The organism is Aquimarina addita (assembly GCF_039539305.1).
GTDB classification, from domain to species: Bacteria; Bacteroidota; Bacteroidia; order Flavobacteriales; family Flavobacteriaceae; genus Aquimarina; species Aquimarina addita.
In genome coordinates, this window is record NZ_BAABCW010000004.1 from 57,672 (window position 1) to 173,014 (window position 115,343).

96 protein-coding genes and 1 pseudogene (2 of these 97 cut by a window edge) are annotated in these 115,343 nt (G+C 31.0%); 38 read left to right on the top strand and 59 right to left on the bottom strand.

The window, feature by feature from the left end; genetic code table 11:
• On the top strand, positions 1-1,138 hold the 3' portion of the coding sequence (locus ABD816_RS06860; RefSeq protein WP_344925869.1) for an OmpA family protein. The gene continues 713 nt to the left of window position 1, outside the view; only the last 1,138 of its 1,851 coding nucleotides appear in the window; its start codon lies off the left edge, out of view; its stop codon occupies positions 1,136-1,138.
• A 101-nt stretch (positions 1,139-1,239) separates the two neighbouring features.
• Entirely contained in the window at positions 1,240-2,505 is a 1,266-nt protein-coding gene (locus ABD816_RS06865; protein WP_344925870.1) for a hypothetical protein, read from the top strand.
• A gap of 5 nt (positions 2,506-2,510) precedes the next feature.
• Here ABD816_RS06865 and ABD816_RS06870 read toward each other — a convergent pair whose 3' ends face one another.
• The 4 genes from ABD816_RS06870 to ABD816_RS06885 all read right to left on the bottom strand — a co-directional run bounded on the left by ABD816_RS06870 (position 2,511) and on the right by ABD816_RS06885 (position 8,823).
• Positions 2,511-4,871 (bottom strand): GumC family protein, encoded by a 2,361-nt coding sequence (locus tag ABD816_RS06870; RefSeq protein ID WP_344925871.1) that lies wholly within the window; start codon positions 4,869-4,871, stop codon positions 2,511-2,513.
• 4 nt (positions 4,872-4,875) lie between these two features.
• On the bottom strand, positions 4,876-5,664 hold the full coding sequence (locus ABD816_RS06875) for a polysaccharide biosynthesis/export family protein (RefSeq protein WP_344925873.1): 789 nt from the start codon (positions 5,662-5,664) through the stop codon (positions 4,876-4,878).
• A gap of 88 nt (positions 5,665-5,752) precedes the next feature.
• Entirely contained in the window at positions 5,753-7,693 is a 1,941-nt protein-coding gene (locus ABD816_RS06880) for a polysaccharide biosynthesis protein (RefSeq protein ID WP_344925875.1), read from the bottom strand.
• The gene (locus ABD816_RS06885; RefSeq protein WP_344925876.1) at positions 7,690-8,823 is read right to left on the bottom strand and encodes a DegT/DnrJ/EryC1/StrS family aminotransferase; all 1,134 of its coding nucleotides are present in this window, start codon (positions 8,821-8,823) and stop codon (positions 7,690-7,692) included. Before ABD816_RS06885 ends, ABD816_RS06880 begins: the two co-directional genes overlap by 4 nt.
• A 770-nt stretch (positions 8,824-9,593) precedes the next feature.
• Between ABD816_RS06885 and ABD816_RS06890 the strand changes: the two genes are divergently transcribed.
• Both ABD816_RS06890 and ABD816_RS06895 read left to right on the top strand, forming a co-directional pair.
• Positions 9,594-10,946 carry an MBOAT family O-acyltransferase gene (locus tag ABD816_RS06890; protein ID WP_344925878.1) on the top strand — a complete coding sequence of 451 codons (1,353 nt, stop codon included), beginning with the start codon at positions 9,594-9,596 and terminating at the stop codon, positions 10,944-10,946.
• 44 nt (positions 10,947-10,990) lie between these two features.
• Complete coding sequence (locus tag ABD816_RS06895; RefSeq protein ID WP_344925880.1) at positions 10,991-11,956, top strand: hypothetical protein; 966 nt, start codon at positions 10,991-10,993, stop codon at positions 11,954-11,956.
• 32 nt (positions 11,957-11,988) lie between these two features.
• Here ABD816_RS06895 and ABD816_RS06900 read toward each other — a convergent pair whose 3' ends face one another.
• The 5 genes from ABD816_RS06900 to ABD816_RS06920 all read right to left on the bottom strand — a co-directional run bounded on the left by ABD816_RS06900 (position 11,989) and on the right by ABD816_RS06920 (position 17,787).
• The gene (locus ABD816_RS06900) at positions 11,989-13,737 is read right to left on the bottom strand and encodes a NeuD/PglB/VioB family sugar acetyltransferase (RefSeq protein WP_344925882.1); all 1,749 of its coding nucleotides are present in this window, start codon (positions 13,735-13,737) and stop codon (positions 11,989-11,991) included.
• 89 nt (positions 13,738-13,826) lie between these two features.
• Entirely contained in the window at positions 13,827-14,429 is a 603-nt protein-coding gene (locus ABD816_RS06905; protein WP_344925884.1) for a formyltransferase family protein, read from the bottom strand.
• Between the two features lie 177 nt (positions 14,430-14,606).
• The gene (locus ABD816_RS06910) at positions 14,607-15,230 is read right to left on the bottom strand and encodes a sugar transferase (RefSeq protein ID WP_344925886.1); all 624 of its coding nucleotides are present in this window, start codon (positions 15,228-15,230) and stop codon (positions 14,607-14,609) included.
• Between the two features lie 5 nt (positions 15,231-15,235).
• Positions 15,236-16,543, bottom strand: a complete 1,308-nt coding sequence (locus ABD816_RS06915) for a phenylacetate--CoA ligase family protein (RefSeq protein ID WP_344925889.1) — start codon at positions 16,541-16,543, stop codon at positions 15,236-15,238.
• Between the two features lie 74 nt (positions 16,544-16,617).
• Positions 16,618-17,787 carry a glycosyltransferase family 4 protein gene (locus ABD816_RS06920; RefSeq protein WP_344925890.1) on the bottom strand — a complete coding sequence of 390 codons (1,170 nt, stop codon included), beginning with the start codon at positions 17,785-17,787 and terminating at the stop codon, positions 16,618-16,620.
• A gap of 329 nt (positions 17,788-18,116) precedes the next feature.
• On the opposite strand from ABD816_RS06920, the gene ABD816_RS06925 reads away from it, so the two are divergent.
• Positions 18,117-20,072, top strand: a complete 1,956-nt coding sequence (locus tag ABD816_RS06925; protein WP_344925891.1) for a right-handed parallel beta-helix repeat-containing protein — start codon at positions 18,117-18,119, stop codon at positions 20,070-20,072.
• A gap of 404 nt (positions 20,073-20,476) precedes the next feature.
• On the opposite strand, the gene ABD816_RS06930 is transcribed toward ABD816_RS06925, so the two are convergent.
• The 16 genes from ABD816_RS06930 to ABD816_RS07005 all read right to left on the bottom strand — a co-directional run bounded on the left by ABD816_RS06930 (position 20,477) and on the right by ABD816_RS07005 (position 38,025).
• Positions 20,477-21,412, bottom strand: coding sequence for a hypothetical protein (locus ABD816_RS06930; protein ID WP_344925893.1), 936 nt, complete (start codon positions 21,410-21,412; stop codon positions 20,477-20,479).
• The gene (locus ABD816_RS06935) at positions 21,396-21,797 is read right to left on the bottom strand and encodes a hypothetical protein (RefSeq protein ID WP_344925895.1); all 402 of its coding nucleotides are present in this window, start codon (positions 21,795-21,797) and stop codon (positions 21,396-21,398) included. The genes ABD816_RS06930 and ABD816_RS06935 overlap by 17 nt, the downstream gene beginning before the upstream one ends.
• A gap of 89 nt (positions 21,798-21,886) precedes the next feature.
• The gene (locus ABD816_RS06940; protein WP_344925897.1) at positions 21,887-22,321 is read right to left on the bottom strand and encodes a thiol-disulfide oxidoreductase DCC family protein; all 435 of its coding nucleotides are present in this window, start codon (positions 22,319-22,321) and stop codon (positions 21,887-21,889) included.
• Between the two features lie 16 nt (positions 22,322-22,337).
• Entirely contained in the window at positions 22,338-23,315 is a 978-nt protein-coding gene (locus ABD816_RS06945) for an acyltransferase family protein (protein WP_344925901.1), read from the bottom strand.
• A gap of 19 nt (positions 23,316-23,334) precedes the next feature.
• Complete coding sequence (locus ABD816_RS06950; protein WP_344925903.1) at positions 23,335-24,417, bottom strand: glycosyltransferase; 1,083 nt, start codon at positions 24,415-24,417, stop codon at positions 23,335-23,337.
• A gap of 38 nt (positions 24,418-24,455) precedes the next feature.
• Complete coding sequence (locus ABD816_RS06955; RefSeq protein ID WP_344925905.1) at positions 24,456-25,352, bottom strand: glycosyltransferase family 2 protein; 897 nt, start codon at positions 25,350-25,352, stop codon at positions 24,456-24,458.
• A 27-nt stretch (positions 25,353-25,379) separates the two neighbouring features.
• A complete protein-coding gene (locus ABD816_RS06960) occupies positions 25,380-26,462 on the bottom strand; it encodes an EpsG family protein (protein WP_344925908.1) in 1,083 nt (360 codons plus the stop codon).
• Between the two features lie 46 nt (positions 26,463-26,508).
• Positions 26,509-27,735, bottom strand: a complete 1,227-nt coding sequence (locus tag ABD816_RS06965; protein WP_344925910.1) for a glycosyltransferase — start codon at positions 27,733-27,735, stop codon at positions 26,509-26,511.
• 14 nt (positions 27,736-27,749) lie between these two features.
• Positions 27,750-28,766, bottom strand: a complete 1,017-nt coding sequence (locus tag ABD816_RS06970) for an acyltransferase (RefSeq protein WP_344925912.1) — start codon at positions 28,764-28,766, stop codon at positions 27,750-27,752.
• 91 nt (positions 28,767-28,857) lie between these two features.
• Positions 28,858-29,631, bottom strand: coding sequence for a glycosyltransferase family 32 protein (locus ABD816_RS06975; RefSeq protein ID WP_344925913.1), 774 nt, complete (start codon positions 29,629-29,631; stop codon positions 28,858-28,860).
• Positions 29,628-30,611 carry a polysaccharide pyruvyl transferase family protein gene (locus ABD816_RS06980; protein WP_344925915.1) on the bottom strand — a complete coding sequence of 328 codons (984 nt, stop codon included), beginning with the start codon at positions 30,609-30,611 and terminating at the stop codon, positions 29,628-29,630. Before ABD816_RS06980 ends, ABD816_RS06975 begins: the two co-directional genes overlap by 4 nt.
• A 3-nt stretch (positions 30,612-30,614) precedes the next feature.
• Positions 30,615-31,904, bottom strand: coding sequence for a hypothetical protein (locus ABD816_RS06985; RefSeq protein ID WP_344925916.1), 1,290 nt, complete (start codon positions 31,902-31,904; stop codon positions 30,615-30,617).
• Entirely contained in the window at positions 31,905-33,419 is a 1,515-nt protein-coding gene (locus ABD816_RS06990) for a lipopolysaccharide biosynthesis protein (protein ID WP_344925918.1), read from the bottom strand.
• Between the two features lie 44 nt (positions 33,420-33,463).
• The gene (locus ABD816_RS06995) at positions 33,464-34,744 is read right to left on the bottom strand and encodes a nucleotide sugar dehydrogenase (protein ID WP_344925920.1); all 1,281 of its coding nucleotides are present in this window, start codon (positions 34,742-34,744) and stop codon (positions 33,464-33,466) included.
• A gap of 29 nt (positions 34,745-34,773) precedes the next feature.
• Positions 34,774-35,772, bottom strand: a complete 999-nt coding sequence (locus tag ABD816_RS07000; protein WP_344925921.1) for an SDR family oxidoreductase — start codon at positions 35,770-35,772, stop codon at positions 34,774-34,776.
• A gap of 255 nt (positions 35,773-36,027) precedes the next feature.
• Positions 36,028-38,025, bottom strand: coding sequence for an alpha-ketoacid dehydrogenase subunit alpha/beta (locus ABD816_RS07005; protein WP_344925922.1), 1,998 nt, complete (start codon positions 38,023-38,025; stop codon positions 36,028-36,030).
• 440 nt (positions 38,026-38,465) lie between these two features.
• Here ABD816_RS07005 and ABD816_RS07010 point away from each other — a divergent pair, with 440 nt between their 5' ends.
• The 4 genes from ABD816_RS07010 to ABD816_RS07025 all read left to right on the top strand — a co-directional run bounded on the left by ABD816_RS07010 (position 38,466) and on the right by ABD816_RS07025 (position 41,795).
• Entirely contained in the window at positions 38,466-39,416 is a 951-nt protein-coding gene (locus ABD816_RS07010; RefSeq protein WP_344925924.1) for an isopenicillin N synthase family dioxygenase, read from the top strand.
• 154 nt (positions 39,417-39,570) lie between these two features.
• Positions 39,571-39,903 carry a translation initiation factor gene (locus ABD816_RS07015; protein WP_344925926.1) on the top strand — a complete coding sequence of 111 codons (333 nt, stop codon included), beginning with the start codon at positions 39,571-39,573 and terminating at the stop codon, positions 39,901-39,903.
• A 67-nt stretch (positions 39,904-39,970) separates the two neighbouring features.
• Entirely contained in the window at positions 39,971-40,909 is a 939-nt protein-coding gene (locus ABD816_RS07020; protein WP_344925927.1) for a DUF1835 domain-containing protein, read from the top strand.
• A gap of 1 nt (position 40,910) precedes the next feature.
• On the top strand, positions 40,911-41,795 hold the full coding sequence (locus tag ABD816_RS07025) for a nucleoside phosphorylase (RefSeq protein ID WP_344925929.1): 885 nt from the start codon (positions 40,911-40,913) through the stop codon (positions 41,793-41,795).
• A gap of 102 nt (positions 41,796-41,897) precedes the next feature.
• Here the strand turns inward: ABD816_RS07025 and ABD816_RS07030 are convergent, their stop codons facing one another.
• Positions 41,898-42,044, bottom strand: coding sequence for a hypothetical protein (locus tag ABD816_RS07030; RefSeq protein WP_344925931.1), 147 nt, complete (start codon positions 42,042-42,044; stop codon positions 41,898-41,900).
• 144 nt (positions 42,045-42,188) lie between these two features.
• Here ABD816_RS07030 and ABD816_RS07035 point away from each other — a divergent pair, with 144 nt between their 5' ends.
• The 3 genes from ABD816_RS07035 to ABD816_RS07045 all read left to right on the top strand — a co-directional run bounded on the left by ABD816_RS07035 (position 42,189) and on the right by ABD816_RS07045 (position 44,121).
• On the top strand, positions 42,189-43,040 hold the full coding sequence (locus tag ABD816_RS07035) for a substrate-binding domain-containing protein (protein ID WP_344925932.1): 852 nt from the start codon (positions 42,189-42,191) through the stop codon (positions 43,038-43,040).
• Positions 43,041-43,096: 56 nt separating this feature from the next.
• On the top strand, positions 43,097-43,699 hold the full coding sequence (locus ABD816_RS07040) for a hypothetical protein (RefSeq protein ID WP_344925934.1): 603 nt from the start codon (positions 43,097-43,099) through the stop codon (positions 43,697-43,699).
• Between the two features lie 248 nt (positions 43,700-43,947).
• Complete coding sequence (locus ABD816_RS07045) at positions 43,948-44,121, top strand: hypothetical protein (protein WP_344925936.1); 174 nt, start codon at positions 43,948-43,950, stop codon at positions 44,119-44,121.
• 11 nt (positions 44,122-44,132) lie between these two features.
• Here ABD816_RS07045 and ABD816_RS07050 read toward each other — a convergent pair whose 3' ends face one another.
• Positions 44,133-44,798 carry a uracil-DNA glycosylase gene (locus ABD816_RS07050; RefSeq protein ID WP_344925937.1) on the bottom strand — a complete coding sequence of 222 codons (666 nt, stop codon included), beginning with the start codon at positions 44,796-44,798 and terminating at the stop codon, positions 44,133-44,135.
• A gap of 103 nt (positions 44,799-44,901) precedes the next feature.
• Between ABD816_RS07050 and ABD816_RS07055 the strand changes: the two genes are divergently transcribed.
• Together ABD816_RS07055 and ABD816_RS07060 are read left to right on the top strand one after the other, a co-directional pair.
• Positions 44,902-47,073, top strand: a complete 2,172-nt coding sequence (locus ABD816_RS07055) for an endonuclease MutS2 (protein ID WP_344925938.1) — start codon at positions 44,902-44,904, stop codon at positions 47,071-47,073.
• 609 nt (positions 47,074-47,682) lie between these two features.
• On the top strand, positions 47,683-48,468 hold the full coding sequence (locus ABD816_RS07060) for a carboxypeptidase-like regulatory domain-containing protein (RefSeq protein ID WP_344925939.1): 786 nt from the start codon (positions 47,683-47,685) through the stop codon (positions 48,466-48,468).
• A 219-nt stretch (positions 48,469-48,687) separates the two neighbouring features.
• Here the strand turns inward: ABD816_RS07060 and ABD816_RS07065 are convergent, their stop codons facing one another.
• Positions 48,688-49,047 carry a hypothetical protein gene (locus ABD816_RS07065; protein WP_344925940.1) on the bottom strand — a complete coding sequence of 120 codons (360 nt, stop codon included), beginning with the start codon at positions 49,045-49,047 and terminating at the stop codon, positions 48,688-48,690.
• Positions 49,048-49,189: 142 nt separating this feature from the next.
• Here ABD816_RS07065 and ABD816_RS07070 point away from each other — a divergent pair, with 142 nt between their 5' ends.
• The 3 genes from ABD816_RS07070 (at position 49,190) to ABD816_RS07080 (ending at position 54,119) form a co-directional block, all read left to right on the top strand.
• Entirely contained in the window at positions 49,190-49,372 is a 183-nt protein-coding gene (locus ABD816_RS07070) for a hypothetical protein (RefSeq protein ID WP_486303646.1), read from the top strand.
• A gap of 306 nt (positions 49,373-49,678) precedes the next feature.
• Positions 49,679-52,180, top strand: a complete 2,502-nt coding sequence (locus ABD816_RS07075) for a PIG-L family deacetylase (protein WP_344925943.1) — start codon at positions 49,679-49,681, stop codon at positions 52,178-52,180.
• Between the two features lie 241 nt (positions 52,181-52,421).
• The gene (locus ABD816_RS07080) at positions 52,422-54,119 is read left to right on the top strand and encodes a sodium:solute symporter family protein (RefSeq protein ID WP_344925944.1); all 1,698 of its coding nucleotides are present in this window, start codon (positions 52,422-52,424) and stop codon (positions 54,117-54,119) included.
• A gap of 99 nt (positions 54,120-54,218) precedes the next feature.
• Here ABD816_RS07080 and ABD816_RS07085 read toward each other — a convergent pair whose 3' ends face one another.
• Positions 54,219-54,551 carry a hypothetical protein gene (locus ABD816_RS07085; RefSeq protein ID WP_344925945.1) on the bottom strand — a complete coding sequence of 111 codons (333 nt, stop codon included), beginning with the start codon at positions 54,549-54,551 and terminating at the stop codon, positions 54,219-54,221.
• 757 nt (positions 54,552-55,308) lie between these two features.
• Between ABD816_RS07085 and ABD816_RS07090 the strand changes: the two genes are divergently transcribed.
• On the top strand, positions 55,309-56,289 hold the full coding sequence (locus ABD816_RS07090) for a Gfo/Idh/MocA family protein (RefSeq protein WP_344925946.1): 981 nt from the start codon (positions 55,309-55,311) through the stop codon (positions 56,287-56,289).
• A 204-nt stretch (positions 56,290-56,493) separates the two neighbouring features.
• Here the strand turns inward: ABD816_RS07090 and ABD816_RS07095 are convergent, their stop codons facing one another.
• On the bottom strand, positions 56,494-57,336 hold the full coding sequence (locus tag ABD816_RS07095) for a DUF2911 domain-containing protein (RefSeq protein ID WP_344925948.1): 843 nt from the start codon (positions 57,334-57,336) through the stop codon (positions 56,494-56,496).
• Positions 57,337-57,457: 121 nt separating this feature from the next.
• On the opposite strand from ABD816_RS07095, the gene ABD816_RS07100 reads away from it, so the two are divergent.
• From ABD816_RS07100 to ABD816_RS07125, 6 genes are all read left to right on the top strand, one after another.
• Positions 57,458-58,120: an MIP/aquaporin family protein gene (locus ABD816_RS07100; protein WP_344925950.1), complete on the top strand. Its 663-nt coding sequence runs from the start codon at positions 57,458-57,460 to the stop codon at positions 58,118-58,120.
• Positions 58,121-58,199: 79 nt separating this feature from the next.
• Positions 58,200-58,556 carry a hypothetical protein gene (locus tag ABD816_RS07105; protein ID WP_344925951.1) on the top strand — a complete coding sequence of 119 codons (357 nt, stop codon included), beginning with the start codon at positions 58,200-58,202 and terminating at the stop codon, positions 58,554-58,556.
• A gap of 318 nt (positions 58,557-58,874) precedes the next feature.
• Entirely contained in the window at positions 58,875-59,369 is a 495-nt protein-coding gene (locus ABD816_RS07110) for an SRPBCC family protein (RefSeq protein ID WP_344925952.1), read from the top strand.
• A gap of 16 nt (positions 59,370-59,385) precedes the next feature.
• Complete coding sequence (locus ABD816_RS07115; RefSeq protein ID WP_344925954.1) at positions 59,386-60,084, top strand: SDR family NAD(P)-dependent oxidoreductase; 699 nt, start codon at positions 59,386-59,388, stop codon at positions 60,082-60,084.
• A 150-nt stretch (positions 60,085-60,234) separates the two neighbouring features.
• Positions 60,235-61,548 carry a cryptochrome/photolyase family protein gene (locus tag ABD816_RS07120; protein ID WP_344925955.1) on the top strand — a complete coding sequence of 438 codons (1,314 nt, stop codon included), beginning with the start codon at positions 60,235-60,237 and terminating at the stop codon, positions 61,546-61,548.
• Between the two features lie 135 nt (positions 61,549-61,683).
• Positions 61,684-62,079, top strand: coding sequence for a SnoaL-like domain-containing protein (locus ABD816_RS07125; protein ID WP_344925957.1), 396 nt, complete (start codon positions 61,684-61,686; stop codon positions 62,077-62,079).
• Between the two features lie 60 nt (positions 62,080-62,139).
• Here the strand turns inward: ABD816_RS07125 and ABD816_RS07130 are convergent, their stop codons facing one another.
• From ABD816_RS07130 to ABD816_RS07145, 4 genes are all read right to left on the bottom strand, one after another.
• Positions 62,140-62,757: a porin family protein gene (locus ABD816_RS07130; RefSeq protein ID WP_344925959.1), complete on the bottom strand. Its 618-nt coding sequence runs from the start codon at positions 62,755-62,757 to the stop codon at positions 62,140-62,142.
• Between the two features lie 441 nt (positions 62,758-63,198).
• Positions 63,199-64,647, bottom strand: a complete 1,449-nt coding sequence (locus ABD816_RS07135) for a M1 family aminopeptidase (RefSeq protein WP_344925962.1) — start codon at positions 64,645-64,647, stop codon at positions 63,199-63,201.
• 38 nt (positions 64,648-64,685) lie between these two features.
• Complete coding sequence (locus tag ABD816_RS07140) at positions 64,686-65,951, bottom strand: radical SAM protein (RefSeq protein ID WP_344925964.1); 1,266 nt, start codon at positions 65,949-65,951, stop codon at positions 64,686-64,688.
• Between the two features lie 68 nt (positions 65,952-66,019).
• Positions 66,020-66,190, bottom strand: coding sequence for a hypothetical protein (locus ABD816_RS07145; RefSeq protein WP_344925965.1), 171 nt, complete (start codon positions 66,188-66,190; stop codon positions 66,020-66,022).
• Positions 66,191-66,395: 205 nt separating this feature from the next.
• Here ABD816_RS07145 and ABD816_RS07150 point away from each other — a divergent pair.
• Positions 66,396-67,103 (top strand): annotated as a pseudogene (locus ABD816_RS07150) (IS1595 family transposase); the annotation flags it as partial.
• A gap of 66 nt (positions 67,104-67,169) precedes the next feature.
• Here the strand turns inward: ABD816_RS07150 and ABD816_RS07155 are convergent.
• The 14 genes from ABD816_RS07155 to ABD816_RS07220 form a co-directional block, all read right to left on the bottom strand.
• Positions 67,170-67,853: a DUF805 domain-containing protein gene (locus ABD816_RS07155; protein ID WP_344925967.1), complete on the bottom strand. Its 684-nt coding sequence runs from the start codon at positions 67,851-67,853 to the stop codon at positions 67,170-67,172.
• A gap of 46 nt (positions 67,854-67,899) precedes the next feature.
• Positions 67,900-69,099, bottom strand: a complete 1,200-nt coding sequence (locus ABD816_RS07160) for a M949_RS01915 family surface polysaccharide biosynthesis protein (protein WP_344925968.1) — start codon at positions 69,097-69,099, stop codon at positions 67,900-67,902.
• A gap of 105 nt (positions 69,100-69,204) precedes the next feature.
• Positions 69,205-70,023, bottom strand: a complete 819-nt coding sequence (locus tag ABD816_RS07165; RefSeq protein WP_344925970.1) for a prohibitin family protein — start codon at positions 70,021-70,023, stop codon at positions 69,205-69,207.
• 21 nt (positions 70,024-70,044) lie between these two features.
• Complete coding sequence (locus tag ABD816_RS07170) at positions 70,045-72,075, bottom strand: VWA domain-containing protein (RefSeq protein ID WP_344925971.1); 2,031 nt, start codon at positions 72,073-72,075, stop codon at positions 70,045-70,047.
• Positions 72,076-72,097: 22 nt separating this feature from the next.
• Entirely contained in the window at positions 72,098-72,844 is a 747-nt protein-coding gene (fabG, locus tag ABD816_RS07175) for a 3-oxoacyl-[acyl-carrier-protein] reductase (protein WP_344925973.1), read from the bottom strand.
• 159 nt (positions 72,845-73,003) lie between these two features.
• On the bottom strand, positions 73,004-75,991 hold the full coding sequence (locus tag ABD816_RS07180; RefSeq protein ID WP_344925974.1) for a M16 family metallopeptidase: 2,988 nt from the start codon (positions 75,989-75,991) through the stop codon (positions 73,004-73,006).
• 200 nt (positions 75,992-76,191) lie between these two features.
• A complete protein-coding gene (gene sucD, locus ABD816_RS07185) occupies positions 76,192-77,064 on the bottom strand; it encodes a succinate--CoA ligase subunit alpha (protein ID WP_344925975.1) in 873 nt (290 codons plus the stop codon).
• Between the two features lie 211 nt (positions 77,065-77,275).
• Positions 77,276-77,683 (bottom strand): nuclear transport factor 2 family protein, encoded by a 408-nt coding sequence (locus tag ABD816_RS07190; protein WP_344925978.1) that lies wholly within the window; start codon positions 77,681-77,683, stop codon positions 77,276-77,278.
• Positions 77,676-78,614 carry a UDP-3-O-(3-hydroxymyristoyl)glucosamine N-acyltransferase gene (locus ABD816_RS07195; RefSeq protein ID WP_344925980.1) on the bottom strand — a complete coding sequence of 313 codons (939 nt, stop codon included), beginning with the start codon at positions 78,612-78,614 and terminating at the stop codon, positions 77,676-77,678. Before ABD816_RS07195 ends, ABD816_RS07190 begins: the two co-directional genes overlap by 8 nt.
• Before the next feature lie 41 nt (positions 78,615-78,655).
• Positions 78,656-79,222 (bottom strand): elongation factor P, encoded by a 567-nt coding sequence (efp, locus tag ABD816_RS07200; protein WP_344925983.1) that lies wholly within the window; start codon positions 79,220-79,222, stop codon positions 78,656-78,658.
• A 178-nt stretch (positions 79,223-79,400) separates the two neighbouring features.
• Complete coding sequence (gene lpxA / locus ABD816_RS07205; protein ID WP_344925985.1) at positions 79,401-80,183, bottom strand: acyl-ACP--UDP-N-acetylglucosamine O-acyltransferase; 783 nt, start codon at positions 80,181-80,183, stop codon at positions 79,401-79,403.
• A gap of 68 nt (positions 80,184-80,251) precedes the next feature.
• Positions 80,252-81,655, bottom strand: coding sequence for a bifunctional UDP-3-O-[3-hydroxymyristoyl] N-acetylglucosamine deacetylase/3-hydroxyacyl-ACP dehydratase (locus ABD816_RS07210; RefSeq protein ID WP_344925987.1), 1,404 nt, complete (start codon positions 81,653-81,655; stop codon positions 80,252-80,254).
• Positions 81,648-82,676 (bottom strand): UDP-3-O-(3-hydroxymyristoyl)glucosamine N-acyltransferase, encoded by a 1,029-nt coding sequence (lpxD, locus tag ABD816_RS07215; RefSeq protein ID WP_344925989.1) that lies wholly within the window; start codon positions 82,674-82,676, stop codon positions 81,648-81,650. Before lpxD ends, ABD816_RS07210 begins: the two co-directional genes overlap by 8 nt.
• A 25-nt stretch (positions 82,677-82,701) precedes the next feature.
• Positions 82,702-83,931: an HD domain-containing protein gene (locus ABD816_RS07220; protein ID WP_344925990.1), complete on the bottom strand. Its 1,230-nt coding sequence runs from the start codon at positions 83,929-83,931 to the stop codon at positions 82,702-82,704.
• 235 nt (positions 83,932-84,166) lie between these two features.
• Here ABD816_RS07220 and porX point away from each other — a divergent pair, with 235 nt between their 5' ends.
• The 6 genes from porX (at position 84,167) to ABD816_RS07250 (ending at position 90,700) form a co-directional block, all read left to right on the top strand.
• Positions 84,167-85,717 (top strand): T9SS response regulator signal transducer PorX, encoded by a 1,551-nt coding sequence (gene porX, locus ABD816_RS07225; protein ID WP_344925992.1) that lies wholly within the window; start codon positions 84,167-84,169, stop codon positions 85,715-85,717.
• A 244-nt stretch (positions 85,718-85,961) separates the two neighbouring features.
• A complete protein-coding gene (gene tsaE / locus ABD816_RS07230; protein ID WP_344925994.1) occupies positions 85,962-86,366 on the top strand; it encodes a tRNA (adenosine(37)-N6)-threonylcarbamoyltransferase complex ATPase subunit type 1 TsaE in 405 nt (134 codons plus the stop codon).
• A gap of 629 nt (positions 86,367-86,995) precedes the next feature.
• The gene (locus tag ABD816_RS07235; protein ID WP_344925995.1) at positions 86,996-87,511 is read left to right on the top strand and encodes a hypothetical protein; all 516 of its coding nucleotides are present in this window, start codon (positions 86,996-86,998) and stop codon (positions 87,509-87,511) included.
• 94 nt (positions 87,512-87,605) lie between these two features.
• Positions 87,606-88,805, top strand: coding sequence for an alanine dehydrogenase (locus tag ABD816_RS07240; RefSeq protein WP_344925997.1), 1,200 nt, complete (start codon positions 87,606-87,608; stop codon positions 88,803-88,805).
• A 57-nt stretch (positions 88,806-88,862) separates the two neighbouring features.
• Positions 88,863-90,182, top strand: coding sequence for a hypothetical protein (locus ABD816_RS07245; RefSeq protein WP_344925999.1), 1,320 nt, complete (start codon positions 88,863-88,865; stop codon positions 90,180-90,182).
• A 143-nt stretch (positions 90,183-90,325) separates the two neighbouring features.
• Entirely contained in the window at positions 90,326-90,700 is a 375-nt protein-coding gene (locus ABD816_RS07250) for a hypothetical protein (RefSeq protein ID WP_344926000.1), read from the top strand.
• Between the two features lie 268 nt (positions 90,701-90,968).
• On the opposite strand, the gene ABD816_RS07255 is transcribed toward ABD816_RS07250, so the two are convergent.
• The 3 genes from ABD816_RS07255 to ABD816_RS07265 form a co-directional block, all read right to left on the bottom strand.
• Positions 90,969-91,487, bottom strand: a complete 519-nt coding sequence (locus ABD816_RS07255) for a GNAT family N-acetyltransferase (RefSeq protein ID WP_344926001.1) — start codon at positions 91,485-91,487, stop codon at positions 90,969-90,971.
• Between the two features lie 101 nt (positions 91,488-91,588).
• Positions 91,589-92,251: a pyridoxamine 5'-phosphate oxidase family protein gene (locus tag ABD816_RS07260; RefSeq protein WP_344926002.1), complete on the bottom strand. Its 663-nt coding sequence runs from the start codon at positions 92,249-92,251 to the stop codon at positions 91,589-91,591.
• Between the two features lie 37 nt (positions 92,252-92,288).
• On the bottom strand, positions 92,289-92,741 hold the full coding sequence (locus ABD816_RS07265; protein WP_344926003.1) for a GNAT family N-acetyltransferase: 453 nt from the start codon (positions 92,739-92,741) through the stop codon (positions 92,289-92,291).
• A gap of 154 nt (positions 92,742-92,895) precedes the next feature.
• Between ABD816_RS07265 and pdxR the strand changes: the two genes are divergently transcribed.
• Positions 92,896-94,392, top strand: a complete 1,497-nt coding sequence (gene pdxR / locus ABD816_RS07270) for a MocR-like pyridoxine biosynthesis transcription factor PdxR (RefSeq protein ID WP_344926006.1) — start codon at positions 92,896-92,898, stop codon at positions 94,390-94,392.
• 9 nt (positions 94,393-94,401) lie between these two features.
• On the opposite strand, the gene ABD816_RS07275 is transcribed toward pdxR, so the two are convergent.
• The 3 genes from ABD816_RS07275 to ABD816_RS07285 form a co-directional block, all read right to left on the bottom strand.
• Positions 94,402-94,986 carry a pentapeptide repeat-containing protein gene (locus tag ABD816_RS07275; RefSeq protein WP_344926008.1) on the bottom strand — a complete coding sequence of 195 codons (585 nt, stop codon included), beginning with the start codon at positions 94,984-94,986 and terminating at the stop codon, positions 94,402-94,404.
• A gap of 97 nt (positions 94,987-95,083) precedes the next feature.
• The gene (locus ABD816_RS07280; protein WP_344926010.1) at positions 95,084-95,464 is read right to left on the bottom strand and encodes a VOC family protein; all 381 of its coding nucleotides are present in this window, start codon (positions 95,462-95,464) and stop codon (positions 95,084-95,086) included.
• A gap of 82 nt (positions 95,465-95,546) precedes the next feature.
• A complete protein-coding gene (locus ABD816_RS07285) occupies positions 95,547-96,725 on the bottom strand; it encodes a proline dehydrogenase family protein (protein WP_344926013.1) in 1,179 nt (392 codons plus the stop codon).
• A 165-nt stretch (positions 96,726-96,890) separates the two neighbouring features.
• Between ABD816_RS07285 and aroB the strand changes: the two genes are divergently transcribed.
• Positions 96,891-97,961, top strand: coding sequence for a 3-dehydroquinate synthase (gene aroB / locus ABD816_RS07290; RefSeq protein ID WP_344926015.1), 1,071 nt, complete (start codon positions 96,891-96,893; stop codon positions 97,959-97,961).
• A gap of 45 nt (positions 97,962-98,006) precedes the next feature.
• On the opposite strand, the gene ABD816_RS07295 is transcribed toward aroB, so the two are convergent.
• On the bottom strand, positions 98,007-98,492 hold the full coding sequence (locus ABD816_RS07295) for a hypothetical protein (protein ID WP_344926017.1): 486 nt from the start codon (positions 98,490-98,492) through the stop codon (positions 98,007-98,009).
• Positions 98,493-98,833: 341 nt separating this feature from the next.
• A complete protein-coding gene (locus ABD816_RS07300) occupies positions 98,834-99,640 on the bottom strand; it encodes a polysaccharide lyase family 7 protein (protein WP_344926020.1) in 807 nt (268 codons plus the stop codon).
• 293 nt (positions 99,641-99,933) lie between these two features.
• On the opposite strand from ABD816_RS07300, the gene ABD816_RS07305 reads away from it, so the two are divergent.
• Positions 99,934-100,650: a hypothetical protein gene (locus ABD816_RS07305; RefSeq protein ID WP_344926021.1), complete on the top strand. Its 717-nt coding sequence runs from the start codon at positions 99,934-99,936 to the stop codon at positions 100,648-100,650.
• Between the two features lie 539 nt (positions 100,651-101,189).
• Here the strand turns inward: ABD816_RS07305 and ABD816_RS07310 are convergent.
• From ABD816_RS07310 to ABD816_RS07320, 3 genes are all read right to left on the bottom strand, one after another.
• On the bottom strand, positions 101,190-104,615 hold the full coding sequence (locus ABD816_RS07310) for a VIT domain-containing protein (RefSeq protein WP_344926022.1): 3,426 nt from the start codon (positions 104,613-104,615) through the stop codon (positions 101,190-101,192).
• A 238-nt stretch (positions 104,616-104,853) separates the two neighbouring features.
• Positions 104,854-106,296: an SLC13 family permease gene (locus tag ABD816_RS07315; protein WP_344926024.1), complete on the bottom strand. Its 1,443-nt coding sequence runs from the start codon at positions 106,294-106,296 to the stop codon at positions 104,854-104,856.
• Positions 106,297-106,818, bottom strand: coding sequence for a hypothetical protein (locus ABD816_RS07320; protein ID WP_344926027.1), 522 nt, complete (start codon positions 106,816-106,818; stop codon positions 106,297-106,299).
• Positions 106,819-107,204: 386 nt separating this feature from the next.
• Here ABD816_RS07320 and uvrA point away from each other — a divergent pair, with 386 nt between their 5' ends.
• The 4 genes from uvrA to ABD816_RS07340 form a co-directional block, all read left to right on the top strand.
• Positions 107,205-110,036: an excinuclease ABC subunit UvrA gene (uvrA, locus tag ABD816_RS07325; protein ID WP_344926028.1), complete on the top strand. Its 2,832-nt coding sequence runs from the start codon at positions 107,205-107,207 to the stop codon at positions 110,034-110,036.
• 105 nt (positions 110,037-110,141) lie between these two features.
• A complete protein-coding gene (locus ABD816_RS07330) occupies positions 110,142-110,831 on the top strand; it encodes an LOG family protein (protein WP_344926029.1) in 690 nt (229 codons plus the stop codon).
• A gap of 413 nt (positions 110,832-111,244) precedes the next feature.
• A complete protein-coding gene (locus tag ABD816_RS07335) occupies positions 111,245-113,992 on the top strand; it encodes a gluzincin family metallopeptidase (protein ID WP_344926032.1) in 2,748 nt (915 codons plus the stop codon).
• Positions 113,993-114,293: 301 nt separating this feature from the next.
• A protein-coding gene (locus ABD816_RS07340) for an alpha-ketoacid dehydrogenase subunit alpha/beta (protein ID WP_344926033.1) crosses the window boundary here: on the top strand, positions 114,294-115,343 show its start. It continues 1,365 nt past the right edge of the window; 1,050 of the gene's 2,415 nt are visible here — the first part of the coding sequence; its start codon is at positions 114,294-114,296; the stop codon falls past the right edge of the window.

Sequence of the window (115,343 nt, forward strand, 5' to 3'; positions counted from 1 at the left end):
TGAATGGGATTATATTGAAGAACTTTCTTTTAATGATGATTTGTATTCTACGGCGCATCCAACGTTAAGTAACGATAACAAGAAACTTTATTTTGTATCAGATATGCCAGGTGGTTATGGTAAGTCTGATATATATGTTGTTGATATTTTAGAAGATAATAATTTTAGCAAACCCCGCAATATGGGACCAGAAATTAATACAGAAGGAAGAGATACTTTTCCTTTTGTTAGCGAAGACGACATGCTTTATTTTGCTTCTGATGGACATTTAGGATTAGGCGGTTTTGATATATTTGTTACTAGTTTAGGAACAAATAACAAAAAGGTTTATAATCTGGGAGAGCCTATCAATAGCACCTCTGATGATATTACTTTTATTATTAATGATCGTACGAGAAAAGGATATTTTTCATCCAATAGACCAGGAGGCAAAGGTGATGATGATATCTATATGTTTGAAGAAACTACTCCTATTCTAACAGATTGCAAAGGTTCTATTAAAGGGACGGTAAGAGATGAATATTCTCGTGATATTATAAGTGATGCGACTATACAAATAAAAACTAAAAATGGTGCAGTTATCAACACAGGGACATCAGATGCTCTAGGTAATTTCACAATACCAGTTGATTGTATTGATGTGGACTATAATATATTTATAAATAAAGAGGGATTTGCTCCAGTTTCGAAAAAAATAAAAACAACCTCTCAGGATCCGTCTCTTGTCCTTTCTATATATCTGATCAATGTAACTCCACCTTCTAAAGGAATCGATTTAGTTAAGTTATTAAAACTTAATTCAATTTATTTTAAACCAAACAAATTTGATATTTCGAAACAAGCGATAGTAGAATTAGACAGGGTGGTTCATTATCTAAAAAGTAATCCACTTATAGAAATAGAGGTTCGCTCACATACCGATAGCAAGGGAAGTGATCATTATAATCTTATATTGTCACAAAAAAGGGCGCTGGCTTCTGCCACTTATATTATGGAAAAGGGAATCGAACCAGAAAGAGTAAAATCAAAAGGATATGGTGAGACCTTACTGAAAAATAAATGTGCTAACGGAGTCCCTTGTACCAAAGAGCAACACAGAAAAAATAGAAGAAGTGAGTTTATCGTCATTCAAAATTAAATAAAAAATTAAATACGCTTAAAACCTTAAACAAACATTTAATTAATTATTTAGTATACAGGACATGTAAAAGGTCTTTAGTATAATTTTAAATAAAAAATATGGAACAAAAAATTTTATACATCGTATGTTTCTTAGGTTTTTCCCTTCTTTATTCTCAAGATGAAGTATTTCAATTTAATCCTTCATATACTAAAGAAATGATTCAGAAGTCTCCGGATAAGTTCTTCTCAGTATATCAAGCTAATAAGGAACGAGCTACTGATATTATTGCTAATCAAAATGAGGCTGCAGAAGACTTAGAAATAGCTATTTCTGAAGGAATTAATGATAGTATTCAGGCAGAGAAACTACGCAGAGATGCAGTATCGAGAAAAAGAATTACAAACTATATACTCCAATACATTAATGAATTTTTAGATTCTAACTTACCCTATGACACAAAGGTGGAAAATTTAATTTCTGCACAGAAATTAGCTAACCTATATGAAATCGAACCTCTCATATATGCCGATTCTGAAATTAATCCAGAAGACCAACAAGAATTTGTCGTATTACAAAATAATCATCAGGATCTAAAAAGGCATTTAAAAAAGGTAATTAAAAATATAGAAGAGAAACCACTACCTAAAGAACCTAATACTGATTCAATACATAATCACATTATTAGATTACGAACCAAATTGGCTAATATACATACTGATAAAAAATCTCTTGCTCGTAATCTGGATATTGAAAAAACTATTTTCACTCTTGATAATAAAATCGATGAAACCCTACTATCAGGATCTTTCGAATTAGTAGAAAATTATTTTGTAACCAAAAATGAATTTGATAAATCACAAGATATTACGGAAATAAACCAAATAGAAAAAGAGAAAATAGAAAAGGAAAATATGATTTTACAAAAGGGTTCCGTCTTAATTAAAAATACTGAATCAGAAAAATACTACTTTATACCATCCGATTTAGTAGAAAATATTAAATATAGCTCTACAACAAAAGAAAATTCTTATGAGGTAAATACAGATCCTTATACAAAGAAATCTATCTCTAGAATCAATAACCTAACGTATACCTTAAAAAAATATGAATCGATGATCTTGCGCTGTAAAGAATTAACCGTAAAACTAGCAAAACATCAAGCATCATTAAAGGATGGATCAATGAGTAATGAACAAATGGGAATTTGGAAAAAAGATTTGAATGAAGCTCAGCTACTTACTTATCAGATAGACATGTATAAATCAATGTATAAGAAAACTAATTATCCGGTTGAAAGATATGCTAATAAAAGTACCCTTAAAAGCTTTGATGAGATTTATAAAGAATTAACCAATGCTTTGAGATACGTAGCAGATTTCTAATATACCTAATCTTTATCATTTTTAGCTCCGTACCCATAACCGTACCCGTATCCATTCTTAGTGGATGCTGCATTTAAAAGCATAGCCATATTAGGTAATCGCTTATCCCTATAAAAACTTTCTGGAATTTTTAAAACTCTTTTATCGGAGTAATTCTCTCGCACTATATATATGCTAAGATCAGCAAAATGACTAATTAATAAGGTATCAGTAACCAAACTTACCGGAGCAGTATCTACTACAAGATAATCAAAATTTTCTTCTAAATAATCAAACATTTCTTTTACTCTATCATTAAGTAATAATTCTGCAGGATTAGGAGGAATAACTCCAGATGGTATTATATATATGGGATGCTCATCATTTTGCTTATAAATAACGTCTTCAATCGCTATCTCAGAATTCATTATATAATTAGTAAATCCTTTAGTATCCTTACCTTGAGGAAGTTCTAGAAAATTATGAAACTTTGGATCTCTGAAATCAGTACCTACATATGCGACTTTCTTACCAGAAATTGCCAATGCTTTTGCTAAATTGGAAGAAACTAAGGTTTTACCTTCCCCAGAAATTGTGGATGTAACAAAAAGTACTTTTCCAGTATCTTTTTTAATCCCTGCCATTAAAAAATTAAGATTTGTTCTAAGAATTCTAAATGCCTCTGCGACTGAAGATCTACTGGTTCCCGAAACAACAATTTTACTCTTTTTAGATTTTAGTTTTGGAATGGCTCCGAGAATAGGTATGGTAAGTAATTTTTCTAAATCTTCTCTAGAGCTTATTTTAGTATTAAAAAGGTCTTTCAAGTAGATTATTAAGAAAGGAAGCAACATACCAAAAAATAGTGCAGCAATATAAATCATTTTCTTATTAGGCGAAACATACTTTGAAGCCATAATAGAAGCCTCGTCAATTATACGTGCATTTGATAATGTTACATGACTTGTAATTTCTGCTTCTTCACGTTTTTGTAGCAAATAAAGGTATAATTGTTCTTTGATACCTTGCTCTCTACCTATTGCTGTTAATTCTTTTTGTCTTTGCGGTGCATTATATAATTTTCCACTAAAATACTTGTCTTGAGTTTTTAAACTATTTAAACTAATGCTAATCGAACTTTTAGCGCCATTTAAACTAGCTAATAATCCTTGCCTTAAAGAGTTAATTTGTTCGTCAATATTAACAACTACTGGATTCTGTTCACTAGATGATTTGAGTAACCTATTTCTCTGACGTATTAGACTATTATACCGAGCTACAGTAGCTGTAATTGATGGATCATCAAAACCAAGAGTAGATGGTAATAAATCATATTTACCATCTTGACTCATTACGAACCTTCTGGTAGATTCAATTTTTCTCACCTGTGTTTCTAACCGATTAATCTCTTGTACATTTCTGGAATCAATATCGGCCACACGCTGTGTTTGTGCTTCAACATTGCTAGTTAATCCAAATTTTGATTTGATTCCTGCTACTTCATCATCTACTTCGGTTAAATCTCCAGATATTAACTGTAATCTTTCACTAATGAAACCAGCGGTTCTGGCTGAAGTTTGTTTTTTATTTTCAATGGTCGATTTATTATATTCTTCAATAAGAGTATTTATAATATCTCTTCCTTTTTTCTTTACCGGATCATTAAGTGATAACTTTACAATAGAGGACCCTTTACCGACAGTACTAACTGATAATTTATTCCTATATTTTTGGACTATGCTTTGAACAGGAGAGATTTTAATATTAATAATCGCACCTTTATTGACTGTGATATCTTTTTTACTAGGTGTAATTACAACATCCCCAATACTAGTACTCACAGTCTTACCAAAAATATGATCACTTAAGATTTTTCCATCTTTATCAACGAACGAAAAATCAGTTTCAGATTTAATTAAAACTCTAAACAGTTTTGATTTGTTATGAACTATAGAATCCGCTGATAAAAAATTTATCTCGATCAGAGATTTAGGATAATTTTCTATTTCTAAAACTCTTCCTTTTGTAAAATACTGAACATTTAGGTTTAAACTATTGACTACATTGGTAATCAGAGTTCTGGATTTTATAATTTGAATTTCATTTTCTATTTTGTTAGATGAATTATCTAAAAGTCCTAAATCTTTGAATGCAGAAAGTTCTGACTCACTAACACTTTCTTCCTGAGAAATTAAGATAGTTCCCGATACGTTATACTGAGGAATTGTATATCTAATATGTAAAAATGCAAGCGCGATAAAAAGTACGACACTTATCACAAACCAATACCATTTTTTTAAGTATTTGAGAATTTCGCCTTTTAAATTGAAACCAGTTTTCGTTGCATCTTGAACCGAAATTGGCTCTGAAGTTTCTATATTCATCATATGATTACCTTAAAGCCAGAGTTAATGCAGATAGTGCGACACCAATAATACTTAAAACAAGTCCAACCACATTCCTATTACCCTCAGAGCTTCGTATTCTGGTAGTATTAGGCTCAATATATAAAACATCATTCTGCGCTAAATAATAAACCGGAGAATCGAAAATAGATTTTGATGTAAGGTCTACTCTATGATAGGTATTGACACCTTTATTTTCTCTAATCACCATTACGTTCTCTCTTCTTCCTGTTATTGTCATATCTCCCGCCAATCCCAAAGCCTCTACTATGGTAATTCTTTCATTTGGTATACTATAAGACCCCGGCACATTAACCTCACCTATCACAGTGATTTTAAAGTTTTTGAGTCTTACATTAACAATAGGGTCTTTTATATAAATTATTAATTTATCTTTTATTAGATCTTTTACTTGCACCCTCGTTAATCCAGCTATTTTAAGTTTACCAAGTATAGGAAATTCAATCATGCCTTCTTCATCAATAAGATATGTAGCTGCCTCTCCTCCAGAGGCAGAAGAACCACTACCCTCTTCAGTTAAAGTAGATAATGAAGATCCTTGCATCATATTAAAAGGGCGTGCTGCATCCATATCTGCTGCAGACACTAAGACGCTAACGATGTCGTCCACTTTAAAAACGGGTGTAAATGAATTTGTTGAAGAAATTTTTTCTAAATCCTCAGAATTTTGAAAATATACTACATCGGTTGGCGCTTTACAAGAAAAAACAACAATCGATAATAGAAAAAAAAATGATACTTTAATTAAGCGCATAGGGCAAATGCTTTTATATTTCTAATAATTATAATAACAAAAATACATTAAATACTTACTTGTAACATACAAAATTGAACAAGTAAATTTATATATAAATTTTATGTTCTTTTTTATGAATATTCGTTTCTATTTCCTTATTCTTTTTATCAATACTTTCGAATGTAGAGTTTTTAGAAATATATTCTGGTACAATAACCTTAAGTTGACCTACAACTTTATCGTCTTGATTAGATAAATTCATAGAACAAAGATCATCTATTTTGTTTTTTATCAAAGAAGAATCTGTATCATCAAACTTACTTATCATAATTTTTTTATGATATGTTGGTAATGTATTTTCTGTATCTGCTAACAATTCTTCATAAAGTTTCTCCCCTGGTCGTAACCCTGTAATTTGTATATCAATATCATTAGGATAATTGAGTCCTGATAATCTGATCATTTTTTTAGCCAGATCAAATATTTTTACTGACTCTCCCATATCAAATATAAAAATCTCACCACCATTCCCCATAGTTCCAGCTTCTATTACTAATTGTGAAGCCTCTGGTATCGTCATAAAAAATCGAGTTACATCTCTATGAGTAACAGTCAGAGGGCCTCCTTTTTCTATCTGCTTTTTAAACAATGGAATAACAGATCCATTGGAACCTAGTACGTTTCCAAATCTAGTTGTGATAAACTTTGTTTTACTAGTATTATGAAGGCACTTGATATACATTTCTGCAACTCTTTTTGTTGCTCCCATAACATTTGTTGGGTTTACCGCCTTATCAGTTGATACAAATACAAACTTATCTACTCCAAATTTTGAAGAAAAATCTGCAAGTCTTCTTGTACCTAATACATTAATTTTTACTGCCTCATATGGATTATTTTCCATTAAAGGTACATGTTTGTAGGCAGCTGCATGGAACACCAAGTTAGGTCTGAATTTTTCAAAAATTGTTTCGATTCGCTCATTATCTCTTATATCAGCAACAATTGGAGTAAAATTATTAACCCCCTTACTTAACAACTCTTGTTGCAAATCATATAACGGAGATTCCGCCTGATCTACAAGTATTAAATGTTTATATTTATAATAAGCTGCCTGTCTTACAATTTCGCTCCCAATAGAACCAGCAGCTCCTGTTACCAAAATAACTTTATCTTTAAACTCTTTATGTATATTTTGATTTTCTAATGCAATAGGTGCTCTATCTAATAAATCTTCAATCTGAATTTGTTTTATCTGAGAGACTTGTAATGTACCATCAATCCAATCATTAATAGCTGGAATAATTTTAACTTTAACGGATAACCCTAGTAAATCATCTGAAATTTCGGTCAATCGTTCTTTACTAATTAAAGGAATAGAAACAATAATCTCGCTGATATTATGTTTTTCTACAAATTCCTGATTAATAGATCTAGAACTATACACTTTAATCCCATTGATAGTCTTACCAATTTTTTGTGAATTATCATCTATGAAACCTACTACAGAAACAGACTTCTGAGAATCACTGGTGACTGCTGCTAATGTTATTAAACCAGAATCTCCCGCACCATAAATCATGATTTTAGAGGCATCCCCTAATTTTGATTTTATATAGAGATAACAATACTTAAAAATTAAACGACTGGTAGTTAATGTTATAATATTTAATAAGTAGTGAATACTAATGATGGATACAGGAATATTAAGCAAATCCGGGATTAACGACAATCTGCTAGAGACCATCAACGCGCCGCTTAATGCTATTAGTACAGTCACTGCTAAAAACAGATTATATGCATCTTTCATTCCTGTATGTCTAACCACTCCCTTATAAGATCCTATTAACAGGAAACTAATAGCAGATAATACAATAATTACAGGTACTTGATAAAGCAGTCCAGGAGTATCTATATCCATCGTAATTCCAAATCTGACAACGTATGCCAGAAAGAAATTAAACACAGTGATCGCAATATCTATCGATAAAACGAGCCATTTCGATGCGTGTTTATGAGAATTATTAATTATGTAGTCTTTTATCATGTAAATACGTTTTTAATTACCGATACGATTCTAAATAAATCCTCTTGTTCAAGATTAGAACCGCTAGGTAAGCAAAGTCCTCTATCAAACAAGTCATCAGAAATTCCATTAAGATACATGGTACAGTCTTCAAAAACAGGCTGACGATGCATGGGTTTCCATAAGGGTCGTGATTCTATATTTTCTTTTCCAAGAGCAGTTCTTATAGTTTCTCTTAATTCATACGAAGTTGTTTCTATACAACTTAGCCATCTATTAGAGTAAAAGCCATTTGGTTCTTCAAGAAATTTAATATCAGGAAGTTCTTGTAAATGTTCCTTATAAAATTTAAAATTATTTCTCCTTTTTTGTACGTGCTGATCCAATACTTGCATCTGCCCTCTCCCAATACCAGCTAGGATGTTGCTCATTCTATAATTAAAACCAATTTCGGAATGTTCATAATGCGGAGCATCATCTCTTGATTGTGTAGCAAGAAAAATAGCTTTTTCTTTATATTTTTCTGTTTTAGAAACTAAAGCTCCTCCTCCAGATGTAGTTATTATTTTATTACCGTTGAATGAAAGAATTGCAATATCTCCAAAAGTTCCACATTTTATATCATTGTGTGAACTTCCTAATGCTTCAGCACTATCTTCTAAAACGGGAATTTCATAAGTTAATGCTATTTTATGGATAGCCTCCACTTGATAAGGCATCCCATAAAGGTGTACGGCTACAATGGCTTTTGGTTTTTTTCCTTTAGAAATCCTATCTTTTATAGCAATTTCTAATTGTTCAGGACACATATTCCAAGTTTGCGATTCGCTATCAATAAAAACAGGTGTCGCACCCAGATATACAATTGGATTAGCTGAAGCAGAAAAGGTCATACTCTGACACAATACTTCATCGCCTCGAGTAACTCCTAATAATTTTAAGCCTAGATGTAATGCCGCAGTACCAGAACTTAATGCAGCTACACTTGTACCACTTTGAAGGTATTGTTGTATATCTTCTTCAAAACCATCCACGTTAGGTCCTAAAGGAGCAACCCAATTAGTATCAAAAGCAGATTTTACAAAACTCTGTTCCGTGCCCCCCATATGTGGTGAAGACAACCAAATCCTCTTGGATTCTACTAAATTCATAATTTTCACATTAATAATGAATAACAAATTTCCCTCAACAAATGTACCATACCTATGACATTTATCTATATTCTTTTTTAAATAATCTAAAAAATATTTAGGAAGAGGGGGGTAGTACTTCCAAAAAAAATGTATTTGCTTTACTTGCTTTACAACCGCTAAAATAACTCAGATAAATTAAAATTCAGTCAATAAATTGAATTTTTAGACACAATGCTAAAATAAACGTCAAATCACCAGTAAATAAAGAAGCAAAATAAAAAATAACGGTTTTACCGTAAGAAAAATACTATAAAAGCATATTTTGTATATTTGTTTTAGAGTTAAAATAAATAAATTTTGTTTATTAAATATACAAAAAACTATTACAATTAACACTGATAATTAAACATTTGTTAAGAAAAATAATTGTTATATCATAAAGTAATTTTAGAATATAATTCTATCAATTATTCATCAGTTTTTAAACTCTTTCTCAGCGGGGTGTTTACCCCTTTGCTTATTAATTTATAAATTTATGAATACCCAGTATCACTAACATTGAGAAGAATATATGTTTATATTTTGATTTTATTAATTAAATAGATCAATTTTATCTCATTTAAAATAAGGCAATTAAAAATAATTGTTAGTATATAAAACACGATTAGCTTACACACTATTTATCGCACATGTTATTTGACTCATTATCTTTTTTTATTTTTTTACCGATTGTTTTTGTTTTGTATTGGTTTTTGTTCAATAAGCAATTGCTATTACAAAATTCTTTTTTGCTTCTTACGAGTTACTTATTTTACAGCTTATGGGATTGGAGGTTTCTATTTCTAATTCTCTCCAGTACTATTCTTGATTTTTTTGTTGGTCAACGTATTTATTCCAGTGACTCTATACAGTTAAAAAAACGATGGTTGTGGGTTAGTATATTATTCAATTTAGGGTTGTTAGGCTTTTTTAAATATTATAATTTCTTTATAGATTCCTGGGTAGATTTTGTATCTGTTTTTGGTTATGAACTAAAAAGTGCCTGGACACTACAAATCATTCTTCCAGTCGGAATATCTTTCTATACATTCCAAACTATGTCTTATTCTTTAGATATTTATTATAAGAGAATTACTCCCTCCAGAAACTTTATATCATTTGCTACTTTTGTGAGTTTTTTCCCTCAATTAGTAGCAGGTCCTATCGAGAGAGCTTCTAATTTATTATCACAAATTACTGCTAAGCGAACATTCAATTACAAACAATGTACGGAAGGATTGAAACTTATTCTATGGGGTTTATTTAAGAAGGTGGTTATTGCAGATAGTATTGCTCCTATTGTAGATGATATTTTTGCAAATTATAGCACCTACCCTGCTTCTACTCTTATTCTCGGTGTTTCTTTATTCAGTTTTCAAGTGTATGGCGATTTTAGTGGGTATTCTGATATTGCCATTGGTACGTCAAAATTATTTGGAATAGAATTAATGTCTAATTTCAAATTTCCAAATTTTTCCAGAAATGTAACCGAGTATTGGCAAAGATGGCATATCTCATTATCCACTTGGTTTCGTCATTACGTTTATATTCCTTTAGGTGGTAGTCGTGTAAACAAATTAAAATCAGTAAGGAATATTGCTATTATCTTTCTAGTTAGTGGCTTTTGGCATGGTGCTAATTGGACGTTTATTGCATGGGGAGCGATTCACGCTATCTTATATATTCCAGTCTTTCTAATGGAAAAAAACAGAATCTATATGAATACTGTGGTTGCAGAGAATAGTTGGTTTCCATCGATAAAAGAGGTAATACAAATTATACTTACTTTTTTTCTTATCACTTTCTCCAGGATCTTTTTTAGATCAGAATCAATCACAGATGCGTATAGCTTCTTACTACAAATATATTCGGATTTCAGATTTGAAACATATCAGCATCCATTAGGATATCGTATGATTGATTATTTTATTCTCTTGATAGTCTTTATATTATATGAGTTTATAATACGCAGGAACGAACGTGCTCCTTTTAATTTTAAATCTAAAACGGTACGTTTTATATTATATACTTTAGTTATTTTAGGGATGCTTTTATTTTATGACGATAGTATAGATCGATCATTTATTTATTTTCAATTCTAAGTTCATCTATACAAATTATAAGTACTTTAAAAAGTTGAAACGATATGAAAAAATTAATTATTAAGAGCTTCTTATACATGAGTGTTATCCTTCTTTCATTAGAAGCATTAGTTCGGGTGTTTTACTTAGGCAAGGATACCCCTACCCGATTTCTCGATGAATATAAAGTAGAAAAGTGGGCTCCTAATCAACAAGGTTTTTCTGTGACAGGTAACAGACGGCAAAATTTCTCTGAGTTTAAAATAAATAATTCTGGTTATAACTCTTATCGTGAGTTTACTCCATCAAAAAACAAAATAGAAGTTGCATTGGTTGGAGATTCATTTATCGAGGGATTTCATCAGAATTATTACAACTCTATAGGTAAAAAAATTGAAAATGAAATCCCCAATATTGAAGTTTATGAGTATGGTTATGCAGGATACGATTTTGCAGATCAACTCCACTTAATAAACGCATATCGAGATCAATTTGATCTCATAGATTATATAGTTCTTGGAATAAAATTCTCTAATGACCTTACCAGAAGTCGATATAATGTAATTACAGATAGGTCCGCATTAGAATCACCTTTCAATAAATTACTCAAAAAAAGTAAATTAATTGTCTATTGCAAAAGTATCGGAATCTTAGATCCTCCGCTCAGATTGATTAGCCAAGTATCTAATTTGTTTAGTCCTGAATCACAGTCCAGTAATTCACACGTAAACATAGCTATAGAATCCAAAAAAGAAATAGAATACCTTAAAAATTTTAAGAAACTAGTATCTCTATATGGATTTGATAAAAGTAAATATATTCTAATCTTAGATAGTAATGTAACAAATCCAATCTTTCTCAATTATTTAGATACAAATGGATATCAATATATAGATTTCTTTCCTTCGTTTACATCCACAAAAAAACCAACTACACTAATTTATGACAAACATTGGAATAATTATGGACGAACTATTATTGCAAAAGAAATCTCAAAATTTTTGAAATCAAAACTAATTGATATTAAATAATTAATTAGGAAAGGTTATTAATCAAAACTATTCTATTCATATTTTCTATACAAAGGAAAAAAGTCAGATACTTTTTCATCAATACTATCTGATTTAAAGCCTTCACATTTCTGAGCTACTAAATTCTCATAAACAACTTGATTAATAATTTTTTTACCAATGTAATAGATCGCATCTTCATCATTGGGGAAAAATGATTTTTTATACTTATAAAGTCCGTCACCATCTTCTCTTCCTCCACCCAGTACATAATGAGTAAAATTATGTTCTCTGGCCCAATTTAATACTTCAATTTTGAGAAAATCGTTAGGTCTTGTATAAAAATAATCTGATAATGTACCTCCCAAATACGAATATAAAGTAGAACCATCTATTAGAATTAGCTCTGTTGATATAGGGGTATCCTCTTTATAAATCATTGCGATCATGCAGGATTCAGGATTGTTGATGATAAAATTTTTGAAATAATCTATGTAATGAAAATATTGAGAATGTGCATTATTACGATGCATTGTCTGAATATAAATATCATAAAAATCTTTTATAATATCTTGCGATATTGAATTGCGATACATCACTAATTTTAATTCTTCCTGCACAGCTTTTCTATGGTTATTCCTAACTTTTGGTTTAAATTTTTCCCACTGCACGTCCTTCTCTATGATATTTCCTTTTATATTTTTAAGACTTGGTGATAATACACCATTATATTGTATATGATTACCATTTAAACTAAATCGAATAAACTCACTAATTATATTCTTTTTTCTATACCATATATTTACTTGTTTCCAGAAATGTTTTATAGAATCTTCATCTATCGTATCAGGATTATAAAGTGGACCGCTATAGCCATACGGAGAAATCACATCAGAATATTCAGTATTCACACCGTCAACTGTAATTCTTCTTTTGTAAAAAGGCATAATAATTATAGGAGTATCATCTCTATTCAATACAAAATAACATAGACGATGAATATTCATATCCGTAGTATCTAATAATTCTACTTTATAAAACGGATTAGAATCATAAACTGCTTTTACATTCTTTTCATATATATTTAACTCCTCTTTGGTCTTAATTTTTTTTATTTTAAACTGTGTATCTAATGATACTGAACTAAGATACCCTTCACCTTTCTTTCTATTACGTATTACTTTTGCTGGCACACCGTATGACATCATATAAGCATTAACATTAGAAGTGACAACTGCCCCGGCTCCAATAACTGTATGCTTACCAATTGATATGTTCTGTAAAACGGTTGCTCCTATTGATATGGCAGTATACTCACCTACAAATACAGCTCCTCCTGTAGTAACTCCTGGTGCCAAACTAGAAAAATCTTGCATTATTGAATCATGTCCGAAATTAGCGTTTGTATTAATGATACAAAAATCACCTACAACTGCATCTGCATTGACGGTCCCTGATGCTAAAACCACTGTACCTTTACCTATAGTAGCATATGGACTTATAATAGCTGAAGGATGAACGACGGTTATAAATTCAAAATCGGGAACTAACTTTATTATTTTTTGATATATAATAGAACGAATCCAATTATCGCCAATAGAAATAATACCTTTCTTTACACCTTTTATTGCTAGCTCTTTTAAAAAAGATTCTTGTCCAAGAACCTCATAGCCTAATAATTTATCACCTATAGCCTTATAAGTATCTATAAAACCAAGAATTTCATACTTTTTATTTAACTCGATAGCTTCTAGAACAACTTTTGCATGTCCAGATGCACCAATAACTACAATTTTATCCATTTACAATCTTATTTAAATAAGAATACATAATCAAATCCATTACTCTAAAAAATGTTTTAAACTTAAAAACATCGATTTTATACTATTACTCATTTCTCGTCGTGTATCTCTTCTATTTTCTTTATCGTTTTTAAAATTAACTTCTTTCCTTTTTTAGCAAATTTCGGATATAACGTATCAAAAGTATCTCTATCTTCAATTTTAATAGCTGATTGACATAAAATTAGACCTTCATCTACTTTATCGTCAATGATATGAGTGGTTATTCCAGTTATTTTAACTCCATATGCTAATGCGTCTTGAATCGCTGTTTTGGTTCCTAAAAAACTAGGGAAAAGTGATGGATGAATATTTATAATTCTATTAGGGAAAGCAGATAGCATCTGATCTTTAATTATATACTTGTAATTAAGTAAAAATATATAATCAATATTTCGTTTTTGTAATTCTTCTATGATCTTCTTTTGATATACTGCCTGATTGGTAAAAGATTGTTTTTCTAACTTAAGCGTCTCCACTCCTATCTCTGATGCCATTTCAGCTGCTCCACATGGCTCAGATTCGTAAATGACTATAGATATATTTGTAGTATTAGGTAACTTTTTAGCTTTAAAAGCTTTTAAGGTATCAACTGCATTCCTGCCCCATCCAGTTACAAGAATAGCCCAGTTAGTTTTGTCTTTTGTATGCATAAAATAAAGTGTAGTTTTTTATCAATATAAATAGGGTATATTAAAAATATTTTAAATATCTGCTTTTTCTACTTTGAAAACAAAAATATTAGAAAGTTTATAAGAGAAACTTGACTGTGAAATATTTTTATAAAATTCGATCACTGCACAGTAGCCCACATGTTAATTCATTTTGTTTTACTTCTTTTTATTTGCAATTCTTTCCTCTTTTAGATTAAGCATAACTGATTGCGGATCTACAACAACATCTTTTGATGTTATTACATTTTTAATCGTTTTAATTACTATTTTGACATCTAACAAAAATGACAGTTCTTTTACATAAACAACATCCATAGCGAGTCGATCATCCCATTTTAATAAATTCCTTCCTGATACTTGTGCAAGCCCCGTGATACCAGGTCTTATGCTATGCCTAAGTTTTTCATCTTCTCTATAATATGGTAAATATATGGTCAATAGCGGTCTGGGTCCAATAAAACTCATATCACCTTTTAGAACATTGATTAATTGAGGAATTTCATCTAATGATGTTTTTCTCACAAAACTTCCTATGGCAGTTAATCGTTCAGAATCAGAAAGCAAATTACCCTCTATATCTGTACGATCATTCATAGTTTTGAATTTAATAATAGAGAAGATTCGCTCATTTTTACCTGGTCTTTTCTGAACAAAAAATGGTTTTCCTGAATTAGCAATTGTCAAAAAAATTGTGATACATATAAATATAGGAGTGACAAAAATAAGAAGAATAAAAGCGCCTATAAAATCAAAAACTCTTTTAAAAAATAATGCATACATAAAAATTACAAATTTACTTCATTAATAATTGCTCTCTCCTTTCCGGATGGTAATAAAGATACGTCAGTTACTAATTCTACAAAAATTATTGCATCCTGACCCAGATATTTTTTAAACTCTTGTATAAAAATTTTCTGCTGGTCAAAAGTATTGTTTTCAGTCTTTAGTTTAAAGAGATATTCTTTTTTTGTTTTTTGAATAATTTGTCGTTGTATGATTTCATCGTATTTATTGATCAGTAATAAGATACTTGTAGACAATATTTCTCCAGAGGTATTACGTATCATATCCATTTTCCTACCTTCTACTTTTGTAAGTACTAACGGAAGTATCTTATCACTGTCAGGATAATCCATAACTCCCAGGTCACCAGTATCATATCTAATAATTGGTGTCATATAATTAAAAAGGTCGGTGATAACAATCCTACCTAATTCTCCCGATTTCACAGGTACATCTTGCTCAAGATCCAAAATCTCAACATAATAGCTTGCCTGATTAATAACAAAGTATTCAGCCTCTTTAGGCTGTTGTGCGATCATACCGTTTTCAGAATTAGAATATCTCGAGACCATATCAACATTAAAATACTTTTTCATCTTCATTTTTGTGTTAATATCTAATCTCTCAGATATACCTATCACTGATTTTAATTGACAATCAATAGGAGCAGATTCTATAGTATCCAGATATTTACATATTTTTGTAAATGAAGATGCATATCCAATCATTCCTTTATTAGACTTACTATTAATTAAAGAATCTAAGAGTTGTTTGATTGAATTGGAAGATAATTCAAATACATTGACAGAAACAATATTTTGTAGTATTGAGGTTAGCTTACTTTTCTTTTTAAACATATTCCAAAAGCGTAGGTAGTACAATCTGTAGCCAATATAAAAACCCGCTAATTCTGAATAATAGACTATATCAGCTGTATTTCGAGCTTTTTTATTAATATCCTGAAAGACTGTAAATGCTGCACCAGTAGACCCACTAGTTGTAACAGTTACCTTTCTTTTACTTTGATATTTTTTTGATACAAACTCATTATATGATGATTTGATAATTTCCTTGGTAATGACAGGAAAATCATTAATATCCTGACTTGTATATGAATTATAAAAATTTGTGGTATCAGATGCATGTAATAGTATATTCTGAAGGTACACCCTGATTTTCTCTTTTGTACGGAGGTGGGCAGGATACTCTGTTATGAACTTAATATCCTTATAATGAGTATATATAGAACCTCCTTTTAATAAATCAAATAACCAAAATAAAACCTCTCTAACTTTTTCCTTACCCTTCATTTACTAAAAAACCTTTTTATAATTACTTTAAAACCGTAATAAAAAGGTAAAATATACTATTTATTTTCTAAAAACTAATTCTTTAATAGTTTTTCATACTCATGAAGAATTTCTTGCCAGACATAATTTCGTTCATAACGTTCTACGATCATCTGCCTGCATACTAACGAGGTTTGTTTTATCAATTCTCTATTTTTAATTGTTTTTAATATTGCATCTTTTAGTGCTTCGTCACTTTTAGGCGGTATAATCAGACCATTGATATTTTCTTCTACAATCTCATTACATCCATTGATATTAGTTACAATACTATATACACCCATAGCTCCGGCTTGCATTACTACATTAGGAAAACCCTCTCTATAGCTAGGAAAAGTCAATACATCAGAAATTGCTAAAAATGGTCTTACATCGGTCTGCCATCCAACAGGAATTATGTTGGGATTTCTATCAATTTCGGATTCAGTTTGGGGTAATACCGGATCAAGTTCCCTCTCATAAGATCCCACTAATATCATTTTGACTTGTTGATGTTCTTGCTCAATAATATTAAATGCATTGATCAACTCATTAATCCCTTTATCCTTAACTAATCTCCCAACAAATACAAAAACCATATCGTCTTGGGTAATCCCTAATTTTTCTCGTAATGCGTTGTTATCCTTTGAACTATATAATGTTGGATCAAAATGATTTGTATCTATACCATTAGAACTTCCTCTAGCGAGTACTTTAAGTTTTTTTTCTGAAGTATAATTATTATCTAAAATAATTGATTTTAATCCTTCTGAGTTGGGATAAATCATACTTGCACAAGCATAAGTTATTTTCTCTACAGCGTCTAACAAAATACGCTTAGCTCCTACAGCTTCCATCAACGGTAAACCAGCAATAGTATGTAATCTATTAGGTACTCCTGCAAATTTAGCCGCAATCATAGATACCGTGCCAGCTTTTGGTGTATGGCTATGTACGATTGCAGGTTTTTCTTTTTTAAAAATTTTATATAAATGATAAACAGACTTCAGATCTTGTAATGGTGTGATTTTTCTAGTCATTTCTACAGGAATGACTTCTATTATTTCTTCATTGGCTACTCTATCTAATTGATAAACACCATCAATTTGTTCTCCTTTACTAGAAATACCTATCATTTTATAGTAATTGGACATAAATTTTAATTGTCCCTTTAATAAACCTCCAAGAGAAATAGGGACGGTTGTGATTCTAATTATTTTCTTCATTATACGTTGTACTGATCGACTCTAATTTAACTGCAAATATAGAGATATCAACAAGTGTTTTTGTCCTCTAAAAATTATTTATTGCTGTCTTAAATATTTAATTATATTTAACTTTTTTTTAAATAAACTTAGTTCTTGCATATTTTTAAATCTTAAGGACAATTATATTTTGTCTTTAAGGTTTTCCCGTAATCGATTAATTGTTAAACGTTTAAAAATTTAATTTTGCTTAATTTTAACATTTTTTTATCGATTAAAACACAATAACCCCGATAAAGTGTCGTTATATTAGCTAAATAATCAAAAAATACAACCAAAAAATTCCCCCCATGAAAAATTCTTTTTATTTACTTTTAGTATGTTGTTGCCTTAATTTTATTTCTTGTAACACAGAATCTTTTGAAGATGAAGTTTTACAAGAGGAAACTGATCCTAATATTCCTGAAGAAGAAAGTGAAATTACATCAACTACTCCATGTGATTTTGATCTTTCCGAAATCACTTCAAATTCTACGATAACAATTGATTGTATCTTAGACTTAGGTGGTGCAGAAATTTCTCTTCCTGATAATGTTAATTTTGATTTTAATGGAGGTGATATTACAAATGGAACTATTAATTTTAATGGAGGGTATATCGATGGAAGACTTTTGAGTTCTAAACTTACTGTGAATGGCGATGTGAAATTAAAAGAACCTACACTCAAATATGTACCATCCAGATGGACTATCGTACAAGGTGAAACCACATCAGCAGTTGCGTTGGAAAACCGTGATCATCTGGAAAATATCTTTGCGATGGTACAAAAACTAGAAGGTAATACTTTAGAGATTGATAAGCTGGATGCATATTTTGAAGTTAGTTTAGTTACACATCCTAGTGATCCTAATTTTAGAGCTTCTTTAGAAGCTATTAATGTACCGTCAAATTTTAATTTAAAGATGACGAACAATACAAAATTAAGAGTATTTCCTAATAATAGGCAAACATATGCACTTCTTTCAGTAAGAGAAGCTTCTGATGTAACTATTAGTGGTGGAATCCTTCTTGGTGATAGAGACGAACACGATTATTCTGCCGGAGATCAGGAATGGGGATACTTAGTATTCTTAAAGGCTGCAGTAAATACAACGATTAGTGGAATGACCCTAAAAAATGCAATGGGTGATGGTATGAAGATCCAAAGTTTAAAATTTTTCTATGAACCAGATCACATTCCTACACATGATATTGTTATTACAAAATGTATTTTTGATTCTAATAGAAGAAATAATATGTCAATAACAGGTGGTTATGATATTTATGTCGATGACAACCAATTTCTGAATGCAAGTGTAGATACAGATTCTTCTGAAGGAGTTGCTCCTGGATTTGCTATTGATATAGAAGCTACCAGAAAAAGAGATGAAGCTACTGGTGAAATGTTCTATTATGAAAGGGCTGAAGATATTTATATTACTAATAATACAGAAACGGGAAGTAGAATTGGAGGATTTACTGTTGCAATTGGTTATGACGTAACTATAGAAAATAATACTGTAGAAACGGGTATCAGTTATTCATTTGCAAATGGAACAAAAATCATTGGAAATACAGTAGTTGCTCCAGAATCTGGAAGATCAGGAGCTGGTATCAAAGCAGGTCGAGAAAATGGTGATGATGCTACTATTTATGACAACCTAGTATCTAAAAATACAGTGAGAGGTTTTGGAACCTCGATTTTTGTTTCCAATAGAGATGTTGTAATAGAAGGTAATAATTTGGAAGATTTCGGAGCTGGTATAAATATGAGTAAATTAACTAATGCCGAAATAAAAAATAATATTTTAAATAGTGAAAGAGATGGTTCTATAGGAATTGTTAGCTCTACAACTGGTCTTGATAATGTAAGTATCTTTGGTAACAATGTTACTGTAGCTAGAAACCCTATTAAGATGTCTAATCTAAATCTAGAACCAGAAGCTAGTGATTATGTTACAAGTATTTATAATAACGTGTTAAACACTCCAAATGATAGTAGTACTCTATTTATAAAATCAACAGGAATTGAATTTACTGATAATGAATTAAATCACCAGATAGAGGTTTTTAATTGTGATGGAATAGCATTTATGAAAAACTCTGTTACGGATAGCGATGATCACGGTTTTCATTTAAGAGAAGTAAACAATAACATTAATATAGCTAATAATACTATAAATGTTAGTGATAATAGAGAATGTATTCAAATTGAAGATTCAACCAGTACCTCTGAAGTTACTATCACTAATAATACGTGTCAATAATAATATGTAAATAGACTTTATAGATTGCTAAAAAAATGGATGAATAATTTTCATCCATTTTTTTATGTGCTATAATAAGTATTAGGATGAAAGTATAAAATAAACCTAGATACGTATCCGTTTCCCTCTTAGATTTGATTGTATACCATTTCATTACAAAAGGCTAATAAGCTATATTCCTTTTCTGCTGAACAAAAAGAAACCTTATTTTTAGCCTCTTTTATCATTTAAAATTATTTACAATTTATCGTATTTAAAAATAAACTCCTTAAGTATCTATTATATAAAATTTAAGACTTAATATATCTGTAATAAAAGTATAAGTTTCATTGAAAAGGTTATTATAAAACTAAAGGAACCAACGGTCAAAATACAAATAGGTACAGTATTAAGTTATTGATCTATTAAAATAGCGCTAATAATCTTGCAAATGGAAAATAATTTAGAGGTAAAAAGATAAATACAAACAGATAGAACCAAGAAAACATAGTTAACTTATGATCCTCAAGTGACTGAATAAATCCTAAAACTGTCAGTATGATTGCAAATCCTGTAACTGTAGCTATTGGGTAAGTTGTTAAAATAAAAGTTACTAAGAAAACATTCCTATATTTAGAAAGTAAAAAATTTCTAGGTAAACAAAAACTGATGGCTATCATACCTTCTATAAAAATTGTCCAATAAGAAATTAACATTCCGAATCCTCTAATATTATCAACTCCATTTACTAAAAAACTGGTTTTAGGATCATTAGTTTTTAATAATAACCTTAGGTTTTCTTCATTTTCTATTAATAAATTTAAGTCAACTTTCCCCATCAGTGAACTAAAACCAAAAAATCTAGGATCTGTAGTGTTTGTAAATTCAAAGAAAGATCCATCTAAAAATTCTGATGCCATAAACTTTCCTATAGTTGCAAATAAAAAACAAAATCCGATGATTAATCTGGATTGAGTATTCAGAAATCTAAGAGGGTGTATTTTTTCTTTCAAAAACATCGCAATAGTGACAGCAATAATAATAAAAGCAAAAATGTGTTTATGATTTGGGACGTATCCCACTAAATCTAAAACTAGATAAAAAGTACTGGCCATACAAGCAATTAGCGTCCAATAGTATGGATGCTCTCTAACCACCTTAAACAAAATTCCGGGGATCAAAATTACAGGCATAAAAATGGACAAATATCCATTGTCATTCATATACATTAAAAAGATAAGCAATAGCATCTGTAAAGTAAGGGTAAGAATACTATCATTATTAGTGGTCTCTGAAATATGTCGTATTTTACTAACAATTAAACCTCTGGTTCTAGATACACCTTTAATCATTGCTTTCATTATTTAATAGTTGTAATTCAATACGTTCCTCATTGCCATCATATAGTACTTTAAAAATTTGAATTTCAGTAATCGACTCTTTAGAAATAAGTTCATCACAGGATACAGAAAGATCAAGCAGCTTAATTCTATCAGTTTCCCTATCATAACACCAACGCATGTTTTTAACCTTATTCAATGCCTCTATTTTACGATCCTCACTAGGTAATATTCTCAAACCAATATCTTCATCTTCTAGCGCTGGTATATCTCTAAAATTTATAAAATATTCTTTTCCATTATGCATTACGCTAGCACCAGAAGTTCTATATAACATCTTATCAATTTTACCAAACATCCTCATTCCACCACCCATCCAGCTATCTAATTGATCGGTTTCTACCATAATTATATTTCTGACAAAAAAGAAAATCATGAGAGTTGGTACTATAAAAACTAATATGTTTTTTTTAATCATTTTACAATTATTTAATTTTATAAAAACTGAGCTCTTTCTTCTGGTGATGGTAAACGACAACTTTCTTTTTTACCAAAAAGGCGATATCTGTTTTTTGATATAATTTTATAAAAAAAATCTCTCAAAAATGCTGGCATTATTAAAAAAAATGAAGCTAACAATCGATAATTTGGCAATTCCTTGAGAATACGAAGTACTGCAGTAGATTTTTTATATATCTGTCCTTTATCATAGAAATAAATAGTAGAAAAACTATTATGTATTATAATATCTTTACCTTTTAAAATTTCCTTAGCCGTATCTGACTGTAAAGAACAGTAAAATATTTTGTGATTGACATCTCTTTTAATGACGAAATCAATAAAGCCATTACATAGGTTACATACTCCATCAAAAAGAATAATCATTCTTTCCTCTTTGTCTCCTGTATTTATCCTTTCTGTAGAATTCATTAGTAAATAATTATAATTAAAAAAATATTTTTAGTCTTTTGTTAGCATAGATTAGAGCAGAACCAAATACTACTGAAAAAAAGATTATCAATATATATCGCTCTGTGTTTTGAACTTTTAGAAATATATCTTTCATCATATATAGAACTAAAGGATGAATAAAATATATGGCAGCGGATAATTTAGAAATAAAATCATCCTCTACCTCAATAATTTTAGATTTATTACTTAAAAAAAGTATTAATGCAGGGCATAAGACAATTAAAATAATATAAAAATCAAAGCCTCTCCTGCCAATTACATAAAAATGCAATAGTGCTTCTGAGAACAAAAATAAAAAACACAAAATTAATATATATAACTTAGAAAAAGACTTTTTTAATCCCTCCATAAAACCTTTTTTAGATATTAAATAACCAATTGCTACAAAGGGGAATCCCATAAAAAGAAAATTTCTTGAAGGAAAACTTGATCGAATTAATCCTCCTATCAGACCCTCTTCATCTGGATAAAATAATTCGACTTTTTGAACTAACCAACCAATAATAAATAAGAACAAAGCAATTTTGAATAATTGTTTATCGCTAATATTCTTTTGTTTCAAAAAATATAACAGTATTACTCCACCTATAAGCGCTATTATATACCATAAATGCCAAAATCCAAATAAAATAGATGAGATATTCATTAAGATTGAGACAGGCATACTATCTTTAAAATGAAATAAGTAAAAAGGTGCATAAATGAGCATCCATACTATATAAAAGATAAACAACCGCTTAATATATTTACGAAAAGCAATATTATTTTCTAATACTTTCTTAAGATACAAACCATTAAGAACAAAAAAACATGGAACCGCTATACGACATATACCATTTACGATCATATGAGAAAAGAGACGAGATGATTCCCAAAAAATAGGGCTATGAATTATTACGACTAAAAGACTCATAATTATTTTTAGATAATCTAATGTAATATTTCTCTTCATACTTACTTAATGTTCTTGATTAGGTTATTTCATTGTATACATTGATATACTTTTCTACCATTTGATTAATATCGTACTGATTCGATTTTTTTAAACATTTCTCTGAAATTTGCTTATAATAATCTTTATCTGATATTAATTTTTCTATAATATCTTGTAATTCCCTATCGTGACCAGGCTCAAATAAAACTCCATCTTGCCCTATTATTTCTGATAATCCGGGCACATTAGATCCAATACTAGCATTACCAGCGGCCATCCCTTCTACTATCGCCAACCCAAACCCTTCATAATGAGATGATAAAACAGAAATATCAGCAGTATTAACCAATTTAGGAACATCAGATCGGTGACCTAAAAAATGTACTCTTTGTTCTAATTGAAGTTTTTTTACTAAGGCTTCATTTTCATTTTTCAAAGGGCCATCTCCTATTAGTAATAAATGGACATTTTTAGAAATAGAACTCATTGCTTTAATTAATGTTTTCTGATCCTTTTGAGATGTAAAACTTGATACTTGAATAACTACTTTTGATTCTTCTGGTATCCCTAAATCAGAATTTTTATATGGTGTAGCTTTCTTTATAGCTTCCAAATTGATTCCATTATTTATAACTGATATTGAAGTTTTACTATTACTCAGATGCGTTTTCAAATTAGAAGCTACACCGTCTGATATCGCAATAATTCGAGAAAATTTACTATATATAAATTTATCCAAATATTTAAATATTGTTATTTTCCTTCTTCTATTTTCAGTGTTGTGCTCTGTCAGCACTAATTTTGGTTTTTTAGTTTTAAATATATTAGCTAATGCTACCCAGTAAAGTGCCGGAAACAAATGCACATGAACTATATCATACCTTTTTAGATATTTTCTTAATGCATTGATATGAAGAGGACTGTATAAACTTCGATTTGAATTCAGGTGTATGATGTTCACATTCTTATTTTTTAACTCATCATAAAACGGTGTTCGTTCTCCATTTAACAGCAAAATATCCATGATTAATCCCTTTTCTTTATATAATGGGATAGATTCTACCAGAAGCTTTTCTGCTCCTCCAAAATGTAATGAATTAATAATTTGTAATATTTTCATATAGTTTTACTTACCAGTACTCTTATAAAAAGTTAAAATTAGTTTTTCATATCACGTGTTTTGAAAACCACATAAAAATATAAGAACACACCTATGGGAAAACAAAGAAAAGTTAAAATAGGTTTTGGAGATCTAAATAGCATATTCCAATCTTTTAAAAAAATACTATGTGAAATATAATGTACAGTACTTTTCAATCTTACTTTAAAAAAATTACTTTTTTTCATAGTAAGCATACGTGCATACCTAAAGCCCTTTGGGTGTCTCCTATATTGTTTAATTATATTTCTAGAGGAACCATCTTCCATATATTCTACAATACATAAAACTTCATTAAGACATAATAGTTCATAATCTTTGTCTATAAGTAAATATAAAGTTCCCAACGGCACAAAACGTTCTCCTTCAAAAATGGGGTAACGAGGGTATTTATTTACAATTTCCGTTCTATATACTATTTTCTTATCACCATATATATGATGTATATTGTAAATATTTTCTAATGTTTCAGATACTAAATGATTAGGAAACTTTTTTCCAATAATTTCTCCATTCTTATACGAATCTAATCCAATAACACCAGCAATATTATTACCTTTTTCTGCTTTCTGCCAAAAAGTAAGCACCTTATCTACAGCATCGTCTGGCATAAAGTCATCAGAATCAATACACACATTTAATTCTGTTTCTATAAGGTCATACGCCTTATTATGCCCACCGTGCATTCCGGTATTCTCTTGATAATGGTAATGAATTGCAATTTTATTTTCTTCTATCCAATGATTGACTACTTCTTTTGTATTATCAGAAGATCCATCATCTATAATCAACCAAAGAAAATCCTGATTGTCTTGACGTACCAGACTATCGTAACATTGTCCGAGACAATATGCCCTATTATAGGTAGGTGTAAAGATTGTTAATGTCTTTTTCATTATACTTTAGTTAATTGGCTTATTATTTTAAAACTTATCATAATATACAAATACCATAAAATAAGTAAAGGCAAAATAAAGAAACAACGCTCTACCTACTAATATATGCTGTTTCTTTATTTTACATTTTAAAAAAGGGTATATAATGACTACAGCCATCATAAACCAGGATAAATATGCAAAACGATTCGAAAAATTAGCTCTTATTACCAGTATCCAAAAAGCATTGGTAATTAAATAGGTATTAAAAATGTGATTATATATATGGTCATCAAATTTCTTTTTAAAAATAAAATACCATCCTGTCACAACAGCTGAGGCACTATAAATCAAAAAATCATACCTAAAACTAGAACCAGATCCTCCTGATAAATAAGCATCCATTCTATCATCTCCAAAACCAAGAGAAGTAAATAATGAAATCCAGAATCCTCCTAAAACTATAGATAATGGTATAGAGAATAACCAGAATCCTAAAAATACTTTAGGCTTATTGTAGAACAACGTTATCAAATAACCACCAATGGGTAGCAGTAATGTCTTATGTACCAATGCCGCAAGAATAAAAAAGCTAAACATTATTACTTTTTTATGATGGTACGCTATAGCCCATAAGAAAAGAGAAGTTGCCATTCCATTTCGAATGCCATTAACACCATAGGTCCAAAAAGAAAAAGATGCGATCAGCATTAAAAAAGAATAAAACCAGTATTCTTTAAAAAACACTTTTGACACTTTATACATAGGAAAAAGATATACAAATCCACATATAAAAAAGAATCCATTGACTGTTACAAAATTAGAGCACAGTTGCATAAAATAATGAAAGAAAACATCTTTATTGGTTACTACAGAACCTCCATATGCATAATGTTCAAAATGGTTAGCGTACGTCCTCATGTCTACAAAATATCTTCCGCTAACAGGTCGTAAACCGATATAAAAAATCAAAAATATTAATGCAGAATACCCTATTACATTGATATAAACAATATTCCTAGGATCATCAATTTTCAATACGATAGTATGAATCATGGTGAATAACAAAACTGTCAATGTCCCATTGATAAATATCGAAAAATAATATTCTAAAGGAATAAAATCAATCATCTATATAGTATTTAGGATAAATATACTCATATTGTTTATGATCATTTTAATTTTTCATAGGTTGTAAATATTCATTGGCTACCGCATTCAAATCAAATTTTGAGAGTAGTTTACTTCTTGATGTTTTCAAGTTATTTTTGTATGAATCGTCCATAAGCACAAGAGATAAAGCATCTGCAAAATCTCTCTCCTCCTTTATTAATTTCTTACTTTTTGGTATTTCAAGTACTCCTTTAAATAAATTAGGTGTAACAACTCCTGATTCTGTACTAATATTTTTATCTGTTTCTTTATGATCTTCCGTACTCATCAATTCTATTATACCTTTAGTACAGTACGATGAAACTATCGGAGTTCCTACAGCTATAGATTCTACAATCACATTAGGAGTACCTTCATAATTAGAAGAAAGCGCCAATACGTTTGAGGCTGCAATATATTTATAAGGATTTGATTTTCTCCCAAGCAAAAATACTTGATTATTTAATTCTAAATCTGAAATTAATTCCTTTATAAAATTAGTTACCTGTATATCACCATCTCCTATAAGCACTAAATTAATATCAGGATATTTTTCTTTAACAATAGAAAAAGCTTTAATAAGGTGCCAAGGTGATTTTTGAATAGATAGTCTACCTAAAAATAAAATTGTTTTTTTAGAGAAAATTTCAATTTCATTTTTATCAGTAATCAATTCTTTACTTAAGCTTACAATATCTTTTATGTTATGTGGATTGTATATAATTTCTAGATTAGAAAATTTATAACCGCAGTTTATTTTTAAGTCTTCTTTAATTGCTTTACTTATGCAAACCAGTTTATCTAAGTATTTATAAGAGGATCGATAACCAATTTTAGTTATTTTATTAAAAAAAGTTGTGTTTTTTAGTTCAACACTTTTTAAAGCATGAATACTGCCAATTTTAAATTCATTGGTAAATGAAAGAGAACTAAAAAAGTTAGCCATATCTCCAAAAGCAATGGAATGTGTAATTTTATATTGTTTGATAAGTTTTCTGATCTTGAAAGGAGTATTCAAATAAAACAGACCTCGCTCCTTTCCTGTCATTTCATATAAATCTCTTTCACTAAAAAACAGTTCATCTTCTCCAAAATGTATAATATCTGTACTGAGTTTTATAAATTTTAATGCCTTTATAACATATCCCAATTCTTTATAATACTCATAAAAGTTTAATGCCAATCTTTCCATACCTCCTACACTGCCGTAAGGCATGATTAAAAGTATTGATTTATTATTTTTTTTATTCATTGTTTAATTAAGAATTAGGCTCCAATTATATATTTACTTTTCGGTAAAAACGTAATTGCTTTAACAATATAAAAACATATTATCAATGAAAAAATAGAAATCAAAGGGGTTTCAATAATTGGATGAGGAATTCTAAAATTTTCTAATAATTTCCAAATGACATCTCTAATAACAATGATATGAATTAAATAAATTCCAAAAGAATACTTTGCAATTGCGTTAAACATTTTTTGCAGATAAGGAGGAATTTCGAAATTTTGAAAAAAACAATAAATGGCTAACACATAAAAAACACTACTGATTGAAAGGTGGTCATATAAAGGCTCTATAGCATTTCTGTTTATTATATACGCATATAATATAGGTAATGTACCTAAAATTGTGGTCAGTATTATAAATAAAATATTTTTCAACTTGCTTGTAAATATTATAGGATACCTACGCAAGTATACTCCAAGAAATAAATATCCAATAAAACCACCTAAGTAAACAAATGTAAAATAATAGTCCCCATCCATCTTGTACAAGTCTTTTTCAGCTATCACATTATAAAAAGGTAATAGTAATGTTATTCCCCAGAACAAAAGAATTGTGCCTAGTTCTTTTTTTGAACAATTTTTAAGCCAAGGCGAAATTATTGGAATAATAAGATATAATCCTGCTATAACATATATAAACCAATAGATACCTGTAGCTGGAACTAACGGTATTTGAAGAATCCTTGTAATTAATTCAGTTATACTAGATCCATTTTTAAAGTAACCAATTACTAACAAAACAATAGACCAGAAAAAAAACGGCCATAATAATTTATCAAAACGTTTTCTATAAAAAGATAACATATCAAGTTTTGCAGGAGCTAATAAACTTGAAGATATCATGATGAATAATTCTGAACTTGGAGAAGATATGATCGAAAACAATACCATAAACATACCAAATGATGGATCTAAAGCTGGCATTGCAGAATGGGTTAATACAACTAAATAGCACGCTACTGCGCGTAAATTATTTATATACTGAATTTGCATTTGGTTACCTAATTTTTATAATTATATATTTATCCAGTTTCTTTTTAAAGAAAAAATTTTAAACATCGTTTTATCAAATAAATAAATTATGTTATTTTTTTAATAATCTCTTAATCTTTCTTAGACCAAAAAAATTAATGAGTATCTCAACTGTATTTACTCCTACGATAGACATTAGTTTTCTTTTTACATTAGGTAAGAAAGTTCTTTTTTTAGGCAACCAAGACATGGCAAAATGATGAATACAGAATGTATTTTCTGTTTTTTCTACCATTCCGGTACCATGATTTTTAGCACAGAAAAAATCTTTAGGAAACATTTGGAGTTCGGTATTCGCTATATCATAGCTTAGTTCACTAATCTTAGGGTTTTTCATTTCTTTTATGGAGTATTCTTTTTGTATTTGCTCCATCATAATTCTAGGAAGCGTCATTGTATCATAAGATCCATCATCTTTTATAAAACTTCGATTCTCATAATGTGATAAACAATCTGCCAACCACATTGCTCCCTTTTCTGCTCCAAAAACACCGGCCTCTATAACACCATCACCTTCTGATCCGATAAAATAAGGAAGATGCATCAATTCGTCAAAACTCTTCAAAACTTCAATATCGGTATCTAGATAAATACCACCTTGTTCAAATACAGCATACAAACGAATATAATCAGCTGCAAAAGCATATTTTTTAGTTTCAAATGACTCTCTCACCCATTTATTTGAACTCAAAGGAAATTTATTTGTATCCCAAAGTATGAATTCATAATCTGGTAATTGTTCTTTCCACGTGTCAACACATTTAGCAATAAGCTCTGGAAACGGATCTCCACTTAACCAGCAATAGTGAATCTTTTTGGGTATCATTTAACTATACTTTTCTTATTTATAAATTCTTTACATTTCTCTTTTAGCGGTTCTGCTAATGCATGGTGTAATCCTAAGTTAGTTACAGTAGTATCCTTGGTTATTTTACCAGGAAGATCAAAATTTGCAGTAAAGCTACCATCATCTGCTACATCCACTCGATTAAACAACTCTGCAATACCATCAAATCTACACGTATCCACAAACGTATTGAAAGAGTTTAAAAAGATCACCGGAGTTCCCATAGCTAGACATGGTAATGCACAATGTATTCTAGAGGTAATTACTAATTTTGCTTTTGCATATTTTTTCATGCATTCTTCTGCATAAGCAAATTTTTCCTCGTCAGTTTCTTTACCTTTTGGTTTTACCTGGGTTACGTAGTTAGCAATTTCTAATACTTCTTTATCGACAACCTTTTCTAATTGTTTCTGTATTTTACCTAATTTAAATAGGTTTCCATTAATAATTGATTTCACAAAATGTTTAGCCGTAAGAAATACTTTTTCGTTAGTTGGATAATTATAAAAGGGATCTACGATATAAATTTCATTTCCCCTTTCAGAATCATCCACTTTATAATTATCTAATGTAAGCGTTAAACACCCTGTGAAATATGCTTCTATTCCTTTTTCGTTTAATGTTTTTGCTGTAAATTTATCTCTACAACCTATTGGCGCATGTTTCTTTAGATATGCGATTCCTTTATCAGATAACATAAAGGGAGCAGCGGTAGAGTTCATATGAAAAGAGACAAATAAAGGATCTATAGCATTATCAGGAACCCAGTTACTATGATTGTGGGTAAACCAACCATTCATAATTAGTTGTATTTCTTCACCAGAATAATCTGCTAATCGTTCTCTATTCATAAATTGATCAACCTGAGGAAGAAATTGTCGAGCAGCTAGACTCTGTACATAGTCTCCCACATTATATTTTTCTTTACTTTCCCAATAAGTTAATAATCCGTATTTCATAATTTATATTTTTTGATATCTGAGTAATCTATAAATTTTATATAACAAAGGGTATTTTTGCCTTAGCACAAATTTTTGTCTTTTTTGCTGTTTTACTTTAGCTTCATTCTTATTCACTATTTTGTCTAAATCCAAATCGATAAAACGACGAATAGCGATTTGTTCTTTTTCTTTATTTTCTAAAACAAAAAAGTCATCTACAGAAGCAGCTTTTTCCTGAATACAAGTCCATTGATATTTTATACCTTCAGTCATTACGCAGTCATCACCAAAATTCGTAAAAATCAAGTCATAAAAATTATTGGATACATTAAGTCCATATTCTTTTGGATCAGCTCCTGCTAATATTAAACTCAATGCAGTACGCTGACATTTATGACACGTATTACAATTATATCCTGATCGCTCATCTGCATAGCAAACTCTTAATTTAATATCATATTCAGAATTCTTTACGAACCGTACTACATTATCTGTTTTATCAGTTCGTTTAAATTGATAACCGTCATGGGTCACTTTTGTATTAGCCCATTTCATGTTTTCATCAATATAGGGAGAAGATCCCCAGCTATAAGTTATTTCGTTAGTTGCAGATGCTGCAATATTGATATCAGTAATGTTATATTTATAACTTAGAGGAGATAGTACTCCTAATAATGCCATCCCATGCTGCACCATTCCCCACCAACCCAAATGATCAACTAATAAGTCTACTTTATAGGTATAAAATTCTCTAAGATTAGATTCTACGTAAAATAAACGTGATGCGTCTAATATTTTTTCTTCAGCATTAAATTTCTTGAACTCATTCCACCGCACCGTATCCTCTATCGCTACGTCAGCTCCATGGATCGAAATGAGATACGGGTCTTTATGGTAATGCCTCGTAAGTGAATCAAAAGAATCCAAACCTCCACTAAACAAAAGGGAGGTATTCGTTCCATTTATAGTATTCTTTACAATTTTATTTACATGTAGTGTTCCTCTTATCTCTTTATCTGGATGGAATTTAATAAACTGCTCCTTTAATAATTCTAATGATCTATAAAATGTTTCATCTATTTCATCAATGTACACATCAAACCCAACAAACCAAGAAATGGGCATAAGATTAGAGAGCAAAGGTATCACTGCAAGGCTTAGTGGAGTATCACTTATATCCTTATCATAATGAACATAATATAAATTGTTACTATTAAAATATTCGTTATACTCCTTATGTACTGTATAATCATAAGAAATTCTTTTACCACCATCCTCAAACTGTATAGTATTAAGCTTTATACCTTTCATTTATGCTCTTTTAATTTTTTTAAAAACCAAATCAAATCCATCTTTAAAAATCTTTTTCTCATAAGCGATCATTCCAAACGAATACATTAACACTGCATACACTACGCTGTAGCAAAAAGCTTTAATAATAAAATTAATCCATCCCTCTCCAGGTATCAAATTAATCACAATACCAATACCAATAGTTATCAAAACAATTAAAAATGTTCGGTTCAGAAGTTCTTTAAAAAACCGAAGAATATTCAATTTAATAACTTTGTAATAATAAAAGTTCATTACATTCTGAACAATTAACCAACCTATAACTGAACCACTAATCATGCCGATGGCTCCATAATATCTAGCTAGTAAAGCTCCTATCCCTACTCCTACAAACATAAAAATCAAATATAGTATCGCTTTAAATGACAGTTTATTTTTTGCTTCTAAAATCGAATTTCCAAACCCTTGAACTAGTGGAATCGTATATGCGGCCATAATCATTACAGCAATGACCCAAGAATCATAAAAAGATGAACCTACCCACAAAAAAACAAATTGTTTTCCAAATAATATAAAAGCACCAAGAATATAAAATAATACGATAGATGACATTCTTCCTACACGTATCATCATATCGGTCAACTCTTCATTAGAAGAATTACCAACGGTCATTTTTGTTGCTCTTGGCAGAAAAACACTGGAAATTGCTGTGGAAAAAGCTCCATAATAAGTTCCTAACATAATACCGACTCCGTATACCGCTAGAACCTCTGAAACTACAACCCTTCCTAATACTACATGACCTGCTTTCCATTGAAACATTCCTACTAAAGAAAATACAAATACCCAAACAGAATATCCTAAAATTTCTTTTATAAATGATTTATTAAAACTATACAGTTTAAATCTGACCTTTAATTTACGTAGCACAAAATAAGCAGTTACTAAGACAATAGAGACATTCATAATCGTATCAAGGATCACAATTGATATAGCTCTTCCTCCCCATAATAAGATGGCAACAACCATTATAGATCTTACAATATACCTGATAATGTTTAATACCTTTGGGAAAACAAATTGTTCGTATCCTGAACAGATCCCTGTAAAAGCTCCCCCTGGAAGCCTAATTGCTAAATTAAAAATTAATATAATAAACATAGTTTTAGCAATCTCTATCTCTTCTAATGACATTTTGCTAAAATAACTATCTATGTTAGGATAAAATATAAAACCAACTATAACAATAAGTGCTGAAATAAATAAATAGATCAGCATCACCGTAGAAAGAAAATTTTGTTCTCCTTTCAAGTCTTTTTCTGCTTGATATTTAGCAACAAAACGAACTATCGTGTTATTCAACCCAAAATCCAACACTGAAATTGATCCAACAAGTGCTCCTATAGCAGTGTAGACTCCGTATTCTGCTTTACCTAACTGGCTTATAATAAAAGGTGTTATAGCAAGACCAACTACATTAGTTAAAATAATAGTAGTATAATTAAGTAATGCACCTTTTTTTAATTGACTCAAAACGGTTAATTTAAAATTATAAACATTAATAATTGTTTAATACATTACAACTTCCCGTGTACGCCTTCATCAAGAATTCCTTTCACATCGTACAATACGCCGTTTGGCATAAGTAAAGACTGTAGATCAATATCTAAATACTCTTTATGTGCCACTGTTAACACCACGGCATCGTACGTTGTATTAGGTAATTTTGTTACGGTATCAAGATTATATTCGTGCTTTACTTCTTCTGGATTTGCCCAAGGATCATAAATAGTAATGTTCGTACCAAACTCCTTTAGGTTTGTAATTACATCTACTGCTTTCGTATTTCGTACATCCGGGCAATTCTCCTTAAAAGTGATTCCTAAGACCAATATATTGGACTCTTTTATTCTAATATCGTGTTTTACCATTAGTTTTATAACCTCTGATGCTACATATTGCCCCATACTATCATTTAATCTGCGACCTGCAAGAATAATTTCTGGGTGATACCCAAATTCCTGTGCGCGCTGCGCTAAATAATATGGATCTACACCAATACAGTGACCTCCTACTAATCCTGGCTTAAAAGGAAGGAAATTCCATTTAGTACCCGCTGCTTCTAATACAGCGCTAGTATCAATGTCCATCAAATTAAAAATTTTAGCCAACTCATTTACAAAAGCTATATTGATATCACGTTGAGAATTTTCGATTACTTTGGCCGCTTCAGCAACCTTTATTGTCGGTGCTAAATGGGTTCCTGCTGTGATAACAGAAGCATACAAATCATCTACTTTTTTTCCTATCTCTGGAGTAGATCCAGAAGTTACTTTTAGAATTTTTTCTACAGTATGTAATTTATCTCCCGGATTAATCCTTTCTGGTGAATATCCAGCATAAAAATCCTGATTAAATTTTAATCCGCTTACTTTTTCTAATACAGGAATACACTCTTCTTCAGTTACCCCGGGATATACCGTAGACTCATAAATAACGATGTCTCCTTTTTTTAAAACATTTCCTACAGTTTCACTGGATTTATACAAGGGAGTAAGATCTGGTCTGTTATTTTTATCTACAGGAGTAGGAACCGTGATCACATAATAATTACAGTCCTCTATATCAGCCAGATCAGAGGAACAATAAAGACCTAAATCCATTTTAGGAGTTTCTTTTAGGACAGATTGTAATACATCATCAGAAACTTCCATTGTCGAATCTGTTCCAGATCGCAAACCACTAATTCTATCCTGATTAATATCAAAACCAATAACTGGAAACTTAGTCGCAAACAATCTTGCAAGTGGTAATCCTACGTATCCTAGCCCAATAACGGCTACTTTAATATTTTGCATAATATATATGTTAAGTTGTTGAGGTCAAGTTATTTTAAATTTTCCCAATACCATTGTATTGCTTCTTCCAGTCCCGATTCAATATCAAATTGAGGATCATATCCTAAAAGATCTTTTGCTTTATCTACAGATGCTAAAGAATGGGGTACATCACCTTTACGTTCTGATCTGTATTTCACTTCTACATCAGCAATTGCAGGATCATAAATTGAAAGATATTTTTTTAACAGGGTAACTAATTCGTTTAAAGAAGTACGTTCCCCAAAAGCAGTGTTATACACCTGATTCAATGCGTCCGCATGATTTGCTACCATAGCTCTTATATTCATTTGGATAACATTATCAATATAGGTAAAGTCTCTGGAAAAAGATCCGTCTCCATTAATAAAAGGAGACTCATGTTTCATAAGTTGCATTACAAATTTAGGAATCACAGCAGCATAAGCTCCATTAGGATCTTGCTTACGACCAAAAACATTAAAATATCGTAAACCTACGGTATCTAAATCGTAAGTTAATTTAAAGTTATCTGCGTATAACTCGTTTACATACTTAGTAATTGCGTATGGAGATAATGGTTTACCAATAGTATTTTCAATCTTAGGCAATGCCTTAGAATCCCCGTAGGTAGAAGAGCTTGCCGCATAAATAAAACGCTTAACCCCGGCATCCCTGGAGGCTACCAGCATATTTAGAAATCCCCCTACATTAACATCATTAGAAGTTATTGGATCATTAATTGATCTTGGAACAGATCCCAAAGCAGCCTGATGCAATACAAAATTGACACCATCACAGGCTTTATGACAATCGTCTAAATTTCTAATATCACCTTCAATAAATGTAAAGTTAGGGTGATCTTTTATATTAAATAGGTTCTTTTTATGCCCGGTAGCAAAATTATCCAAAGCTACCACAGTGCTGCCTTGCTTTATTAATGCTTCACATAAATTAGATCCGATAAAACCTGCCGCACCGGTAACTAAAATTTTTGAAGAACCTAAAAGCTCTAATTGGCTAATATTCATAAATAATATATTACTTAAATTGTTTAGTGCCCTCCCTCTATGCTTCCCTTCATAGAAGTTGCAAAATTAACATTTACCAATAGAACACACAACATATAACAAAGGGGATTTTAACCCGGATTGAAATTAGTCGGATTATTACTAAAATTAAACATTAAACTATCTACCAAAAAACATAACAATAATCTAATAATCAAAAACTTACAAACAATATTTCAGATAACCCAACTATTCATTATTTTACAAAATCAAGTATTAATACCTATATAACTCTTGTATTTCTTTTTCAAATCTGTTTTTTGGTAAATATTGATCTTCGAGATTAGGTTCAAAAGGAATTGGTGTCTCTATTGAAGCAACTCTTTTTACCGGAGCATCGAGAAATTCAAAACAATGTTCCATAATTAGTGCAGAAATATCGGATGCTATTCCACCAAACATGGAGTCTTCCTGAAGGATAATAACTTTTCCTGTTTTTTGAACAGATTGGTATATAGATTCTGTATCTAATGGTTGTAAAGACCTTAAATCTATAACATCAGCTTCTATATCAGGATATTTTTCTAAAACTTCTAATGCCCAGTGTATTCCAGCTCCATAACTTATAACGGTAATACCACCTCCAGTTCTCAATAATGCTGCTTTACCAAAAGGAATGGTGTAATAACCTTCAGGCACTTCTTGCCTGACACTCCTGTAAAGTCCTTTGTGCTCAAAAAACAAAACCGGATTGGGATCCTCAATGGCTGTTGCTAATAATCCTTTTGCATCTACAGGAAATGCCGGATATACTACTTTTAGACCCGGAGTTTTAGTAAACCAGGCTTCATTAGTTTGACTATGAAAGGGGCCCGCACCTACACCGCCACCACAAGGCATCCTTATAACAACATCAACTGGTTGATTCCAGCGATAGTTAGATTTTGCTAATAAGTTGACAACAGGATTAAATCCAGAAGAAACAAAATCAGCAAATTGCATTTCTACAATAGACTTTATACCTTGTAAAGAAAGACCATATGCAGCAGAAATTATAGCTGATTCGCAAATTGGTGTATTACGAATCCTCTCTTTCCCATATGCTTTTATAAAACCTTCAGTTATTTTAAATACTCCTCCATAATCAGCAATATCTTGCCCCATAATTACCATGGATTTATATCGATCCATGCATTCCTTTAACCCTTTAGAAATAGCATCAATCAATCGAAGTTCATTGGTTTTTTTAGTAGGTTTAATTTCCTCAAAGTCAACCACATTATATACATCTTTTAATTCTAAAGCTACATCAACCTTTATTTTCTCTTCTTGATCCGCTTTTTTCCAATGTGTATCAATCGCTGCTTTTATTTCTGATCGTTTTTTAAAATCTTCATTTTCAGTAAAAATTGAATTATTTATTAAAAACTTTTTATAATTCTCAATAGGATCTCTTTCCTCCCATTCCTTCATTAATTCATCAGGAACATACTTGGTACCACTAGCTTCTTCATGACCACGCATTCTAAACGTTTTAAATTCTATGAGAACAGGTCTTGGATTATATCGTATGCTTTCTGCAAGTGTTTGCATAGTATTAAATACTTCTAATATATTATTGCCATCAATAATATGTGATTCTATACCATATCCTACACCCCGATCGGCAAGATTACGACAATTATATTGTTGACTAGTAGGCGTGGACAAGCCATATCCATTGTTTTCGATACAAAAAATTACTGGTAGACTCCATACAGATGCTACATTTAATGCTTCATGAAAATCTCCTTCACTCGTACCACCTTCACCTGTAAAAACGGTAGTAGCTTTATTATTTTTCTTTAGCAAATTTGCCAGTGCAATTCCACAAGCTACCCCCATTTGAGGTCCTAAATGAGAAATCATACCAATAATTTTATATGCTTGAGTGCCGAAATGAAAAGAACGATCACGTCCTTTTGTAAATCCGTTCGCTTTTCCCTGCCATTGACTAAACAATCTATATAATGGGATATCACGAGTAGTAAATACCCCTAGATTGCGATGCATGGGCAAAATATACTCATCCTTTTGCATAGCACAGGTAACTCCTATTGATATTGCTTCTTGTCCTATACCACTAAACCATTTTGAAATTTTTCCTTGTCTTAGCAGAATCAACATTTTATCCTCAATAAGTCTCGGCTTCAACATTTTATCATATAACGAAATTAAGAATTCATTACTATATTGTTTTTTATCAAATTGAAGTCGAAATTTCTTTTCTGGCATAGCGTGAAATAAAAAAAATTATAAAACAAAGCTTTGTAAATGTAATTATTTTTCATTCAGAAGTTAAAAAGGAACTCCCAATATTATTAAGTAGATGTTAATTTAGAATACTAAAAGATGTAATTTAATTACATTTATCTTAATCAAAATTAATTTTTATAGAATTTATCATACGATTTTATAGTACGTTTCATTCTAAGCGACTAAAAAAAACACGTATTTTCAAAAGTTAAATAGTATTTGTTACATAAATTTTAAATAGAATTTATAACCCAAAAAAGATTTTGACTTTTTCTTTTACTGGTGAAATGTTACATTTAACTTTTTAATTTGATTATTTTTGAATAGATCGATATTAAAAAGTTATTTTAATATCAATTTCTTATACAAAAAACGATTTTAAAATCAATACGAAGAAATTTAAAAAATAAACACATATCATGAATAATATACCTAGTGTAGATTTAGCAGACTTCTTATCTGCTGATACATTGCGAAAACAGAAATTTGTTGATGAAATTGGAAAAGCATATGAAGAAATAGGTTTTGTGGCATTAAAAAACCATTTTTTAGATGACGAATTGGTGAAAAATTTATACAAAGAAGTAAAGACATTCTTTGCGTTACCTCTGGAAACAAAGAAAAAATATGAAATCGAAGGTCTTGGAGGTCAACGTGGGTATATATCCTTTGGTAAAGAGCATGCAAAAGGCAAAAAAGAAGGAGATTTAAAAGAGTTTTGGCATTTTGGACAAGAACCTGCAGCAGATGCCAATTTAATCGAAAAATACCCTGACAATATCATTGTAGAAGAGCTTTATGATTTTAATAAGACTGGAATGGAAGCATACAGAATGCTGGAAAAAACCGGAATTTATGTATTAAGAGCATTAGCATTGTACATAGGACTAGATGAGCATTATTTTGATCATTGGGCTAGTAACGGTAATAGCATTTTACGACCTATCCATTACCCTCCTATTACTGAAGAACCTAAAGGAGCAGTTCGTGCCGGAGCACATGGAGACATCAATTTGATCACATTACTAATGGGAGCTTCTACTGGTGGTCTGCAAGTACAACGTAAGGATGGTGAATGGATCGATGCGATCCCAAAAGAAGACGAGCTAGTAATTAATGTAGGAGATATGCTAGAACGTCTTACCAATAATAAATTACGCTCCACCATACATAGAGTAATCAATCCACCAAAAGAAGAATGGAAAAACCCCAGATATTCTATTCCCTTCTTTATGCATCCACGTAGTGATATGAAGCTAAATTGTCTGGAAACTTGTGTTACAGAAAAAAACCCAAAACAATTTAGTGATATTACAGCTGGAGACTTTTTATACCAACGATTGGTCGAAATTGGATTGATCAAAGAATAAAAATCAATTATTTAAGTTAAAAAGTAGATTTGTATCTTTAAAAAAGAGAGTGATTCAAATAACACATTAGCAAATCATTTTTAAACTTAAACAGATATCTTAAAATTGATACTCTAAAATCAATGGTTAAAAAATATTATATTCACATTAAAAAATGGATTTACAAGATCAATTAAAAAACCTGTTTCCGGATCATCAAATTACTGAAGAAGAAAAAACTGAACAAGGAAAAGAAAAAGGAATTTGGATTCAGGATGATCCTATCATTTGCAAATATGAAAAGCGAAAAGGAAAAGCGACTACAATATTAGAAGGTTATAATGGAGCAACAGATGATTTTAAAAAATTAGCTAAAGAAATAAAAACAACATTGGGAGTTGGTGGAAGCTTCAAAAATGAATGTATTATTATTCAGGGAGACTATAGAAATGATATTATGACTATTCTCAAAGAAAAAGGATTCAAGGTAAAGCGTGTGGGTGGCTAGAAACAATTCATCTAACAATGACTAATATAACATTCGCACATCGAAAATCATCAACCGAACATTAAAAATGGAAAGAAAAACATTACATATTACCAATGGTGATAGCTTAACAGATAGATTAATTACTTCTGATTTAGTCTACGGAGAATTTTTAGTTTGGCGTGAAATGCTTTGTGAAGGTCCCACTGAAATTAAAATTGAAAGCGATTCTGCAATTGCAAAAAGAATGGTATTTCTTAAAAAATATTATCGAATCTCTAATCAGGATTATCAAGAAAAATTTATTTCAGAACTTAAAAAATTAGAAGACCTAACACCATATAACCAAATAATTTTATGGTTTGAATATGATCTATTTTGTCATATTAATTTAATAGCTGCAATAAGCTTGTTACTCCGTAAAAACACCGATAATATTCCAATATATCTGGTCTGTAGTGGACGAATTGAACATCAGAATAAATACCTCGGTTTATGCGAACTTTCTGATCCACAATTAAAAGAACATCTTGAGGAAAAGATTCTTTTAGATATTGATGATCTGGAGCTTGCATCTCACGTATGGACATTGTATTGTGAATCCAATCCTAATAAAATTGCAGGTCAAATAAAAAAACAGTCTTCATTTGATTACCTTTCTATCTGTCTAAGAGCTCACTTACAACGATTTCCTAATATGCTTACCGGACTTAATATTCTAGAGCATAATATTTTAGAAATGGTGAACACATACCAAATAAAAAACATCAAACAATTAATGGGGTATGCTTTAGAATATCAGGGGTTCTATGGCTATGGAGATATGCAAATGAAACGGGTACTTGCCCGTCTTTTCCAGTTTCTTGATCAAACAAAAGATCGGTTAATTTTGTCAGAACGAGGACAATTAGCTTTACAACACAAAAAGAATTTCTATAATACGCAAGCATTGGACTGGTATTACGGAGGAGTAAAAAAGTACGATTATTTATATAATGATGAAACCCACAATCTACTAAAATTATAATATGGCTATAGCCAATTCCGAACTAATCTTAAACGAAGATGGAAGTATCTACCATCTCAATCTCAAGCCAGAACATATCGCAGAAACAATTATTACAGTAGGTGACCCTGATCGTGTAGGTCAAGTAACTAATTATTTTGATGATATAGAGTTTACCATTAAAAAAAGAGAGTTTCACACACAAACCGGAACTTATAGAGGAAAAAGACTTACTGTAATTTCTACAGGAATTGGTACTGATAATATAGATATCGTATTAAATGAATTGGATGCATTAGCTAATATTGATTTCAAAACAAGGAATATTAAGGATACGTGTGTCTCACTTAACATTGTTAGAATAGGTACATCTGGAGCGATTCAACCAGACATACCTATTGATAGTTTTGTTGTTTCTGAAGTAGCAGTAGGGTTTGATAGCTTATTACATTTTTATGATAGTGAGCATATACAATTTCCGCAAATCTCTAATGCATTGATAAAAGAGCTACACTGGAGCACAAATAAGGCAAATCCTTATGTTGTAACTTATGATAAAAAGCTAGGAAGACATTTGCAAAGTGATCGCACTGTCAAAGGTTTTACTATTACTAATGTAGGTTTTTACGGACCACAAGGTCGTATACTAAGAATACCTGTAGCTGATAAAAAATTAAATGAAAAAATTACTGCATTCAGTTTTGGCGATAAAAAAATAACCAATTTAGAGATGGAAACAGCTGGCATCTACGGAATAGCAAAATTATTAGGTCACCGTGCTGTATCAATGAATGCTATTTTAGCCAATCGAGCAACGGGAGAATTCAGTATAAACCCACAAAAGACTGTGGATCAATTAATTCATTATACCTTAGATAGAATTGTAGATTACCTAAGAAGGAACTAATCTAATTATTTATAATAAAAAATGGACGGTGAACCGTCCACTAAATCAAAACAATATCATAAAATAATTGATATCAAAAATAAGGATACTCTGCAAAGTATATTATCCAAATAATATTTGTAAACTAATTAATAAATTTGTCACTAATAATAAAGCTATAAAAACAACGATTCCGTTTTCTAATTGATTACTCTTCAATTTAGCTACCTTTACTTGTGCGTTTTTGTTTCTCAAAAAATTCTTTTTCATAGCAATATTGTTTTTATTTGTTTTTAGTAAAATTGGATTTGTAATGCCTACTTTTCAAAGATAGGGAAATGTTTTATATTTAACGATAAAAAACATAAATAATCGATGAAATACACAATTAATTGACTTTTAACCATTAAAAGTATGCATAAAATAAAAATTGGAGGTGTTCCAGAGCATTTTAATCTTCCCTGGCATCTTACTATAGAGGATAATATATATCAAAATAATGATATAGAATTAGTTTGGAAAGATTTTCCCGGAGGAACTGGTGCTATGTGTGAAGCCCTAAGAAGTGCTGATATAGATATTGCAATTATCCTTACAGAAGGTATTGTCAAAGATATCATAGCTGGTAATCCATCTAAAATCGTACAAACTTACATACAATCACCTTTAATATGGGGAATACATGTAGGATATGATTCGCCTTATCAAGAACTATCTGATTTAGAAAATACATCTGCTGCAATCAGCAGATACGGATCCGGATCACATTTAATGGCATATGTAAATGCTCAAAATAATGCATGGGACACAAATAATCTAACCTTTGAAGTTATTAAAAACCTGGAGGGTGCTGTAGAGGGATTAACCAATGGAACAGCAGATTATTTTATGTGGGAACATTTTACCACAAAACCATTAGTTGATGCCAAAACCTTCAGGCGTCTTGGAGACTGCCCCACTCCCTGGCCATGTTTTGTCATTGCAGTGCGTGAAGAAATATTAGCTACAAAAAAAGAACAAATCAAAAATATTCTTAATATTATTAATACGACTACAACAGATTTTAAACAAATTCCTAGTATTGATAAAACATTAGCGTATCGCTACGATCAACAACTTAACGATATACAAAAATGGTTACAACTTACAGAATGGAGCCAATCTCAACTAGATACAGTAACATTACAAAAAATACAGGATCAATTACTACAACTGGAAATAATCGATCATAAGGCAACCACTCAAGAATTAATTTTTACTATCTAAGCGCAACCTTTAACTATATACAACATCTTCTAAAAGTCATTAACATCCAATTCAGAATGAAAAAAATACTATTATTTATTATTACATTATTTATACTTACAACTTCTAAAGCGCAAGATCAAGCTGGCTGGTATAATAGGGATATAAAGAAAAATGAAATCAGCATTAACCCTTTAAACATTGTTGCTTTTGGTGTTTTGGATATTGGATATGAACGTGTTCTCACTAATAATACTACTGTAGGCTTCGATATATTTTACAGGCGACCAGACTCAAGAGATGATGATGATATCAATGATGATGATGATTTTAATTCGGATGATGTTTTTGATAAAGAAATTGCGTTTACAACAAAATTTAAATATTTTTTTGGAGAAAGAATAGCTAGAGGTTTTTATGTAGAAGCTTTCGGAATGTTTTCATCAGGAGAAAATGAAAAATATAATGACATCTACAATGATAACGGAGATTTTATTAATTCTACTAACGAATTTAAAGAGTTCACTGATTTTGCAATTGGATTTGGTGTAGGAGGAAAATTTGTAAGCAGAAATGGTTTCCTTCTCGATCTTGGTTTTGGGTTAGGACGAAATTTATTTGATACGAACAGTCCTACTATTATTGCCAGACCAACTATATATTTAGGGTATCGATTTTAAAATAGAGAATTTTTCAGTAATTAAATTGATTCATAAGGAATCAAATAAACTTTTAGCCATTTTATTTCAACATCCTAATAAAAACGACTAAACTTTTGTGTAATTTACAAATCGAAAACCTAATCCCTTCAAAATCAAAGGTACCTCACTATTTTTTGTATATTTGCCCCGCCTACCACATAAAACATTTATAGTTATACGCAACCATTTTAAGATACGTGTATCTATTAATTACTAACAAGTTTATTATGGTATTATTTATTTCAATTATTGCTGGTTTGATTGCTTCTAATTTTATTTTATTAAAATTTAGTGTACAATCGGTAGACGGTAGTAAGAAAAACAAAAAGGCTGAAAGAATTTCTACGACCGCTACAATTAAAGAAACAGGTGCTCCCTCTACGATTTCTAAGGCTGCTTAGTAATTTATAATCTACCAGATGATGGTAGATTGATTTGTTTCTGAAAGATATTCATTAGTTTTACTAAAGTGTTTATTCCCAAACCAATATCCTCTATTTGCACTAAGAGGTGATGGATGACCACTAGTTAATACACAGTGCTTAGTCGTATCTATCTTAGCTCCCTTTTTCTTTGCAAATCCTCCCCATAATAAAAAAACTACATCCTTTTTATTTGTAGAAATAGCTTTGATAACCGCATCTGTAAATTGTTCCCAACCTTTTTTCTGATGCGATCCTGCCTCATGTGCCCGTACTGTTAGTGTAGCATTCAATAATAAAACTCCTTGCTTAGCCCATCGTTCTAGATTTCCATTCGAAGGAAAGGGAGTTCCCACATCTGATTCTATTTCTTTAAAAATATTTAACAATGAAGGTGGCATTGCTATCCCATTATTTACTGAAAAACATAAACCATTTGCCTGCCCTACTCCATGATATGGATCCTGACCAATGATAACTACTTTAACATCCTCAAATTTACAATACTCAAAAGCAGCAAAAATTTCATTCCCTTTTGGAAAACAACGATTCTTCTGGTATTCTTCTTTTACAAAATTTATTAATTCTTTAAAATAAGGAGTCTCAAATTCCTGAGCTAAAACCTTTTTCCAACTTTCCTCAATATTTACCGCCATATTCGTATGATAAAAAATATAGTAATTGTTTATTTTTGTCCAGTTGTAAAAATAAAATAAATAAGATCAAAAATAAATATCTTCCCTAAAAAAGGGTAATTGTATGATTCGAATTTCAGAAAAGACACTTAAAGACCTAGAGTTTACTATAGTACTCAATCACTTAGCAGAATTATGTAATACTGATTATGGTAAATTAAAGGCATTAAAAATCATTCCTTTACCCACAAAAGAAAAACTACATATCTCATTACAGCAAGTATATGAATATAAATCTTCTTACCTGCATGATTCTAAAATACCTAATCATGGATTTGATGCCATAGATAAAGAAATCCAGCTATTAGGAATTGATAATACTTTTCTGGAAAGTTTTCATCTAAAAAAATTAATATCTATAAGTGTAACAACAAATGAGTTACTTTCTTTTTTCCGTAAATTTAAGGAGCTATACCCCATTTTACATAAAACATCATCAGAAATTACATTTACTAAAGAGATTAGTAATCTTATAGAAACGGTCGTTGATAAATTTGGAGAGATTAAGGATAATGCTTCTTCCTCTTTATTAATTATAAGAAAAGAAATTAACGAAGTACAGGGTAAACTGAATGGAAGTTTTGGCAGAGATCTCAGTCGATACAATGGTTTTGGATATCTGGATGAAATCAAAGAGAGTGTAGTTGATAATCGTAGGGTATTAGCGGTAAAAGCCATGTACAGACGTAAAGTAAAAGGTGCTATTATGGGTAATTCCAAGACAGGAAGTATTGTCTATATAGAACCAGAAGCTACCTTACAATACAGCAGAGCGCTTAGTAACTTAAAGTATGATGAGCGAGAGGAAGTCGTGCGTATTTTAAAAAATCTAACAAATCAACTCAGACCTTTTACTGAACTTTTACAAGACTACCAGGAATATCTTAGTGACATAGATGTTATTTCTGCAAAGACAAAATATGCCAATCGATTAAATGCTGTATTACCAAAAATATCAGAAGAACGAGAATTAACTATAAAAGATGCGTATCATCCTTTACTCTTTCTTAATAATCAGGCTAAAGGAGAAAAAACATATCCACAAACGATCACATTAGATCCTACTAGTAAAATCATAGTTATATCAGGACCTAATGCCGGAGGAAAAAGTATTACCTTAAAAACAGTAGGATTGTTACAAATCATGTTACAGAGTGGAATGCTAATCCCGGTTCATGAATATAGTCGAGTCTGCCTTTTTGATACCATCCTGACAGATATTGGAGATAATCAATCCATAGAAAATCATCTCAGCACCTACAGCTATCGATTAAAAAATATGAATTATTTTCTTCGGAAATGTACCGATAAAACACTATTTCTAATTGATGAATTCGGTACAGGTAGTGACCCTGAACTTGGTGGTGCCCTGGCAGAAGCCTTTTTAGAAGTATTTTATGAACGTAATTCTTATGGCATTATCACTACGCATTATGCCAACCTAAAAATGCTGGCAAATGAATTACCAAATATGACGAATGCTAATATGCTTTTTGATGGTAAAACCTTAGAACCTTTATTCAAATTACATCTGGGAGAAGCAGGGAGTTCTTTTACCTTCGAAGTAGCCCAAAAAAATGGAATCCCCTATAGTCTTATAAACAAAGCAAAGAAAAAAGTAGCCAGAGGTAAGATTCGTTTTGATAAAAGTATTGCTGATTTACAAAAAGAACGGTCAAAGCTACAGAAGGTAACGGCTTCTTTAAAATCTAAAGAACTAAAAGCCCAAGAAGAAAAAGAACGATTGGACAAAACCAACGAAAGAATACAACAAAAATTAGAAAGCTATCAGGAACTTTATGACAGCAACCAACGAATGATCTATTTGGGACAGAAATTAAATGAGATTAGCGAAAAATACTTTCATAATAAAAAAAAGAAAGCGCTTATCGATGAGTTTATGAAAATTGTACAGGTAGAAAATTCTAAAAGAAAAAAGCAGACGATCAAACAGCAAAAAATTGTGAAAGCTAAAGAAAAAAGGGTCGTCAATGAGGTTGAGAAAAAAGTAGAAGTTATTAGAGTAAAGAAAAAAGAAGAAAAAAAGAAAGAAGAGAAAGTAGCTGCTGCAAAACCAAAAGTTGTATTAAAAGTTGGAGACAGAGTACGTATGATTGATGGTAAATCCATTGGTACCATAGATTCTTTAGAAAAGAAAAAAGCAATTGTTAATTATGGTCAGTTTACAACTAATGTAGCAATTGATCAATTAGAATTTGTAGAGCGCAAAAAATAAGGATCTGTAAATTAAACTCTATCTGGATTAATTTCTTAAAGATATAAGATTGCTTTTATACTCTCTTTTATTACCTCTCATAGGTGTATTTAGATTTATAATAAAGCATTTAAATAGCACCTAAATCATGCTCTGAAAAACACTATCTACCAGGTATATTGCATATAACTTATAGCTAAAATAATTGAGCTCTTGAGAAGCCCAAAATTTTTATTTGAATATGCCTAAAGTTTTCCTTACAAATTTTTGAACAGGCATTTCTCGATAGTTTAAATATTTCTAAAACATACTTTCAAATTCATTACATACAAAGCCAGTTGTAATCGTATCTCAACGATACGATCTACTTATTTTTATCTTCTTCGATTGTAAACACTATGCTCGATGTTTACATAAATAGCCTTTGGTAATTTTAAAACAAGTCATTTTCGCTATCTAGTCCCATAAATTCAGTAGCAAAACTTAAGCTTATCAGCGCCAAATCGCTCATCTCAAGTTGACGCATTTTGACAGGATAAAAATTGTTTTATTGATAATTTTTGTAATACTTCCAATATTCTTTAGTCATTTGTTTTTAAGTTGTTCATAACTATAAATCATTTAAAACTAATGAGGTTTTTTCTTTTATTCTTAACAATGATTTTCTTTCAATTTATGTGGTCTCAGGATTTAAATAAATCAAAGAAAATAATTGGAGAAATTGTGCATGAAAACCTAAACCTAGAAGGAATACATATTATAAATAAATCTGATTCTACATTCACTATTACTGATGCAAGAGGCAGATTTAGCATTCTCATCAAAAAAGAAGATACTCTAAGCCTTTCAGGAATTAGTTTTAAAACCAAAGATATTGTAGTAAATAAAGAAGAGTACAAAAGAGGATATTTAAAAATCAATTTAGAAGAAACTATAAATGAATTAGATGAGGTTTTAATTAAGCCCTATGCCTTAAATGGAAATCTTTTGAAAGATTTGAATAAAGTGCCATATAAAAAAAATCTTGAATCTGAAGATTTTGGAATACCTGGTTCTGATGGTATTACCGAAGAAAGAATTGTTTCAATAGGAGAATCCTTAAACTATGGATTTATAACAAAAATTGAAATAGAACCTCTTTACAAACATGCAAGTGGATATTATAAAACGTTAAAGCAAAAGAGATTTTGGGATGAAGAAAATAAATTAATTAGAGAAATAGTTGAATACTTTGGATATGATTTTTTTCTTAACGTCTACAACATAAATAAACAACAAGTATATGGATTTGTATTATATTGCTTAGGAGTTAGTAAATTAAAATCTCAATTCAAAAAAAATAATTATCATTTGGTTATTACCACTTTTAAAAATTGTTTGATAAATTACCCAATTAATTCTAATATTTCAAAGTAAAGAATTTAACAAAAATCTCAAAGAATAGCCATCTTTCTAATAATAACAGACTTTTAAAACATTATTTACCAAAATAACTTTTTTCTTTGTAATCCTAATGTACAACGGGTGCTATTATATATTTCATATAACAACCTCATTAATTAAACACCAAATCATAAACAGCCTCGAATTTTCTGTATCCGAGACTGTCTTGATAGTTTCCACTAAATTGTATTATTAATTTCTTCCAGCCAATAGAACAAAAGAATTATTAGAAACCGGAGAGACACTATAATCTTTAATGTTTTTTAATGTTTTTAAGTATTTCTCAGCTTCTGCAAACGCCAGTGCCATAGCACTTAATTCTGAGTTATCATCTACAACAATAATCTTGGAAATACGATCTCCCGTATTATATTCGATAGTTACTTTCCATTTCTTCACAGAGTGAAAGTTTCTAGATACTAAGACACCTTCTTCCTTTACTTCTTTTTTCTCCTTTTTCGATTTTTCCTTTTCCGTAAGAGGTGTTTTTATGAGGTCTGATGCATTCATAAAAGATGCACAAAGCATCGCTGTTGCTAATAAGAGTTTCATATTTATGAGTTTTTGATTCGTGTAAAACGAATATACATAAATATTTTGATTAATCAAATATTTTTTTAATAAAAATTTATATGTATATTTAAAAATTATTAATCATTTTTCACGAATGAATAACAGGAAATTAAAAAAGCTTTTGAAACAAAGCAAGGGACGAAAAACAGTATATGGTCTTTCAAAAATACTAGGGATTAGTCCCCAAGCTGGAGACTATGTAGTGAAGAAAAAAAATCTCGCAAAGGATTACGAACGACTACAAAAAATTGCAGATTATATGGAAGTGGATATTAAGGATATCGTTGATTACAAAAAGAAATAATCTTATGATTTAATATACTATCAAACGCTATACGCACCTCTCCTTCTTGTTAAAGTATCCTTAAACCTAAATCCTCAGGATTTTATCTTTTTATATTTGACCAACAGCTTGATTGAGTTTTAATAGACTAATCGTATTTTAAGCTGTAAATAAGATTTAGGTATATTAATCTCTAATTCTAATGATACGCATACATCTTATTTAGTTTTTTGGTTTTCTCAATTTTTTATCAAAACTCGTGATTAAATAAAGCATCCTATGATGACTTACTATTTCTAATAGCAATAAAAAATCAGTTTCAATACAATGCAAAAACTACTTCTTGTTCTAACTTTTTCTATTTTTTCTCTATATCTGGTCAAAGCGCAACAGCCTAAAAAGCCCACCAGTATAGAAATCCATAATGCCATTCAAAAGCTCAATTTTTTAGGTTCTGTTCTTTATGTAGCCGCGCATCCTGATGATGAGAATACACGATTGATTTCATATATGGCTAACGAGGTTAAGGCTAGAACTGCATATTTATCTCTGACCCGAGGTGATGGAGGACAAAATTTAATTGGACCGGAAATACGAGAATTATTAGGTGTCATTAGAACACAAGAGTTAATTGCTGCACGTCTTACTGATGGAGGGGAGCAATTATTTACGCGTGCTAATGATTTTGGATACTCTAAGCACCCGGATGAAACATTAGCAATTTGGGATAAAAAAGAGGTATTAAGTGATGTTGTATGGGCAATCAGAAAATTTCGACCAGATGTTATTATTAATCGTTTTAATCATAGAACACCAGGAACCACACATGGTCATCATACATCTTCCGCAATGTTAAGTGTTGAAGCTTTTGACATGGTTTCAGATAAAAAGGTATATCCTGATCAATTACAATATGTATCAGCATGGCAACCAAAAAGACTATTTTTCAATACTTCTTGGTGGTTTTATGGAAGCAGGGAAAAATTTGAAAAAGCAGATAAAACAAATCTTTTATCATTTGATATAGGAACATATTATGCTGATTTAGGGCTCTCTAATACTGAGATTGCATCACTGAGTAGAAGCCAACATAAATCGCAAGGATTCGGAAATACTGGCACCAGAGGTTCTCAACAAGAGTATGTAGAATTAATTAAAGGGGAATTACCAAAAGATAAAACTAATATCTTTGAAGGTATAGATACCTCTTGGAATAGAATTAAAGGTGGAAAAGCAATTGGAGACATCTTAGTTAATGTAGAAAAGAACTTTAATTTTCTAAATCCTGCTTTATCAATTCCACAATTAGTGACGGCCTATCAACTAATACAGCAACTGGATGACCAGCACTGGAAAAATATAAAGTCTAAAGAAATAAAGGATATCATAGCAGCAACTGCTGGATTATACCTGGAAGCTGTTTCTTTAGAATCAAATGCAACTAGAAATAGTAATATTAACATTAAAATAGAAGCTATCAATCGCAGTTCTACACCTATAAAATTAACATCCATTCAGATCCGTAATTTAGGTATTAACGACACTACCCAAGTCACTCTGGCAAAAAATCAAAGAAAAGAATATGAGTTAACTGGAAGAATTTCTAAAGAAGAAGCATACACAACTCCCTATTGGTTGATGGATAATGGAACACTAGGAATGTATACTGTTACTGATCAAAAACTAAGAGGTATTCCAGAAACTAAGCATCAAATTACCGCTAACTTTAATGTAGAAATTGAAGGAATTACTATACCTTATCAAAAGGATATTGTTTTTAAAATGAATGATCCTGTCAAAGGAGAAGTATATAAGCCTTTTGAGATTATTCCTGAGGTTTCTGTAGGGTTATCCGATAAGGTGATCATCTTTGCAGATGGTACAAGTAAGGATATACCTGTACATATCACTACTAATAAAAATAATGTTTCAGGTATACTAACACTACAAGTGCCTACTACATGGAAAGTTACTCCTGAGCGTGTTCCTTTTGATGTTAGTCAAAAAGGAGAAGAAAAAATAGTACTATTTTCTGTAACTCCGCCAGATACACAAAATGAAGGCTTTATACAACCAACGGTTACAATCAAGGATAAAACATATAATGAGGAAATAATCACTATTGATTATGATCATATCCCTTTTCAAACCGTAGTAACCCCGGCTTTATCAAAAGTAGTCAAATTAGATATCAAGAAAAAAGGACAGAATATTGGATACATAGAAGGTGCGGGAGATGTTGTACCCGAAAGTTTGCGACAAATAGGTTATAAGGTTACCACTATTCCTGTAACTTCTATATCTGAAGCTTCATTAAAATCATTTGATGCTATTGTTGTAGGAATCAGAGCTTATAACACTGTCGAAACATTAAAATTTAAACAACAATATCTTCTGAAATATGTAGAAAACGGAGGTAATTTGATTGTTCAATACAATACGAACCGCAGACTTAAAGTTACTGATAATCTTGGTCCTTTTCCTTTACAACTATCACGAGATCGGGTCACTGATGAAAATGCCGCAATCACTATGTTAGCAAAAGATCACCCTATATTGAATGTGCCTAATAAAATTACTAATCAAGATTTTGAAGGATGGGTTCAAGAGCGAGGACTCTATTTTCCTAATGAATGGGCAAAAGAATACACTCCAATACTTGCAACTAATGATAAAGGAGAGACAGAAAAAAAAGGAGCTTTATTAGTAGCCAACTATGGGAAAGGCCACTATATATATACAGGATTAAGTTTTTTTAGAGAATTTCCTGCAGGTGTATCAGGTGCCTATCGTCTATTTGCAAATATGTTATCTTTAGGAAAACAATAATTATAGTAATTAAAAAGTATGAGCGAGTCTAAAGAAAAAGTAATTTGGAAAAAAACATATACTGCCTTATTAGTTACTAATGTCTTATACTTAGGATTCTTTTATTGGATTATGACTTTGTATGCGTAAAAAGTTATAATAGTTACGCAATTAGAAGCTTATTAAAAGTACGTTAGAATTAAAGTATAACTTGAATCAAAGTCTAAAATTAACAATCTACAACAAATAACTAGTATAATAAATGGAACTTATTGATTGGATCGTACTTGGCGGAACATTACTTTTTATTGTCTTATATGGATCCTGGAAAACCAAAGGAAGCGCTACCGTACAAGACTACATACGCGGAGGGAATGAGGCAAAATGGTGGACTGTAGGTTTATCGGTCATGGCGACACAAGCAAGTGCTATTACGTTTCTCTCTACTCCGGGACAGGCATTTCATAGTGGACTGGGATTTGTACAATTCTATATGGGAATGCCTATTGCTATTATCATTATATGTATCGTTTTTATTCCTCTCTTTCATAGATTAAAAGTTTATACCGCATATGAATATCTGGAAAGTAGATTTGATCTAAAAACAAGAACACTTGCTGCTTCTTTTTTTTTAATACAAAGAAGTCTGGCAGCAGGAATTACTATTTTTGCACCTTCTATCATTTTATCCGCAGTTTTAGGCTGGGATCTAACCATGCTCAATATAATCATAGGATTACTAGTCATTATCTATACGGTTTCTGGTGGAACGAAAGCTGTAAATGTGACACAAAAATACCAAATGGGCATTATTTTTTCGGGAATGTTTATCGCTTTCTTTTTAGTTATCAGTTATTTACCTGACAATATTACGTTCTCGAGAGCTCTGGATATTGCAGGAGCTAGCGGTAAAATGGATGTACTCAATTTCTCATTTAATCTAAATGATCGATATACCATCTGGACAGGTATCCTAGGAGGAACTTTTCTATTCTTATCTTATTTTGGAACAGATCAAAGCCAGGTACAACGATATTTATCTGGGAAATCATTAAAAGAAAGTCAAATGGGACTTTTGTTCAATGGGTTTCTAAAAGTACCTATGCAATTCTTTATTTTACTGGTAGGGATTATGGTTTTTGTATTTTATCAGTTTAACCAAGCACCTCTTAATTTTAATCCCGCTGCTAAAGAAGTTGTGATGACTTCTCCTTATAAAGAAGAATATAATACTTTAGAAAATACATTAAAAAAGATACAAGAAGAAAAAGCAACATTTATTACCAATCAAATCAATACACAGGGAGCAGAAAGCATACAAACACCTGAAGCTAAATCTCATATCCAAAATCTTACTGACGCTGAACTAAAAACACGAGAGGCTGCAAAAATAATAATTACAAAAGCTGACCCTTTAATAGAAACCAACGATAAAGATTACGTTTTTATACATTTTATATTAAACAACCTTCCTAAAGGACTTATTGGTTTACTATTAGCTGTAATCTTATCCGCTGCTATGTCATCTACAGCTTCAGAATTAAATGCATTAGCATCCACAACCACTATTGATTTATATAAACGAAATGTGAGTCAACAAAAAAGTGAACAACACTATGTTAAAGCCACTATGGTTTTTACCTTAATGTGGGGAGTATTAGCTATTCTAGTTGCCTGTTTTGCTAATTTATTTGATAATTTGATACAGCTCGTTAATATTATAGGTTCCATATTTTATGGTAATGTTTTAGGAATATTCTTGCTTGCATTTTTTATTAAATTCGTAAAAAGCAATGCTACTTTTATAGCTGGTATCATAACACAGCTTATCATTATTTTTGTTTGGTGGATTGATATACTTCCATTTTTATGGCTCAATGCACTTGGTTGTGGTATTGTTATACTTTTGGCAATCATCATACAACTATGCCTACCTGACAAAAAAGCCTTAGTAGCTTAATCCAAATTAGAGGTTTATAACTTATTTTTGAGTTATCGATATAAAAAAATCCAGTATAAAACTGGATTTTTTATTTTTTTTTATAAGACTAAAAATACTTCAATGATGTATTATAGCTTCTGTAAGATAGGAAGAAAGATTTCTCTGAAACATCTCATATGCTTCGACAATTCCATCTACTTTTTCTCTAATATTCTTAGAAACATCTACGGATCCCTTTACAAGATTTCTTGTAGTATCAATTGATTGTTTTAGTTCTCTCCCATTACCATTAAGCTCCCTATACTGTTCATACATATCTGGAGTGCACGGCTCACATTTATAAGAATGAAGTTCGCCAAGCATAGAAGAGATCTCCTCTCCCATCCGATGTAATTTAGAAAAATGTGTTTGTCGATTAATCGATTCGTACTTTGATAACTGGCTTCTCATAAGTAATAGGTTTTTAAAAGGTTCTTAAATATAGGGAAAAAACCCTGTAAATTAACAATAGTTTTACAAAAATTTATTAATTCTTAATCTTTATAAAACTAAAAATGAGACTGATTTACAAAATTATAACCTAAATTTTTAAATTCTAAATCTAACTTGCTTAGCTAACGAACTACAGGGATCCAAGGGTATGGACTATCAAAACAATACCACTTTGCTATAAGCATTATAAAACAAGTCTCTTTTATCCTAATTCTATGCCTTATGCGCGATGCAGAGTCTTGAGGAATTCTATTCATTAAAACATCCCCTTTGGTCCATATGTCTATAACACAAGGACACCTCAAAATACAATAAATAACATAAAAAAATCTTAAATAATAGTTAACTTACTGTAATTAAACACAATAACTTTGTGACATGACATGATAACATAACAGAAATAAAACAATCATTATAAAATAATTTCTTAAGAATTTATATAAACTACATTAATTTTTTTACCTTATTCTATTGATTCACTATAGTCATTTAGCTAATATTTTTCATCTCAGAAACGATTCAATCTTCTGGGTTCTTTTTTATCAACAACTATCATCTAAGAAGTAACAGATGATTCGGTATATTTGTTATTGGTATACAGAATATCTTCCTCAGGGTCTAATGATTTATAGATTTTATTCATCATCTGTATTTCATCTTCAGAAGTAAGCTTGAGTACCTCCTATACATTTCCTTTATAATAGAAATACATAAAATGAGTGATACAAAATATATTAATTGGGGAATTATGGGGTGCGGCACTATTGCACATAAATTTGCAGAAGATTTATGTAAGATACCCACAGCATTAGTATATGCTGTTGCTAGCAGGGATCTTAAAAAAGCAAATGATTTTGGTCGACTCTATAATGCATATTCTTGCTATGGTAGTTATGAAGAATTAGTAAAAAACACTGAAGTTGACGTCATCTATATCGCAACACCTCATGTATTCCATTATGAAAATACACTCTTATGCTTAGATCATAAAAAAGCAGTACTGTGTGAAAAGCCTTTTGCTATGACAATAAAACAGGTCAGAGAAATGATACGTATTGCACAGAAAAATCAAGTTTTCTTAATGGAAGCTTTATGGACTTATTTTTTACCTCATTACACCTATGTATTAGAAATTATAGCATCAAAGAAACTAGGAAATGTATTACATCTTAAAGCTGATTTTGGTTTTGTAAGCAATTCATCTCCTGAAGAACGATTATTTAATAAAAAATTAGGTGGTGGTAGCTTGTTAGATGTAGGTATATATCCATTATTTGCTGCTTTAACAATTTTAGGTTATCCAGATCAGATCCAAGCTAAAGCTTATTTTGGAGATACAGGAGTAGATGAAAATTGTAGCGTAGAACTAAGCTATAAGAATGGAAGAAAGGCTTCTTTGTACAGCTCTATTACTAAAAAAACGAAGACAGAAGCAATCATCACATTAGACCAAGGCAAAATCATCGTGCATAGTCGTTTTCATGAGCCTTCATCTGTAACAATTATTAAAAATGAAACTTCTGAATTATTACAATTTCCTGTTGATACACACGGATATAGTTTTGAAGCTGTCCATGTACAACAAATGCTGACTCTTCATCGTACAGAAAGCACGGTGATGACTTTTGAAAAAAGCTTACAACTTATAGCTTTGTTAGATACTATCAGAGAAAAAATTGGTTTGTATTACGAGTGAATTAAATCAATTCATGGTACGAGATATAAGAGACAAGAATCCCTTTACCTTGTTTCTTAACTCCATATCCCTAATTTTATACGCTACACTCAAGACAAAGCTTTGAAGAAATTCTCTTAATTAAATCAATTACTACCGATTATATGAACAAAAAAACCTGACAGCTTTCTAAAGCTGTCAGGTTTATATTTATATAAAGCTATTTTATTTAGCTCCCCATTCTGCCAGAGAATCTTTGTTCATTTTTACATAATCGGCATTACCTGCCTTTTCTGCAAGTGTTAATGAAGTTTTTGCAGCTTTTATAGCTCCATCCTTATCTCCTGTTTTAGCATAAATCAAAGATTGTTGTCTATGATACCAAAAAGCAGGTTCTTTGCTAGAAGCAACAGCTTTATCAATATGTTCCTTTGCTTTTGTATATTCTTCTATTTCTTTATAAAATACTGCAGCCTTGTAATGATCATTCGCAGAAGGCCCTGCCATTACCGCTTCTATACTAGCTAATGTAGTTTCTTTAGTAGGTACTTCTATCTTGACCGCAGCCTCTGTATTTTCCCATAAAAAATTCAATGTGGCTCCGTTCATTGTAAAATCGCTAAACATAATTGTAAAGGTTTCTACATTCATAGGAATTTTATTCACCTTCACAGTTGCTTTAGCAGCTACTTTAGCTTCATCCCATTCTTTTGGAATTCCCCAATTCGTATTATCTGTATAAAAAATAACCTCCCAATTCTCTTTACCTGGTTTAGTAAAAACAGCGTAGGTTCCTTTTTTTAATTCCTTACCTTCTACTTTTACATCTTCACTAAAAGTAATCTCAGTATTCTTATTAGCTCCTGTTCTCCAAAGTTTATCAAAAGGAACTAAATTTCCAAAAATAGTACGTCCCTTCATACTAGGGCGAGCATATGATACAGAAACATCTGTTAATCCAATTACCTGCTCTATCTTTGCAGAAGGACTTGGTTGCGGTGCTTTTACCTGAGCTTGTATTGCAAAGGATAATAAAGCAACAGATACAAATAAAATAATCTTTTTCATGGTGTTTAAATTTAGTCTACTAATTTGTGTTATTTCATACTAAATTAAGAATTACACATGCATTAAGAGTTAACAAAAACTTAAAATAAGGAATGCTATATTTGTCTATATAATAAAGAGCATGAGACATACATACATTTCGGAATTTATTGGAACTTTCTCAATGGTTTTCTGTGGTACAGCAGCTATGGCGATTAATGAAATAACAGGAGATATTACTCACGTAGGTGTTGCAACAACCTGGGGATTAATTGTAATGGCGATGATTTATGCTTTTGGAGATATTTCTGGGGCTCATTTTAACCCTGCCGTGACTCTTGCTTTTGCATATGCTAAAAAATTCGAATGGAAAGAAGTACCAAAATATATTAGTGTACAATGTCTTGGGGCAATTGCAGCCAGTAGTACCGTTTTATTTTTGTTTCCTAAAAGTGAATATCTGGGCGGAACAATTCCGGTACTGGATGATCCCAGAGCCTTTGTACTAGAACTACTTCTTACCTATTTCCTAATGCTAGTCATAATTAATGTATCTACAGGTTCTAAAGAAGTCGGTATGATGGCTGGTATTGCCATTGGTGGCGTCGTATTACTAGAAGCTATGTTTGCAGGTCCTATGACCAATGCGTCTATGAATCCCGCAAGATCATTGGGACCTGCGCTACTTTCTGGTCATTGGGAACATCAATGGTTGTATATGGTTGCTCCTATTATAGGTGCAATATTAGCAGTATTAACTTGTAAATTAATTAAAGCTGATAATTGTTGTAACTCTTGTAATTAATAAGTTTGAAATTTCCCTTTATAAATTTTTATTTTTGTTTAAATTAACATATTTTTAGATGAATTTAACAAACCTAAAAATGAATTTATACAAAAATGAGTTTTGTAAAATGGAGTTCTACACAAAATTTGTCATAATTACCTTCATTGAAGATTTTATTCTTACACTATCTTTAGCCAATCAAATTAGAGAAAAACTTTGTTCCTATTACGGAGATGAGAATTTTATAATGATAAACAACAGAGTCCATCCTTTAGAAATTTCTAAAGAAGTATACAAACACGGGCAGTTAGCTAATATGAAAGGACTAGCATTTGTATCCAAGCAAAAGACGGAAAGGGATAAAGCATTAATTGAACAACGAATGTTTGATAAATCTTTTGCTTTTTTTGAAGATTTAGAAAATGCAAAATCATGGGCAAATAGCTACTTTTAACCTAAATTTTAATGAAAAGATTAATCTTCATTTCATCTATTATTTATTACTACCAATACTCATTTTGATGTTCTTTGCTACTTATATTTATGTGCATTAATATAAATTAATAAACCAAAAAATAAATTTTTAAGGATATGTATAGATCACCATTTTTTAAAACTTACCTAAATCAATTTCTTTAGAAGTAACAAAACCATATTTGCTATATCAGTTTGTATTCTGATTCAATTATTAATTAAAAAAATAAGTTTTGTTTAACTATTATTATTATATATTAAACAAAATCATTGTACCTTTATAGCAAATCTATTGGATATGAAAATTTATACGTTACGAGCTAAGCAAAATCTTCCTATAAGTGTAGAAAAAGCCTGGGATTTACTTTCTAATCCTAAGAATCTGAAAACTATTACTCCAGAATATATGGGTTTTAAGATCATTTCAGGTGCAGATAGAAAAATGTATGCTGGTCAAATCATCCAATATATTGTAACTCCTATCGCAGGTGTAAAAAGTAAATGGGTAACAGAAATTACACAGGTAGTGGATAAAGAATATTTTGTTGATGAACAACGATTTGGTCCATATGCCCTTTGGCATCACAAACATTTTATTAAAGAGATACCAGGCGGTGTAGAAATGGAAGATATCATTGATTATAAAATACCTTTCGGAATTCTGGGACAATTAGTACATCCTTTTTTAGTAAAACCAAAACTCAAAGAAATATTTGAGTTCAGACGTAAAAAATTGATTGAGATGTATGGAACTCATGAAATACCAATAACAGAAGAAATTATTTTTAGCTAATACAAAACATTGAAAAATGAAAAAAAACATCTTATTAATAGGCGGTAGTCAAGGTATCGGATTTGAAATTGCATTAAAAATGTACCGTGAATATACGATATATGTTGCATCACGGACCTCAGAAAATTTAGGTAACCTTGATGTTACTCATATTCCTTATGATGCCACTACAGATGAGATAGATACTGCTGCCTTGCCAGAAATTATTGATGGCTTTGTATATTGTCCGGGAAGTATTAATCTCAAGCCATTTAAAATGCTTAGTCCAAAAGATTTTGAAAATGATATGCAGATCAATTTTTTGTTCTTAGTTCGTATCGTTCATAGTCTGCTACCAAGATTAAAAAAATCAGAACAAGCTAGCCTAATATTTTTTAGTACCGTTGCCGTAAAAGTTGGTATGCCATTTCACACCAGCATCGCAGCGGCAAAAGGAGCTATAGAAGGTTTTGCAAAAGCACTTGCAGCAGAATATGCACCGCAGTTCAGAGTGAATGTAATCGCGCCGTCATTAACTAATACTCCGCTGGCTAAAAGACTATTGGGTAATGATAAAAAGAAGGAAATGATGGATGCACGTCATCCATTAAAACGAGTAGGTGAAGCAGAAGATATCGCTAATATTGCTGTATTTTTACTTAACGATAGTAGTAGTTGGATTACAGGACAGATTATTGGTGTTGATGGTGGAATGTCTACTCTAAATGTTACTTAGTATCATCCCTAAATAATTATAGTGACATAACTGAAGTACTAAAGGTTAAAAAAATACTCTTAAAAAGTTATATTAATGTAATTTGTATTTTTAATTTTTATTAGCTAAAATGTATATTCGGGTTCAACACAATACTTTTTAATTTTTTATATGTCTAAAGAAGTTTCAATATTCTGGTTTCGTCGTGATCTAAGATTAGACGATAATATCGGATTACTAAAAGCGCTTAAAGGAACGCTTCCAGTGGTACCTATTTTCATTTTTGATAAAGAAATATTAGATCGATTACCCGCAGATGATGCGCGTGTATCTTTTATTTTTGAAACATTACAAAATATTAGAAAAGAACTACAAGATACATATGATAGTTCTCTTGCCATATATTACGGAAAACCTGAAGAAGTCTTTAACACTATAATAACAGAGGGTTCTTATGATATCAAAGCTGTGTTTACAAATCACGATTATGAACCTTATGCTAAAAAACGAGACGAAAACATAGAAAACTTATTGAACAAAAAGAATATTCTTTTTCATACCTATAAGGATCAAGTAATTTTTGAAAAAAGCGAAATCGTCAAAGCAGATGGAAATCCATATGTAGTCTATACTCCTTACAAAAATAAATGGAAGGAAAATTTTGATGCTACAGCATTAAAAATCCATAAAACTAAAGATTTTCTTGATTCATTGGTTAAAAATACACGATTACCTAATCTTTCTTTATCAGATATCGGGTGTATCACCTCTTCTATAAAAGTAAAAGCCTATCATATATCCGAGGATTTCATTGAAAATTATGAAGAAACTCGTAATTATCCGGCAAAAAACCACGGAACCTCTCGTTTAGGACCGCATCTAAGATTTGGTACCGTAGGAATTAGAACAATTATGAAAAAAGCGATTGCCGAGAAAAATGAAATCTTTTGGTCTGAACTGATTTGGAGGGAATTTTTTATGCAGATTTTGTGGCACTTTCCGCATACAAAAAATCAATCTTTCAGACCTAAATATGATCGCATCGAATGGCGTAATAATGAAGAAGAGTTTGAAAAATGGAAACAAGGAAAAACCGGATATCCATTAGTAGATGCAGGAATGCGAGAATTAAATCAAACCGGATTTATGCACAATAGAGTAAGAATGCTAGTTGCAAGTTTTTTATGTAAACATCTACTTATTGATTGGAGATGGGGTGAAGCGTATCTGGCAGAAAAGTTATTAGACTATGATATGTCTGCTAATGTAGGTAATTGGCAATGGGCTGCTGGTTCTGGGGTAGATGCTGCTCCGTATTTTAGAATTTTTAACCCAACTACCCAGATCACTAAGTTCGATAAAAAAATGGAGTATATAAAGCAATGGGTAACTGACTTAAATGAACTGACCTACCCTACACAAATGGTGGATCATAAAATGGCTAGAGAACGCTGTCTTAAAACATATAAAGAAGCAGTTGGATAAAACAGTAGCAACTCATTAAACACATAAAACAAAGATAACAAGATGTTTACGTTATAAAAATATTGGTTTTCATTATTGTTTTAATTATTTTTATTACATCATAAGCAACATAAAAGACCAATAAATTTTAATAGTATGAACGAACAAAAAACACAAATCTGGAATACATCAAAAGTAGCTAATCGCCTGGTTGAACTTTGTCGCATAGGTGAAAATATGCAAGCGATCAATGAATTATATGATCAAAATATTGTGAGTAAAGAGATGTCAGGAATGCCAAATGATGTGATCAGAGGTAAAGATGCTGTTATCAAAAAGACAAATGACTGGTATGCTACCGTAGAAGAATTTCATGGTAGCGAAATATCTGAACCTATGGTTGCAGACTCTCATTTTTCTTGTACTATGAAGATGGATTGTACTTTTAAAGGACAAGGGCGCATGAAGATAGAAGAACTTGCCGTTTACAATGTAAATAATGGCAAAATTACAGAAGAACAATTTTTTTATTCAATGCCTTCTTCTGAGTAGTTATAAATAAGGCTGAATTCCAGTCTTAAAAGTAAAGAAGAATTCAGCCTTTTTTCTATATTAAAATTTATATCCTGCAGAAAACTGAAGTACAGTATTACGCTGATCCACTCCTTCTTCGACATCAACAATTCCTGCTAATCCTACATAATATCGTGCTTGTAGAAAAAGTCCTATCTCAAACTGATATCCCAGCCCTACATTTACTCCGTAATCAATATCAGAAATAATATCGTTTACTTTTTCTTTAGTTCTCTCTGTAACTCCATTTTCTGTAGTCTTAGCCTCTAACAAAGCAGAAGTTAGCATCCCTATCTGTGGTCCTGCTTCTACATTAAATCCTGGTGTAAAATAATATTTTACCATCACTGGCAGAACAATATAATCTAATTTTAGTGTATGATCATCATACACACTATCTTCATCTAAAAATCTATGCCCTTGAAAAGAGTATAAAAGTTCAGGCTGTACACTTAGCATATATTCTATAACTGGTATGTCTACTAATACGCCCATATGTACCGAACCTCTCATATAATAAGTATCAGTCTCATCCCCAACTACATTGGCTCTATTCGTTCCTATTTTAAAACCGTACTCTATCGCTTCAGCTTGTGCATTAATTTTACTGGAAAATAAGGCTACCAGTAAAAAAGTGAATAGTAATTTCTTAGTCATAATATTTAATTTTTGGGGCAACATTTAATTAAAATTCCTGCATCGAACTATACATTTTTTATTACTTAAAAGCAAAACGTAGTATATCGAGGCAATTCTAAACGATGGCAAAGATGAGAAAATAAATTTAATTTTTAAATATCCATAGACATCTAGTAATAATACTGAATAATATTATTATAAATTGTTTCAAACCAACCAATTAATTTAACCCCTTATAAGTTCAGAGTGATCATTTAAATCTTAAACTAACTTATTTTCAGGGTAAATTAATAAAAAATAACTAAAAAATGGGACGATATATACTAAACCACCTAACATACAGTTATCAATATTCTAAGACATACCTGATATTGAAAAAATCAAATTCAACAGCGTAAACAAAAGGATTTAATGACTATAAAATGTAAAATTATATTCTTGTCAAATATTAAATAAAATTTAATTGAAAATAATCTTAAGATTATTTTTATCGTTTAATAACTTTAGGTAAGTTACTCCCTTACTACTAGTCTGATAAGAATATGATAGCTTATTTCTATCATATAAATTATCTAATGGAATTAATTCCCCATTTACAATATGTTTATCAAATAATTTTCCGAAATCTTTTCCATAATAATTACTAGCAACTTTTACGAAGTAATCTTTATCGATCGTTTGATTATTGTTTGTAGCATCATTTAAAATATCAAACATCAAATCATCTAAAGAATATTTATTGTCCGACTTATTCCTAATACTCAAATCAAGATAGAAAGCAAAAAGTGCACCTCTCCAATAAGGTATTTCTTCAATACCTTCATTATTCCAAAAACTGTCATAATTCAATTCATCATTTTTAATTTCATTATACTGAGATGAATTTAACAAATAATTGAACTCATTTATTTTTTTTATAAAAAATGATTCCATCTGATTTGAAAGACAATTTTTTGAAGCCAATTTAAAATGATAATATTCAGTAAAACCTTCACTAAACCAATATTGTTTTTCTTCATTTTTATTTTCAATTTTTACACCTATCCAATTGTGTAATAATTCATGATTTATTAAGTTAAGGATATCGTCTTTACTAATTTTCGAACTATCTCCAATTAAAGCCATAAAAGAATTTGTCAAACCCGCACCTATATAATTTATATCTTGATAGTTTGAAAGGGGAGTAAGAATTGTTGTATAATAATCTTGTGAATAATCATCCCAAAACTTCCGTTGGATTTTTATTACCTTAGTTACCAAATCTAATAAATAATTTCTCTCTATATTTTCCCATTCAACTGGCGAAGCGAACACTATTTTCTTATTATTAATGAAAAATTCATCTAATTGATAATCCCCTCCAATAAAAACTGATTGGTTAAACTTGTCACGTTCAATTCCTTTTATATTTTGGTGAGTTATATTTGAATTGAAACTATTATGAATTAAAAAGTCTTTATCAAAATTTTTCCAATGAATATCAATATCATAAATAGGATTCATACTCAGACTCGATGTTACAAATAAAGAAAAAGAAAGAATATGAAATCTTTCTTTACTGATAAATGGTCTAAAATAATTAACAAAGTCTATCTCTAAACTATTTTCTGAAGATATAATTAGATACGATACATTGATATAATTGAGACTATCAGCATGTTTTATTTGAATTAAGTCTTCTGATTCATTAAATAAAATTTCTGAATCCTCCTCTGTTCTAAAATTTTTGAAATGATTTTTCAAAGATTCTTCACCCCACATTGAGGAAGGAAAATTTAAATTAGTTACACCATTTCGTGAAGTTTGAAATTTAGCAAATACTTTAAGAGCTGGTTTTTGATTATAGCTCGATTGTTCAACTACATAGCTGATAGTTTCATTAGCTTTACTATAAAAAAAGGTAGACATGAATAAAATAATGTAAAATAACTTTGTATACATATTTCTTAAGAGCTAAATGATGTTAATTTCTTAAAATTTTCCGTGATAACTTCTTGATTAAAATCATTGTCAAAATTATCCAAAAATCCAACAACCTCCTCATAATCAATAGATTCAAATTTATCTTTATAAATCTCGGGGAGACTACTATAAATTGTATTTTGGATGTGAACAATTAGTTTAACGAAATCTTTACAATAAATTGATTCGTTATTAAAACCATTGACTGAACTATATCTTGAATAAATAGGTCCCCCTCCACAAACCTCTAGAATAGGACACTCCATACATTTATTGCATAAATATTTATGACTATTATAGTATAAATTTGCTAATTTTGTCTCCAAAGCTTTAGAAAAAGAATGATCTTTAATACTTGCTCCACTAACTGTAAAACCGTCACCGCATAATTTTAATGCGCCAACGACCTGAATATCACCGTTCGTTTCTATAACAAGATTTCCAACTTCATCTAAACCAAAATCCTCGTTTCCTGAATATTTAAAATTAAGTATTAGGCCGATAATAGAGTTAAACATAGTTATATTCATATTAGTCTGTTTTTTCTCCTTATACCAGATGTCAAAAATTTTAATCAACCAGTCAGAATATACTATTGACTTTTTTGTACTACTATTCTCCCAGGGTTTGCCTTCTGGGTTTAAATCTATATTTGCGTGAGGCCAAAGTAGATCAAAGTTCTTAACACGAAGATCTTTCATCAGGTTATAATACTTGATAGGATCGCTAGATGGATCTATAACACTAAGAATTCCTGGTTGGCTTTTTAAAAATTTTTGACCTATTTTTAAACCTTTCACCACTTTATCAAATGATCCTTTATTTTTATGGTCTACTCTATATTTGTCATTTATTTCTTTATAACCATCTAAACTTATACCTAGATAAATTTTCAAATTATTAAACAACTCACTCCACTTTTTGTCAATTAAAAGACCGTTTGTTTGCATAGCATACCTAGCTCTTATACTGTTTTTATTGAGAACTGTATTAGCTGTATTAACAAAGTTTATATAAAACTCTTTTTTTTGAAGCATCGGTTCGCCTCCGTGAAAAATAAAAGTAAAAATTTTCAAATTTTGTTCAAGACAATGCTCAAGTGTTCTATCTATAATTTTTATAAAAGTATCATCACTCATTAACTTAGGCTGATTAAGATATGTTTTATCTCCTAAATTATATACATAACAATAAGAACAATTTAAATTACACCTACTAGCAACTTTAATTATTAAGCTATTAACAATCATATTAAAATAAAGTTTAAAAATAAAAAAACAGCTCGCTGTAAATTAGAATAACTGCGAGCTGTAAAAAATCATGCATCAGGCCAATGTGGATCGATCCTTCTAAATGTTACTTTTGCATAATCAACCCTCTCTCCTCCTCGTATTTGAGCAGCTTGCAAATTACTTTCTAAAGCGTGATTTTTAAAATCATCTAAGTTTAAGCCTTTAGATGACAAGTCAATTTTAAATTTATTTTTCATAAGAAAAAATTTATCCCTACTCTTTGTTTAGCTTTTCGGGTATCGCTAATTATACATAACAATAATACAGCTTTTTAATTAAACACATCGAAAGGTTACTCGGAATTATTTTTCTTTTGGATTTGTTTCTTCGATTTACAATAAATAAATAAGAAAAAGCACTTTACTGACTCTCGAGTAGCTTAAGAATTTATCTCAAGAAATAATGTTTTCAATGACTACTACAAAGAAAGGATTTTCTTTTAAATAGAACCAGAAACAGCTTAGTTTGAAAATGGTATAAACCCGTTTAGGCTATGGTTCATAAACTACGTAAAGCGATGGGCAGCAGAGATGCTCGCTATATATTAGAAGGTATGATTGAAAAGGATGAAGGCTATTTACAGTTGAATCTTCTAAGGTAGAGCAACAAGAAATGAAAAAAGAGGTCGTGGCGCAGATAGAAAGCAAAATGTAATAATCATGGCTGAGTCAACTCTCTTAGAAGATCCTAAAATAAACAAGAAGGGTCGTTAATGTCGTTATTTTAAAGCTAAAGTATTTACAGATATAAGGCTGATGGCGTAAATGACATTGTCTAAGAATCTCTAGATGAACAAAGCATTGTTTTTACTGACAAGAGCACTTTATACGTTTATATTACTAATTTTGTAGAACTTTCTGTTAGCTAAAAATCAGATTTAGAAACTACTAAAGAGACTTTGAAATGGGTACATATACTATAAGTAATGCTAAACGAAATTAATTAGGAAACTATCATAAAGTAAAAAGTAACTACTTACAACTTTATCTAAACAAGTTGGTCTACAAGCTAAATCGAAGAAATTTTGAAGAAAAACTATTAGATAGGCTTGTTATAGCAACAATTATTGGATTACGAGTGAAAACGGACATTCGATTATTTTATCACTAAACCTCATAGACTAAGAAGATACACTAAAACTGAATGTATCCAAAACTATTTCCTACAAATTTACTTCTACACATAAATGCGTACAAAATCATAAAGAAGTTCACCAATTTTAATTAGAAAGCATATTCCTCCAAAAATAAATAACAACGTTCGTTTTGATTTATCCTTGACTGCAAAAGCAAGTGCTAATGGAATTACACTCCAAATTAACCTGGAAAATGTACTTACTATTTGAAACCAATTACTTTCATATGCATCAGAAATAACATATCTAAGACTTGCATAAAAAAGAGTAGAAATAAAACTCCAAATAATCACGAACATAAGTATAGAGTCTCCAGAAGAAGCTACTTCATTTTCTGCAACGGCTACCTCTGTATCTTCTCCTATTCCTTTGGGGTTAGGTCCGTATTCATTAGACCCATAATCACTATCAGTAGCCATTAATATTAATAACCAAATTGAACCTACAAAAGGAATTAATGAAACAAAATACATCCAACCGCTTTTACCCGTATCATGGAGCCTTCTTACTGTTACTGCCAAACCAGGTAATAACATAGCCAGAATATAAATTCCAAAAATGGGGCCATACCCTACTCCGTCAACAGCAATACCAAATACATTATCTAATATCATGGCAAGAATTGCAAAAAGCATATTAAATAGAGTAAAGAACCAATATTCACTTCTTCTGGCTCTTCCCGTAAAACCAACATAATTTTCTAATACCTTAATATACCAATTCATAGTGCTTACTTTTTCTTTTTATTTATAATACTGTTTAGCCTAATCTCTATTCTTCCCAATTGTGTACTAAATGTTCAGACCACATTTTTTTTGCAAATTCTTTAAAAATAGTTGGTCCGTTACTAAATCTTTGATCAAATTTATATGCTCCTCCATAAAACGTATCATCACTAATCTGTACCTTGTTATGACCTCTCATAGCAAATTTCTGACTGCCTTCATACATAATTATTTTCATTTCCAATGGGCTTACGTCCCCATGACATACCTTTCTATACATAAGCCAAATCTCTTTTGTTCCATTATTATCGAGATCTGTAATATGTAACGTATTTTTAATAAAGCTAGCTTCTATCTCAACCGGACAGGCCTCGATAAAATCATAAACCTTCCATAATCGCTTTTGCGAATCGTTATTTTTAAGATAATGATATGCAAATAATTCTGCATCAGCACCTTCATCAACGTCATGAGAAAATCTAGGGCTTTGATGAATCCCTGTTTCCGTTGTTAATACAAAATGTTTTCCTGCAATGTCGTTCCAACTAATCAGATTCTTAGGGTTTCCATCGTATTCGATAAATTTTGGTATGCTACTAATAGACACATTATTGAAATCGATATCATCCTCATTTTTTGTTAGGTATTTATTATAATCACCTTCCTCTAACTTAGTGGTCATATAATGTGCTTTTGCCCTGTAATATTGTTCAGAACAGTTCTCTGAAAATATGTCTATATATGCATCAGTAAACTCATTAAATTTAATTTTAGGTAGTACCATGCCGATATCAATAGTAGGTATTTTAATTAATCTTTCTTTTGTAATGTCATAAAAACTCCAATTACCAATATATCTATTCGTTAATAAATTAATACTAGATTCTCCACTACCATCATTGGCTGCATTTCCAAATTCATATCTACTCAAACCTATAAGTTCAACGTTTTTAATAGTTGGATTGTATCTAAACTGTGCTTTTGATCCTGCCCTACGCAAAATTATACTATAGTCAAATCCATTTTTAGTTGCAGATATAGGAAATGAACCTGACATTGACTCTTGCATTACTTCACCACTCATTAATGAACTATAGCTTTGCGTCGATAATTTACAGATAATTCTATTTTGGTCGATATAAATAGAATCATTTATCCGATCACCATCTATATCTTTTACTAATGTGCTTTGAGCTTGTATTACTTTTAGTCCTAAGATTACGAATAGGCAAACCAAAAATTTCATGTATCTTCTTTATTATTTAAAATTATTACAATGTACAATATACTAAAATTGACGCCTCATTCTAGAGACGTCAATTTATTTAATATGATACTATATTTCTAATTTTTATTGATCTCCCAGAATTAATGGCATGCCATCTTTACTAGAACCTACTACAACCACCTTAGCATTAGGTGATTTTGCTAGTTGTAATGTTGCTTCAATTCCTTTCTCTTTTAATATTTTATCAGTTAACGAAGCACTTAAAATTGTATTTGCTGCTGCTTTTCCTTCAGCATCAATACGTTGTCTTTCTGCTTCTTTTCTAGCTTTTTCAAGTCTGAATTCATATTCTAAAGATTCTTGTTCCTGATTTAACTTGCGTTCTATTGCCTCCTTGATTGCAACTGGTAAAGTTACATCTCTTACCAGAACTCCATTTAATTGAACATACTGTCCTTCTACCTTCTTTTTGGTTTCCTCATAAATCTCATTCTGAATAGCATCTCTTTTTGTAGAATACAATTGCTCTGGTGTATATCTTCCTACAACACTTCTGGCAACGGCTCGAATCTCTGGTACAATTACAATCTCAAGATAGTCTTCGCCTTTAGTCTGATGTAATAACCCTAATTTATCAATCTGTGGTTGATATAAAACAGAAACGTCTAAATTTATTTCTAATCCATTAGAGGATAATACTTGCATTTTCTTTTCAAAAACTTCTTGTTGTTTTGTATTGTAAATGTACACCTTATTCCAAGGTGCTATAATATGAAAACCTTCTCCAAGTGCAGGTTCATCAACCACAACACCTCCTCCAAATGTTTTAAACAAAACACCTGCTTCTCCATAACCAATATTTACTGATGATTTTGTAACAAAGACAATTAATAAAACAACTGCAATAAGAATAGGTAATCCTATTTTTGGTAATCTTTCCATAATATATATTTAGTTTTAATTTTAAATAAGCCCGTTATATTTTCTCATAAACCATTCTAGTGTCAATACAGCTATAATAATTGCCAATAGATATTTCCAGTCTATTAAAGATACGATATTTTCTTTGCTTTTTTGAACTGCTTGATATCTGGGGTCTTTTATAAGAGTTGTAATTAATGATTCATATTGATCCATATAAAAAACCTTTCCATCTGTATGAGTCGCTAATTGTGTAAGCTTTGTTACATCTGCGTTCAATAATTGCTGTTCTACATCATAATCCAGAATTGTAAAGCTTCCGGATCTAGAAATATTTTCACCCGTTACACTTACGATATATTCGTAATCTCCTGCTGGTAAATTGCTTAATTCTGCATCATAAGAATTGTTTTTTAATAACATAGGTGATGTCTGGGTTGCTTGTGTATCCTTATTTTTAATAGTAATCGTTAAACTTCCTCTCCGATCGAATTCATAATTTTTAGTGAAATATTCTGCTTTTATCTTTATACTAACATTTCCATAATAGAATGACTCAGAAATTGTATTTAATCGACTCTTCTTTTTGTTAGAGGCAGTATACTGAATTAACTTTCCAAAGAAATCATCAAAACTTTCAAAACTCTTAGTATCAAGATAATTCTGTGCTCTCCATCTCCATAATCCTTCTCCAAATAATACTGATTCTCTGATTCCATTTCCTTCTAATGTAATCCATAAGGGATCTTCTGTCGGAATATTTCCAATAGTACGATAGAGCAGGACATCATGTGGTGTATTGATTATAATATTACCAAATGCACCAATAAGTGGTGGATATTCTCTAAAACCGATATCTTCTAGCAAAAATGTACTATAATTTGTATTAAATCTAGGTAAATAATTCTCTGCTTGTCTGGTTATTTCGTGTCTGTATTTATTTTGTATTTTATTAAGAAATACCCAATCGGTTTTAGATCCGGTAATAGTTAAATAATTTTTCTTTAGACTTTCTAACTTCTCATATAAGGTCTTGAATCGTGAGGTAGGTTGATAAAGAATAACTAATTGATAGTCCTCTAGTTCTTTAATTTGATTCGTCTTTGCAATGGTAATACTTCTACGCTCATTACTTTCAACACTTTTCTTAATAGCACCCAGATCCGGGTGCACAATATCGCTGATTAATAGAATATTAGTTTTTTGATCAATTACTTCTACAGCAAAATCTTTTGTATTATTAACTATATTTTTTTCTCCATCTAATGGAACCAGAGTAGCCTTATATTTTTGTACGCCTGCTATATTTGCAGGAAGGGTAAAATTGATAACGTTAGAAGTATTTTCTCCTGAAAAAGAAACTGGTTCCGTAAACACTGTACGTTCTCCTGATGTCACCTTAAAAGTTGTTTGTATTTTTTCTTTTCCCGAATATGTGAGTATCGTTTCTACAGGAAATTTATTTTTTAGATATGCATATCGATTTACATTAAGCTGTTGTATTTTACTATCAGTCAATTTAGTCGTATCCCCTACTACAACAGGATACACATGTTGTTTAAAAGTATTACTCTTAAATTGATATCCTCTGCCATAAGTTTGATTACCATCTGTAATGAGAATCGTAGGTGCATTAGTGTTTTTATACACCTGATCAAGGCTTTTTAATGTACTAGAGATATTTGTTTGTGGACCATCAAACGTTAAATTTAATGAATCTTTTAATGTATTAGAGAAAGAGTAGAATTTTAGCTCAAAGCGATCTATTAATTCTTGATTCTCTTTAAGTTTACCTACCCATCCGGATACTGGTTGTACTTGATCAAGATGTTTTATAGAAGAAGAATTATCAATAGCCACTACTAAAGTGGGTTTCTCTACAAAATAGGTCTGTTTTTTAAACGTAGGGTTAATTAATAATAATAACAATGCAAAAACGCTAATAAAACGCAGAAATGCAAAGAATAGATTCTTTTTAGTCCTATTCTTTGCATTATATATGTATTGAAAAGATGCAATAATTAATGCAATAATAAAAGCACCAATAACCCATCCTATAATTTGTGTTTGCATTGAGATAAATTACAATATTATATTATGTAAGCATACCACCATCTACCTGCAGCACTTGTCCTGTAATGTATCCACTCAAATCACTTGCTAAAAACAAACAAGCATTTGCAATATCTTCTGTTGAGCCACCTCTTTTTAATGGAATTGCTTTTCTCCATTCATCTACCACTTTTTCATCTAATTTTTCTGTCATTTCAGTTTCTATAAAACCAGGCGCAACAACATTACTTCTAATATTTCTGGAACCCAATTCTAAAGCCATCGATTTAGTAAAACCAATAATTCCTGCTTTAGATGCCGCATAATTAGCTTGCCCGGCATTTCCTTTTACACCTACTACAGAACTCATATTAATGATACTTCCTTTACGTTGCTTAAGCATAGTCTTTTGCACCGCCTTAGTCATATTAAAGACACTCTTCAAATTAACCTCAATAACCGTATCAAAATCATTTTCTCCCATTCTCATTAGCAAATTATCTTTAGTAATCCCAGCGTTATTAACTAAAATGTCTATGGTCCCAAAAGTTTCTAATACACTTTTTACTAATTCGTGTGCCTCATCAAAACTGGCTGCATTGCTTTGATACGCTTGAGCTTTAATCCCTAAAGCATTTAATTCTTTTTCGAGTTCTGTTGCTGCCTCCACTGATGAACTGTATGTAAAAGCAACATTAGCTCCTTGTTGCGCAAAAGCTTGCGCTATTCCTTTACCTATTCCACGAGTAGCACCCGTAATAATGGCAGTTTTACCTTGTAAAAGATTCATTTGATCTGTGCTATTTTAATAATAATATACCTTACTAATATGGTATGTATGATTTATAAAGTCAAATATAACAATTACTACATCGTCAACAGCAATAAACCCTATGATTTCTCATAGGGTTTTACTATTAATTATTTTAACAAATTACTATATAATTATTTATAATGGAACGTCTATATTTTCCTTTTCATAATTAAATAAATAATCGATATCCATTTCCTGTACATTCCCAAGTTTTGCTAATGCTTTCATATCCAAATCTTTTTTATTCCCTATTACCATTACGTTATAAGACTTCCCTTTGATATTTTCATTAAAAAACGTTTTTAAATCTGTAAGTGTCATATTTTCAATGGTTTTATACATTTCCTCTCTATTATCTTGAGTAATGCCCAACTTTTTAAGGCTTTCATAAGTCCAAAAAATATTAGCTTTTGTAATTCTCTCTGCTGCTATTTTTTTTAATGTTGCTTCTTTAGCTGCATTAAATTGCTCTTCTGCTTCTGGCATATCATTCATTAACTCCATCATCGCATTTACAGCTTCTGATAATTTATTTGCCTGAGTTCCTACATATGCATAAACATAATTAGATTTCCCAATTTCTGAAGCGGTATCATAAGCGGAAAAAGCTGAATATGCTAGTGATTTTGATTCTCTGATTTCTTGAAACACTATAGATGATAATCCACTACCAAAATATGTATTAAATAATTTTGTGGCTGCCATTTTTGAGGGATCAAACGGAGCGCCTTTTGCTAAAAACAAAATTTCACTCTGAACCATATCATAATCTACAAAATAAACATTCCCACCTGTTTCCTTTTCTACATAATTCGTTTTTTCAGGATAATTTAATAGTTCCTCTTTTCCAATCTTATGATGAGTATTAATTGAGGCTATTGCTTTATCTATATCTTTACCGTAGTAAAATATCCTTTGTTTATAAGTACGCAGTTCTTTAATCTTATTTACCAATTCTTGAGGATCAATTGCCTTTAATTCTTCTATGGTATAAATATTTCTTAATGGTGAATCATCCCCATACGCACCATAACTCATTAATCCATTCCATAAAATATTTCCTTTACTTGTTTTACCATCTATACGGCTTTTTGCTATTTGATCAATATACTTAGTATATGCTTCCTGATCCGGTACAGCATTAGTCCATAAATTTTCTAATAAACTCAATCCTGCATCTAAGTTTTCTTTGAGCCCGGAAACACCTACATATGTTTTGTCTTCTCCTGCGTAGACACTATAATTGATTCCTAATTTATAAAATTCCTTTTTTAAAGCATCTGAGGACAACGAATCAGTACCCAAATAATTTAAATATCCAGTGGCTAAGGATGCTTTGCGATCATGATCCTGTCCTATATCAAAAATGAATTTTAATTCGAATAAGTCATTGTTTGGATTGTCTATAAAAGATAACGGTAACCCACTGTCCGTTTTAGTTTCTTTAATTGCAACTTTATAATCAATAAACTTAGGTGCTAGTGGTAGCGTTTCTGCATTGGAAAACTTCTTTAAAAATTCAGATTGTTTATCTCTGTTTAACGCTACGGGTGTAATTCCTGGATTTTGAACTTTTACTATATTGGTATCCTCTCCCTTGCGCTTATATGTTACCACATAATTATCTTTATAAAATGTATTTGCAAAATCAACTAATTCTTGTTTAGAGATCTTTTTAAGATCATCAAGAAATGTTACTTTATCTTTCCAATTCTGACGATGAATGAATGCATTATAATAAGCTGTAGCAAGTTGTGTATTGCTTTCATACTGCTTTGTCTTACTTAACTTTAAATCATTAATCACTGCGTTAATCATCCATTCATCAAAATTTCCAGCTTTTATTTTTTCGATTTGCGCTAGTAATAAATCTTTTACTTCATCTAAGGTTTGATCAGCTTTTGGTGTTCCATAAAATTGATGATATCCATAATCATTTAAGAATGTAGGGCTACATCCTGCATTTTGAACCACTTGTTTTTGATTTAGATTTAAATCAATTAATCCTGCTTTACCATTTGCGAGTAGCATATCAACCAACGTAAGTAACTTTTCTTCTTTCGTACCTATAGCATCAGAACGATATGCTATGGATACAGATTCTGCTGTAGGACCAAAAACCTCATTTATTACCGGGCCGGTAATTGGGTTTTCTTTTGGTAATATAGGATGCGTAAGTTCTTTCTTTTGAAAACTCCCAAATGCTTTATCAACTTTTTTTATAGTTTCCTCAAAATCAATATCCCCAACTAACACCATTGCCATATTATTAGGCACATAATACGTATTAAAATAGTTATGGATTGCTACCATAGAAGGATTCTTCAAGTGATCAGAAGTTCCTATTGTAGTTTGTTGTCCATAAGGATGTGTTGGAAAAAGACCTTTTAACATAGCTACATATACTTTTCTACCATCATTATCTTGACCCCTATTAAATTCTTCATACACGGCTTCTAATTCTGTATGAAACAAACGCAATACTAGCTTACTGAAACGTTCACTTTCTACCATTAGCCACTTATCTAATTCATTAGTAGGAATTTTATTTTTATATACTGTTTCTTCAAACCAAGTATGTGCATTTGTCCCTTGAGCACCCAATGAACTAATCATTTTATCATATTCATTAGAAATAGAGATTTTTGAAGCTTCCTGCGAAACTTCATCTATTTTCTTGTAGATCTCCTTTTTCTTTTCCGAATCACTTTCTGCTTTATGCTGCTCGTATAAATCTGAAATTTCCTTTAGCAATACTTTTTCTTTTTCAAAATCCTGAGTTCCTATTTCATCAGTCCCTTTAAAAACCATATGTTCTAAGTAATGTGCTAATCCGGTAGATTCTTTTGGATCATAATTAGATCCCGCTCTTACCGCTATATACGTCTGGATTTTTGGTTCCTCTTCATTTTTACTTAAATATACAGTAAGACCATTATCCAGTGTATATAATCTTAATCCAGTAGGATCATTGGTAACTGTCTCATAAGTATAGCCAGCGGAGTCCGTATGTTTTTCCGTTTTAACCTCATTTGGCGTTATGTTTTCTTGTTTTGTAGCATCTTTACAATTACTTAGTAACCCTACTATACAAAATAGTAAAAGTGATTTTAATAGTTTCATTTAGTCGTTTTGAGTTATTTATATTTAAATATGTAACAATAGAATAACATTTGTTACCTTTATTAAGAATACTTTAACAAAACTGTATTCTAAATAGCAGGTTTTCCTTTTTTGAAGACATAAAAAAACCTGTGATATAAAATCACAGGTTTTTAATAATTTTTATAATTGCATAACAAAAAAGCAATTCAATCAGAAGTTTATCCTATAACTTCTGCTACTTTTTTACCTATTTCTGCAGGGGAGTTCACTACATGAATTCCACATTCTCTCATAATAGCTTTCTTAGCAGCAGCAGTATCTTCGCTACCACCCACAATCGCACCAGCATGCCCCATCGTACGTCCTGCAGGAGCAGTCTCTCCAGCGATAAAACCAACTACAGGTTTTTTAGTTCCGCTTTCTTTTACCCATCTTGCTGCATCTGCCTCTAACTGACCACCTATCTCACCGATCATCACTACGCATTTAGTTTCTGGATCGTTAATTAATAATTCTACAGCCTCTTTAGTAGTAGTTCCGATGATAGGATCTCCTCCAATACCGATAGCAGTTGTAATTCCTAATCCTTGTTTTACTACCTGATCTGCTGCTTCATAAGTTAACGTTCCTGATTTTGAAACTATACCCACATTTCCTTTTTTAAATACAAAACCTGGCATAATACCTACCTTTGCTTCTCCTGGAGTAATCACACCTGGGCAGTTAGGACCAATCAGTCGACAATCTTTATCTTTAATATAATCTGAAGCTTTTATCATATCCGCAACAGGTATACCTTCTGTAATTGTAATTATTACTTTAATTCCTGCATCTGCAGCTTCCATAATTGCGTCTGCTGCAAAAGCTGGTGGTACAAAAATTATAGTGGTATCCGCTCCAACTTCTTTTACAGCATCTTCTACTGTATTAAAAACTGGTTTATCCAGATGAGTCTGACCTCCTTTACCAGGAGTTACACCTCCTACTACATTGGTACCATACTCTATCATCTGACCTGCATGAAAAGTACCTTCACTACCAGTAAATCCCTGAACTATAATTTTTGAATCTTTATTTACTAAAACACTCATTGCGTTATGATTTTTATTTTTACAGCTCCAAAAGTACGGTTTTGGAAACTATAGTCGAAATGAAAAAACAAAAAAATTCTATTATTTTATTTTTTGAATTTAGACCCTGTTAGAAATGTTATTATTTAAGGAATTCTGAGTAAATGACATCAAATTTTAGCATCTTTTCTATAAAAGCCTTTCCTTTTCTATCATCAATACTATACTTTTTCTATTTTGATAAAAATGAAGCTAAACTTTCTTTAGAATTATCTCCGTGTTGACTAATCATATATCCTCTATATAATTTATCGTCTTTTAATTCCCAAATTGCCATACAATGCGCAATTACTTCCTCTTTTTCTGGATTTTCTATCAAACGGGCGATATAAGAACCTCTTAAAGTAACCATTGATTTTTCTGAAACAAGATGACTGATTTCACATCGTAAAGTTTCAAAAGAAGTGGACATTCCTTCGAATAACATTTTGATATCTTCAAGATTCTTTTTTCTAAATCCAAAACTACTCGTCCAATCTAATTGAACCTCAGGGTGTAGATACTCAGAAAAGGCTTCTGGAGTATGTATTAAATCAGTTTCATAAAAAGATGTGACGATCTCTTTAGCTGTTTTACTCATTCTTATTTAATTTTTCTATTAGTTCAGGAACTTGTCGTATTGCTGCAATCTCTTTATATTTTTTTCTAAAATTATCTGCAGGAGTTCCAAAATAACTTTTATTTCCTTCTAATGATTTACTAACTCCGGATTGTGCAGAGATAATAGCTTTGGTTCCAATAGTTATTCCACTGGTAATACCTACTTGTCCCCATATTGTTACTTCATCTTCGATAATTACACAACCTGCAATACCTACTTGTGAAGCAATTAAACATTTTTTTCCGATAATAGTATCGTGACCAATATGAACTTGATTATCAATTTTAGCTCCTTCTTTTATAGTAGTATCTCCGGTAACTCCTCTGTCTATAGTACAAAGAGCACCTAGATCTACGTGGTCTTCTATAACAACTCTTCCGCCAGAACGCAACTTATCAAATCCCTCTGGTCTTTTTTTATAATAAAAAGCATCACCTCCTAAAACCGTTCCTGAGTGGATAGTGACATGATCTCCTATAACTGTATGATCATAAATATTGACATTAGAATGTATCAAACAATCACTACCTATAACCACATGATTACCTATAAATGCTCCTGGCTGAATTATAGAATTCTTTCCAATAACAGCACTCTCAGAAATTGTAGCATCCGCTTTAGCAAAAGGCTTAAAAAAATCGGTGAGGATATTAAAGTCTCTAAAAGGGTCTTCTGAAATTAATAATGCTTTTCCCTCAGGGCAAGCTACTTTTTTATTAATTAAAACGATGGTAGCTTTACTTTCCAGCGCTTTATCATAATATTTGGGATGATCTACAAATACGATATCTCCCGGAGTAACCACATGAATTTCATTCATCCCCAACACCGGAAAATTAGCATCTCCAATAAAATCTGAAGAAATTATGGTCGCTATTTGTTGTAAGGTATACGCTTGAGGAAACTTCATTATCTAATGCTGGGTTTATTCTGATGATTTTAAGAGCGCTACTATTCTTTTATACGTTCTTTGTAGGTACCTTTCTCAGTTTCTACTTTGATCTTATCTCCTTCATTGATAAACAGTGGCACCATGACTTCTGCACCAGTTTCAACAACAGCAGGTTTTGTAGCATTTGTAGCTGTGTTCCCTTTAACCCCAGGTTCTGTAGAGGTTACTTCAAGGATAACACTAGCAGGCATATCTACAGACAAAGGCATCTGATCCTCAGAATTAATAATAATAGTCACTATCTCTCCCTCTTTAAGTAATCCCGGAGCATCTAGCGCTGATTTTTCTAATGTTATCTGATTGTAATCTTCTGTATTCATAAAATGATGAGTATCTCCTTCTGCATACAAAAATTGAAATTTATGGGTTTCAACTCTTACCTCATCGATCTTATGACCAGCAGAAAACGTATTATCAATAACTTTTCCCGATGTAACACTTTTTAACTTTGTACGCACAAAAGCTGGTCCTTTACCAGGTTTTACATGTAAAAATTCAATAATTTTATATATATCGTGGTTATATTTAATACATAATCCATTTCTGATATCACTAGTACTTGCCATTATTTTTTATTTCTTATTAGTATTTTTTATTTGTATCCTGATGGTCATTAATTGAACGAAGTAGTAAACTTTGATCCTCTTAGATATACAGAGTATAATCTGTTAAATACAATTTACGCCTATTTTCTCATCAATTATAACTGAACGAATGTACAATCAATTTGTATACTATCTATAATTAATTAGAAAAATATCCTTTCATAATTCCTCTCTGAGAATTTTTTATAAATTCTAAAACTTCGTCCCTCTCTGGAGTTGCTTCCATTTCTGCTTCAATAATTGCAACTGCCTGCGAATTATTATAGTTACTCTGATATAAAATTCTATAGATGGACTGGATCTCTCTTATTTTTTCTGTTGTAAACCCTCTTCTTCTCAATCCAATAGAATTGATACCCACATAAGATAATGGTTCCCTTGCCGCCTTAGTAAAAGGTGGTACATCTTTACGAACTAAAGATCCTCCTGTAACAAACGCATGATTGCCTATGCTACAAAATTGCTGTACAGCTGCCATACCTGCTAATACTACATGATTACCTACATTTATATGACCAGCTAATGTACTATTATTAGAAAATATACAATTATCTCCTACAATACAGTCATGAGCAATATGACAATAAGCCATGATCCAACAATTTTGGCCAATCTTAGTTTTCATACGATCTGCTGTACCTCTATTAATAGTGACACATTCTCTAATTGTTGTATTATCACCTATTTCTGTTGTAGTATCCTCGTCATTGAATTTTTTGTCTTGGGGAGTCGCTGAAATCACAGCTCCAGGAAAAATATTACAATTTTTACCTATACGAGCTCCTTCCATTATAGTGACATTAGATCCAATCCATGTTCCTTCTCCTATAACTACGTTATTATGAATGGTAGTAAACGGTTCTATAACCACGTTTTTTGCAATCTTTGCCCCAGGATGAACGTATGCTAAAGGTTGATTCATGAGTTTTAATTTATTATTTTTTCAGATGACATTCCTCACTAGAAAAGTAAAGTATGCTATCTAAATAATTATTTCGTTTTAACAATTTGCGCCATCATTTCTGCTTCTGTCACTAATTTACCATTAGCATAAGCAAATGCTTGCATATGACAAATACCTCTGCGTATAGGCGTCAATAATTCTAATTTAAATATCAACGTATCTCCCGGTAATACCGGTTGTTTAAACTTAACCTTATCTATTTTCATAAAATAGGTTAAGTAATTTTCTGGATCAGGCACTGTACTAAGTACCAGTATCCCTCCTGTTTGTGCCATTGCCTCTACTTGCATTACACCAGGCATCACAGGTGAGCCGGGGAAATGACCTACAAAAAATGGTTCATTCATGGTCACATTTTTCATACCGACCACATGAGAATCAGACATCTCCAAAATACGATCAATCAATAAAAAAGGAGGTCTATGTGGTAACATAGCCATAATCTTATTGATATCCATTAATGGAGGTTTATTTAAATCAAATTGAGGAACTTTATTTCGTTTTTCAATTTTAATAATTTTAGATAACTTCTTTGCGAATTGAGTATTTACATAATGACCTGGTTTATTAGCAATTACTTTACCTCGTATCCTGGTTCCTACCAGTGCTAAATCTCCTATAACATCAAGTAATTTATGTCTGGCGGCTTCATTAGGATAATGAAGTGTAAGATTATCTAAAATCCCGTTAGGCTTTATAGCGATTGAATCTTTGCCAAAAGCTACTTTCAATTTCTCCATTGTTTCGGTGCTGAGCTCCTTATCAACATATACAATTGCATTATTAAGATCTCCACCCTTAATTAATCCATGCTCTAATAACATTTCTAATTCATGCAAAAAACTAAAAGTTCTGGCATCAGCAATCTCTTTTTTGAATTCTGAAAGATGTTTTAAAGATGCATTTTGGGTTCCTAATACTTTAGTCCCAAAATCTACCATTGTTGTTACCTGATACTCATCTGACGGCATCACAATAATCTCACTACCAGATTCCTCATCTACATAAGAGATCACATCTTTAACTATATACTCATCTATATCCTGTTCTTGCTCAACGATACCAGCTTCTTCTAATGCTTCGATAAAAAACTTACTGGATCCGTCCATAATTGGCGGTTCTGATGCATCTAATTCGATTAACAAGTTATCAATTTCTAAACCCACGCAAGCGGCAAGTACGTGTTCTGAAGTCTGAATACTTACTCCATTCTTTTCCAGATTAGTACCTCGTTGTGTATTGACTACATAGTTAGCATCTGCCTCTATAATTGGATGCCCTTCCAGATCAACTCTGCAAAAAGCATATCCATGATTCTCCGGTGCTGGTTTAAAAGTTAAAGTAACCTCTTTACCCGTATGAAGTCCCACTCCTTTAAGAACCACATCCTTCTGGATGGTTCTTTGCTTATTTACAACGACATTACTCATTACTATTTATCTTTTTCTCTAGTTTATGTATTCGATCTATGATTTTAGGCAAATTCTTAAAATGAACATACGATTTATTATAATCTGAGTACCCAAGTGCAGGTGATCCTTGTATAATCTCACCATCTTTTATATTTCCTCCTATTCCTGATTGAGCCTGTATTCTTACACCATCACCAATAGTGAGATGTCCTGCAATACCAACTTGTCCTCCAATCAGACATTTCTTCCCAATTTTGGTAGAGCCAGCTATACCCGTCTGAGCTGCAATTACGGTATGTTCTCCAATCTCTACATTATGTGCAATCTGTATTTGATTATCTAGTTTTACCCCGTTACAAATTATCGTTGAGCCTAATGTTGCTCGATCAATTGTAGTTCCTGCTCCAACATCTACATTGGATTCTATAATTACATTCCCTGTTTGAGGCACCTTGCTGTATTTTCCTTTCTCATCTGGCACAAAGCCAAATCCGTCTGCTCCTACAATAGCTCCACTTTGTATCACACAGTTATCACCTATAATAGTCTCTGAGTATATTTTGGCTCCGGCAAAAACAACAATATTATCTCCAATCGTAACATTATCTCCTATGTATACATTAGGATAAATTTTTGCATTTTTTCCGATCATAACATTTTCTCCTAAGTAAGAAAAAGCTCCTATATATATATTATCGCCATAGCTGGCACTTCCTGAGATATAACAAGGCTTTTCAATCCCTGTTTTATTCATCTTTACCATATTATAGTATTCCAGCAATTTCGAAAATGCCTTATATGCATCATCAACACGTATTAAAGTGGTTCTAATATCTGATTCTGCTTCAAACGTCCTATTAACAATAGTAATGGAAGCATTCGTAGAATAAATGTATGGAGTATATTTTGGATTGGATAAGAATGTTAAAGAACCAACTGTTCCTTCTTCTATCTTAGCCAACTTAGAAACCTCGACGGAATCATCCCCGTCAACTTCACCGTCTAAAATACCTGCAATTTGTGTGGCCGTAAAAATCATTAGCTGCAAAAATATAAAAAATGCGTTAATCTTTGTACTTTGGATAACATATAAAATATTTAGTTACAGGTTTTGACAATGCCTTTAGATTGAACTGATCCGTAGCACGCACAATATCAACAATTTTATTTGATTTATACAAAATATTTATATTCTGTTTATTTTCATGATACGCCTGATTAGAAATAGCTCCTGTAAATATAAAGTAACGAGCTTCTTCTTCAGAAATTTTATAACGTTGTTTAAAATCGTTAACATGCTTCTTAACTTTATTAGTCTGAAAAGGTTTCTTTTTCACCTTTATTTTTAAAAGATCCCTATCAATAATCATTTTACAGAGATGACTTAACACAAAATCATCAGAAGCAACCCATTCCTTCATTGCTGAAACAATATCATAATCATCCAGCTGGTTAAAAGTCTCTAAAACTTCTGTTGTAAAATTAGTTGCAGTAATTTTATTCTCTAAAAAGAATGCTAACGCTTTACTTGATTTTAATTTTGTTCCTTTTTCAACCAATTCTTTAGCTCTCTTAAGAACACGTATTAATAAATTTTCTGCTACCAGGCTTGTTTTATGAAGATATACCTGCCAATACATCAATCGTCTTGACAATAAAAATTTTTCTACAGAGTAAATCCCTTTTTCTTCAACTACTAATTCATCTTGTATCACATTAAGCATAGTGATAAGACGTTCACTATTTATATTCCCTTCTGCAACACCTGTATAAAAACTATCTCGTTTTAGATAATCTAAACGATCCATATCTAATTGTCCCGAAATTAACTGATATAAAAAATTACGATGATATTCACCTTTAAAAATCTGTATTGCCAGCGTTAAACTACCGTTAAATTCGTCATTAATTCTCTCCATAAACATAAGAGAAATGGACTCATGACTTACACCATTAACTATACTATGCTCCATAGCATGAGAGAAAGGTCCGTGCCCAATGTCGTGTAATAAAATTGCAGCATACAGTGCATCTTCTTCTTCTAAAGATATACTAACACCCTTAAAACGAAGAACTCTCACCGCATTTTGCATTAAATACATACACCCCAAGGCATGATGAAAACGAGTATGATGTGCTCCCGGATATACTAAATACGAAAGTCCCATTTGCGATATTCTTCTTAATCGCTGAAAGTATTTATGCTCTAAAAGATCAAAAATTTGTTCATTGGGTATGGTAATAAAACCGTAAATTGGATCGTTTAATATTTTAAGCTTATTTCTTTTTTTCAAGGTCACATTACTTTTACAAAACAAATATATACCTATGAACTTAGAATTACGAATTCCTAATTATTAATTATTAGAAAAATAGTATAATTTTTCCTTACTAATATAAGTTCTTGTATATACTAGTCATGCAGTAATTAAGAAAATTTTAATTAAACTTACTAATAAAAAAAAGAATATTTGATAGTTAATAAGCCTATATTAACACCGCAATAATCCATATAAAAAAACAACATTGATGAGTACTATAAAAATCCTTTGGGTAGATGATGAAATTGATTTATTGAAACCGCACATATTATTTCTGGAAAAGAAAAATTACCAAGTTACCAAATGTCAAAGTGGAACAGAAGCTTTAGAAACCTTAGAAGATGACAATTTTGACATTGTGTTTTTAGATGAAAATATGCCGGGGCTTTCAGGAATTGAAACATTATCTGAAATAAAAGAAAAAAATGACAGTCTGCCTGTAGTGATGATTACTAAAAGTGAGGAAGAGTACATTATGGAAGAAGCTATCGGTAGTAAAATTGCTGATTATCTAATTAAACCAGTAAATCCGAACCAGATTCTACTAAGTCTAAAAAAAACACTGGATAATTCTAGATTAGTTTCTGAAAAAACTACCTCTAATTATCAACAGGAATTTAGAAAAATTGCTATGGATATGGCCATGGTTAATTCTTGGGAAGAATGGGCTGATCTCTATCAAAAACTTGTATACTGGGAGTTACAATTAGAAGACATAGAGGATACAGGAATGTTTGAGATCCTGGAATCCCAAAAAGTGGAAGCGAATTCTCAATTCTGCAAGTTTATTGATAAAAACTATCCGGACTGGTTTAATGGAAATAATAAGGCTCCTGTTTTGTCTCATACCTTATTTAAAGAAAGAGTAGTTCCACAACTTAGTAAAGAGCAACCTACACTACTTATAGTAATCGATAATCTTAGACAAGATCAATGGAAAGCTTTTGAACCTATTATTAATAACTATTACAAAAAGGAAGAAGAATCTGCTTATTTTAGTATTTTACCGACAGCGACACAATATGCCCGTAATGCCATTTTTTCTGGCTTAATGCCTTCAGAGATGAAAAAAAGACATCCAGATCTTTGGCTTGATGATACGGATGAAGGTGGTAAAAACATGAATGAAAATGAGTTCCTTACTGCGCAATTAAAACGCTTAGGATTAGATATAAAACACGAATATTATAAAATCACTAATGAAAAAACAGGAAAAACATTAGCAGCTAATTTTAAAGGGTTAAAAGATAATGATCTTACTGTAGTAGTTTATAACTTTGTGGATATGCTATCCCATAGTAAAACTGAGATGGAAGTTATTAAAGAATTAGCCTCTAATGATAAATCATATAGATCATTAACCTTAAGCTGGTTTAAGAACTCTCCTCTTCTGGATATGATTCAACAAGCACAACAAATGGGTTTTAAACTATTAATTACTACAGATCATGGGACTATAAACGTTAAGAATCCATCTAAAGTAATTGGTGATAAAAACACAAGTCTTAATCTAAGATATAAAACCGGTAAAAGTCTTACTTATGAGAAAAAAGAAGTATTAGCCGCTACAGATCCTCACGCGATAAAACTCCCTAGTATTAATATGAGTAGCTCATTTATATTTGCAAAAGGAGATTATTTCTTTGCATATCCTAATAATTACAATCATTATGTAGGCTATTACAGAAATACATATCAACATGGTGGTGTTTCTCTGGAAGAAATGATTATACCTTTTATAATATTAAATCCTAGATAAATCACTTTTTTAAAAACAAAAAGTTTACAAACATCATCAAGTATAATTATGCCTGCTTGTAATGAGCAGGCAATTTATCAACAAACCTAACATAATACTTTACTATATTGAGTAATGTTTTAGATTAGTATAGCCTTATTTTTACTTTCTATAATGAGTTTATAATTGATGAAAACAGTAAAACTATTCGGTTTTAATTATTTTTGCGACGTATCGTTAAACAAAAAATACCATTAGAACTAACATGAATATTACATATACTTTGAATGATCTTGCGAAGACAGCGAAACAGGTGATCGGATCATTATCACACAATATACTTTTATTTGATGGTGATATGGGAGTAGGAAAGACGACGCTGATAAAGGAAATTTGTTTACAATTAGGTGTACAGGATGTGATCACAAGCCCCACATATTCACTAGTTAATGAATATAAAGGAACCTCTAAAAAGATCTATCATTTTGATTTTTATAGAATTCAGGAAGAAGAAGAAGCATTCGATATAGGATTCGAAGAGTATCTGGATAGTGATGCCTGGATTTTTATAGAGTGGCCAGAAAAAATAATTAATTTACTACCAGAAAAAACAATTAAAATTGAAATTAAATTATTAGACAATGGAAAAAGAGCACTTTCTATGCACTAAACTATCATTACTCTAATGATATGAAGTATTAAAAACGAAATCGCTGCGCTAAAAGAATAAAGAAACAAAACTCCTTTATCCTGATTCTATACGCTAAAGTTTAAGCAGCGTCTTGAGTAATGTTATTGATTAAAACAGGTAAAGTATTCTTTTATTTTTGATTCATATTAACTTTGATTATATGAATGAAGTGCACACCAAATTATTATTTAACCTACTTAGTACACCCTCTATAAAAGTTTATTCTTACCTTTTGTGAACTCAAATAAAAATTGCAATTAAAACTTTTTTTATAAAACTTTAACATCCATCTTTTTTCCTACAAAAAAAAATACTATTTTTAGAATTGTTTTTTACTAGTATTTAATCCAACTAGCTATGTTATTTAATAATAACCATTTCATCTTTCAACATTGTTACTATGGAAAAAATGCTTTCTTATATATAATTACCCCAATTTCTTTTAAACGAACAATATATTTCACTTTTTCATTTATTTTTAATACGATTCATAAATTAAAAACAACTCAATTTATATCCGTTTTTTTTAAAACTCACTATCCATCTTCCAGATACCTACTCAAACAACCACCTTTGTACAATCACCAATCACTCAACCGCAACAGACCATGGCATCTACAAAACTAAACCCCGAAAAATGGCAATCACAAAAAAAGAAATCAAAATATTTAAAAATCAGCAGCTTATTTGCCTGTTTTATAGCCGTGATTCCTTTTCTATTTTATGTAAATGACATTTTTCCAAACGGCTCTATTTGGGAAAACACTTTTTTTACTTATCATAGCCAATATTATAAAAGTATTGATGTTTTTATCTGGATTCTTTTAGGTAAATTCATTCCATTATCATTATTTTTTGTTTGGTTTCTTACCTGTAAACATTGGTGGTATCCCGTTATTCTAATACCTATTACTCTTTATATTTTTCAGCTGACTTCTATCATAATAGAAGACTCCGCTTCCCTGGTGGAGAGTCAAAAAATTTATTTCCTCATACCTATCGTTATTATAATTCTTTCTGTATTGTATACTATTAGAGTTAAAGTTTTTGATAAAATTCATGATATTGATTTATCTGAATTAATGATTTCAAACAAAAAATCATGGTGGAATCGATTCAGATAATTTTATTTTTTGAACCTATTACATAATATACATATTCACTTAATTTGCATACTATTCTTTTTTATTCGTACTTTGAGTTAACGAATTTCTCACAATGAACAAACCATCTTCTCCTTTTACTAAAGAACAACTCTTACCACAAGAGGAAATGATTGAAGTAGAACGTAAAAAGGGTAAACTTTTTATCGGTATCCCTAAAGAAACCAGCTATCAGGAAAAACGTGTCTGTCTTACTCCGGATGCGGTTGCAGCACTAACGGCTCATGGACACCGCGTATTGTTAGAGGCTGGAGCTGGATTAGGGGCGAGTTTTAGTGATCGTGAATATAGTAAAGCGGGTGCAGAAATAACACAGGATACCAAAAAAGTTTTTGGCTGCCCAATTATCCTCAAAGTAGAACCGCCATCTATAGAGGAATTAGAACATGTAAATCCACAAACCGTATTAATCTCAGCGTTACAACTAAAAACACAATCTAAAGATTATTTTCAAGGGTTGGCAAAAAAAAGAATCACCGCATTAGGTTTCGAATTTATTCGTGATGCAGATGGTGCTTATCCCGCTGTTCGTGCATTAAGCGAAATAGCAGGAACCGCAGCAGTTTTAATAGCATCAGAACTAATGAGTAATTCTAAAATTGGATCGGGACTAATGATGGGTAACATCAGTGGGGTTCCTCCTGCCGAAGTAGTTATTATTGGAGCTGGTACGGTAGGAGAATTTGCTGCACGTTCTGCTATCGGATTGGGCGCAAATGTAAAAGTTTTTGATAATTCAATTACTAAATTACGTTGTTTACAAACTAATATAGGTCGTCCTATTTATACTTCTACCATACAACCAAAAAATTTAACCAAAGCATTAAAACGATGTGATGCTGTAATTGGTGCGGTAAGAGGAAAAAACAGATCTCCCATTATTGTTTCTGAAACGATGGTAGAAGGAATGAAAAAAGGAGCAATTGTAATTGACGTAAGTATTGATATGGGTGGTTGTTTTGAAACTAGCGAAGTCACCTCGCATGATCATCCAACTTTTGACAAACATGGAGTTGTACATTATTGTGTACCTAATATCCCTTCTCGATATGCAAAAACCTCTTCCCTGTCCATCAGTAATATTTTCACCCCTTATATTCTTCAAATTGGAGAAGAAGGAGGCATTGAAAGTGCTGTACGTTTTGACAAAGGGTTAAAAAGCGGTTTATACTTTTATCATGGAATCCTAACTAGTAAATCTATTGCTGATTGGTTTGACTTATCTTATAGAGATATTAATTTATTGATTTTTTAAATTTTATTATTTTATTAATAACGAATATTAAAATAATAACAAAAATTAAGCTAAACCATGAATCATAAATTACTCATTCTCCTCTCTTTATTATTTTCTTTACCTATATTTTCGCAAACAGAAGAAGACACGGATGTAGAATCTGTGCCTACCATTACTATTGGTGAAAATTTTATGAGTAGGAAACCTGTAATTGACACTTTATATATTAAAAGTGGGCAACCCATTGTTTTTTTAATCGATATTATCGAGTATCCCGCACAAAGTTCTCACGAAGCATCTATAAAAGAAGAAAAGGAATTAATTTCAAATTTTGAAAAAAAGTCTTTTCAAATTAAAAAAATTGAAACACATACCTATATTATTTTTGAGAACAAACAAACTTTAGATCTAAGTGTGGGTAGTGATTCTTACAATGCACTTGCTTATTGGGGCGGAAATATGAATGATACCGTTAAAACTAAAGAAGGAGTTAGCTTCGCTACAGAATTTGTAGCTAAAGAATTAGACACTCAAAAGGAATCCTCATATATTGTAAACGCTAGAAAACGTAAAAAATACATCACAACTTTAAAGAAAAATAAGGCCAATCCTTTTACCTCTAAAAAAGTAATGAATGCATTTTTAGATAAGATGATAAATCCATTATTAGAAATAGACGAGGTTCATGCAGTATTATTTACTCCTCATAGTTCTAATCTAAAAAAAATTGAAACTTTCATTTCTCAAGATGGTATTGATAAAAGAATAATAGAGAGTATTGAAATACATAAAAACGGAACACCTGATTCACGAAAAAGATATGATCGCCAAGGTAATGAAAAAGGAAAATCAGATTTTATATATCAAGATGGGATACTTACAGAAATTATTCAGAATAGTAGAACAGCTCAAGTATATTATGATGGTAACAATATCGCAATTTTTGAAAATTTAGGGGGTGGAGATGAAATAAAAATATGTACTTTAGAAAATGACCTATTATTACTAAACAGATATCTCTTAATGGTTGATCATGCTTTTATTCACAGAAACTATTCTTCAGAAGATAAAATTGAGAATTCTTGTATTGTGAATTATTTCAATAATGAAATTTCATCTAAGCGCTGTAGAAGTCCTAAAAACACACTTCCTTTTCTTACCACAGAAATAAGCTATGAAGCGAAACAAATACAACGTATTAAAAAATCTAAGTTGATAAAAAAAGATAAAACAACTTTTGAAATCTATCACTCAACCAGTCAAGAAGAAGGACTTAAGGACGACTTTCAATTATGGTGTACTATTAAATTAAATGAGCAAAAATTAATAAGTAGCTATAGTTTTATAAAGCGTAATGTTAAAACAGTAATTTCATTTGATTATACGTATTATTAAGTAATTTTTCTTTATTGCTGGATAACGATTGGTTACTTATATGTACTCACAATTCTGATTGAAAATAATTTCTTGGTCGGATGTATTACCAACCAGGAAAACTTTACTTACTTTTGCCCCCTTAATTTCATAGTACTATACGCATGAGTTTATTAAAACGTATCGCATATTATTTAGGAGGATTTGCAATCGGTTTGATTATTTTATTTTTCTTTCTGGATAAAAAAGAGACTACTTTTGACTACGGTTTTGATGCCAGAGTTCTAAAAAATATACGTATTAAAAAACGACAATTTTCTGAAAAAGTAATTGGAGCTATGAAAGCTAATAATATCGATACCGCTGATATTTCAGATATACTGGTAAAAGGAGATGTTGATTTTTCAAAAAGTAATACAACATTAGATTCTTGTAAAACTTATTTTATTGAAGGAGTTGTCACAGAGAAAAAGATAGGAATGGTAATTGAAAATTGTGATTCTATAGCTAAGATAAATACATTAGTGATTTTAAAATAATTATATCGCTTAGTGAGCATTAATGTTGAGAGCATTGAGTATATTAAACATCCTTCGTTTAACTATTACTTAAAAAGGGAACTTACTGTATACTAATGCTTTTGAATCGAACTATTTGTGGTAATAAGCTAACTCACCCCAAAACACTGATTATCAGAAACAATATCTCTTTAGCTACCTGAACTAAGAAGTAATCAAATTTTATCCTGATTTTTGATTATACACGTTTTGGTGCTGTTCTATGGTATAGACCAATGGATTAGCCTGCTTATAACGATCTACTCATCAACGAAAACTCAAAGTTCTCTTTACCTATAGTAAAAGGATGCTCTCCAACTACCTTATACCTATTATTTTTATAGAATCTAATTGCTTTTTCATTTGACTTCAAAACAGATAGCCATATAATTTCGCAACCATTTGTAATAGCTGTATCAAAAATTAATTCCTGTAATTGCACACCTATCCCCTTAGATGCATATTCTTTCAAGATATAAATTTTTTGAAGTTTACATGTATTAGGTAACTGGATAAATGGTGAAGGAGCATTTAATTGAATTTTTGCATATCCTACTGCTATATCATCGGAAAAAACAATCCAGTATATATTGTTGGATTTCACGATACTCTTTTTTAATTTTTTTATTGAAAATGTTTGCTCCAGATAACGTATCAGATCATTACGATCCGTAAATAAATGACCAAAAGACTGATCAAATGTTTTTCTTCCTATATATGAAATATCAATAACATCCTCTATGTTTGCTATTCTCATCGTTATTTTCATCCACTATTCGTTTATGATTATACGTACAACTACCTTTCTACATCTCGTCAGAAAATTTTGTTCTCCATAAAGGGCCTAGTTTAACAAGTTACTATTTGATACTACTCACTATTAGTTTTTACATATTCCAGAACTGCATCCGGAATCTCTATATCTTTGGATAGATCCGTTTCTGAGATTGGATGATAGGCTACTTGCTTAATTGGAACCACACCTGCCCATATAGGTAAGTTAAGATCTTCTTTTTCATCTAGAACACCCTCTGCCCTTACCTTTGCTGTTGCTGTATTAATTTTTATAGCTATTGTCAATGTAGCATTAAATTCTTTTTGATTAGGCTGTCTTACATTATCCCAATGATCTGGTACCATATGATCTAATATGCATTTTAAGGCTTTCATCTTTTCATCAGGATTTTCTACCTTACGTACATTACCAAAAAGAGTGACTGACCTATAATTGGCAGAATGATGAAAAGCAGATCTAGCTAAAACTAACCCATCCAGATGTGTTATTGAAACACTAGCTTCACCAGCATCCAGTAAATTGGTCATCATTCTATTTTTTAGAGACCCGTGGATATAAATGATATCATTCATCCTCCCATATGCAGTAGGTATTACAATAGATTTATTCTGCCATACATAACCAATATGACATAAAAAAGTATCATCAATTATAGCATTAATCTCTTCTATATTATAAGTGGCTCTTTTAGAACCTCTAATCGCTTTATTTAATTCTGAAACCGAATATTCTGACATTTTATTTAATTTATTATAAATTACAATGAATTTACTATTAAGCTATGTGATAGCTGTATCCATAAAACTCTTCATCTTTGATAAAGCCTATTTTTTTGTATAATCGCTGAGCAGCATAATTATCTTTTGCTGTCCCTAAATCAACTCTTACAGCTCCCTCTTCTTTTGCTAACTCAAAAGTTTTATTAATTAACTTTTCTGCAATACCATTTTTCCGGTATTCTAATTGTACAAAAAGATCATTTAATACAATTATTTTACCCAAAGAAACAGAACTAAATGAATAGTAATTTAAAACAAAACCTAGTGGAATCTTTTTATCATCGTATGCTATAAAAATAGTGGCTTCTTTATTTTTCAGTCTTTCCTCTAAATATGCTTTATACCTACTTTTATCAGATGGTTTTTTATAAAAAATCATATATAAATCAAATAATTTTGTGATTGTATCTACATCTTTCAATGTACCTCGAGCTATTGTAACATTCATTTGTTATTAATTAAGTTGTTATACATTCATGTCTTCTTCAAATACTTTATTGATCCTATCATTAACTTAGTATCATCATTCTACGAAAAGAATTTTTAGTACGAATCAAAATTACTAGTTTTATGGATTGTTACAATAATCCAGTTTTAAGAATATGAGTAGTCCGGTTTTATTTCCTTTCAAAAGTAATATTGTTTTAGATCGTACATCCCAGCGTCATCTTTACCTACAACTGTGTGATCAAATTATTGGCTTTATAAAATCCGGAAAATTAGCTCCTTCTATTAAACTTCCAGGCTCTCGTAAATTGTCTGAAGACCTTAATATACACCGCAAAACCGTCGTTGCTGCTTACGAAGAACTAATAGCTCAGGGTTGGATTGAAAGTTTACCTGCAAAAGGAACTTTCATAAGTAATGATCTTCCCATAATAGATCCAAAAAAAATTACACATAATAGTAGTAGCAAATTCACAAATGATCGAGCCGCATTTTCTTTTGATAAGAGACCACATCTGGTAAGAGAAGCAGTTGAAAAAGATGGGTGTACTTTAAAAATAGATGATGGAGTACCAGATCATAGATTGGCCCCTATTGATGATATTGCACGAATTTATAGAGCTATTACAAAGAAAAATCATTATCAACAGCTTTTTGCCTACGGCGATGTTCAAGGGAATACACAATTAAGACAAGCACTTGTTTTGTATTTAAATGAAACCAGAGGATTAAAAATATCAGAAGATCGTATTCTAATTACCAGAGGCAGTCAAATGGGAATTTACCTCACTAGTCAATTATTACTTTCTGATAAAAAGATCATTATTACTGGAAATACAAATTATATGACAGCGGATAATACATTTACTGATGCAGGAGGTATAATAAAACGTGTAGCCGTTGATTCTATGGGAATTAACACCAATGAGGTCGAAACCTTATGTAAACAAACAAAAATAAGTGCCGTATATGTAACTTCACATCACCACCACCCTACTACTGTAACACTTTCTGCAGAACGAAGAATGCATTTATTAGCATTAGCCAGAACCTATTCCTTTGCTATTATTGAAGATGATTATGATTATGATTTTCACTACAATAATGCACCCATTTTACCACTTGCCAGTAATGATTATGATGGTAATGTTATTTATATTGGAGGGTTTACAAAAATCATTGCCCCAGCACTCAGAATAGGATATATGATTGCACCGAAAGATGTGATTGACGAAGCAGCAAGATTACGCCGTATTATTGACAGGCAAGGTGATACTATTCTGGAACAAACAATAACAAGAATGCTTACCAATGGTGATGTGCAAAGACATAGTACTAAAGTATTAAAAATCTACAGACAAAGAAGAGATTTATTTTGTACTCTGCTACGCGAAAAATTAAGCAATTACCTTGATTTTGAAATACCTAAAGGCGGTATGGCAGTCTGGGTAAGACTTAGAAAAGAATATAGCTGGGATCTTGTAATTACTAAAGCAGCCACATTAAAACTACATATTAATCCGGAATGGAAACGTTATGACAATGATACATCAGGTCATAATGGAATTAGAATGGGATTTGCGTCTCTAAATCAAGAAGAGATTGTAGATGCAATAGATCGATTGTTACTTGTTATGAAATCATTAAAATAAGTTTTTTTGTTATGAAACTATTATATCAAATGCATCTACAAGTCCTATTAATCCATCATGGGAAAATTTTGCTTTTTTAAGAATATTCTTGGTTGGATCTATTTTATAGTTTTTTGCACTTCTAAAATCTGTTTTTGAAGCGATCGTATTTTGAAAAACAGCATTATTTAGGTCACATTGATCAAAGGTAACTCCGCTAATATCAGCATTAGTAAAATCTGCATCCTGAAGTTTACACTCCATAAATTGTGTGTTCTTTATCTTAAATCCATGGAATGAAGCATAATTCAATATACAATTCCTAAATGTTATAGATAATAGAAAGGTATCGCATTGATCAAAATACACTCCTATCATTTTACATCCTTCAAAAACAGAATCATCTCTGAAACAAGTTTCTTTCAAGATCACTTTGGTAAAATTACAATCAATGAATGTACATTCTAAAAAAATAACTAAAGACATATCTGTTTCTGTAAAATCACAGTTAACAAACACACAAGTATCGTACTCTTTTACAGATAATTTTGTAATTGAAAAGTCTTGCTGTGTATAGGTTTCATTAAAAATAAAATTTGGATAATTATTTTTCATTTTTCTTAACTATTTCTCTATTTAATATTGCAGGACTATTTTTGTCTAAGCAACCATCTATTTTAAACTGAAAAGGGAGAAATTTAAATTCGATTATTTAATCCTGAAGCCTCCAAGGTGGGTTTTTGCGATGATCACCTGCAAAATATAAAACAATGAGATTTCCATCAGGATCTTTGAGTCTTGCTTCTCTCCATAACCAACTCTGATCTGTGGGTAGTAGATCAAATTCGATTCCTTTATTTATAAGACGCGCTACTTCAATATCTAATTTTTCTGTCTCAAAATACACATAAACACCCTCACCATTAGGCAACTTTTCTACTTTATGAATAGAGAAAGTTGTATCTCCTTCTATACATTCAAAACGCGCATAATGAGGTAATGCTTCTACAATCAATCGTAAACCTAAGGTTTTATAGAAAAAAATTGAATTTTTAAGATCTAAAGATGGTATTGTTATCTGATTAAGGTTCATTTTAATAATTTTTGATGAATAAAAATGGTACCGATGAATCTCTTTATTTTCAAAAACAATCTAAAACTAAAATGTCGCATTCTTATTCTAATTTTCTTCTTTTACGTTCTTTAGAAATTAAATCTAATTCTCTCGTAGTTTGTCCGGCAACAGATGTATTCTCTTCTGCTCTACGAATCAAATAAGGCATTACATCCCGTACGGGACCAAACGGTAAATATTTTGCTACATTATATTCTTCTGAAGCTAAATTAAAACTAATGTGATCACTCATACCATATAATTGCCCTAACCAGACTCTGGGATCTTTTTTATGGATTGAATTCTTATTCATTAGTTTCATTGCCTGATAACAACTTTGCTCATTATGTGTACCTATAAAAACAGAAATAGTATCAATATTTTCTAAAATGTATGCTAAGGTTTTGTCAAAATTCTTGTCGGTTTCTTCTTTACTTATACAGATAGGACTTAGATAACCTTTTTCTTTTGCTCGATCATTTTCTTTTTCCATATAAGCACCTCGTACGATTTTCATACCAATTTTGAATCCAGATGATTGGGCTTCATCGTGAAGCTTTATTAAATAATTCATGCGATCATGCCGATATAACTGCAATGTATTATAAACTATTGCTTTCTCTTTATTATACTTTCGCATCATTTTTGCGACCAGATCGTCAGCTGCATCCTGCATCCAGCTTTCTTCTCCGTCAATGAGTAGTGGCACATCGCATTCATAAGCTTTTTTGCATACCTTATCAAAACGCTCCTCAATACGATTCCATTCTTCCTGTTCTGCAACCGTCAACTCAACACCTTCAGTTACTTTTTGCCAAAGTAAAAATCTTCCAAAACCTGTTGGTTTAAAAACTCCAAAGGGAATTGCTTCTTTTTTATCTACAAAATCCAGAATTTTTAGAATTTTATCTGCTGCCTGATCAAATTGATCTTCACTTTCTTTTCCTTCTACAGAATAATCTAATACAGAAGATACATTTCCTTTAGTAAACATTTTATCGATAACAGGCATGCAATCTTCTTCATCTACACCTGCACAAAAATGATCAAAAACAGTTGCTCTGATCAAACCTTGTACGGGTAAATGTGCTTTTAATGCAAAATTCGTTACTGCAGTACCAATACGAACCAGTGGTTCATTAGCAATCATTTTAAATAAAAAATAAGCTCTTTCAAGCTCAGAATCACTTTTTAAGATAAAAGCTGTCTTAGTATTATCAAACAAGGTATCTTCTTTCATTCCTCCAAAATTTAAAAATCCATAATTAAACTGGCGTATCAACTACAATTACAATAATATTATCAGTTACTATAGCCTTGTTATGAGATATCTACAAATATAGAACTTAAGAGTGTATTTTATTACAAATTCTACTTAATTTCGTAACCTACTAAACTACCTTTTATGAAGCCTATAGTTTCTAAAGATTCTATTGTATATTTTAATGATGACTGTTATACGGCATTGAATGCTTATCTGGAAAAATCCAATCATTCTAAGCTTTTTATTCTGGTTGACAGTAATACCTATGAGCATTGTTATGCGAGATTCATGAGTCAAATACTAGGAACGTATGATATTGAAGTAATCGAAATCGAGCCAGGTGAGATTAACAAAAATATTGAAACCTGTACCAGTATATGGACAGTGCTTTCTGAGTATGGAGCAGACAGAAAAAGTCTGATGATCAATCTTGGTGGTGGCGTTATTACAGATCTTGGTGGTTTTATAGCTTGTACTTATAAAAGAGGGATTAACTATATCAATATTCCAACATCTCTGTTAGCAATGGTTGATGCATCTGTAGGTGGTAAAACAGGTGTAGATTTGGGCAATCTAAAAAATATGGTAGGTGTTATTAGTGAATCCGAAATGGTATTGGTAGACACAGAATATCTGGGAACACTACCCGTGAACCAAATGTGTAGTGGTTTTGCAGAAATGCTAAAGCATGGATTGATACAGGATAGAAACTATTGGGAAAAAATGAGTGATCTCTCTAAATTAACAGTAGATGATCTGGATCAGTTAATTTATGATTCTGTAGTTATAAAAAACAAAATTGTTACTGAAGATCCAACAGAACAAAATATAAGAAAGTTTCTTAATTTTGGACATACCCTGGGGCATGCTATAGAATCCTTCTACCTTACCCACCCTGAAAAACCAACACTTTTACATGGAGAAGCCATTGCCATTGGTATGATTATGGAAGGATTTTTATCTAAAGAATTATTATCTGTTACAGAAACAGAACTTACACAGATGAGTACCATAATTTTAGCCACATTTCCTAAACTAAATATTGATCCTAAGGATCATCAGGAAATTATTAAACTATTAATCCACGATAAAAAAAATGAAAAAGGAAATATCTATTTTGTGTTACTCAATACTATTGGTGATGCCAAATATAATTGTAAGGTTTCTGATAAAATGATTTTAGAATCCTTTGCTTATTATGCTTCATTATAAATAAAAGTTCATACTAACTCATTTCATAAGTAGAAGAATATACCCCTAGTTTTCTATTCTTTTCCAGACATTATTCTCTGTTTTTTGATAATAATATAATTCATATTGTTCGCCCACTATACAACCCGGTAATGTGGGCTTGTAAGGAAAGTCTTTTATAACTACTTTTTTATTGGCTGGATTATAGATTGGCTTTGATACATTATGAATATAATGTGAATCATAGATACTATCCCATTTTTTAGTAGAATCATGTCTGTTATCATCTTCAAAATAAGTCATATATTCATCTGGATATATCGCTCTTACGCCATGTAATTTTGACATATCCCAATTATTTTTAGTGTACACAGGAAAATATGCATAGGTGTTTTGCCTTGTTAAAGGTATTTCAAGATCATTATGTATAGCAATCAAATTTTCATCCGGACTTATCAACTGTCGATTACTGAATAATAAAAGAGAATCTTTTCTTTTTAATTCTTTAATAAAATAATGATTCATTAAAGAATATATTTCGGTTTCCGTCATTTGAAATTCAGACTTTTTAATTTCTTTTTTGCATCCTAAAAACAGAAAACACAAAAAACAAGTTACTATAAACTTCATATAGATTTTGATTATTTTTAGTATCTATTTAATGATAGTTTTTATATTACATTACTTCATCAAGGTACGCGCATTCTTTAAATTAGCAAAAACTCTAATTATACCTGACTGGCATATAATATAGAAAAAATAATACTAAAATTTAGTACTTATATCGTTACTAAGTAATAGAAAAGCCTGTAAACGGTAATTTACAGGCTTTACATTATATTTAATTCAATATAAACAATTAAAGAACTAATCTATGACTATGATACTAGCAATTAATCATCAAAATAAAAGTATCTAAACGTAATTTTTGGTTGTTTATCATCTCCTTCTGTATAAACTCCAGCTTTAAAATAGTACGTATTTGAGTAATTATTCCATGAACTAGTTGGTGTAATTGTTTCTTCTATTAATACTGTACCATTTGTCTTTTTTACTTTTACCGTTGCTTTGTTTCCTAAATACGTAATTGACAGAATATAGTTACTACCTTGAGAATATGTTCCACCGGTAAATGTTTTGTAGGTTCCTGAACTATTAGATGGATTATTTGTAGTTACTTTTATTTTTATTTTACGATCATCATCAATGTACACCCTTAACCAAGGTCTGTTAACACCATTTCCTCTATTATGGACTTGTGCTATTGTGACTCCGTTTTCTGGTATGGATTCTACTTTTGCCAGATAAGTCATTTTTTTTCCACTATATAGACTTGACTGATTCTTTTCTTTCCATTCGCTTCGGTTACCATCAGTTTTTAAACTCTTCATTGTATAATATCCATTAGAATCTTTATCATACCAACTTTCATTATCTATACTAGTAGAACTAAAAGAACTTGTAGACCTACTATTTTCTCCGGATAACCAACTTGTTTCAATATAGAAATCAGAAATTTCAAATACTTTCCAAGCTGCCTTTAATTCTGGGTCATCGTCTAATTCTAAGTCATCTTTAGAATCTACCAATGATTCATCAGAAATAATTTCGTCAACTTCTTCATTTGAGCAACTAGTAATTAGAATAAATAGCGAGAGTATCGCTGTGCATAACATTGAGTAATTTTTGAGCTTTTTCATGAGAATGTGTTTTTAATAAATTAAATTGGTCAACCAATTAACATTATCAAATATACATAATTTTTTGAATAATATTTACATATACATAATTTTAACGTTTTAAAAATAAACATATGGTAATTAACATATTAAAACATTAAATTATAGTTATCTAAAGTCATTCCTTAAACACTTGTATGATCCCAGATCACTTGTTATTATAAGTGTTCCTCTGGTTACTAATTCCCTATTTTAAATAAAGGTATATCAGTCAACTTTTATATCTTTGGTCATAAATCAAAATAAACTTTATCTTGAAAAAGCGACTTTTTAAATTCCTCAAAATATTCTTTGGCAGTCTATTTGCATTTTTATGTATCGGAGTTGCAATACTCTATTTTACATTAAATGAAAAACTACCGGAAGGTCTTGCTGGAATAGAGGCGGATAATTTAGCACTCAACATTCAAAAAGCTCTTAAACATGATAAATATGTGAACACCAATTATATTCAATGGACGTTTAGAAATAAGAATCACTATCTATGGGAGAAAAAGTCAGGCAAAGTTACAGTAAAATGGGAAGATTATAAAGTAACTTTGGATCTACAGTCGCCTGATAATAGTATTGCTTACAAAAATGACATATTGCTTACAGCTCAGGAAAAGGAAGATATTATAGCCAAAGCATTCGCTAATTTTAATAATGATTCATTTTGGGTCGTGGCTCCTCATAAATTATTTGATCAGGGTGTTAAACGTAAAATTGTAAATCTGGAAGATGGCTCTAAAGGATTATTAATCTCTTATGCCTCAGGCGGTACCACTCCAGGAGATTCTTATTTATGGAAAGTAGATGAAAACTATATTCCTACGAGTTATCAGATGTGGGTTTCTATTATACCTATTGGTGGTATCGAAGCTACTTGGAATAATTGGATTACAGCTGAAAGTGGTGTATATCTTGCACAAGATCATAAATTATTGGGTATAAATATTCCAATTTCTAATCTTAGAGCCTGGAATGATTAGAAAAAAGTAGTAATTATTATAAATGGTTTAGCATAAGATTATAGTCTCTAAGATAAACATAGGGAAATTATAAACAGTAACCCTAATTTTAGTTTATTTATATCATTAATAGTATGTGATTTGTATATACGCTTATACATAGCAATATTGATGATACCATCTGGAAAGTTTTTATATTATTGATGATCGGAGGATTGATTTATTTTCCTGTTTTTTGTATCAGTAATTTAATCCTACTTATTTTATTGAAAAATCCAGATAAAAATTTTATTTCTTTTTTTTCTCCTGTAATAATCATTGCAACAATAAGCTTGATTACGGCTAAAATAAATTTGATGGATAGCCTTTTATGGAAAATTTTCTTACCAGCTAAGTTTATAGTTAGCCTACTTGATCATTTACATTACAAACAGAATACTTTTACGAATTCATTAAATCCCTAAAATAATTGATATACTGAAGCTATTAAATGACGTAAAGAAATTATTGGCTCTGTCTATAACTATTTGTACTTTGTAATAATACTTATCTGAATGATTTTAAAACTTAATCGTCGCCCCTAATACATTATCAGCTTCTTTAGTCAGCGTTAATACTTTTTCAGTACGTTCTTCTTTTTCTGTTCCAAAATATTTATACATCTCAATGGTTAATCCCACAGGACCATGTATAGTCTGCTCTCTATCTGCATAAAAATCGACCAAAACCGTATAAGTTCCTTTATCTGCAGTTTTCACAAGAATTTCTTCTGGCCCAAAACCATCAGTAATATCTGTATTATATCGAATTGTATCGGATTCATCATTACTATAATAAAAATCATCACCAGAGGGAGTAATCAGATGTAAATCAATATCTGTATCATTTGATGTCCAGGTTAATACCACTCTAAGATCCGCAGATATAGTATACTCATTAACCACTTTATCTGATTTCTTTTTTAAAATGTTATTATAATCATTGTACAGTGTATTCAATACTTCTACATAATCATAAGGATCCGCATTACGTTCTATCCAATCTCCATCTAACGCATTTTCTAAAATTGCTATGGCTTTCAGGTATTTTTTATCTAATGAATAGGTAACTGCAAGATCTCTATATGCTATAGGTTGATCTGGTCTTAGCTCTAGAATCTTCTCAAAAAACGGTATCGCTTCTTTATATCGACCTATAGAACGTAATTGATATGCGAGCGTTCTTATATTTTCTTGATTATCCAATTGTATTTCTGCAATATTTGACCAGATTTTTGAAGCCGTTGCCGGATCATCTTCTGCGAATAAACTACCAGCTATTATATAGAAACCTACAGCTTGCTTTTCTTTTTCTGTTATTTCCATATATTTTTCATAACGTTTCTCTGGTGCATATTTTTGAATTTTCTCTAAAGAAGCAGGCATATCAGTCCATACTTTTTTAGATAAACGATGATCAATGTACTTATTAATTTCAATAGGAATCTTAATCATATCATCGGCTACATAGTCTTTTGTATACACAAAAATAATCCCGTCTCTTCCTAGATCCCCCACTAATCCAGTTGCTACCAATGGAGGTATTATTTCTAATGAAAAGACATCTTCCCAATCTAAATACTCCAATTCATCTACTCCATACTCCCACTCTATATTACTAAAATCATATTCTTCATAATCCTCAAAAACCAATGGATTCGCTCCCAGAACTACATGATTTTCTTTCTTCTTTATAAATAACTCTTTTCCATATCTAAAAACCTGATAATTATCCACATCAGGAGCATTCTTAAGAAAATCATCTGGATTCTTGTATTTCTGAACATTGGCATACCCATAACCTACCACCACTATCTCGTCTAATTGTGCTTGATCTCCAAAGAAATCTTCAGTATGAGCCCCATCTACTACTTCTTTTTCTAAAGTTTGGTATCCAATGTATTGATACACTAGTATGCTATGAAGTGGTACTTCTATAGAAAAATTTCCATCAAAATCTGTAGTAGTGCCCTCAGCCGTTCCTTTTATGATAATATTGACTCCTGGTAATCCCATATTATCAGCTTTAGTAGCAATAGTTCCTGTCACTAAAAAAATTCCGTCTCGCAGTGTTGCTGTTGCAGTCACCTTAGCATTCATATTTCCTGATTCTTTAGAAGGCTCATCAATTATGGGCTGGGATTGCTCTGGCAAGTTTAAGGATTGAATGGCATCCAGATCATGCTCTAATGTGTCGTATTTAGCTTCCAGTTTATCTTCATCATGTTCCAAATCATTATCAATTTTTTTAAAATTAGCTTCTATTTCCTTCGCTTTTTCTGGGAATTGCCAAGTTAGTAAATCTTCTAGTTCATCTACCTGATCTCTTTTAGTATCTAACACTTTTAATTCTTTATTCATTTTGGCCAATTGCAGATTATCTAGATATAATTGTTGCCATTCTGTAATAGGTGGCAAAATTTCATTATCAATGTAATCTTCTAATGTTTCTAAAACAATAAGTGATGTGTAATCAGTAATTAGATGATATTTTAATCCCAGCAAAAGTAATTGTTCTTTGTGTTTAGTAGGATACAAGCTCAACTCCTGTACCTTTTGTATTACAAACATACGTTTTAGGTCTATTACTTCTTTTGCTATCGCAATAGGAATAACTACGTGTTCAGCACTTGTATTAACTCTGAATTTCGGAGATATAACCTCAGATTTATCACCTCTGGCAATAGATCTAAACTGTGTACTTACTACTTTTGCGTTTATCCTTGGATACTGTTCTTTTATTGATTCCTCTAGATATCCAGAAAAAACATTAGACGGGTATAACATTAATGCTACAGAAGAAGATATCGATTGATTTTCCAGATGAATATAAACCCCTGCATTATCTCTGGCAACCGATTGTAATTTTGATGGGTTTATTGTAGTTTGTGAAGCGATCGTAAACGTTGGTATATCCGTATTTATAAAATGATCATTTCCAAAGTTACTTAGACCATCACTGCATAGAATATTGATATCTGCATTGGGTAATTGATTTATACAACCATACTGGGTTGCACCGTCATATTTTATATTGGTAAGAAATTTTTCAAGTTTTTTTGTTTTACCATTTCGGATTTTGATATTTTTTTCTTCAACGACAGATGAATTAAAAAGAATGATATTAATATCAAAGGTTTTAACTTTTTTAGCAAGAGCTTTTATGAATTCTATTTCTTTTGTTACTAATCCTTTTCTTGATCTGGAGCAATCCCAGAGAATATTTATACTTTGAGGAATCACCATCACCTTATCAGAAACAGGAGTAGCGACACTGGTATAATAGAAATATTCATCTTGGTATTGTTGATAAAAACCAAAGTGTTTTCTTTCAGGAACGATTGTAATTGCAATATTCTTTGTGCTATCTGACATTAAGGAAATAACTCCTTTTTCTTTTTTTAACTCAAAAGATGATATATTTTCTAATCTCAAATTTTCTGAGAAACCTATAAAATCAATATGAACACTTTTTTTATCAATTTTTTCCTTAAAATCTAACATTGCAGTAAACTCAAAACCTCCTTGATTCCACACAAAAGTATCCAGTATTTCTAACGCAATAATCCTACTACCCTTTGCCGGTATCGGATAAATGCGCGTTTTAAAATTATTCCCCTCTGTTTTTTCTAGTAACCCAGGATCAATTCCCCTACTTACAATTTCTTCATACGCCGTTTGTCCTTTCGTTTTATCTACACCTACTGCTTTTCTTAATGTTCCATCTATATCCAATGAGTACCCGATAATTGTTTGATGATCTGATAAAGGAAATTGTAACTCTCCTGATAATTGCATATCAAGATTATTAAAAACCTCTATGGTATAGGTTGTTATTCCAATATCTCCTATAATCTTAGCTTCGATACTAATTTCCTTTATCGAAATCCCTTCATCTTCTTCCATTTTAATCAATGCCGCTTGACCTAGTATTGATATTGAATGCATAAAAATGAAAAACAATATTGGGATGTTTCTAAGTATATTTTGCATAGTGCACACAGATAATTAATTGATCATTTATTTTCAACATAAAGAACTACAATTCTATCGTTGTATGAAAATAAAAACTAGGCAAAGCGCCCTTTTATCTAGGGAAAGTGTTTAAAATTTAAGTGATAGTAATAACATTCCTCAATTTTAGATCTGATGACACCTAACTTTTTCCAGAAACCATATCATTAGTCTAAAATAACAGTGGTACATAAAACTCAAAAAGTAAAATCAATAAAATTACAGAAATAATATTGAGGATCAATCCTACTTTGACCATTTCGGAGACTTTTACATGTCCGCTAGCAAATACAATTGCATTAGGTGGAGTTGCCATCGGTAGCATAAACGCACAACTGGCAGCCATCGTTACCGGAATCAGCATATGCAATAATGGCACATCGAGTCCAAGAGCGATTCCAGCTACTACAGGCACAAAAATAGTGACCAAGGCTACATTACTCATTAATTCTGTCATAAACAGCATAACCATAATAAGCAAAGATGCAATAACCAGTACACTTAATCCCTGATAGGTGGCAATCCCATTTGCAATAAGTTCAATAAGTCCTGCATGTTTTAATCCAGCAGCTAATGCTAGTCCACCTCCAAAAAGAATCAAGATCCCCCAGGGTAATTTCTGAGTATCACTCCACGTTAAGGTAAATTCTCCTTTATTAAAATGAAAAGGAATTACAAAGAGAGCAAAAGCTCCCATCATACTAATTCCGGTATCAGTGAGATAAAAACTCGGAAAAAAACCAGTAATTGTTGTCCTTGTAATCCACAAAAATATCACAAGACTAAAAATTAAGAGTACTCTTCGTTCAGTACGTTTTATAGGTCCAAGTTTTTTAAGTTCTTTATCGATAATTCCATTAGATTCAGAAAAATTTGTTATCCTATTAGGATATATCCATTTTACTACGACAAAATAAACAATACCCACCATCACTATAGAAAACGGAAATGCTAGTAACATCCAATTCAAAAAAGAAATTTCTATCTGATATTCATTTTCTAAAAACCCTACTAATACAGTATTAGGTGGTGTTCCTATAATGGTAGCCAACCCTCCTACATTTGCTGCAAAAGCGATTCCTAACATAATACTCAATGCAAAATTGCGATCATTTTTAGTAAACCCATCTTTATCATCAATCAATAATTGAATTACTGAAAGTGCAATAGGCAGCATGACTACCGTACAGGCTGTATTACTAATCCACATACTCATAAATGCAGTGGCTATCATAAACCCTAAAATAATCCGATCCGGACTAGAACCCGTAATTTTGATGATGGTTAATGCTATTCGCTTATGCAAATTGACTTTCTCTAATGCCAATGCCATAACAAACCCGCCAAAAAACAAAAATACTATAGGGCTCCCATAACTCTGAGAAACTGTCTTAAGATCTAATACACCCACTAAAGGAAATAAAATCAACGGAATCAATGCGGTAACAGTTATAGAAACAGCTTCTGTCACCCACCAAATGATCATCCATGTCGCAATAGAAATCACACGATCCGCTACTTCAGAAATCATGGTACATGGCAAATTAATCAGTACTAAAAATAACACAGGTCCTGCGACCAATCCTATTTTTTTAATCAAAGGATATTGAGTCATTTATTTTTTACTACTCCCTACAAAATGTTGAGACTTATTACTAAAAAGCACATTAAACGTAGTTAGACTACCATATATTCGCGAGATATACTGCTGTAAATCTACTTTATTCTGATCATCCAGATCAGAACTATTAATTTTCTGTTCCATCACTCTAATACGATCTCGTACCATCACTATTTTATGAAAAAAAGTATCGATAGGAATTTCTTTTGAAGATAAATTAGCATCCGCAGGTTGCAATATCAAAGTTCCTTGTTTCCACTTATCGGCAATAGGAACTATTTCTGAGATATCACTGTAGCGTTTTAATAACTCACGCATGGTTTTTTCTACTTCATAAAAACTCACAGTATCCACTTCATTGGCTACTCCATCAATAACTTCAAATTCTGAATCTACATCAATGGTTTCTAAACCATTATCTACAAAAGTTACCCAATACATTTTTGATGTTACATTCGTAACAACACCTACCCCGTACTCAGGGTGATTTATTCTGGAACCTATGCCTAATATCATGTGTTATCTTTTTATATTCAAATATAAAATTATTTAACAAAATCAATCAAACCTGCTCGTATTTAAAAATATTCAGATGTCCATAATTGGATAACAGAACATTTTTTTAGTGAAAATTTGTCAAACACCTACAAGAAAAGAAAAGTAAAAAACGAACTAAAATTAGAAAAGATGACGAAAAATAAATAATGATAGGTACCGGATATACTAATGCAGTAATTGTCAAAAACAGTATCTATTTCAAAATTTGAAACTCTTTAAAAAATCAGAACTTTTAAGACATTCATTACATAAGTAAAAATAACACTCATTTAACAAATGTAAAAGCAAAGTGCATTTTACTAAAACGTTACAATTGTCTACCTTTGCAACCTTGTTAAAAATTTATGACAAAATCAGAAGGAAATATTGAGGTTTTAGGAGCCAGAGTTCATAACCTTAAAAATATTGATGTAACAATACCTCGTGAGAAACTGGTAGTTATTACTGGTTTATCCGGATCGGGCAAATCATCTTTAGCCTTTGATACTATATATGCAGAAGGACAGCGCAGGTATATCGAAACATTTTCTGCTTACGCTCGTCAATTTCTGGGAAGCTTAGAACGTCCGGATGTAGATAAGATTGATGGATTATCTCCTGTAATCGCCATTGAACAAAAAACAACGAGTAAAAGTCCTAGAAGTACTGTAGGCACTATTACAGAAATATATGATTTTTTAAGACTTTTATTTGCCCGTGGTAGTGATGCATATAGCTACAATAGTGGAGAGAAAATGGTAAGCTACAGTGATGAGCAAATCAAAGATCTGATCTTAAAGGATTATGAAGGAAAAAAAATTAGTATTCTTGCTCCTGTAATCAGATCCAGAAAAGGTCATTATCGCGAACTTTTTGAACAAATCGCTAAACAAGGATTTGTAAAAGTACGTACAGATGGTGAAATCAAAGATCTGGTTAAGGGAATGAAACTGGATCGTTATAAAATGCATGATATCGAAATTGTCATTGACAGAATTGCCGTTAGCAGCTCTACCGATAACTCTAAACGATTGATGGAAACTATTAATACAGCAATGTATCATGGAGATGATGTATTAATGGTAATTGAACAAGAATCACAGGAGGTGCGTTTTTTTAGTAGAAATCTGATGTGTCCATCCAGCGGAATTTCATACCCTAATCCAGAGCCAAACAACTTTTCTTTTAACTCACCAAAAGGTGCGTGTCCTAAATGTAATGGTATAGGGAATCTATATGAAGTGAATCTTACTAAAATTATTCCTGATGATACTAAATCTATAAAATCAGGTGGATTAGCACCACAAGGACCCCAAAAAAATAATTGGATATTTAAACAATTAGAATTAATTGCTCAGCGATATAATTTTAAGTTGACGGATCCTATCAAAAAAATCCCTAAAGAAGCGATGGAAATCATTCTTCACGGAGGAAAAGATAAATTTACTGTAAATAGTAAATCACTAGGAGTTAGCAGAGAATATAAAATAGAATTCGAAGGAGTCGCTACATTTATTGAAAACACCTATTTTAATACCGATTCTACTTCATTAAAGAGATGGGCAAAAGAATTTATGGATAATGTAAAATGTCCACAATGCCTTGGATCCAGATTACGAAAGGAATCTTTATACTTTAAAGTTGGTGAAAAAAATATAGCTGATTTAGCTAATATGGATATCATTGAGTTGGCGGATTGGTTTAAAAAACTACCAAAGCAACTCAATAAAAAACAATTAAAAATTTCAGAAGAAATTCTAAAAGAAATAAATGCACGGCTACAATTTTTAATTGATGTTGGTCTTACCTATTTATCTTTAAATCGAAGTAGTAAATCACTCTCTGGTGGAGAAGCACAGCGGATCAGATTAGCAACACAAATAGGATCCCAATTAGTTGGCGTACTCTATATCCTAGATGAACCCAGTATTGGATTACATCAACGTGACAATGAGAAGTTAATCAATTCATTGGTTCAGTTAAGAGATATCGGTAATTCTGTAATTGTAGTAGAGCATGATAAGGATATGATCGAGCGAGCGGATCATGTCATTGATATTGGTCCGCGGGCCGGAAAATATGGTGGAGAAATAATTAGTGAAGGTTCACCCTCAGATTTATTAACTCACGATACGCTTACAGCGCATTACCTAAGTGGTAAAAAAGAAATAGCTGTCCCAAAAAAACGCAGAAAAGGTAATGGAAAAACTATTTCATTAAAAGGAGCTAAAGGAAATAATCTAAAAAATGTTTCTATTGATATTCCGCTGGGCAAAATGATTGCAGTTACCGGAGTATCAGGAAGTGGTAAATCTACTTTAATTAATGAAACCCTTTATCCCATTCTCAATGCATACTATTTTAATGGAGTCAGAAAACCAATGCCTTACAAAAGTATCAAAGGGTTGGAACATGCAGACAAAGTAATTGACATCAATCAATCACCTATAGGACGTACACCAAGGTCTAATCCTGCAACATATACGGGTGTATTTTCTGAAATCAGAAATCTATTTTCTAAAACTAATGAAGCCATGATCAGGGGATACAAACCAGGTCGTTTTAGTTTTAATGTTACCGGAGGAAGATGTGAAACCTGTAAAGGGGGTGGATTACGAGTAATTGAGATGAATTTTCTACCAGACGTATATGTAGAATGCGAGACCTGTCAGGGAAAACGATTCAATAGAGAAACACTGGAGATTAGATATAAAGGAAAATCTATTTCTGATGTATTACAAATGACAATTAATGAGTCTTGTGATTTCTTTGATCAAATTCCAAAGATATACAGAAAATTAAAAACGATTAGAGATGTAGGACTTGGTTATATCACACTAGGACAACAATCTACAACACTATCAGGTGGAGAAGCACAACGAATAAAATTAGCATCAGAATTATCAAAACGGGATACTGGTAATACTTTTTATATATTAGACGAACCTACAACTGGTTTACATTTTGAAGATATCAGAGTATTAATGGATGTTTTAAATACATTGGTAGATAAAGGAAATACCGTTTTGATTATTGAGCATAATCTGGATGTAGTAAAAATGGCTGATTACATAATTGATATCGGGTATGAAGGTGGCAAAAATGGAGGAAAAGTAGTTGCAAAAGGTACTCCGGAACAAATTATAAAAGATAAAAAAAGTTATACAGCCCAATTTCTTAAAAAAGAATTAAGTTAACTACGCATTAAAACAATCCATAGTTAAAAAAATTAATAATAACAACTTGGCGAACCTTCTGGTTTCAATTTAATTTGCAATTAAGGTAAGCTACAAAAACAAAATATGAGAGACGAGCAAAGACATAAAGGATGGAATGAGATAAAAACAAATGACTCATGGGCTATTTTTAAAATCATGGGAGAATTCGTAATGGGGTTCGAAAAAATGAGTAAAATAGGACCATGTGTTTCCATTTTTGGATCAGCAAGAACTAAAACCGATGATAAGTATTATGAATTAGCTGTAGATGTCGCAAAAAAAATTGTAGATCATGGATACGGAGTAATTACAGGAGGTGGACCTGGTATCATGGAAGCAGGTAATAAAGGGGCTCATTTAGGAGGTGGAACTTCTGTAGGGCTTAATATTGATTTACCATTTGAGCAGCACGATAATCCATATATAGATAGTGATAAGAGTCTTGATTTTGATTATTTTTTTGTTAGAAAAGTCATGTTTGTAAAATACTCACAAGGTTTTGTAGTGATGCCAGGAGGTTTTGGAACCTTGGACGAACTTTTCGAAGCAATTACATTAATCCAAACAAAAAAAATAGCAGTTTTTCCTATTATTCTGGTAAGCACAGAATTCTGGGGCGGACTAATGGATTGGATAAAAAGTACTTTATTAGAAAAATTTGGTAATATCAGTGCCACTGATTTGGATTTAATCCATATTGTTGATACACCAGAAGAAGTACTTCATATTTTAGATAAATTCTATGGCAAATATAACCTAAGTCCTAATTTTTAATATTTCAGTTTTTTGTAAAAGCATAATAAATATTAGATAATAGTATAACTAACAACTGTTTTTTTAGCCTTATTTTAAGACTAAAAATGAAAGTTAGTAATAATTTTATAGAAAAATTTTAATTCGTTTGATGGAATAGTAGTACTATTGTTATTTACGTTTTTATTTCTATCATACCATAAAGGAAGTAATCAATAATAAAGGTAAGTTATAATTTATGAGTTATATAAAAGTAACGGATACATTGTAACTAAAAATTTGAACCAAATATAATTATATGCAGCTACAAATAAGCAGACCGCAGAAACAATTCCCATTAATTTTTTGAAGAGAAATTGAGTTTATATAAATTATCATATATCGTTATCTCTCTATTTGTATGTAGTGTAATAAATGCACAGCATAGTACTGTTATGGATGCAGTATTAAATACCAAAGACAACACGATCACTATAAAACAAGAGCTTACTTACATAAATAATTCTTCAGATACTTTACAGGAAATCTTACTAAATGATTGGGCAAATAGTTTTAGCGATAAAACCACACCATTAGGTGAACGTTTTTCTGAAGATTTTTTAAAAAGATTTCATTTTGCAAAAGATGATGAATTGGGAAGTACTACTATACAATCTATTTCAGCTTCCTCAGGCGAGTCAATGCTCTGGGAACGCTATGAAGGCATTGCTGATATTATAAAAATATCGTTGAGCACACCTTTATATCCAGAAAACCAAACCATAATAAACTTATCATATCAAGTAAAAATTCCGGATGAAAAATTTACACGATACGGATTTTATAAAAATGGTGATATCATTTTAAAACATTGGTATCTGGTACCCGCAGTTTACGATAAAAAATGGCAAATATATAGTCATAAAAATCTAGATGATTTTTATGCTCCCCCAGTAGATTATCAAATTAATTTAACCCTTCCTATAACCTATGAACTTACAAGTGAATTTGATCAGAGTGAACTTTCTTCACCCGATAAAACACGTAAGATAATACGAATCGAAGGAGCAAGCAGAAATGAAGTAAATTTATATCTGGAACAAGAAAATTCTTTTTATAATTTTAAAATGAATGGGCTTACTCTGGTTAGTAATATAGAAGATAATGAATTAATGCCTGCTATGAAAAATGTAGCATCTTTAAGAATTATAAACTTCCTCAAAGATCGGTTGGGCCCCTACCCTTTTAATAAAATATTAGTTTCAGAACAAGACTATAAAAGTAATCCTGTGTATGGACTTAATCAGCTTCCTGATATTGTGCGGCCATTTCCAGATGGTTTTCAATATGAAATTAAACAGCTTAAAAGTATTACAGAAAGCTATTTAGAAAAAACGTTGCTCATCAATCCTAGATATGATGCCTGGATTAAAGATGCTATTCATATCCATCTTATGATGGCATATACTGATAAATATTACCCAAATATGAAAGTCATAGGGAGTCTAAGTGATATCATAGGGATTCGCTGGTTTCATGCAGCAGATATTGATTTTAATGATCAATATTTTTTAGGGTACAAAAATATGGCTCGATTATTTCTGGATCAACCTTTAACTCAGCCGCAGGATGAACTCGTTAAATTTAATCAGAATATTGCCAATGCCTATAAAGCTGGTATAGGTTTTAAATACTTAGAGGATTATCTGGAAGATGATAATATTCTAGCTGATGCTATTCGAGATTATTACAATCAAAATGTTTTAAAACTTACTAATTCTAAAAAGTTTGAAACAATTTTAAAAAATGGAACTAATAAAGATATTAATTGGTTTTTTGATGAATTCGTACAATCTAGTGATGATATTGATTTTACCTTTAAATCTGTAAAAAAACGAAAGGATTCTCTAGAGGTTACGATAAAAAACAAAGGAAATAACAATATGCCTATATCTCTTTCTACATTTCGAAATAAAGCACTTATTTCTAAAACGTGGATTAAAGATATCAATGGCACAAAAAAAATAAAGATTCCAAATGATGAAATTGACAAGCTAGTTTTAGATTACGATCAGTTGATACCAGAAATCAACAGACGTAATAATTATAAAAACCTAAAAGGGCTTTTTAATAAACCTATTCAATTTCGGTTCTTACAAGATATAGAAGATCCCACCCGAACTCAGATTTTTTACATTCCAGAATTTGAATTTAATGTGTATGATGGAATAACTATTGGTTCTAAGTTCTACAATAAAACATTTATAAGAAGAAATTTAAGCTACAAAGTTACTCCTAGTTATGGTTTCTTATCCAAAAGACTAATAGGATCTGCTTCTATACAGTATCGTCATAAAATTGCTGATTACGACCTATTCCAAATGAGATATTCGTTTAGTGGTAGTACCTTTAGTTATGCTCCGGATTTATTATTCAGGCGTTTTTCTCCAGGTATCGACTTTATATGGAGACCAGAAGATTTAAGGTCTAATGAGAGCAGACGATTATCTGTTAGGAATATTAGTGTATTTAGAGATAGAGATCTGGAAAATCCAGTGAGCACACCCGATTATAGTGTTTTTAACGCTAGATATCGATATTCTGATTTTAATTTAAAGAATGTCACTTCTTATTTGGTAGATTATCAATTGAATAAAAACTTCGGAAAACTATCCACGACAATTAATTATAGGAAATTATTTTTAAACAACAGACAGATAAATCTTCGCTTTTTTGCAGGTGCCTTTTTATATAATAATACTGAAAAGGATGGAGATTTCTTTAGTTTTGCTTTAGATAGACCAACAGATTATTTATTTGATTTTAGCTATCTCGGAAGAAGTGAGGACGAAGGACTTGTGAGTCAACAAATTATACTAGCAGAAGGAGGCTTTAAATCTAAATTAGATACTCCGTTTTCTAATCAATGGCTGACTACATTTAATGCCAATACTAATATTTGGAACTGGATATATGCTTACGGAGATGTAGGACTTGTCAAAAACAAAGGTGTTTCCCCTAAATTTGTTTATGACAGTGGTATTAGACTTAGCTTAGTTGCTGATTATTTTGAATTATTTTTTCCGGTAATGTCCAGTAATGGTTTTGAGATGAACCAACCTAATTATAATGAAAAAATAAGGTTTATCATTACATTAAGTCCGCAAACTTTGATTGGTCTTTTTACCAGAGAATGGTATTAAATCACTATTTCCTACGTACCTAAGTTATCAGGTTACACTCTTTACAACTACATTTTTCAATAATACTTACTTAATTTTAGAATACGGCTGTTTTTATAGTCTTTAAAATTTAAATTGTATGTAATTTAATAAAATGTGAAATTTTTGAATAATTGTTAATCGATTCATAAAATACCTTTCAAAAAAATAGATTTCACAATAAAAATTGATTTCAATTACATTATCTTCAATTAATTTAAGAGTTCTCTTTTGGAAATCGCCTTAATTTTAACTAAATTTGAGCAACAAAAAATAGCTATAGATGCAGTCTGAAACACTAATTACACCAAACATCTCATTTGAAGAATATAAGAATCAAATACTTAGAGATTATGAGATTGCTTTACTGAGTAGAGAGTGCAGTTTATTGGGAAGGCGAGAAGTGTTAACTGGCAAATCTAAATTCGGAATTTTTGGAGGTGGAAAAGAATTACCTCAATTAGCTATGGCCCGAGTTTTCTCTAATGGGGATTTTAGATCTGGATATTATCGGGATCAAACTTTTATGATGGCGATTGATCAATATTCTGTACAAGAATTTTTTGCAGGATTATATGCACATACTGATATAGAAAAAGAACCATTTGCAGCAGGAAGACAAATGGGTGGACATTTTGCCACACATAGTCTTACTGAAGATGGATCTTGGAAAAACTTAACTGAGCAAAAAAACTCAAGCTCTGATATCTCACCTACTGCTGGGCAAATGCCTAGACTACTTGGACTAGCGCAAGCTTCTAAAATATACCGAAATGAAAAAAGTGTTGAAAATTACACTAATTTTTCAATTCAAGGAAATGAAGTTGCATGGGGTACAATAGGTAATGCCAGTACCAGTGAAGGGCTATTCTGGGAAACTATAAATGCTGGTGGAGTACTACAAGTTCCTATGGTTATCAGTATCTGGGATGATGAATATGGAATTTCTGTTCACGCAAAAGATCATACCACAAAAGAAAGTATCTCATTAATTCTAGAAGGCTTCAGACGTACTGAAGATCATAAGGGTTATGAAATAATAGTTGTCAATGGCTGGGATTATCCAGCATTAATTGATGCTTATGAAACTGCAGATGAATTAGCTAGAGAACATCATATTCCTGTTATAATTCATGTAAAAGAGCTCACACAGCCTCAGGGACATTCTACATCTGGATCACACGAAAGATATAAGTCTGAGGAAAGACTTAATTGGGAACGTGAATACGATTGTAACAAAAAGTTTAAAGAATGGATTATTGATCATAATATTGCAACTTCTGATGAACTCTTTGCTATAGAAAAAACTGCTAAGAAAAGAGTTAGACAAGGT

What these genes read in the sequence shown, in the direction of transcription:
- ABD816_RS06970 (WP_344925912.1), bottom strand. Translation starts at nt 28,766, where the DNA reads ATGCAAATTCAGTATATAAATAATTTACGCGCAGTAGCGTGCTATTTA.
- ABD816_RS07080 (WP_344925944.1), top strand. Translation starts at nt 52,422, where the DNA reads ATGGAACTTATTGATTGGATCGTACTTGGCGGAACATTACTTTTTATT.
- ABD816_RS07055 (WP_344925938.1), top strand. Translation starts at nt 44,902, where the DNA reads ATGATTCGAATTTCAGAAAAGACACTTAAAGACCTAGAGTTTACTATA.
- ABD816_RS06950 (WP_344925903.1), bottom strand. Translation starts at nt 24,417, where the DNA reads ATGAAAATATTACAAATTATTAATTCATTACATTTTGGAGGAGCAGAA.
- ABD816_RS07110 (WP_344925952.1), top strand. Translation starts at nt 58,875, where the DNA reads ATGAAAATTTATACGTTACGAGCTAAGCAAAATCTTCCTATAAGTGTA.
- ABD816_RS07320 (WP_344926027.1), bottom strand. Translation starts at nt 106,818, where the DNA reads ATGATATTAGGCATAGGTTCCAGAATAAATCACCCTGAGTACGGGGTA.
- ABD816_RS06945 (WP_344925901.1), bottom strand. Translation starts at nt 23,315, where the DNA reads ATGAAGAGAAATATTACATTAGATTATCTAAAAATAATTATGAGTCTT.
- lpxA (WP_344925985.1), bottom strand. Translation starts at nt 80,183, where the DNA reads ATGAATCAACCTTTAGCATACGTTCATCCTGGGGCAAAGATTGCAAAA.
- ABD816_RS06870 (WP_344925871.1), bottom strand. Translation starts at nt 4,871, where the DNA reads ATGATGAATATAGAAACTTCAGAGCCAATTTCGGTTCAAGATGCAACG.
- ABD816_RS07280 (WP_344926010.1), bottom strand. Translation starts at nt 95,464, where the DNA reads ATGAACCTTAATCAGATAACAATACCATCTTTAGATCTTAAAAATTCA.
- ABD816_RS07310 (WP_344926022.1), bottom strand. Translation starts at nt 104,615, where the DNA reads ATGCATTCAATATCAATACTAGGTCAAGCGGCATTGATTAAAATGGAA.
- ABD816_RS06920 (WP_344925890.1), bottom strand. Translation starts at nt 17,787, where the DNA reads ATGAAGAAAATAATTAGAATCACAACCGTCCCTATTTCTCTTGGAGGT.
- ABD816_RS07275 (WP_344926008.1), bottom strand. Translation starts at nt 94,986, where the DNA reads ATGAAAAATAATTATCCAAATTTTATTTTTAATGAAACCTATACACAG.
- ABD816_RS07165 (WP_344925970.1), bottom strand. Translation starts at nt 70,023, where the DNA reads ATGGAAAGATTACCAAAAATAGGATTACCTATTCTTATTGCAGTTGTT.
- ABD816_RS07130 (WP_344925959.1), bottom strand. Translation starts at nt 62,757, where the DNA reads ATGACTAAGAAATTACTATTCACTTTTTTACTGGTAGCCTTATTTTCC.
- ABD816_RS07195 (WP_344925980.1), bottom strand. Translation starts at nt 78,614, where the DNA reads ATGAAGTTTCCTCAAGCGTATACCTTACAACAAATAGCGACCATAATT.
- ABD816_RS06925 (WP_344925891.1), top strand. Translation starts at nt 18,117, where the DNA reads ATGAAAAATTCTTTTTATTTACTTTTAGTATGTTGTTGCCTTAATTTT.
- ABD816_RS07210 (WP_344925987.1), bottom strand. Translation starts at nt 81,655, where the DNA reads ATGAGTAATGTCGTTGTAAATAAGCAAAGAACCATCCAGAAGGATGTG.
- ABD816_RS07180 (WP_344925974.1), bottom strand. Translation starts at nt 75,991, where the DNA reads ATGAAACTATTAAAATCACTTTTACTATTTTGTATAGTAGGGTTACTA.
- ABD816_RS07010 (WP_344925924.1), top strand. Translation starts at nt 38,466, where the DNA reads ATGAATAATATACCTAGTGTAGATTTAGCAGACTTCTTATCTGCTGAT.
- uvrA (WP_344926028.1), top strand. Translation starts at nt 107,205, where the DNA reads ATGACAAAATCAGAAGGAAATATTGAGGTTTTAGGAGCCAGAGTTCAT.
- efp (WP_344925983.1), bottom strand. Translation starts at nt 79,222, where the DNA reads ATGGCAAGTACTAGTGATATCAGAAATGGATTATGTATTAAATATAAC.
- ABD816_RS07025 (WP_344925929.1), top strand. Translation starts at nt 40,911, where the DNA reads ATGGCTATAGCCAATTCCGAACTAATCTTAAACGAAGATGGAAGTATC.
- pdxR (WP_344926006.1), top strand. Translation starts at nt 92,896, where the DNA reads ATGAGTAGTCCGGTTTTATTTCCTTTCAAAAGTAATATTGTTTTAGAT.
- ABD816_RS06885 (WP_344925876.1), bottom strand. Translation starts at nt 8,823, where the DNA reads ATGAATTTAGTAGAATCCAAGAGGATTTGGTTGTCTTCACCACATATG.
- ABD816_RS06995 (WP_344925920.1), bottom strand. Translation starts at nt 34,744, where the DNA reads ATGCAAAATATTAAAGTAGCCGTTATTGGGCTAGGATACGTAGGATTA.
- ABD816_RS07050 (WP_344925937.1), bottom strand. Translation starts at nt 44,798, where the DNA reads ATGGCGGTAAATATTGAGGAAAGTTGGAAAAAGGTTTTAGCTCAGGAA.
- ABD816_RS07145 (WP_344925965.1), bottom strand. Translation starts at nt 66,190, where the DNA reads ATGAAAAATAAATTTAAAATTGACTTGTCATCTAAAGGCTTAAACTTA.
- ABD816_RS07120 (WP_344925955.1), top strand. Translation starts at nt 60,235, where the DNA reads ATGTCTAAAGAAGTTTCAATATTCTGGTTTCGTCGTGATCTAAGATTA.
- fabG (WP_344925973.1), bottom strand. Translation starts at nt 72,844, where the DNA reads ATGAATCTTTTACAAGGTAAAACTGCCATTATTACGGGTGCTACTCGT.
- ABD816_RS06960 (WP_344925908.1), bottom strand. Translation starts at nt 26,462, where the DNA reads ATGATTGATTTTATTCCTTTAGAATATTATTTTTCGATATTTATCAAT.
- ABD816_RS07245 (WP_344925999.1), top strand. Translation starts at nt 88,863, where the DNA reads ATGAATCATAAATTACTCATTCTCCTCTCTTTATTATTTTCTTTACCT.
- ABD816_RS07235 (WP_344925995.1), top strand. Translation starts at nt 86,996, where the DNA reads ATGGCATCTACAAAACTAAACCCCGAAAAATGGCAATCACAAAAAAAG.
- ABD816_RS06975 (WP_344925913.1), bottom strand. Translation starts at nt 29,631, where the DNA reads ATGATACCCAAAAAGATTCACTATTGCTGGTTAAGTGGAGATCCGTTT.
- ABD816_RS07250 (WP_344926000.1), top strand. Translation starts at nt 90,326, where the DNA reads ATGAGTTTATTAAAACGTATCGCATATTATTTAGGAGGATTTGCAATC.
- ABD816_RS07005 (WP_344925922.1), bottom strand. Translation starts at nt 38,025, where the DNA reads ATGCCAGAAAAGAAATTTCGACTTCAATTTGATAAAAAACAATATAGT.
- ABD816_RS06905 (WP_344925884.1), bottom strand. Translation starts at nt 14,429, where the DNA reads ATGCATACAAAAGACAAAACTAACTGGGCTATTCTTGTAACTGGATGG.
- ABD816_RS06895 (WP_344925880.1), top strand. Translation starts at nt 10,991, where the DNA reads ATGAAAAAATTAATTATTAAGAGCTTCTTATACATGAGTGTTATCCTT.
- ABD816_RS07065 (WP_344925940.1), bottom strand. Translation starts at nt 49,047, where the DNA reads ATGAAACTCTTATTAGCAACAGCGATGCTTTGTGCATCTTTTATGAAT.
- ABD816_RS07090 (WP_344925946.1), top strand. Translation starts at nt 55,309, where the DNA reads ATGAGTGATACAAAATATATTAATTGGGGAATTATGGGGTGCGGCACT.
- ABD816_RS06935 (WP_344925895.1), bottom strand. Translation starts at nt 21,797, where the DNA reads ATGGTAGAAACCGATCAATTAGATAGCTGGATGGGTGGTGGAATGAGG.
- ABD816_RS07060 (WP_344925939.1), top strand. Translation starts at nt 47,683, where the DNA reads ATGAGGTTTTTTCTTTTATTCTTAACAATGATTTTCTTTCAATTTATG.
- ABD816_RS07160 (WP_344925968.1), bottom strand. Translation starts at nt 69,099, where the DNA reads ATGAAATTTTTGGTTTGCCTATTCGTAATCTTAGGACTAAAAGTAATA.
- sucD (WP_344925975.1), bottom strand. Translation starts at nt 77,064, where the DNA reads ATGAGTGTTTTAGTAAATAAAGATTCAAAAATTATAGTTCAGGGATTT.
- ABD816_RS07265 (WP_344926003.1), bottom strand. Translation starts at nt 92,741, where the DNA reads ATGAATGTTACAATAGCTCGAGGTACATTGAAAGATGTAGATACAATC.
- ABD816_RS07000 (WP_344925921.1), bottom strand. Translation starts at nt 35,772, where the DNA reads ATGAATATTAGCCAATTAGAGCTTTTAGGTTCTTCAAAAATTTTAGTT.
- ABD816_RS07335 (WP_344926032.1), top strand. Translation starts at nt 111,245, where the DNA reads ATGGATGCAGTATTAAATACCAAAGACAACACGATCACTATAAAACAA.
- ABD816_RS07260 (WP_344926002.1), bottom strand. Translation starts at nt 92,251, where the DNA reads ATGTCAGAATATTCGGTTTCAGAATTAAATAAAGCGATTAGAGGTTCT.
- ABD816_RS07155 (WP_344925967.1), bottom strand. Translation starts at nt 67,853, where the DNA reads ATGAATTGGTATATTAAGGTATTAGAAAATTATGTTGGTTTTACGGGA.
- ABD816_RS07125 (WP_344925957.1), top strand. Translation starts at nt 61,684, where the DNA reads ATGAACGAACAAAAAACACAAATCTGGAATACATCAAAAGTAGCTAAT.
- ABD816_RS07330 (WP_344926029.1), top strand. Translation starts at nt 110,142, where the DNA reads ATGAGAGACGAGCAAAGACATAAAGGATGGAATGAGATAAAAACAAAT.
- ABD816_RS07035 (WP_344925932.1), top strand. Translation starts at nt 42,189, where the DNA reads ATGCATAAAATAAAAATTGGAGGTGTTCCAGAGCATTTTAATCTTCCC.
- lpxD (WP_344925989.1), bottom strand. Translation starts at nt 82,676, where the DNA reads ATGATTTTTACGGCCACACAAATTGCAGGTATTTTAGACGGTGAAGTT.
- ABD816_RS07240 (WP_344925997.1), top strand. Translation starts at nt 87,606, where the DNA reads ATGAACAAACCATCTTCTCCTTTTACTAAAGAACAACTCTTACCACAA.
- ABD816_RS06955 (WP_344925905.1), bottom strand. Translation starts at nt 25,352, where the DNA reads ATGAAAAAGACATTAACAATCTTTACACCTACCTATAATAGGGCATAT.
- ABD816_RS07295 (WP_344926017.1), bottom strand. Translation starts at nt 98,492, where the DNA reads ATGACGGAAACCGAAATATATTCTTTAATGAATCATTATTTTATTAAA.
- ABD816_RS07135 (WP_344925962.1), bottom strand. Translation starts at nt 64,647, where the DNA reads ATGTCTACCTTTTTTTATAGTAAAGCTAATGAAACTATCAGCTATGTA.
- ABD816_RS06915 (WP_344925889.1), bottom strand. Translation starts at nt 16,543, where the DNA reads ATGAAGGGTAAGGAAAAAGTTAGAGAGGTTTTATTTTGGTTATTTGAT.
- ABD816_RS07315 (WP_344926024.1), bottom strand. Translation starts at nt 106,296, where the DNA reads ATGACTCAATATCCTTTGATTAAAAAAATAGGATTGGTCGCAGGACCT.
- ABD816_RS07100 (WP_344925950.1), top strand. Translation starts at nt 57,458, where the DNA reads ATGAGACATACATACATTTCGGAATTTATTGGAACTTTCTCAATGGTT.
- tsaE (WP_344925994.1), top strand. Translation starts at nt 85,962, where the DNA reads ATGAATATTACATATACTTTGAATGATCTTGCGAAGACAGCGAAACAG.
- ABD816_RS07020 (WP_344925927.1), top strand. Translation starts at nt 39,971, where the DNA reads ATGGAAAGAAAAACATTACATATTACCAATGGTGATAGCTTAACAGAT.
- ABD816_RS06865 (WP_344925870.1), top strand. Translation starts at nt 1,240, where the DNA reads ATGGAACAAAAAATTTTATACATCGTATGTTTCTTAGGTTTTTCCCTT.
- ABD816_RS06900 (WP_344925882.1), bottom strand. Translation starts at nt 13,737, where the DNA reads ATGGATAAAATTGTAGTTATTGGTGCATCTGGACATGCAAAAGTTGTT.
- ABD816_RS07255 (WP_344926001.1), bottom strand. Translation starts at nt 91,487, where the DNA reads ATGAAAATAACGATGAGAATAGCAAACATAGAGGATGTTATTGATATT.
- ABD816_RS06985 (WP_344925916.1), bottom strand. Translation starts at nt 31,904, where the DNA reads ATGAAAGGTATAAAGCTTAATACTATACAGTTTGAGGATGGTGGTAAA.
- ABD816_RS07015 (WP_344925926.1), top strand. Translation starts at nt 39,571, where the DNA reads ATGGATTTACAAGATCAATTAAAAAACCTGTTTCCGGATCATCAAATT.
- ABD816_RS06980 (WP_344925915.1), bottom strand. Translation starts at nt 30,611, where the DNA reads ATGAAATACGGATTATTAACTTATTGGGAAAGTAAAGAAAAATATAAT.
- porX (WP_344925992.1), top strand. Translation starts at nt 84,167, where the DNA reads ATGAGTACTATAAAAATCCTTTGGGTAGATGATGAAATTGATTTATTG.
- ABD816_RS07115 (WP_344925954.1), top strand. Translation starts at nt 59,386, where the DNA reads ATGAAAAAAAACATCTTATTAATAGGCGGTAGTCAAGGTATCGGATTT.
- ABD816_RS07105 (WP_344925951.1), top strand. Translation starts at nt 58,200, where the DNA reads ATGAATTTATACAAAAATGAGTTTTGTAAAATGGAGTTCTACACAAAA.
- aroB (WP_344926015.1), top strand. Translation starts at nt 96,891, where the DNA reads ATGAAGCCTATAGTTTCTAAAGATTCTATTGTATATTTTAATGATGAC.
- ABD816_RS07190 (WP_344925978.1), bottom strand. Translation starts at nt 77,683, where the DNA reads ATGAGTAAAACAGCTAAAGAGATCGTCACATCTTTTTATGAAACTGAT.
- ABD816_RS06910 (WP_344925886.1), bottom strand. Translation starts at nt 15,230, where the DNA reads ATGTATGCATTATTTTTTAAAAGAGTTTTTGATTTTATAGGCGCTTTT.
- ABD816_RS07030 (WP_344925931.1), bottom strand. Translation starts at nt 42,044, where the DNA reads ATGAAAAAGAATTTTTTGAGAAACAAAAACGCACAAGTAAAGGTAGCT.
- ABD816_RS06875 (WP_344925873.1), bottom strand. Translation starts at nt 5,664, where the DNA reads ATGCGCTTAATTAAAGTATCATTTTTTTTTCTATTATCGATTGTTGTT.
- ABD816_RS07085 (WP_344925945.1), bottom strand. Translation starts at nt 54,551, where the DNA reads ATGAGAAGCCAGTTATCAAAGTACGAATCGATTAATCGACAAACACAT.
- ABD816_RS07045 (WP_344925936.1), top strand. Translation starts at nt 43,948, where the DNA reads ATGGTATTATTTATTTCAATTATTGCTGGTTTGATTGCTTCTAATTTT.
- ABD816_RS07040 (WP_344925934.1), top strand. Translation starts at nt 43,097, where the DNA reads ATGAAAAAAATACTATTATTTATTATTACATTATTTATACTTACAACT.
- ABD816_RS06965 (WP_344925910.1), bottom strand. Translation starts at nt 27,735, where the DNA reads ATGAATAAAAAAAATAATAAATCAATACTTTTAATCATGCCTTACGGC.
- ABD816_RS06880 (WP_344925875.1), bottom strand. Translation starts at nt 7,693, where the DNA reads ATGATAAAAGACTACATAATTAATAATTCTCATAAACACGCATCGAAA.
- ABD816_RS06930 (WP_344925893.1), bottom strand. Translation starts at nt 21,412, where the DNA reads ATGAAAGCAATGATTAAAGGTGTATCTAGAACCAGAGGTTTAATTGTT.
- ABD816_RS07140 (WP_344925964.1), bottom strand. Translation starts at nt 65,951, where the DNA reads ATGATTGTTAATAGCTTAATAATTAAAGTTGCTAGTAGGTGTAATTTA.
- ABD816_RS07095 (WP_344925948.1), bottom strand. Translation starts at nt 57,336, where the DNA reads ATGAAAAAGATTATTTTATTTGTATCTGTTGCTTTATTATCCTTTGCA.
- ABD816_RS06940 (WP_344925897.1), bottom strand. Translation starts at nt 22,321, where the DNA reads ATGAATTCTACAGAAAGGATAAATACAGGAGACAAAGAGGAAAGAATG.
- ABD816_RS07300 (WP_344926020.1), bottom strand. Translation starts at nt 99,640, where the DNA reads ATGAAAAAGCTCAAAAATTACTCAATGTTATGCACAGCGATACTCTCG.
- ABD816_RS07170 (WP_344925971.1), bottom strand. Translation starts at nt 72,075, where the DNA reads ATGCAAACACAAATTATAGGATGGGTTATTGGTGCTTTTATTATTGCA.
- ABD816_RS07075 (WP_344925943.1), top strand. Translation starts at nt 49,679, where the DNA reads ATGCAAAAACTACTTCTTGTTCTAACTTTTTCTATTTTTTCTCTATAT.
- ABD816_RS07285 (WP_344926013.1), bottom strand. Translation starts at nt 96,725, where the DNA reads ATGAAAGAAGATACCTTGTTTGATAATACTAAGACAGCTTTTATCTTA.